Below are 112,904 nucleotides of genomic sequence, written 5' to 3'. Positions count from 1 at the left end.
CAGCCAGGTGTCGAGCACCTGGGGGTTTTTCTTCAGCCACGCCTTGGCGGCGGCGTCAGGCTTCATCTTGTCGTCGAGGATATTGCCCATCAGCGAGCTTTCCATCGGCAGGGTGAAGGCCAGGTTCTTCAACAGCTGGCCGACGTTGCTGCATTCCTGGGTGTAGCCCTTGCGCACGTTGGTATAGATGGTGGCCTGGCCGAAGTTGGGGCCGAAGTAGTCGTCACCGCCGGTCAGGTACTTGATCTTGAAGCGGGTGTTCATCGGGTGCGGTTCCCAGCCCAGGAACACCACGTCGGTGCCGCGGCGGTTGGCGCGGTCCACCTGGCTGAGCATGCCGGCCTCGCTCGACTCCACTACCTTGAAGCCGGCGTCCTTCAGGCCGAAGGCGTTCTTGTCGATCATGCTCTGGATCAGGCGGTTGCCGTCGTTGCCCGGTTCGATGCCGTAGATCTTGCCGTCCAGTTCCTTCTTGAATTTGACGATGTCGCTGAAGTCATGAAGGCCCTTGTCGTAGAGCGCCTGGGGCACGGCCAGGGTGTACTTGGCGTTTTCCAGGTTGGCGCGCACGGTCTCCACGGTGCCGGCATCACGGTACGGCTTGATGTCGTTCTCCATGGTCGGCATCCAGTTGCCGAGGAATACGTCCATGTTCTTGCCGTCGGCCAGGGACTTGTAGGTCACGGGCACGGAAATCATGGTGGTGTTGGTCTTGTAGCCCAGCGACTGCAGCACGGCGCTGGTGACGGCGGTGGTGACGGTGATGTCGGTCCAGCCGACGTCGGAGAAATTGACGGTGTCGCATTGGGCCGGTTCTGCGGCGTGGGCCAGCATCGGCAGACTCAACATGGCGGCCAACAACAACGATGGTGAACCTTTCATGGGGTTGCGCTCCTGGATGTTTTTTCTCGGGCGGCCTGCTCAGGCTGACCCGCTTTCTGGTCGCGGTTGGGTGGCGGGCGGTGCGCCGCTGGGACAGCGCTAACCGGGTGCCTTGCAATCGAGTCGAGATTGATCATGGACCAGTGAAAATCCCGCGCCTACAGGGGGGGTCGTAACCAGTACATAGGGAGTCGCTTCCAGTGCCGGTGACGTCGCTTACAGATTTTCCGCACCCTGCAAGCGTGATTCTGGACCAGCGGCATGGCTGAAAACGCCTTCCTGGGGGCGCAGGCGTTGCTGGGCATGAGCGGGTCGGTTGCAGACGTCGCGCCCTGCGCCGCAAAGCCGATGATGAAGGCAATCCGGCGCACGCGGCTCAAGCGTAGCAGTTGCGCCAGCGGCCGCCCGTGGCGGCCCGGTCTGCCCAAATCAGGAGGTGCGCGGCAATGGCAATCAGTGTGTTTGACCTGTTCAAGATCGGCATCGGGCCGTCCAGCTCCCACACGGTGGGGCCCATGCGCGCCGCCGCGCTGTTCGTGCAGGGCTTGCGCGAACGCGGCGAGCTGCAACAGGTGCAACGGGTGGAAGTGCGCCTGTACGGCTCGCTGTCGGCCACCGGCGTCGGCCATGGCAGCGACAACGCCGTGATCATGGGCCTGATGGGCGAATGGCCGGACGCGGTGGACCCCACCACCATCAGCCTGCACATCGCCACCCTGCGCGAAACCGACACCCTGCAACTGGGCAACGAGCGGCCGATTCCCTTCGTGTGGCAGCGCGACATGCTGCTGCTCGACGAGAACCTGCCCTACCACCCCAACGCCATGACCCTGATCGCCGAAGGCGCCTTGGGAGAGCTGCACCGCGACACCTACTATTCAGTGGGCGGCGGCTTCGTGGTGGACTCGGCCCAGGCTGCGAGCGGCGTGCTCGACGCCGACAACACCGTGCTGCCCTACGACTTCGACACGGCGGTGGAACTGCTGGAGTTGTGCGAGCAAAACGACCTGCGTGTGTCGCAATTGATGATGGCCAACGAGAAGACCTGGCGCAGCGAGGAGGAGATCCGCGCGGGCCTGATGAAGCTCTGGCGGGCCATGCAGGACTGCGTGGAACACGGCCTCAAGCACGAAGGCATCCTGCCCGGCGGCCTCAACGTGCGCCGCCGCGCCGCGCGCCTGCACCGCAGCCTGCAAGAGCTGAACAAGCCCAACGTCATCGGCTCCACGCTCAGTGCGATGGAATGGGTCAACCTGTTTGCCCTGGCCGTGAACGAGGAAAACGCCGCCGGCGGGCGCATGGTGACGGCGCCGACCAACGGCGCGGCCGGCATCATCCCGGCGGTGCTGCACTACTACATGAAGTTCAGCGACGAGGTCAGCGAGGCCAACGTCGTCGATTACCTGCTGGCGGCAGCCGCCATCGGTATCCTGTGCAAGAAAAACGCCTCTATTTCCGGCGCCGAGGTGGGCTGCCAGGGCGAGGTGGGCTCGGCCTGCGCCATGGCGGCGGCAGGCCTGGCGGAGATCCTCGGCGCCACCCCGGCGCAGCTGGAAAACGCCGCCGAGATCGGCCTGGAACACAACCTGGGCCTGACCTGTGACCCGGTGGGTGGCCTGGTGCAGGTGCCGTGCATCGAGCGCAACGCCATCGCTGCGGTGAAGGCCATCAATGCCGCGCAAATGGCCCTGCGCGGCGACGGCCAGCACTTCATCTCCCTGGACCGGGTGATCCGCACCATGCGCGACACCGGCGCCGACATGCACGACAAGTACAAGGAGACTTCGCGCGGCGGCCTGGCGGTCAGCGCCATCGAATGCTGAGCCTGCGCCGTTTTCGTTCACGGCGCGGCGGCCTCGCAACCTTTTGGCGCGTTTAGCGCCTACCGTTCACTGCGCCGGCGTACTTCCCCTGGAGGGCGCCGGCCCGTGCTTGGGGTGACACTCGTTTCCCCCTTCCACCCGTCGCTTCACACAAGTGCTACCGAAGTGCTCACAGCCCTTGAGGGCTGCAGTGGATGGCACCTTGCCAGCTGCGACGTCTGGCCGCAGAGCGACGTCGTTTTCAGGATTTATTGAATAGCCATTCAACTTTAGGCATGGCATTTGCGTTGTCATCGCAAAGCCCTCCAGCAAGCAGGGCCATAACAAGAGCCTCCGCCTGAGGCCATCACCCGCTTTGAGTGAGGAGATACCGCGATGACGTCGTTCAACTCCGGGGCCCAACCCCAGACCCGTACGCCTCAATCCATCGGCTTTCTGCTGCTGGATAATTTCACGCTGATTTCCCTGGCCTCTGCAGTAGAACCCCTACGCATGGCCAACCAGTTGTCCGGCCGCGAGCTGTATCGCTGGACCACCCTGAGCGTGGACGGCGGCCAGGTCTGGGCCAGCGACGGCCTGCAGATCACCCCGGATGCGGCAATGCACAAGGCTCCGGCCATGGATACCGTGATTGTCTGTGGCGGCATCGGCATTCAACGCACCGTGACCCGCGAGCACGTGACCTGGCTGCAGAGCCAGGCGCGCCAGTCCAAGCGCCTGGGCGCGGTGTGCACCGGCAGCTGGGCCCTGGCCTGCGCCGGCCTGCTCGACGGCTTCGATTGCAGCGTGCACTGGGAGTGCCTGGCGTCGATGCAGGAAGCCTTCCCGCGGGTGGCCATGAGCACCCGCCTGTTCACCCTCGACCGCAACCGCTTCACCAGCTCCGGTGGCACCGCGCCGCTGGACATGATGCTGCACCTGATCAGCCGCGACCACGGCCGCGAGCTGTCGGCAGCCATCTCGGAAATGTTCGTCTACGAGCGCATCCGCAACGAGCAGGATCACCAGCGCGTGCCGCTCAAGCACATGCTGGGCACCAACCAGCCGAAGCTGCAGGAAATCGTCGCGCTGATGGAAGCCAACCTGGAAGAGCCGATCGACCTGGATGAGCTGGCGGTGTATGTGTCGGTGTCGCGCCGGCAGCTGGAGCGGCTGTTCCAGAAGTACCTGCACTGCTCGCCGTCGCGCTATTACCTCAAGCTGCGGTTGATTCGCGCGCGGCAGCTGCTCAAGCAGACGCCGATGTCGATCATCGAGGTGGCGTCGGTGTGCGGTTTCGTGTCTACGCCGCACTTCTCCAAGTGCTACCGCGAATACTTCGGCATTCCGCCGCGCGACGAGCGCGTGGGCTCCAACACCGCCCAGCAGGTGGCGATGATGCCGATTCCGCAGGCCATGGTGCTGGCGCCGTTGTCGGGGCCGATGTCGGCGTTGAGCCAGGCGCGCAACGAATCGACGTTTGCCAGCGTGCGGATTTAGGGCCTCGGACGCGGCCTTTGGCCGCTGCTACGGACCTGTAGCAGCGGCCGAAGGCCGCGTCACGATCACCCGGTAAACCCAAACACCCGCTTCGGCGTGCTCCACAGAATCTGCTCGCGCACCTTCTCATCCGGGAACAGTTGCTCCACCAGCAGCAACAGGCTGCCGATGTCCATGCGTTCGTTGGCACGCAGGAACGGCCAGTCCGACCCCCACATGCAGCGCTCGGCGCCGAACGCCTCCAGCAGCGCCAGCTGGTAGGGGTGGCCGTCGGCCCACGGGTAGGCCTGGCGGGAAAACTTCGACAGCCCCGACAGTTTCACGAAGGTACGGTCCTTGTCTGCCAGCGACAGCAGCGCCTGGAACGCCGGCTGGCCAAGCCCCGCCGTCACGTCCGGGCGGCCGCTGTGGTCGATCAGCAGGGGCGTGCGGTTGCGCGTCAGCAGCGGCATCAGCGCGGGCAACTGCTCGTCCATCACCTGCACCTGGGCGAACAGCTCCAGCTCGGCCAGGCGCCCCATCAGCCCATCTACGTCCAGGAACGGCGCGGTGCCGAGCATGGCCACGTTGAAGGCGATGCCCACCACGCCCTGGGCCTTGAGCGTCGCCAGTTCGTCGCTGCCGATGGTCAGCGGCACCACGGCAATACCCTTTGAGCGCCCGGGGTTTGCCGCCAGCGCCGCCAGCAGGCAGCGGTTGTCGGTGTTGTAGCCCGAAGTAGGGCCGACGATCAGCGAGTGGCGAATGTTGTAGGCCTGCATCACCGCGCCGTACTGCAGCGCGGTACCCAGCTCGTGCCCCTCGGGGCGGTACTGGGTGTCGGCGACGTAGGGGAACTGCACCGGGTCGAAGATGTGGTGGTGGCAGTCGATCTTGGGTTGGGTCAGTACACTCATGAATCACTCATTGGCTAGGCGCCTCGACCACGCGTGGCGCAGCGCGGTCGGTCGCGGGTTCGGCTACGGCATTGCGGTGGTTGACGATGGCCAGCGCGGCGAACAGGGCCGGGATCGACAACACGATGAAGATACTGGTGGTGCCCGGGAACGCGCCCAGCAGCAGGCCGCCCATGGACGAGCTGATGATAGCGCCGCTGCGGCCGATGCCGTGCATCCAGCTGACACCGGTGGCACGCATTTCGGTGGGGTAGAAGGTCGGTGAGAACGCCTGCAGGCCGGTCTGCGCGCCGTTCACGCACATGCCGCTGACGAACACCAGCATGCCCAGCACCGTAGGGCCGAAGCCGAAGATGCCCTCGGCCAGCAGGCAGCACATGCCCAGCAGATAGAACAGGCCGATGACCTTCTTGCGCGACTTGAAGTGGTCCATCAGGCTGCCCACCAGCAGGCCACCCAGGGTGCCGCCCAGCTGGAACAGGCCGGCGGTGATGGCGGCTTTCTCCAGGCTCAGGCCACCGGCGCGCATGATGGTCGGCAGCCAGCCGTTGAGCAGGTAGATCACGAACAGGCCCATGAAATAGGTCAGCCACAGCATCAGCGTGCCATGGGCGTAGCCGTTGGAGAACAGCTTGAACACCTGGGCCTTCTTGTCCAGGGCCGGTGTCTTGAGGGTAAAGCGCGTGCCCTCGGCAAACGCGCCGCCCATGCGCCGCAGGATGTCGCCGATGCTGCCCTGGGCGTGGTTGCGCACCACCATGTACAAGGTCGATTCGGGCAGCAGCCACACCAGCAACGGCAGCACGATGAGTGGGCAGATACCGCCCAGCAGCAGCACCGACTTCCAGCCGCCCACCGGCAGCAGCCCCGCGGCGACGAAACCGCCAGCGCCGGACCCGATGTTGAAGCCGCAGTACATCAGCGTGATCAGCAGGCCACGACGGCGCTCGGGCATGTATTCCGACACCAGGGTCACGCAGTTGGGCATCACCGCGCCCAGGCCCAGGCCGGTGAGGAAGCGCAGCAGGGCCATTTCATAGGGGTTGCGGGCGAAGGTGCACATCACGCTGAACAACGCGAAGCAGAAGATCGACATCAGCAGCACGCGCTTGCGGCCCAGGCGGTCGGAGTAGGGGCCGGCCACCAGCGCGCCCAGGGCCACGCCGAACATCGCCGCGCCCAGTATCAGGCCCATTTGCGCTGGCGCCAGGCCCCAGTCCTGCACCAGGGCGGGGGCGATGAAGCCCATCACCGCGGCGTCGTAGCCGTCGAACAGAATGATCAGCGAGCACAGTGCGAGCACCAGCCACTGGTAGGGGGAAATGGCGCGTGAGTCGATCCACGCCTTGACGTCTACAGCAGGGCGGTTGTTCATCGGCATACTCTCTTTCTTGTCATGGCGCCGGGGCGCTGTAGGAAAGAAGTTACGACTGGATCAACGGGCCGTCTGCCGCGAAACGGTTATGCGGGTATGTGTTTTGTTTATGTTGGGGTAGCAGGGAGGTGTCTGGCCCGCGGTTTGCGGGCCAGCAGGCAGGGGCTCAGGCGCGCGATTGCTGGAAGTGGGCGAGGGCGGGCAGCAGTTGCTTGTCGATGGCCTGGCGCACGGCCGGCAGGATGGTGGCGCTGCCGGTCAGCAGTTGCTCGACCATTTTGCGCAGGGCCTTGGCGCGCGCCTCGCTGAGGCCGCGCACCGCACATTCGCAGGCCTGCTCGGCGCTGGCGCCGGCGGGCATCTCGAAGCCCAGGGCCTTGAGTTGGCCGAGCAGGTCATCCTGGTCAATCAGATCCACGTGCATCATGAGGCGAGTCCTTTGGTGAGGGGCTTTTGGCCGATTCTGTAAGCGCCGGCACGGCGCGGCAAGGGGCGATCGTCGCCATGGCCGCGGTGGGCATGAGCGTGTCGTTTTCGGCTAAATCCCGGGGGGCGGGGCAGGGCACACTGGCGTCGGCTTCCAGCGTGCGGGTCTGGTCACCTTCGACGCGCTGTTCGCAGTACACTGCGCCCCGATCCGGATACGGCTGGATCGGGGCTTTTTTTGTTGAAAACCAGGGGCCGTCAGATTTCAATCTTTTCGAAGTCTTCGCGGCGGCGCTCGCCCAACCTGGTTTCAATTTCGTCCCTGAAGTTGGCAAATACGGTGGGGTTCATCGTCGACAGTTGCGCGCTGCCATACAGGCGCAGATCGGATTTGTTCCACGAAACGAACAGCACTTTGCCTTTGTTGATCTTGGCTTCGTAGTAGTTACAGTTCAATAACGCCTTGACCAGGCCGGCCTTGGTCTCGCCACAGGGCATCATCTGGAAGCCACCATTGCGATCGGTGCTGGTGTGCCTGTCGAAGGCCTTCAACGGCTGATCCTTCTGTGCCAGCGCGTTGAGGGATTCCTTGAACGAGGCAAGCAGCGAAGCAACAATGCCGCCGCCACCGGCCGCGGCCCCGGCCATCAGCCGCACTGCCATCTGGTCGATGCTGACACTGGTGTTGTTGGTTTTCATCTCCTGGAACTGGTAGCTGCGCAGGTTCCAGCCGATGACACCCAGCACGTGGGTGTATTCTTCGTACCATTTCACGATCTGTGCTTTTTTATCGAACTTCTTCGAGGCTGCGCGTTGAGCGAAGTAGGTGCAGGTTTCGACATCAAACACGTTCTGTTGCGACATGTCCTCTTCAAAGGTCATCAGGCTCGAGCCGCTGGTGCTGGCATGCTTGTCGCCCTCTGCCGGAACATAATCACCTTCGTCATCGTAACGGGTGTTGAGGGTGCTGAAAGAGGGGACGGCAATTTCCGGTTCAGCCAGTTCAATGGCATCGAACGCGGCCAGGCGCGCACGGATGGAGAGTTCGCTGTAGTCGATCATGGACATGTTTCAAATTCCCTTTCAGTGGTAGGCGAGCTGCCCGGTACACGTTTGTGCCGGGCAGTGAGGTAATTATTGATTGCCTCGTAGAACCGCTGAAGAGGGAAAAAACGCTGCGCTGGGATCACACCCAACTGACACGATCAGCGCTGGGGCAAGTTGATGATGCGGCCAATAAATGCCGTTGCAGGAAGGGCTGCCTGGTGCGAACTGAAAGTTGCCAGCTTATCAAGCACAGTGGTGTCGAAGGCCGCGGCGCGTGGCCCAGCCAGGTCCACATGCAGCAGCATCTGTTCGGAGGCGGCCACGGGCTGATCCGAACCAGGCACGTGCAGGCTGTGGTAGAGGTGCACGCGTTTGTGATCACTCGCCACAATATGCGTGCATACCTGTACCTCTGCCCCAAGCTTTACCTCATGCAGATAGTTGAGGTGGCACTCCAGGGTAAACAACGAGCGCTGGTCACGGGCCGGATCAATGCCGACGGTGGCCATGAACGCATCAGTGGCATAGCTGAAAATCAGCAGGTAGAAGGCATCGCGCAGATGCCCGTTGTAGTCCACCCACTCCTCCAGCACCGGCGTGCGGTAGGTGATCATTCGGCGAACTCCATGCCGTGTTTCGCCTTGGTCGCGCGTACGGCCTCCAGCACCGCCAGCAGGCAATCGTCGCGGTAGCGTTCCAGGGCGGCGATGCTGTGGTTGCCCAGTTGTGTGGTGGTGCCGTCGACCACGTCATCGATCAGCTTGTTCGTCAGCTCCGGTGCCGGCAGGTAAGTCCAGGGCAGCTTCAGGGCCGGGCCGAACTGGTTCATGAAGTGGCGCATGCCGGCGTCGCCGCCTGCCAGGGTGTAGGTCAGGAACGTGCCCATGAACGACCAACGCAGGCCGGCGCCGAAGCGGATGGCGTCGTCGATCTCGCCGGTGGTGGCCACGCCATCGTTGACCAGGTGCAGGGCCTCGCGCCACAGCGCTTCGAGCAGGCGGTCGGCAATGAAGCCGGGGACTTCCTTGCGCACGTGCAGCGGGCGCATGCCCAGTGACTCATACACCTGCATGGCGGCTTGCACGGCTTCGGGCGCGGTCTGACGGCCGCCCACCACTTCCACCAGCGGCAGCAGGTACACCGGGTTGAACGGGTGGCCTACCACGCAGCGTTCGGGGTGGGTGGCGCCTTCGTAGAACTCGCTGGGCAACAGGCCCGAGGTGCTGGAGCCGATCAGGGCGTCAGGCTTGGCGGCAGCGCTGATTTTCGCGTGCAGCTCCAGTTTCAGCTCCAGGCGTTCGGGCGCGCTTTCCTGGATGAAGTCGGCGTTGCGCACGCAGGCTTCGATGGTGTCGACGAACTGCAGGCGCTCCTGCGAGGCGCCAGGCGCCAGGCCATTGTGCACCAGGGCCGGCCAGGCGTTGGCAACGCGCTGGCGCAGCGCGGCCTCGGCACCGGGGGCCGGGTCCCAGGCCACCACGTCCAGGCCGTGGGCCAGGGCGCGGGCCACCCAGCCGCTGCCGATGACGCCGCTGCCCAGCGCGGCGAAGGTCTTGATCTCGGTAATGAAGGTCATGGCGGTTCCTTAGGTGCGACGGGTGAGGTTCATCTTCGCGCGGCCCTCGGCCGGGGTGAGCACGCGGGCGCCCAGGCGGGTGAGGATCTCGGTGGCGCGTTCCACCAGTTGGCCGTTGCTGGCGAGCACGCCCTTTTCCAGCCACAGGTTGTCTTCCAGGCCCACGCGCACGTTGCCGCCCAACAGCACCGCCTGTGCGGCCATGGGCATCTGCATGCGACCGATGCCGAAGCCGGCCCACACGGCGTCCGCCGGTAGGTTGTCGACCATGGCTTTCATGGTGGTGGTGTCGGCCGGCGCGCCCCATGGAATGCCCAGGCACAGCTGGAACAGCGGGTCGTGCAGCAGGCCTTCCTTGATCATCTGCTTGGCGAACCACAGGTGGCCGGTGTCGAAGATTTCCAGCTCGGCTTTCACCCCCAGCTCGGTGATGCGCCTGGCGCCGGCGCGCAGCTGCGCCGGGGTGGACACGTAGATGCTGTCGCCGTCGCCGAAGTTGAGCGTGCCGCAGTCCAGGGTGCAGATCTCCGGCAGCAGTTCCTCCACGTGGGCCAGGCGGGCCAGCGGGCCGACCAGGTCGGTGTTGGGGCCGAACTCCATGGGCGACTCGCCTGGGCCGATCTCCAGGTCGCCGCCCATGCCGGCGGTGAGGTTGACGATGATGTCGACGTCGGCCTCGCGGATGCGCTCCATCACCTCGCGGTACAGGGCCACGTCGCGGCTGAACTTGCCGGTTTGCGGGTCGCGCACGTGGCAGTGGACCACGGTGGCGCCGGCTTTGGCGGCTTCCACGGCGGCAGCGGCGATCTGTTGCGGGGTGATGGGCACCAGGTGGCTCTTGCCGGTGGTGTCGCCGGCGCCGGTGAGGGCGCAGGTGATGATCACGTCGTGGTTCATGCTGTCTCCTTGAATTCTTGAATTACAGGCGCACCTGTCCTGTGGGAGCTGGCTTGCCAGCGAGCTGTTGGGGCCTCAAAAGCTCGCTGGCAAGCCAGCTCCCACTAAGTTGGGCTTAGGGATTGGTGGTGAGTTGCAGGTTCTGCTCGGCCGGCTTGCCGTCGAAAGTCGTCACGCCTGCCAGCCAGCGTTTCTGGTCTTCAGGGTGGGCCTTGAGCCAGGCCTTGGCGGACTCCAGGGCGTCCTTGTGGTCCAGCAGCGGCTGCATCATGCGGCTCTCGTCTTCGGCGCTGAAGGTCAGGTTGGTTAGCAGTTTGTCCACGTTGGGGCAGCGGCTGGCGTAGTCCGGCGCGGTCACGGTCCATACCGTGGCCATGCCTTCGTTGGGCCCCAGGGCGCCGTCGCTGCCGCTGAGGTAGGTCATCTTCAGGTTGACGTTCATGGGGTGCGGCGCCCAGCCGAAGAACACGATGGCTTCGTTGCGCTGGGTGGCGCGGGTCACTGCCGAGAGCATGCCGGCCTCGCTGGATTCCACCAGCTGGAAGCCACCCAGGCCGAACTGGTTCTTGGCGATCATGTCCTTGATCTGCTTGTTGGCGCCCGAGCCGGGCTCGATGCCGTAGATCTTGCCGCCCAGTTCCTTCTTGAACCTGGCGATATCAGCGAAGCTCTTCAGGCCTTTGTCGGCCAGGTAGGTGGGCACGGCCAGGGTGGCGCGGGCGTCCTTGAGGCTGGGTTCGGCCAGCACCTTGACCTGCTGCTGTTCCACGAAGGGCGTGATGGTCTGGGTCATCAGCGGGTTCCAGTAGCCCAGGAACAGGTCCAGGCGCTGGTCGCGGATGCCGGCGAAGATGATCTGCTGGGAGGCGCTGGTCTGCTTGGTCTGGTAGCCCAGGCCGTCGAGCAGCACTTGGGTCATGGCGCTGGTGGCCATCACGTCGGTCCAGTTGACCACGCCCAGGCGCACGTTCTTGCAGCTTTCGGGTTCGGCGGCCTGGGCGGCCGACAGCATCGCGGTACTGGTGAGCATCAGCAGACAGCAGCTGATCAGTCTTTTCATGATGGCTCCTCTCGCGGCAGTTTCTAGTTATTGGGGGGAGGGCGTCTGCGCACCCTGGACAACAAGGTAGCCTGCCCGGCGCCGGTAAATTCGCACTGCGGCGACCCGCACTTGCACTGCGGCGACCTGCGGCGTATTAACGAGGCTTCCCTGCACGAGAGCGGCCATGTCCCAGGACTACTACTTCCTCTTGCTACCCGGCTTCTCCGCCATCGGTTTTATCTCCGCGGTAGAGCCCTTGCGGGTGGCCAACCGCTTTCGCGGCGAGCTGTACCGCTGGCATGTGCTGAGCCTGGACGGTGGGCCGGTGCTGGCCAGCAACGGCATGTCGGTGAACGCCGACGCCGCGCTGGAGGCCCTGGGGCCCGGGGCGACGTTGCTGGTAGTGGCCGGCTTCGAACCGCTCAAGGCGGTCACCCCGGCCCTGCAGCAGTGGCTGCGGCGGTTGGACCATAACGGCGTGAGCCTGGGCGGCATCGACACCGGTGCCTTCGTGCTGGCCAGGGCCGGCCTGCTCGACGGCTACCGTGCCACCCTGCACTGGGAGGCACTGGATGCCTTCAAGGAAACCTTCCCGCAGCTGGAGGTGACCCAGGAACTGTTCGAGATCGACCGCCGGCGCATCACCTCGGCCGGCGGCACCGCCTCCATCGACCTGATGCTCGACCTGATCGCCCAGGCCCACGGCAGTGCCCTGGCCATCGAGGTGTCGGAGCAGTTCGTGGTCGGGCGTATTCGCCCGCGCAAGGACCACCAGCGCATGCAGATCGCCTCGCGCTATGGCGTCAGCAACAAGAAGCTGGTGCAGGTGATTGGCGAGATGGAACAGCACACCGAGCCGCCGCTCAGCACGCTGGCTTTGGCGGAAGGCATCAACGTCACCCGCCGGCAGCTGGAGCGGCTGTTCAAGTTGCACCTCAACGACACGCCCAGCGCCTTTTACCTGCGCCTGCGCCTGGAAAAAGCCCGGCAGCTGCTGCGCCAGACGGGCATGAGCGTGCTGGAGGTAAGCCTTGCCTGCGGCTTCGAGTCGGCATCGTATTTCACCCGTAGCTACCGCGCACGGTTCGGGCGGTGCCCGCGGGAGGAGCGGCGCAGGGAGGGGGTGGTGTGAGGTGAATTATGGTAAATTATACTCGGCTGTATAATTTATACATGCGTCTATAATTGAGTGTAAAACCATGAGTAGCTCTGCAGGCTTTGTTTTTCGTCGCCCCGTGCTGGCCGGCCAGATTGCGGATGGGCTGACCGGTGCGGGCCTGCTGGACTACAGCTCCGGGCTGTTCCTGGCCGCGCCCCGGCGTACCGGGAAAAGCACCTTCCTGCGCGAGGACTTGATCCCCGAGTGCCAGAAACGTGGCTGGCTGGCGGTGTATGTCGACCTGTGGAGCGACCGTGAAACTGATCCGGCAGAGCTGATCGCCACGGCCATCGCCAATGCGCTGGTGCCGTTTGAGAAAGGCATTCGCAAGCTCGCCAAATCCCTGGGGGTGGATAAGCTCAATTTCCTGCGCACGCTTTCCTGGGATTTCACCCAGCCGCGGCTGCCACCGGGCGCGACGCTCAGCCAGGCGCTGGAGCTGTTGCACCAGGCTTCGGGGCAATCGCTGGCGCTGGTGATCGATGAAGCCCAGCACGCGCTCAGCACTGATAGCGGCATCAACGCCATGTTCGCGCTGAAGGCTGCCCGGGACGAGCTGAACCAGGGGCGTGAGAAGCCGGGCGTGTATATGGTTTTCACCGGTTCGAACCGGGACAAGCTGGCGCATCTGGTGCTGAGCCGCAGCCAGCCGTTCTTTGGCTCCAGTGTCACTACTTTTCCGCTGCTCGGCAAAGAGTTCACCTGCGCCTATACCGCATGGCTGAACAAGCATCTGGCGCAGAGCAACCAGTTCGATGCTGCCGACGTGGAGCATGCCTTCGAGCAGGTGGGGCGGCGTCCGGAAATGCTGCGCGCGATCATCAGTACCGTGGCGCTGGAACTTGGAGAGGCCGGAAATCTTGGCGCGCTGTTGCGCAGCGGCGCCGAGGCCGTGCTCGCGGGTGCCTGGAACGAATTCGAAAGCGCGTGGAACACCCTGACCTTGCCGCAACGCGCCGTGTTGCAGGTGATGGTGGATCGCTCGCTGGCCAGCGAACCGTTCGCGCCTTTCGCCGATGCCACCGTGCTTGCAGTCAGCAAGGTGCTGGAAACACTGGGCAGTGGCCTGGTGCCTGGTACCCAGACCATCCAGGCCAGCATCGAGGCGTTGCGCGAGAAAGAACTGGTGTGGAAATCCAGCCGGGGTGCCTATGTGTTGGAGGACAAGTCCTTTGCCCATTGGCTAAGCCTGCGCAAACCGGCGTAGCAGCTGCCGCAGGCTGCGTCCGGGGCGCCGCGGTCCTGCAGGCACGCCGCCGGACGCCGCCTTCGGCAGCTGCTACGCGGATGCTTATACCGCTTAGCTCGCGTCGCCTGCTTCGCGGCCAAGGCCGGCTCCTACCACGAACGCTGTAGGAGCCGACTTTAGTCGCGATGCAGACGAAGCCATTTCAAGACGTTTGGCTGTTCAGCAGGGCTTGGACCAGGCCGCGGGCCGTGTCGATTTGTTGGGCCAAGGACAGCGCCAGGCCGTGGGCGGTGTCACCGGGGCATTCGGTGAGTTCGAAGGCGCAGGCTTCGGCACCCTTGAGCAAGACGCTCAGGTGCGCCAGGGCATCCTCGGCGCTGAAGCCTGGGGTGATAGTGAAGAGGGGGAGGTTGTTGGCGTCGAGAGGGCCGAAGGTGGCGGTCCCGGTCTGGCAGTTGTTCATTTGCTATCTCTCTGGCAAAGGCTGGCACCTTCCTTCTCACGGGAGAGGTGGCAGCTGTTCGCGGGGTGAGAAACCGGGAGATAGAACCGGCCAGGCATAAGCCCGCCCGCGAGCAGCTGCCATAACTGGCTGCCTTTCGCGATCTACCTCCGGGTTCTCACACCCGGCCGTCAGGTTTGACGACGGCGGAAGAGTAGCATCGCCCCCCGGGGGACTCGTGTCAGGCATTTCCGATCATACAGTAGTCCCGTTCCCAATCACCCCCGTAGCAGCTGCCGCAGGCGGCGTCCGGGGCACCGCGATTCTGCAAGCACGCCGCCACGGGCGGTGACGTCAGCGGGTCTTGAGCAGCAGGGCGCACGCGGCCTTGTAGGCGTCGTGCTGATATTTGTTCAGCGAGGCGGGCAGGGCGAGGTCGTGTTTCTTCGCCTGGGCGTTGATGGTCTGCGGCGACACCAACTGCACGTCGCAGCCTTCCAGCAGCTGCAGCATGCCTTCGATTTTGAAGGTGATGGGGCCGCCGGCGAATTCGCCCTTCTTGCTGCGTTTCTTGATGGCCAGGTGGGTGATGCCGTTGGCGCTGACGAACTCGGCAAGCTGACGGGCAAAGGCTTTCACCTGCGCGGCATCCTCATCGTCGTCCAGGGCCAGTTTCTTGAGTGGCAACGCCAGGTGCTCAAGGGTGCCGCTTGCGTGGCTGGCCAGGGCGAAGATGGCTTCACTGGCCTTGATGTCGATACCGCAGATTTTCATAAAATGCCTTGGTGAAAGAGGGGCTTACTGCTCGGGCACATCGCCTTCGTCACCCGGGTTGGCCAGGGTCTGCAGGTATTCCGACCGTTCGTCGCTCTTCTGTGCGATGCAGTCGTCCTGGGCAGTGGTGAATTCCGGGGTGCCCGGCTTGGCTTCGAAGGTCTCGATGGCGCAGTCGGCGTCGCGGGTCTTCTCCCACTGGGCCTGGGCGGCGGTCACCAGGTCCTTCATCTTGGCCTGCTTGGCCGGTTCGCCGCTGAAGTTGGTCTTGGCGCGGTCGAGCAGGTCCTTGTAGGCGTCCTTGAGCTCGCTTTCGGCGGTTTTCTTGTTGTACGCCGAGCAGGCCAGGCTGGCCTTGCTGTCGTCAACGTTGTCGCAGGGGGTAGGGCCGTCTTCGGCCGCGTGGGCACCCAGGGAAGCCAGAGCCAATACCAGTAACCAAGATTTCATGTGCGAGATCCCCGCCAAGATGAGCAGAACAATGGCGGGGATTTTGGCGCACGGCGGGGCTAAAGAACAGTGCCCAAACGGTGAAACCCTACTTTGAAGCAGGACGTCTCGTTTAAAGCTGTATTTCCTCGAAGATCAAGCGCCCCAGCCGCTCCGTCTCTTCATTCACGACAGGCAGTATCTGATCCAGATCCGCCAGCTTGATCGTCAATACGCAGGCGCTGCCAAAATTGTCGTAGTCACGTTTCCATTCGGCAGCTGGGCGCCCGTTTCCGTGCAGCATTACGGCAGTGTAGTGGGCAAAAAACAGACCAACACATAATCGGTCATCAGCAGTAAAAACGGGCGCGGTCTGGAAGGAATAGTCCTCTTGGGTGGTTATACCAGGCTTGCGCAGCAACGCCTTGCCCTGTTCGGTCCTGGCCTCCCCCTGCAGGCTTTGCTCAATGAGTGGAAGCACTGCGGAAAGTTTTACTTGCCTCGCCAGGTAGTCCGTCACGCGCGGTATGGTGGGCCATGGCATGCTGAATCGAGGCACGCTCCCCCTCTTTGAAACTTGCCAGCCAAAGTCTGTAAAGGCCGCGGCCCATATCCCTCGGGCCTTGGGGTTTAATAAATCAACGCGTTCTGCGTACATTTTGAGTTGGGCCAGACGGCAAAACTGCAGGAAGCCGTTCATGTAATCGTCCTCCAGCCCTGCTTTGGCCTGGATTACGGCTTGGCTGGCAATCAGCGCTACATTGCGTTTTGCGGCGCTTGGGAGGGGGGCTTCCGTGACTGAGGCGCGATAAGGCTTGGGAGGCAATGTGGCAACGAAATCCCTCAGGTCGTTTCGAAGTACGTCGAGATTCAACAATGGCATCGTAGGCTCCTTGCTAGTGGTAGTCGGATCAGGCGCTGGTGGGGGGCTGATCCTAGTCGGCTGGTGTGCCCGACTATCAGAACGTAAGCCTTCTCAGCCATCAGGCAGGCCTGTGACGCTTTCAACAAACCCCCTGTCGTTTTTGCATCCGGCTGCCGGGGCGCGCAGGCATATGCTGGCTCCAAAGCGCCGGCAGACGATTCGGCGCAGGTACATACCTAAAGGGGACAGCCTGATGAGCCCAGCCGAACTGCACGCCGACAGCATCGTTATCGACGGGCTGATCATTGCCAAATGGAACCGTGAGCTGTTCGAGGACATGCGCAAGGGCGGCCTGACCATGGCCAACTGCACCGTCTCGGTGTGGGAAGGCTTCCAGGCCACCGTCGACAGCATCTGCAAGAGCCAGAAGTTGATGCGCGAAAACAGCGACCTGGTGATGCCCGTGCGCAGCACCGCCGACATCCGCAAGGCCAAGGAGCTGGGCAAGACCGGTATCCTGTTCGGCTTCCAGAACGCCCATGCCTACGAAGACCAGATCGGCTACGTGGAAGTGTTCAAGCAGCTGGGCGTGGGCATCGTGCAGATGTGCTACAACACCCAGAACCTGGTGGGCACCGGCTGCTACGAGCGCGACGGCGGCCTGTCAGGCTTTGGCCGCGAAATTGTTGCCGAAATGAACCGCGTGGGGGTGATGTGCGACCTGTCCCACGTGGGCTCCAAGACGTCCGAGGAAGTGATTCTCGAATCGAAAAAGCCGGTGTGCTACTCCCACTGCCTGCCTTCCGGGCTCAAGGAGCACCCGCGCAACAAGTCCGACGCGGAACTGAAGTTCATCGCCGACCACGGCGGCTTCGTGGGCGTGACCATGTTCGCGCCGTTCCTGGCCAAGGGCATCGAGTCGACCATCGACGACTACGCCGAAGCCATCGAGTACACCATGAACATCGTCGGTGAAGACTCCATCGGCATCGGCACCGACTTCACCCAGGGCCACGGCCAGGACTTCTTCGAATACCTGACCCACGACAAGGGCTATGCCCGGCGCCTGACCAACTTCGGCAAGATCATCAACCCGCTGGGCATCCGCACCGTGGGCGAATTCCCGAACCTGACCGAGACCCTGCTCAAGCGCGGCCACAGCGAACGCGTGGTGCGCAAGATCATGGGCGAAAACTGGGTCAACGTTCTGAAGGACGTGTGGGGCGAGTAACGCCTTAACCCGCCTCACCCCCTTATTTCAAATTTCTGGAGTTAAGTTTCCATGGCCAAGATCGCCCCGCAATTGCCAATCGAAGTCGACAGCGAGACCGGTGTCTGGACCTCCGACGCCCTGCCGATGCTGTACGTACCGCGGCATTTCTTTGTCAACAACCACATGGGCATCGAGGAAGTACTGGGCGCCGATGCCTACGCCGAGATCCTCTACAAGGCTGGCTATAAATCCGCCTGGCACTGGTGCGAGAAGGAAGCCGAATGCCATGGCCTGGAAGGCGTGGCGGTGTTCGAGCACTACATGAAGCGCCTGTCGCAACGCGGCTGGGGCCTGTTCAAGATCCAGGACATCGACCTGGAAAAAGGCACCGCCAGCGTCAAGCTTGAGCACTCGTGCTTCGTGTACGTGTACGGCAAGGTCGGCCGCAAGGTGGACTACATGTTCACCGGCTGGTTCGCCGGCGCCATGGACCAGATTCTGGCTGCCAAGGGCAGCGCCATCCGCACCGTCGCCGAGCAGGTGTACGGCGGTTCGGAAGAAGGCCACGAAGATGGCCTGTTCACCGTCAAGCCGTTGTAAGTCGAGGACACCGTCATGGCTTTCGAAGCGATGTTCCAGCCGATCCAGATCGGCAAGTTGACGATCCGCAACCGCGTGCTCAGCACCGCGCACGCCGAGGTCTACGCCACCGATGGCGGCATGACCACCGATCGTTACGTCAAATACTACGAAGAGAAAGCCAAGGGCGGCATCGGCCTGGCGATCTGCGGCGGCTCGTCCAGCGTGGCCATCGACAGCCCCCAGGGCTGGTGGAAATCGGTGAACCTGGCCACCGACAAGATCATCCCGCACTTCCAGAACCTGGCCGACGCCATGCACAAGCATGGCGCCAAGATCATGATCCAGATTACCCACATGGGAAGACGCTCGCGCTGGGACGGCGAGCACTGGCCCACGCTGATGTCGCCGTCGGGCATCCGCGAGCCGGTGCACCGCGCCACCTGCAAGACCATCGAGCCCGAGGAAATCTGGCGCGTGATCGGCAACTACGCCAGCGCTGCGGCGCGGGCCAAGGCCGGCGGCCTGGACGGCGTGGAGCTGTCGGCGGTGCACCAGCACATGATCGACCAGTTCTGGAGCCCGCGGGTCAACAAGCGTACCGACGAATGGGGCGGCAGCTTTGAAAACCGCATGCGCTTCGGCCTGGAAGTGATCAAGGCCGTGCGCAAGGAAGTGGGCCCCGATTTCTGCGTGGGCCTGCGCATCTGCGGCGACGAATTCCACCCCGATGGCCTCAGCCACGAGGACATGAAGCAGATCGCCAAGTATTACGACGACACTGGCATGATCGACTTCATTGGCGTGGTGGGCTCGGGTTGCGACACCCACAACACCCTGGCCAACGTTATCCCCAACATGAGTTACCCACCGGAGCCGTTCCTGCACCTGGCCGCTGGTATCAAGGAAGTGGTGAAGGCGCCGGTGCTGCACGCGCAGAACATCAAGGACCCCAACCAGGCCACGCGCATTCTCGAAGGCGGCTACGTGGACATGGTCGGCATGACCCGCGCGCACATCGCCGACCCGCACCTGATCGCCAAGATCAAGATGGGCCAGGTGGACCAGATCAAGCAGTGCGTGGGCGCCAACTACTGCATCGACCGCCAGTACCAGGGCCTGGACGTGCTGTGCATCCAGAACGCCGCCACCTCGCGTGAATACATGGGCGTGCCGCACATCATCGAGAAATCCACCGGGCCCAAACGCAAGGTGGTGGTTGTCGGTGCCGGCCCGGCGGGCATGGAAGCGGCGCGGGTGTCGGCCGAGCGTGGCCACGACGTGACGCTGTTCGAGAAGAAAGACTTCATCGGCGGGCAGATCACCACGGCGTCGAAGGCGCCGCAACGTGACCAGATCGCCGGCATTACCCGCTGGTTCCAGCTGGAACTGGCGCGCCTGAAGGTGGACCTGCGCCTGGGCACTGCCGCCGACGCGGCGACCATTCGCGACCTGCGCCCCGACGTGGTGGTGCTGGCCGTGGGCGGCCACCCGTTCCTGGAGCAGAACGAGCACTGGGGCGCCGAAGAAGGCCTGGTGGTCAGCAGCTGGGACGTGCTGGACGGCAAGGTGGCACCGGGCAAGAACGTGCTGGTGTACGACACCATCTGCGAGTTCACCGGCATGTCGGTGGCCGACTTCCTCGCCGACAAGGGCGCCCAGGTGGAGATCGTCACCGACGACATCAAGCCGGGCGTGGCGATTGGAGGTACGTCGTTCCCCACCTACTACCGCAGCATGTACCCGAAAGAAGTGATCATGACCGGCGACTTCATGCTGGAAAAGGTCTACCGCGAGGGCGACAAGCTGGTGGCGGTGCTGGAGAACGAGTACACCGGGGCCAAGGAAGAGCGCGTGGTGGACCAGGTGGTGGTGGAGAACGGCGTGCGGCCGGACGAGAAGCTCTATTACGAGTTGAAGCAGGAGTCGCGCAACAAGGGCCAGATGGACATCGAGGCGCTGTTTGCCATCCAGCCGCAACCGGCGCTGAGCCAGGCCGGCGATGGCTACCTGCTGTACCGCATCGGCGACTGCGTGGCCCAGCGCAACACCCATGCGGCGATCTACGACGCCCTGCGCCTGTGCAAGGACTTCTGATCCTGACGTGACCACCTGTGGGAGCTGGCTTGCCAGCGAGCTTTTCTGGGCCCTCAAAAGCTCGCTGGCAAGCCAGCTCCCACAGTGTCCCTTTTTTACCAGGACGCTCATTGTTCTTGGGAGCCTGCATCATGCTGAACACTATCCTCCCCATCCTGCTATTCGCCGCCCTGGCCCTCGGCGTGCTCGGCGCCGTGCACCGGGTGCGCCTGTGGCGCCAGGGCCGGCCGGCTGCGGTCGACCTGCTGGGCGGCCTGCTGGCCATGCCGCGGCGCTACATGGTCGACCTGCACCACGTGGTGGCGCGCGACAAATACATCGCCAACACCCACGTGGCCACGGCCGGTGGCGCGGTGCTGTCCATCGTCCTGGCGATCCTGGTGCACGGCTTCGGCCTGCATAACCGCATCCTTGGCTACGCGCTGCTGTTCGCCACCGTGGTGATGTTCGTCGGCGCCGTGTTCGTCTTCAAGCGCCGGCTGAACCCACCTTCACGGCTGTCGAAAGGCCCATGGACGCGGCTGCCGAAAAGCCTGCTGGCGTTCTCTGCAAGCTTCTTCCTGCTGACCCTGCCGGTGGCTGGCATCCTGCCTGCCGACTTCGGCGGCTGGGTGTTGGCGGCGGTTCTGGCGGTGGGCGTGCTGTGGGGCGTGTCCGAGCTGTTCTTCGGCATGACCTGGGGCGGGCCCATGAAGCACGCCTTCGCCGGTGCCTTGCACCTGGCCTGGCACCGTCGCGCCGAGCGCTTTGGCGGCGGCCGTTCCACCGGCCTGAAGCCGTTGAACCTGGCCGACCCGGCTGCGCCGCTGGGCGTGGAAAAACCCAAGGACTTCACCTGGAACCAGCTGCTGGGCTTCGACGCCTGCGTGCAGTGCGGCAAGTGCGAGGCCGCCTGCCCGGCGTTCGCCGCCGGCCAGCCGCTGAACCCGAAAAAGCTGATTCAGGACATGGTCGTGGGCCTGGCCGGTGGCACTGACGCCCAGTTCGCCGGCAGCCCCTACCCGGGCAAGCCAATCGGCGAGCACGGTGGCAACCCGCACCAGCCCATCGTCAACGGCCTGGTGGACGCCGAAACCCTGTGGTCGTGCACCACCTGCCGCGCCTGCGTGGAGGAGTGCCCGATGATGATCGAGCACGTCGACGCCATCGTCGACATGCGCCGCCACCTCACCCTGGAAAAAGGCGCTACCCCGAACAAGGGCGCCGAGGTGCTCGACAACCTGATCGCCACCGACAACCCCGGCGGCTTCAACCCCGGCGGGCGGATGAACTGGGCGGCTGACCTGAACCTCAACGTGATGAGCGAGAAGAAGACCGCCGACGTGCTGTTCTGGGTCGGTGACGGTGCCTTCGACATGCGCAACCAGCGCACCCTGCGCGCCTTCGTCAAAGTGCTGAAGGCGGCCAAGGTCGACTTCGCCGTGCTGGGCCTGGAAGAGCGCGACAGCGGCGACGTGGCCCGCCGCCTTGGCGACGAGGCGACGTTCCAGCACCTGGCCAAGCGCAACATCCAGACCCTGGCCAAGTACAGCTTCAGCCGCATCGTCACCTGCGACCCGCACAGCTTCCACGTGCTGAAAAACGAATACGGTGCCTTCAATGGCAAGTACGAGGTGCTGCACCACAGCACCTTCATGGCCGAACTGGTCACTGCGGGCAAGCTCAGCCTGGGCCAGCACAAGGGCGGCAGCGTTACCTACCACGACCCGTGCTACCTGGGCCGCTACAACGGCGAATACCAGGCCCCGCGCGACGTGCTCAAGGCCCTGGGCATCGAGGTGCGCGAAATGCAGCGTTCCGGCTTCCGCTCGCGCTGCTGCGGTGGCGGTGGCGGTGCGCCGATCACCGACATTCCCGGCAAGCAGCGTATCCCCGACATGCGCATGGACGACATCCGCGAGACCCAGGCCGAGCTGGTGGCCGTGGGTTGCCCACAGTGCACGGCCATGCTCGAGGGCGTGGTCGAGCCCCGCCCCCTGATCAAGGACATCGCCGAACTGGTGGCTGATGCGCTGGTGGAAGAGGCAGCGACGGCAAAGCCAATGCCGGCTAAACGTATCCCTGCGGAGGTGCACTGATGAGCGACATTATTCGCCGCGACCCGCGGGCCGAGAGGATCGCCCGCAACCGCCTGCATCCGCTGCACGCGGCCATGCAGCCGGTGCAGGCGTCCTGGATGGGGCCTGCGGGCGTCATCCGCAAGAACCCCCATGCCGTGGGCTTCATCGGCCCCAATGGCATCAAGCGCATTGACCGCAGCGGCGCGCAACAGGGCGGCACGAGCAAGCGCTCAGCGGCCGTGGAGGTGCTGTTGCCGCTGCATCGAGTGCCGGAGCCGGCGTTCTACATCGCCGTGGTGCCGGACATGGTCGGTGGCCGCCTCAGCAGCCACGACCGCGACCTGCTGGGCCTGGCCCATCAGCTGGCGGGCAGCGACGGCGCAGTGCTGGCGATCGTCTTTGGCGAGCACAAGGAAACCAGTTTCTCCACCGCCGGTGTCGACCGCCTGCTGGAAATCAGCGGCGACGAATACGACGGCTACGCCCCCGAGCAACGCATCCAGGGCCTGCGCGCCGTGGATAACCAGTTCAACCCGCGCCATTGGCTGCTGCCCGACAGCCGCAGCGGTGGCGGCGAGCTGGGCCGGCGCCTGGGTGCCAGCCTGGGCGAGCGCCCGGCCACGCGCATCTGGCAGGTCAAGGACGGCCGTTGCGTGGGCCGCGCTGGCGCCGGCCAGCAGGACATCAGCCGCATCTTGCCACGGCTGATCCTGGCTGCGGCCGAATGCGCCGAGCCGGTGGATGAAAGCCGCCACGAGGCGCTGCCGGTGCAGTTATCCACAAGCGTGGCGCGCAGCCTGTCGCGCATCGAAGACCTGGGTGCGGTAGCCGTGGACCCGGCCGCCATTCCCATGGCCGAGGCCGAGTTCATCTTCTCCGGCGGCAACGGCGTGCGCGACTGGGAGCTGTTCCACAGCACCGCCGCGGCCCTGGGCGCCACCGAGGGCGCCTCGCGGGTGGCCGTGGACGATGGCTTCATGACCCGCGACCGCCAGGTGGGCGCCAGCGGCACCTGGGTCACCGCGCGGGTCTACGTGGCCGTCGGCATCTCCGGCGCCATCCAGCACCTGCAGGGCATCGGCGCCTGTGACAAGGTCATTGCCATCAACCTCGACCCCGGTTGCGACATGATCAAGCGCGCCGACCTCTCGGTGATCGGCGACAGCGGCGAGCTGCTCAAGGCGCTGATCGCCGCCGTGGACGCCTACCGTAACCAAGCCAAGCGCGATGCCGCCTGAGGTGCACATGAACATGAAAGTCGTCAGCCTGGTCTCCGTCGGCGCCCACCCTACCTCCGGCCGCAGCCGCCGTGCCGAACAGGACGCCCGCGCGGTAGAACTGGGCCTGCAGCTGGCTGGGGATAACTTGCAGGTGGTGCACGCCGGCGACGTCCGCGAGCCGGCCCTGCGCAGCTACCTGGGCATGGGCCTGGCGCACATGGACGTGCTCGAACAACCGCCGGGCAGCGACGTGCTGCCGGCCCTGGCCAACTACCTGCACGACGTTGGCGCGCAACTGGTGCTGGCCGGCAGCCAGGCGGAAACCGGCGAAGGCTCGGGCATGCTGCCGTTCCTGCTGGCGGAGCAGCTCGGCTGGCCGCTGGTTACCGGCCTTGCCGAAGTGGAGTCGGTAAGCAACGGCGTCGCCCAGGTGCTGCAAGCCCTGCCGCGCGGCCAGCGCCGGCGCCTCAAGGTGCGCCTGCCGCTGCTGGCCACCGTCGACAACGCCGCCCCCAAGGCCCGCCAGAGCGCCTACGGCCCCGCCCAGCGCGGCCAGTTCCAGGTGGACCGGGTGGAAATCGTCGAAGACCCGTTATCCACAGGCGCCGAACTCAGCCCCGCCAAACCGCGGCCCAAGCGCTTGAAAGTGATCAAGGCCAAGAGCGGCGCCGACCGCATGAAAGCCGCCACCGCCAAGGCCAGCGGTGGCGGCGGGCAGGTGCTCAAGGGCGTGAGTGCCCAGGAAGGCGCGCAGGCGATATTGAAGTTGTTGGTGGAGGAGGGGGTGGTGCGCTGACCAACGCGCTCAGCCATTCCCCAACCCGTGACGCGGCCTGTGCCCCGTAGCAGCTGCCGAAGGCTGCGTCACAGGATCTGCGCATCAGGCTCCCCGCCGCCCCAACCCTTCCCACCGAATATTCACCCACACCATGAACAACCCCCGTGGCTGCACCGGCCTGGCACGCCGCGGCTGCTGGCGACGCAACCAGTAGGCCACCGTCACCACCCCTGCCAGGCACAGCGGCAGCCCTACCTGGAGCACCTCCTGCCAGTCGGTGTGGGGTTCGGCGCTGGCGAGGCTGATGCCCAGCAGCAGGGCGATGGCGAGGGCGGCGATGAGGCTATCCGAGTGCATGGGCTATCCCTTTTATTGGTGCAAACAGATTGATCAAGGACCTGGTGCGCGGCAACCCCGACAGGTGTAGGGGGTGTTGGCCCCAGTTGCCCACATTCCGTGTGGGTGGGCGTGTGGATAAGTTGTTCGTGCTTCGCCAGGATCCAGGCGGATCAAGGGCTGCAGCGCTTTGATCATTAAATGACCAAGGTAAGTGGCTGTTTTTTAGCGGTTTTCGCTGTGGGTAAAACCCGGTGGCCAGCGAATGTTTCCCACAATCCTTGTTGGTGCCTCTGTGGATAATCTGTTCGCGTAACGCTGGGAGCCTTGCGTGGCAAGGCTCGCACAGGTTTGGTCGTTTTTTGAGCAAAATGATGGTTTTGGCTGATACAGGCGCTGGAATCCCAATAAACCGCGGGTTTCAGCGGTTTTCCACAGGGCCTGGGGCAGGGCGTCAAACTTGCGCACAAAGTCTGTTGGCGTAACTGTGGATAAGGTGTTCGCCTATGGCTACAGGCCTTGTAACGCGTGGCCTACGGAGCTTTGATCGATTTTTGATCAATTGGCGCTGGGGAAGGTGATTCTGAATAAGTCACGGTTTTTCTTGGGTTTCTTGCACAGGCGGGCAGCAGTTGCCCACATTTGCTGTGGGCCTGGCTGTGGATAAGATGTTGGTGCAAGGCTGCAGGGCCAGCAGGGCAAGGCCGCGATGGGTGTTGATCGAATTTTGATCAGATGGGTTGGTGACTTTGTAGCAGACCGCTAGCGGCAGCAGCGACAGTCTGGTTGAGATTTAGGCCTCGAGCATGCCGCACCACTCGATCCTCCACACGCCCGAAGCCAGTTTCTGTACATGGAAAATGACTCGCTCACCTGGCCTTAAGGTCTTGAAACCTTCCCTATCGATGACCTTGTAATGAACCACTAGGTCTTGGCCACCAAAGTCCGGCCCTCCGATGTCCGGTGTGATAAAGCCATAACCCTTTTCTTCGTCAAAGGATTTGACGGTTCCGCGCACGTTTTCGTAGTAGCTCATGGTTTTTCTCCCCGCTGATATGGTTTGTGTTGGCTGTCATCAGGGGGTAGTGGAGCATGTACAGCGGCGGGCGGTAACTGTCAGAACTAACAGGTACAAGTTTGCGCATGCCTGGCGGCAGCTTCTACAGCAAGCCGCCAGGCGTCTGGGAGGGAAACTACTCGTGCACCGCCACGCCCTTCAGGTACGGCGCTGGCGCGGCCCCAAGGTTGCTGAGCATGCGCTCGCTGTACCAGTCGATGAAGTTCACCACGCCAAACTCGTAGGTCTTGGAGTACGGGCCGGGCTGGTAGGCGGTGGAGTTGATGCCTTTCTGGTTTTCCTCGGCCAGGCGGCGGTCCTGGTCGTTGGTGGCGTCCCACACCTGGCGCATGCGGTCCACGTCGTAGTCCACGCCTTCCACGGCGTCCTTGTGCACCAGCCACTTGGTGGTGACCACGGTTTCCTGGGCGCTGATGGGCCACACGGTGAAGACGATGATATGGTCGCCCATGCAGTGGTTCCAGGAGTGCGGCAGGTGCAGGATGCGCATGGAACCCAGGTCCGGGTTCTGGATGCGCCCCATCAGCTTCTTGCAGCCGACCTTGCCGTCCAGGGTCATGGACACGGTGCCTTTGAGCAGCGGCATGCGCACGATGCGGTTGCGCAGGCCGAAGCTGGCGTGGGCGTAGGGGATCTTCTCGGCTTCCCAGGCGGCGGCGCTGGCCGCCACGTGGTCCTTGAAGGCCTGGTCGGCGCGCGGGTCGGTGACGTCGTCCCACTCCAGCAGGGTTTTCAACAGCTCGGGGTGGGAGCCGCCGCAGTGGTAGCACTCGCGGTTGTTTTCCAGCACCAGCTTCCAGTTGGCCTTTTCCACCAGGGTGGTGGTGATCGCCACCTTGGTGTTCTCCATGTCATAGGGTTCCATGTAGTGCTCGAGCGTGCGCAGGAACTCGTCGATGGCCGGTGGGTTCTGGGCCAGGCTGATGAAGATGTAGCCGCCGGCGGTCTTCACGTTCACCGGTTTCAGGCCGTACTGCTTCATGTCGAAGCCGGCGCCCATCTCGGTGCCGGCGAACAGCAGGCGGCCGTCCAGCTCGTAGGTCCACTGGTGGTAGTGGCACACCAGCTTGGCCACCTTGCCTTTCTCGCTGGTGCACAGGCGCGAGCCGCGGTGGCGACAGACGTTGTGGAAGGCATGCACCACGCCATCGGCGCCGCGCACCACGATGATCGGGTTCTTGCCGATCTGCAGGGTGATGAAGTTGCCCTTGGCCGGAATCTCGCTGGTCATGCCGGCGATCAGCCATTCCTTCTGGAAGATCTCCTGCATGTCGATGTCGAACAGGCGCTCGTCGTTATAGAACGGCTGCGGCAGCGAGAACGTGCGCTCCCGGGTCTGGAGCATCTCAGCGGTGGCCTTGCGTGCGGGTTCCAGCGGGTCGCCCAGGCTCAGGGTAGCGGTAACGTCCATCGTGTGTGTCCTCATGGCCATCTGTGCGGCCGCGAAAAGTGGCTGATACGGTTTGCAACGCAAGGCTTCATTTACAGCGGTTCATTTGCCGTGGAGTGTGCGTCCGCCGTGGCCGCGAACCTTATCCATGGGCGACATGGCCCAATCCATTCCCGACGCGCCAGCCCTTGCACCATGGGGCTGGTCGCCATAAGCATGTGAATGTCGCAGATAGGAAAGTGACAGCGACACGGCCCACGCAGAATCCTTCCCCATGAGGCCGGCAGTCGGCCGTGGAGATGAGCATGTCGAACAGCTTCCTGAGCCCGGTAAACACCCAGACATGGGCCAATGGCCGCCATGTGGTCCGTTGCGTCAAGGTCATCCAGGAAACCTGGGACGTGCGCACCTTCTGTTTCATGGCCGACCAGCCGATCCTGTTCTTCTTCAAGCCGGGGCAGTTCGTGACGTTGGAGCTCGAAATCGAAGGCCAGCCGGTGATGCGTTCCTACACCATCTCCAGCTCGCCGTCGGTACCCTACAGCTTCTCCATTACCATCAAGCGCGTGCCCGGCGGGCGGGTGTCCAACTGGCTGCACGACACCCTGCACGAAGGCCAGGAGCTGGCGGTGCACGGCCCGGTGGGGCTGTTCAATGCCATCGACTTCCCGGCACCCAAGGTGCTGTACCTCAGCGGTGGCGTCGGCATTACCCCGGTGATGTCCATGGCGCGCTGGTTCTATGACACCAACGCCAACGTCGACATGGTCTTCGTGCACAGCGCCCGCTCGCCCAAGGACATCATTTACCACCGCGAGCTGGAACACATGGCGTCGCGCATCGACAACTTCAGCCTGCACATCATTTGCGAGAAGCACGGGCTGGGAGAGCCATGGGCAGGCTACCGCGGCTACCTGAACCACAAGCTGCTGGAGCTGATTGCCGCCGACTTCATGGAACGCGAGATCTACTGCTGCGGCCCCACGCCGTACATGAACGCGGTGAAGCGCCTGCTGGAGGCGGCCGGCTACGACATGTCGCGCTACCACGAGGAGTCGTTCGGCGCCACGCCGCCCGAAGCCCGCGCCGACGCGGTGGAGAATGCCGAACAGGCCGCCGAGGCACCGGAGCCCGATGCCAGCGAACTGCACCAGGTGGAGTTCACCGCCGCCGGCAAGAGCATCCGCGTGGCCCCGGGGGAAACGGTGCACGCGGCCGCAGCCAAGCTCGGCCTGATGATTCCCAAGGCCTGCGGCATGGGCATCTGCGGCACCTGCAAGGTGATGAAGCTGGGCGGGGAGGTGGAGATGGAGCACAACGGCGGCATCACCGACGAAGACGTTGCCGATGGCTACATCCTGTCGTGCTGCAGCGTGCCGAAGGGAGATGTGCGGATCGAGTATTGATCCAAAGCTGTAGCCGCTGCCGCCAGGCTGCGCTGGCCCTGATGAACACTGGAGATCTTCAGTGAGGCACAGGGCCAGCGCAGCCTGACGGCAGCGGCTACGGTGTTTCTGTTACAGGCTGAAACGCGCCACCATGTTGTTCAGGTCCACCGCCAGGCGCGACAGCTCGGCGCTGGCCGCGGTGGTCTGGGTGGCGCCGGCGGCCGATTGCACCGACAGGTCGCGGATGTTCACCAGGTTGCGGTCCACTTCGCGGGCCACCTGGGCCTGCTCTTCCGCCGCGCTGGCGATCACCAGGTTGCGCTCGTTGATCTGCACGATGGCACCGTTGATGGTGTCCAGGGCCATGCCGGCGCCCTTGGCGATGTTCAGGGTCGACTCGGCGCGCTCGGTGCTGTTGCGCATCGAATTCACCGCCTGCTCGGTGCCGCCCTGGATGCTGCCGATCATGCGTTCGATCTCGGCAGTGGACTGCTGGGTGCGGTGCGCCAGGGCCCGCACTTCGTCGGCCACCACAGCGAAACCACGGCCGGCTTCACCGGCGCGGGCGGCTTCGATGGCGGCGTTCAGGGCCAGCAGGTTGGTCTGGTCGGCCAGGCCACGAATCACGTCCAGCACCTTGCCGATGTCGCGGGACTCGTCCGCCAGGTTGCCGATCAGGTCGGCGGTGCTCTGCACGTCGGCGCTCATGCGCTCGATGGCGCCCACGGTTTCCTGCACCAGGTCGCGGCCGTCGCTGGCCGAGCTGGTGGCGTCCTTGGAGGCTTCCGAGGTGCTGACGGCGTTGCGCGCCACTTCTTCCACGGCGCTGGTCATCTCGTTGACGGCGGTGGCGGCCTGCTCGATTTCGTGATTCTGCTGGGTCAGGCCACGGGCGCTTTCGTCGGTGACGCTGTTCAGCTCTTCAGCAGCGGAGGCCAGTTGGGTGGCCGAGCCGGAGATGCGCTGCAGGGTGTCGCGCAGTTTTTCCTGCATCTTCTCCATGGCGATCAGCAGGCGGGCGGCTTCGTCGCGGCCTTCCACGTGGATCGGGCGGGTCAGGTTGCCTTCGGCGATCTGCTCGGCGGCGGCCAGGGCCTGGTCGATCGGCCCGACGATGCTGCGGGTCAGCAGCCAGGCGAACAGGAAGGTCAGCACCGCGGCGATGATCAGCAGCGTCACCACCAGGGTGAAGGCCGAGGAGTACTGGGCGGCCGCGGCGTTGTTCATGTCGGCGGTCTGCTGGGTGTTGATGGTCACCAGGTTGTCCAGGGCGGTGTTGACCCGGGCCGAGTTGTCCTGCAGGTCACCGTTGACCACCTTGCGCAGGGTGTCCAGGTCGTTGGCGCTGTTGGCCGCGCGCATGCGCATTTCCAGCTCGTGGTATTCGTCCAGCGCGTTTTTCAGCTGCCCGTAGGCCGCACGCTCTTCAGGGCCGGCGATCAGCGGTTCGTAGGCGGCCTGGGCCTTGGCGATCAGTTGGTTGCGCGAGTCCAGCAGCTTGAGGGTGTCGGCCTGGGTCTGGGCGTCGCGGTTGGACAGCAGGCGGTAGGCCAGCACCCGCATGCGCAGGGTCATCTGGGTGATCTGGTCGAGGTTGGCGATGCTGGGCAGGGTGTTGCCCTCGATCTCTTCGCCGGCCTTGCGGATGTTACCCATCTGCACGAGGGCGAAGACGCCGAGGATGATCATCAGCGCGCCGATGAAGGCGAAGCCGGACAGCGCGCGGGGCGCGATATTCATGTTGCGTAGGGACATGGCGGGTTCCAGATGAGGGCGCGCGGTCCTTGCGACACAAACAGATTTGCCATGACTATCGGACGCTGGGCGCCAGTCTTTAGGGGCCATTTGTCGCAGGGATGGGCCCGGGCCGGAACCGAATGGGCATATGCCGGTCCATCAGGGTCTGTTTCGGGTTTGGCCCGGAGCTTGGCCAGGGAAGGTCGCAACCGCGTATTTCATGGTCCCAAGCCTTATAAACCCTGGCCTGCGCGGCGACTTTTCTTTATCGTTACCGCCCTTTGAACCTGCCGAGAAATCATCATGCTGGAAACAACTCTGAGCCAACTGGAACAACTGGTCAGCGAACTGGTTGAACAGAACCGCGTCCTCACCGAAAACAACGCTCAAATCACCGCTCAACTGGCCCAGGCCAAGGAAGAGAACGAGTCCCTGCAACTGACCCTGATGGAGCAGGAAGAGAAGCAGACCTCCACTGTCTCGCGTATCCAGGCCCTGGTTCAGCGCGCTAGCGCTGGTGCCGTGAGCGCATGAGTACCGGCCAGGAGTCGATCAAGGTCGTGTCGATCCTGGGCAATGACTACTCGCTCAAGGCGCCGCCGGGTGAAGAGCAGAAACTGCTCGACGCCACTCGCCTGCTCAATGCGTCGTTGGCCGAGACCAAACGCAAGTACCCCTCCCTCATCGGCGACAAGTTGCTGGTGCTGGCGGCGCTGAACCTGTGCTCCAAGCAGCTGGAAATGCAGCAGCAGCACAGCGAGGCGCTCAACCGTTATCAAGAGCAAGTCAACGCCACGGTTGATGTGATCAAGAACACCATCAGCCACGGCTGAAGGTAAGCGCCCCGCCAGCGGCGGCGGGGCCTTTGCACTATTGTGTAACCGTTCGTCTGGGTAATGTATACAATCGGCACGGCTGTTGCAGTCTTGCCGATGTAGACATTCAGAGGGTTACACCCATGCAGTTGTGGCGCCGCAGTATTCAATGGCAATTGATCCTCAGCATGGGCACGGCCCTGCTGGTCAGCATCCTCATCGTGGTGGGCATCTACACCGCGGTGGTCAACCGCCTGGCCCAGACGTATCTATTGGAAACAGCCTTGCCGGCCAGCATCGAGGCCATGCGCAACGACATCGAGCGCATCCTGGCCAAGCCACTGACCGCGGCCGACGACATCGCCAGCAACACCCTGGTGCAGCAGTGGCTGGCGGAGGGCGAAAATAGTGCCCAATTGCCATCATTCACCCAGTACCTCGACGGCGTGCGTGGCCAGCACCAGGCGTTCACCGCGCTGATCGCCAGCGCCAGCAGCAACCACTACTACACCGAGAAGGGCCTGGACCGTACCCTCAGCCGCAACAACCCCCAGGACAGCTGGTTCTACCAGTTTCTCGACAGCGGCAAGCCGCGCACCCTCAACATCGATAACGACACCGCCACCGGCGCACCGACGCTGTTCATCGACCTGCGCGTGCAGCAGGCCGGCAAGACCCTGGGCATCGCCGGCCTGGGCCTGAGCCTGGGCGAGTTGTCCGGGTTGATCCACAACTACAGCTTCGGCGAGCGCGGCAAGGTGTTCCTGGTGCGCAACGACGGCCTGATCCAGGTGCACCCCCAGGCCGACCTCAGCGGCAAGCGCCAATTGGCCGAACAGATCGGCCCCGACGCGGCCAAGGCCGTGCTCGGCCACAGCGGCCTGACCACCGGGCGCTTCCAGCGTGACGGCGAAGCCTACCTGGCCCTGGCCTTGCCTTTGCGTGACCTGAACTGGAGCCTGGTGGCCGAAGTGCCGGAAGCGCAGATCTATGCCCAGGCGCGCCAGGCCCTGTGGCTGACCAGCCTGATCGGCCTGGCGGTGGCGCTGGTGTGCCTGCTGTTGGTGGTGCTGCTGGCGCGCGGGCTGGTGCGGCCGATTCGCCAGGTGACCGCCGCGCTGGTGGCCATCGGCAGTGGCGGCGGCGACCTGACCCACCGCCTGGACGATTCGCGTGCCGACGAACTGGGCGACCTGGCGCGCGGCTTCAACCGCTTCCTGGGCAGCCAGCGTGACCTGATCGCCGAAGTGCTGGCCACCAGCGAACGGCTGCGTGGCAGCGTCGGCCAGGTGGCGAAAGTGGTGGACAACACCGCCGATCGTGCCGGCCGCCAGCAGGAAATGACCGACATGGTAGCCACCGCCGTGCACGAGATGGGCCTCACCGTGCAGGAGATCGCCCGCAACGCCGGCAGCGCCGCCGAGGCCTCGCAGACCGCTCGCGATGAAGCTTTGCAGGCAAGGGATATCGTCGGCCGCTCGATTGCCCACATCGAGGGCATGTCGGTGGAAATCGGCAGCGCCGCCGGCGCGGTCAGCGAACTGGCCGAGCAGGTGGGCTCCATCGATCAGGTGCTGGCGGTGATCCGTGGTATTTCCGAACAGACCAACCTGCTGGCGCTGAACGCAGCCATCGAAGCCGCGCGGGCAGGGGAGATGGGCCGTGGTTTCGCCGTGGTGGCGGACGAGGTGCGCACCTTGGCGCAGCGCACCCAGGCCTCCACCGACGAAATCCAGAAGATGATCGGTCGCCTGAAACAGGGTGCCGAGCACGCGGTGGCGTCCATGCACAGCGGCCAGGCGGCCACGGGGACCGGCGTGGCGTCGAGTCAGCGCACCGGCGAGTCGCTGACCGCCATCACCGGGCAGGTGGAGCGCATCAGCGACATGAACCACCAGGTGGCCACCGCCACCGAGGAGCAGACGGCGGTGACCGAGGAGATCAACCGCAACGTCCAGGGCATCTCCGACCTGGCACGGGCCACGGCCGGCGAGGTGCGCAGCGGCCGCGAAGAGTGCCAGGCCCTGAGCCGCCTGGCCGACGACCTGGCGCGGCAGATGGGTGGGTTCAAGCTGTGAGGATCAGCTCATCACCTGGCGAATATCCGCTGCCAGCTGCCGCACCCGCGCCTCTTCGGTGTCCCACGAACACATGAACCGCGCGCCGCCGCTGCCGATGAAGGTGTAGAAGCGCCAGCCCTTGCCACGCAACGCCTCAAGGGCTGGCTCGGACATTTGCAGGAACACCCCGTTGGCTTCCACCGGGAACATCAGTTCCACCCCGGGAATGTCCGCCACCAGCTGGCTCAGCAGCTGCGCGCAATGGTTGGCGTGGCGGGCGTGCTTGAGCCAGGCGTCGTTTTCCAGCAGGCCCACCCAGGGCGCCGACAGGAAGCGCATCTTCGACGCCAGCTGGCCGGCCTGCTTGCAGCGATAATCGAAATCCACCGCCAATTCATGCTTGAAGAACAGGATGGCCTCGCCCACGGCCATGCCGTTCTTGGTGCCGCCGAAGCACAGCACGTCCACGCCCGACTTCCAGGTCAGTTCGGCCGGTGAACAACCCAGGGTGGCGCAGGCGTTGGCGAAGCGGGCGCCGTCCATGTGCAGGTTCAGGCCCAGTTCCTTGCAGGTGGCGCTGATGGCTTTCAGCTCGTCGGGGCGGTACACGCTGCCCACTTCGGTGGCCTGGGTGAGGGTGACCACCCGTGGCTTGGGGTAGTGAATGTCCTGGCGCTTGAGCGCCACTTCGCGGATGGCGTCGGGGGTCAGCTTGCCGTTCTCGCTGCGGGCGGTCAAAAGCTTGGAGCCGTTGGAGAAAAACTCTGGTGCGCCGCATTCGTCGGTTTCGACGTGGGCGGTCTCCGAGCAGATGACGCTGTGGTAGCTCTGGCATAGCGACGACAGCGCCAGGGAGTTGGCGGCGGTGCCGTTGAAGGCGAAGAACACCTCGCAGTCGGTCTCGAACAGGCGGCGGAAGTGGTCGGCGGCGCGGGCGGTCCACTGGTCGTCGCCGTAGGCACGCTCGTGGCCGTGGTTGGCCTGTTCCATGGCCGCCCAGGCTTCGGGGCAGATGCCCGAATAGTTGTCACTGGCAAACTGCTGGCTTTGCTCGTTCATGGCCGGTTCCTTGTGATCGTCTAGCCGGTCACTGTAAACCACCGTCCACGCGGCGCCTATGGGGCACTTGTTACAACGCGCCAACCACCGTAGCCGCTGCCGCCAGGCTGCGCTGGCCCTGCGCCCCGCTGGAGATTTTCAGGGTTCACACCGTCCAGCGCAGCCTTCGGCAGCGGCTACATGAGCTGTATGTCGTTAACGCACCTTTGTGTGGCGCGCGCAGGCATCTGGCCTATAGGCGCCAGCCCTACCATCGCACTCAAAGGGGGCTGCCAGAAGGCCGCTCCCGACCAATACGACAGGCGCCGCGCCGCCGCTGGGAGATCGCGATGTTCAGCAAGCAAGACCAGATCCAGGGTTATGACGATGCACTGCTGGCGGCAATGAATGCCGAGGAACAGCGTCAGGAAGATCACATCGAGCTGATCGCCTCGGAAAACTACACCAGCAAGCGCGTGATGCAGGCCCAGGGCAGCGGTTTGACCAACAAGTACGCCGAAGGCTACCCGGGCAAGCGCTACTACGGTGGCTGCGAGCACGTGGACAAGGTCGAGCAGCTGGCCATCGACCGCGCCAAGCAGCTGTTCGGCGCCGACTACGCCAACGTCCAGCCGCACTCGGGCAGCCAGGCCAACGCCGCGGTGTACCTGGCGCTGCTGGCGGCCGGCGACACCGTGCTGGGCATGAGCCTGGCCCACGGCGGCCACCTGACCCATGGCGCCAAGGTCAGCTTCAGCGGCAAGCTGTACAACGCCGTGCAGTACGGCATCGACACCGACACCGGCCTGATCGACTACGACGAAGTGGAACGCCTGGCCGTCGAACACCAGCCGAAAATGATCATCGCCGGCTTCTCGGCCTACTCCAAGACCCTGGACTTCCCGCGCTTCCGCGCGATCGCCGACAAGGTCGGTGCCTACCTGTTCGTCGACATGGCCCACGTGGCTGGCCTGGTCGCCGCCGGCCTGTACCCCAACCCGATTCCGTTCGCCGACGTGGTCACCACCACCACCCACAAGACCCTGCGCGGCCCGCGTGGCGGCCTGATCCTGGCGCGTGCCAACGAAGCCCTGGAGAAGAAGCTCAACGCCGCGGTATTCCCCGGCGGCCAGGGCGGCCCGCTGATGCACGTCATAGCCGCCAAGGCCGTGTGCTTCAAGGAAGCCCTGGAGCCTGGCTTCAAGGCTTACCAGCAACAAGTGATCGACAACGCCCAGGCCATGGCCGGCGTGTTCGTGGACCGCGGCTACGACGTGGTCTCCGGCGGCACCGACAACCACCTGTTCCTGGTCAGCCTGATTCGCCAGGGCCTGACCGGCAAGGACGCCGACGCCGCCCTGGGCCGCGCGCACATCACCGTCAACAAGAACGCCGTACCCAACGACCCACAGTCGCCGTTCGTGACTTCGGGCCTGCGCATCGGCACCCCGGCTGTCACCAGCCGTGGCTTCAAGGTGGCCCAGTGCACCGCGCTGGCTGGCTGGATCTGCGACATCCTCGACAACCTGGGCGACGCCGACGTGGAAGCCGATGTGGCCAAGAACGTCGCCGCCCTGTGCGCTGACTTCCCGGTTTACCGCTGAGCTGGAGTAGAACCCTATGCAACGTTATTCGGGCTTCGGCCTTCTCAAACACTCCCTCAGCCACCACGAGAACTGGCAGCGCATGTGGCGCACGCCAACGCCTAAAAAGGTCTACGACGTGGTTATCGTCGGCGGCGGCGGGCACGGCCTGGCCACGGCCTACTACCTGGCCAAGGAACACGGCATCACCAACGTCGCGGTGGTGGAGAAGGGCTGGCTGGGCGGCGGCAACACCGCCCGCAACACCACCATCGTGCGCTCCAACTACCTGTGGGACGAATCGGCCCACCTGTACGAACACGCCATGAAGCTGTGGGAAGGCCTGTCCCAGGACCTCAACTACAACGTCATGTTCAGCCAGCGCGGCGTCTACAACCTGTGCCACACCCTGCAGGACATGCGGGACTCCGAGCGCCGCGTCAGCGCCAACCGCCTCAACGGCGTCGATGGCGAACTGCTGAACGGCAAGCAGGTGGCCGACGAGATTCCGTACCTGGACTGCTCGAAGAACACCCGCTACCCGATCATCGGCGCCACCGTGCAACGCCGCGGCGGCGTGGCCCGTCACGACGCCGTGGCCTGGGGCTTCGCCCGGGCCGCCGACGCCCTGGGCGTGGACCTGATCCAGCAGACCGAAGTGATCGGCTTCCGCAAGGAAAACGGCGTGTGCATTGGCGTCGAGACCAACAAGGGCTTCATCGGCGCCAAGCGCGTCGGCGTGGTGACCGCCGGTAACTCCGGGCACATGGCCAAGCTGGCCGGGTTCCGCCTGCCAGTGGAATCCCACCCGTTGCAGGCGCTGGTGTCGGAACCGATCAAACCCATCATCGACAGCGTGATCATGTCCAACGCCGTGCACGGCTACATCAGCCAGTCCGACAAGGGCGACCTGGTGATCGGCGCCGGCATCGACGGCTGGGTCGGCTACGGCCAGCGCGGCTCGTACCCGGTGATCGAGCACACCATCCAGGCCATCGTCGAGATGTTCCCGGTGCTGTCGCGCGTGCGCATGAACCGCCAGTGGGGCGGCATCGTCGACACCACCCCGGACGCTTGCCCGATCATCTCCAAGACTCCGGTGCCTAACATGTTCTTCAACTGCGGTTGGGGCACCGGCGGCTTCAAGGCCACCCCCGGCTCGGGCAACGTCTTTGCCGCCAGCCTGGCCAAGGGCGAGATGCACCCGCTGGCCAAGCCATTTTCCATCGAGCGTTTCCACAACGGCGCGCTGATCGACGAACACGGCGCTGCCGCGGTCGCCCACTAATTACAGGAGAAGTCCTTCATGTTGCATATCTTCTGTCCTCATTGCGGCGAACTGCGCTCCGAAGAAGAGTTCCACAGCTCCGGCCAGGCCCACATCCCGCGCCCGCTGGACCCTGGCGCCTGCACCGACGAGCAGTGGGGCGACTACATGTTCTTCCGCGACAACCCCCGTGGCCTGCACCACGAACTGTGGATTCACGCCGCCGGCTGCCGCCAGTACTTCAACGCCACCCGCGACACGGTGACGTACGAGATTCTCGAAACCTATCCGATCGGCACCAAGCCCCAGTTCACGGCCGCGGGAGATAAAGCATGAGCCAGGTCAATCGCCTGTCCAGCGGCGGTCGCATCGATCGCAGCAAGAAAATCACCTTCACCTTCAACGGCCAGAGCTACACCGGCTATGAAGGCGACACCCTGGCCGCCGCCTTGCTGGCCAACGGCGTCGACATCGTCGGCCGCAGCTTCAAGTACTCGCGCCCTCGCGGCATCATCGCCGCCGGTACCGAAGAGCCGAACGCCATCCTGCAGATCGGTGCCACCGAAGCCACCCAGATTCCCAACGTACGCGCCACCCAACAGGCGCTGTACCAGGGCCTGGTGGCCACCAGCACCAACGGCTGGCCGAACGTCAACAACGACATGATGGGCATCCTCGGCAAGGTCGGCGGCAAGCTGATGCCGCCGGGCTTCTACTACAAGACCTTCATGTACCCGCAGTCCTTCTGGATGACCTACGAGAAGTACATCCGCAAGGCCGCCGGCCTGGGCCGCTCGCCGACCGAGAACGACCCGGACACCTACGACAACTTCAACCAGCACTGCGACGTGCTGATCGTCGGCGCCGGCCCTGCTGGCCTGGCCGCTGCCCTGGCAGCCGCGCGCAGCGGTGCCCGGGTCATCCTCGCCGATGAGCAGGAAGAGTTCGGCGGCAGCCTGCTCGACACCCGCGAAAGCCTGGACGGCAAGCCCGCCGTCGAGTGGGTGGTGCAGGTGGTCAACGAGCTCAAGGGCCTGGCCAACGTCACCCTGCTGCCGCGTGCCACCGTCAACGGCTACCACGACCACAACTTCCTGACCATTCACGAGCGCCTCACCGACCACCTGGGCGACCGCGCCCCGATCGGCCAGGTGCGCCAGCGCATCCACCGTGTGCGCGCCAAGCGCGTGGTGCTGGCCGCCGGCGCCCACGAGCGTCCGCTGGTGTACGGCAACAACGACGTGCCGGGCAACATGCTGGCCGGCGCCATCTCGACCTACGTGCGCCGCTACGGCGTGGCACCGGGCAAGAAGCTGGTGCTGTCCACCAACAACGACTACGCCTACCGCGTGGCCCTGGACTGGTTCGACGCCGGCCTGCAAGTGGTGGCCGTGGCTGATGCCCGCCACAACCCGCGTGGCGCCCTGGTGGAAGAAGCGCGTGCCAAGGGCATTCGCATCCTCACCTCCAGCGCCGTGATCGAGTCGCGCGGCAGCAAGCACGTGACCGCTGCCCGCGTCGCCGCCATCGACGTCAAGGGCCACAAAGTCACCAGCCCTGGCGAATGGCTGGAGTGCGACCTGATCGGCAGCTCCGGCGGCTACAGCCCGGTGGTGCACCTGGCCTCGCACCTGGGCGGCAAGCCGGTGTGGCGTGAAGACATCCTCGCCTTCGTGCCCGGCGATGCTCCGCAGAAACGCGTGTGCGTGGGCGGCATCAATGGCGTGTTCAACCTGGCCGACGCGCTGTCGGACGGTTTCGAAGGCGGCGCACGCGCTGCTGCCGAGGCCGGCTTCAAGATTGTCGAAGGCACCGTGCCGAAGGCCTTGAACCGTCAGGAAGAACCGACCGTGGCGCTGTTCCAGGTGCCCCACGACAAGCCGACTGCCCGGGCGCCGAAGCAATTCGTCGACCAGCAGAACGACGTCACCGCCGCCGCCATCGAACTGGCGACCCGCGAAGGCTTCGAGTCGGTGGAACACGTGAAGCGCTACACCGCGCTGGGCTTCGGCACCGACCAGGGCAAGCTGGGCAACATCAATGGCCTGGCCATCGCGGCCCGCAGCCGTGGCATCTCGATCACCGAGATGGGCACCACCATGTTCCGCCCCAACTACACGCCGATCACCTTCGGTGCCATTGCCGGGCGTCACTGCGGCCACCTGTTCGAACCGGTGCGCTTCACTGCCCTGCATGCCTGGCACGTGAAGAATGGCGCGGAATTCGAAGACGTCGGCCAGTGGAAGCGCCCGTGGTACTTCCCGCAACGCGGCGAAAACATGCACTCCGCCGTGGCCCGCGAATGCAAGGCCGTGCGTGACAGCGTGGGCCTGCTGGACGCCTCCACCCTGGGCAAGATCGACATCCAGGGCCCGGACGCCCGCGAGTTCCTCAACCGCATCTACACCAACGCCTGGACCAAACTGGACGTGGGCAAGGCCCGCTACGGCCTGATGTGCAAGGAAGACGGCATGGTGTTCGACGACGGGGTTACCGCCTGCCTCGCCGACAACCACTTCCTGATGACCACCACCACCGGCGGCGCCGCCCGCGTGCTGCAGTGGCTGGAGATCTACCAGCAGACCGAATGGCCGGACCTGAAGGTGTACTTCACCTCGGTCACCGACCACTGGGCCACCCTGACCCTGTCGGGGCCCAACAGCCGCAAGCTGCTGAGCCACGTCACCGACATCGACCTGGACAAGGACGCCTTCCCGTTCATGACCTGGAAGGAAGGCAAGGTCGGCGGCGTGCCGGCGCGGGTGTTCCGTATCTCGTTCACCGGCGAGCTGTCGTACGAAGTCAACATCCAGGCCGACTACGCCATGGGTGTGCTGGAACAGATCGTCGAGGCCGGCAAGCAGTACAACCTGACCCCGTACGGCACCGAGACCATGCACGTGCTGCGCGCCGAGAAGGGCTTCATCATCGTTGGCCAGGACACCGACGGTTCCATGACCCCGGACGACCTGAACATGGGCTGGTGCGTAGGCCGCACCAAGCCGTTCTCGTGGATCGGCTGGCGTGGCATGAACCGCGAAGACTGCGTGCGCGACCAACGCAAGCAGCTGGTGGGCCTGCGCCCCGTGGACCCGAACAAGGTGCTGCCCGAAGGCGCCCAGCTGGTGTTCGACACCAAGCAGGCCATCCCCATGAGCATGGTCGGTCACGTGACCTCCAGCTACATGAGCTCCACCATGGGCCATTCGTTTGCCCTGGCGGTGGTCAAGGGCGGCCTCAAGCGCATGGGCGAGAAGGTCTACGCCCCGCTGGTGGACGGCAGCTTCGTGGAAGCCGAGATCTGCAGCTCGGTGTTCTTTGACCCTAAAGGCGAACAACAGAACGTTTGATCAAGGCTGCGGCCGCCGGCGGCGGCCGCAGATTGCCACTGATTTTTGACAGGTGTCCCCATGACCACAGTCAACGTATACGAACAACGCCCTGCCTCGGGTGCCAAGGTCGAATCGCCGCTGCACCACGCCGGCCTCGACAAGCTGGTGGGCAAGGGCCGCAAGAACGCCGGCGTGAAGCTGCGCGACAAGAAACTGCTGGGCCACCTGACCCTGCGTGGCAACGGCCACGACCAGGCCTTCGCCGGTGGCGTGTTCAAGGCCTTGGGCCTGGAACTGCCGGGCGCCCTGGCCATGGTTGCCAGCGGCGATACTTCGCTGCAATGGCTGGGCCCGGATGAATGGCTGCTGGTGGTGCCGGCTGGCGAAGAAGTGGCCACCGAGAACCGCCTGCGTGAAGCGCTGGATGGCCAGCACATCGCCGTGGTCAACGTCAGCGGCGGCCAGAGCCTGCTGGAGCTGAGCGGCCCCAAGGTGCGTGAAGTGCTGATGAAGTCCACCAGCTACGACGTGCACCCCGACAACTTCCCGGTGGGCAAGGCCGTGGGCACGGTGTTCGCCAAATCGCAGCTGGTGATCCGTCGCCCCAGCGAAGACGTCTGGGAGCTGGTGGTGCGCCGCAGCTTCTCGGACTACTGGTGGCTGTGGCTGCAGGATGCGTCGGCCGAGTATGGCCTTGAAATTGTTGGCTGAGCCCTGACGCGGCCTGCGGCCGCTGCTACACCCCGTAGCAGCGGCCGCAGGCCGCGTCCGCAGTCCCCCCGATTTGGAGCCCTACCATGAGCCGCGCCCCCGATACCTGGATTCTCACCGCCGACTGCCCCAGCGTGCTCGGCACGGTGGACGCGGTGACCCGCTACCTGTTCGAACAGGGCTGCTACGTCACCGAACACCATTCGTTCGACGATCGCCTGTCGGCACGCTTCTTCATCCGCGTCGAATTCCGCCAGCCCGACGGCTTCGACGAGCAGGGCTTCCGCGCCGGCCTGGCCGAGCGCGGTGCCTCCTTCGGCATGGTCTTCGAACTGACCCCGCCGCAGTACCGGCCCAAAGTGGTGATCATGGTCTCCAAGGCCGACCACTGCCTGAACGACCTGCTGTACCGCCAGCGCATTGGCCAGCTGCCCATGGACGTGGTGGCGGTGGTGTCCAACCATCCGGATCTGGAACCTTTGGCGCGCTGGCACGAAATTCCCTACTACCATTTCCCCCTGGACCCGAACGACAAGCCCGCGCAGGAGCGAAAGGTGCTCAAGGTCATCGAACAGAAGGGTGCGGAACTGGTGATTCTAGCCCGCTACATGCAGGTGCTGTCGCCCGAACTGTGCCGCCGCCTGGATGGCTGGGCCATCAACATCCACCATTCGCTGCTGCCCGGTTTCAAGGGCGCCAAGCCGTACCACCAGGCCTACAACAAGGGCGTGAAGCTGGTCGGCGCCACGGCGCACTACATCAACAATGACCTCGACGAAGGGCCGATCATCGCCCAGGGCGTCGAAGTCGTGGACCACAGCCACTATGCCGAGGACCTGATTGCCAAGGGCCGCGACATCGAGTGCCTGACCCTGGCACGGGCAGTGGGCTACCACATCGAGCGGCGGGTGTTCCTCAACGCCAACCGCACAGTCGTCTTGTAAGGAGTAATACCGGCGCACATCTGGTGGGAGCGGGCTCTGCCCGCGAAAAGGACACCGCGGTGCCTGCTTCGCGGGCAGAGCCCGCTCCCACGCGGTTTGCGCAATCTCGATAAATACAACAATGAGGTGAAAGCATGTCTGGTAATCGCGGTGTGGTGTATCTCGGTGGCGGCAAGGTCGAGGTGCAAACAATTCCCTTCCCGAAAATGCAGGATCCACGCGGCAAACGCATTGAACATGGCGTTATCCTGCGGGTTGTCTCCACCAACATCTGCGGCTCCGACCAGCACATGGTGCGCGGCCGCACCACTGCCCAGGTCGGCCTGGTACTGGGCCACGAAATCACCGGCGAAGTGCTGGAAGTGGGCAAGGACGTCGAGAACCTCAAGGTCGGCGACCTGGTCTCGGTGCCGTTCAACGTGGCCTGCGGCCGCTGCCGCTCGTGCAAGGAACAACACACCGGCGTGTGCCTGACCGTGAACCCGGCCCGCGCCGGTGGCGCCTACGGCTACGTCGACATGGGCGACTGGGTGGGCGGCCAGGCCGAGTACGTGCTGGTGCCCTACGCCGACTTCAACCTGCTGAAATTGGGCGACCGCGACCGGGCCATGGAGAAGATCCGTGACCTGACCTGCCTGTCCGACATCCTGCCGACCGGCTACCACGGCGCCGTCACTGCCGGCGTTGGCCCGGGCAGTACCGTGTACGTCGCGGGCGCTGGCCCGGTTGGCCTGGCCGCCGCTGCCTCGGCTCGCCTGCTGGGCGCGGCGGTGGTCATCGTCGGCGACGTCAACCCGGTGCGCCTGGCCCACGCCAAGGCCCAGGGCTTCGAGATCGCCGACCTGTCCAAGGACACCCCGCTGCACGAACAGATCGCCGACCTGCTGGGCGAACCGGAAGTGGACTGCGCGGTGGATGCGGTAGGCTTCGAAGCTCGCGGCCACGGCCATGCCGGCGCCCAGCATGAGGCGCCGGCTACCGTGCTGAACTCGTTGATGGGCGTGGTGCGCGTGGCTGGCAAGATCGGCATCCCCGGCCTGTACGTCACCGAAGACCCGGGCGCCGTGGACGCAGCCGCGAAGATGGGCAGCCTCAGCATTCGCTTCGGCCTGGGCTGGGCCAAGTCCCACAGCTTCCACACCGGCCAGACTCCGGTGATGAAGTACAACCGCCAGCTGATGCAGGCGATCATGTGGGACCGCATCAACATTGCCGAAGTGGTGGGCGTGCAGGTCATCACCCTGGACCAGGCGCCTGAAGGCTACGGCGAGTTCGATGCCGGCGTGCCGAAGAAATTCGTCATCGACCCGCACAAACTCTTCAGCGCTGCCTGACTGCACTTGATATAAACCTGTGGGAGCTGGCTTGCCAGCGAGCTTTTAAAAAGCTCGCTGGCAAGCCAGCTCCCACAGACGTTTAAAGGGTAACCACCTGACCGTGGTAGAGCACCGGGCCAGTCGGCTGCCCGGTCGGCGAACCACCCTCCGGCTCCAGGCTGATCGCCAGCGCGATCGGCTCGCCCAGCAGCTTGCGCTGGCTTTCATCGAGCATGATCCGGCCCTTGCCACCCACCGGCATCAACCCCAGCGACACCGGCTTGCCGTTGGCGGGAATGGCCCACAGCTCCATGCTGCGGTTCGCCGGCGCGCCGGGCAGTTCTACCGGCTCCACCTGCAGGTATTGCGCGTAGGCCTGGATTTTCACGGCTGGCCGGTTCTCGACGCTCACCAGCGTCGCGCTGTAGTGCGCTTCATCCCCGGTGTAGAGCATGCCGATGCCGATGGCCAGCACCACGGCAGCCGCCAGGGCCACCGCCCGCAACCAACCGCGCACCCGCAACGGCGGCGGCACATGCAGCTGCTGCGGCTCGATGCGCGCCACGATGCGCTCCCACACCCGCGCCGGCACCGGTTCCTCGGCCACCGGGGCGGTCAAGGTCACCAGGGTTTCCTGCCAGCCGGCCAATTCCGCCTGCAAGTCGCGGTCATCCGCCAGCAGGCGTTCGAAGCGCCGCCGCGCGGCAGGCGCCATCAGGCCGATCGCGTAGTCGGCCGCCAGCGCGCGGCGCAGGGCAGGGTGCTGGTAGTTCATGCTTCAAGGCACCTGCGCAGGCGTTCCATGCCGCGCCGTATCCAGGACTTCACCGAGCCCAGGGGCGCCGACAGCTGCAGCGCCAGGTCGGCGTTGGACAGGCCATGGAAATATGCGGTGAGGATGGACTGCCGCTGCATGCCCTCCAGGTCTTCCAGGCAACGGTTCAGCGCCGCGGCTTCACGGGCCTGGTTCAATTGTTCGTGGGCAGAGGGCGCGTCATCGCTCAGCGCCTCCAGCTGTTGTTCGTCCAGGGGCACTTCATGGCGCCGGCGCAGCAGGTCGATGGCCAGGTGGCGGGTGATGTTCACCATCCAGGTCATGGGCGCCGCCAGCCGGGCGTCGTAGCGCGAAGCGTTGTTCCAGATACGCACGAAGCTCTCCTGCACCACTTCCTCGGCCAGTTCGCGGCGGCCCACGCAGCGCAGCGCCACGCCGTGGAGGCGGGCGCTGCTGGTGCGGTACAGGGTCTCGAAGGCGCGGCGGTTGCCCTTGGCGCAATCGGCCAGCAGCTGGCTGAGCAGTTCAGTGTCGATGATGCGGTCTCCGCTGGGTGGCCGTCTGAGCCTAGCCCACCTTGCGCCGCGTTGCCTGATATACGCAGGGGAAGCGTGACCGGATGCGATTTGTACGAAATTATTTCGCCTTTGGAACACAATCGGTCAAATCGAGTCAAAACCAGGCTTTCGTGGCCGCCCAGGCGCGCCGCGACCATTGTTTCGAGGGGAATCAAATGAACACCATGCGCGCCATCACCTTCGCCACCCTGACCGCCCTGGCGGCCAGCCCGGCCTTCGCCTTCAACCTCAACGATGCGGTGAACGCGGCGTCCAGCATCCAGAACGGCAAGCAGGGCAGCAGCGCGCCCCAGGCCGCCGGGCTGCTGAACAACGTCGGCACCCAGCTCAACGTTACCCCCGAGCAGGCCGTGGGCGGCACCGGCGCCATGCTGGGCCTGGCCAAGAACAAGCTCAGCAGCTCCGACTATTCGGAACTGGCCAAGCAGGTGCCGGGCATCGACAAGCTGGCTGGCGCCAACGCGGTGAGCGGCCTGGGCGGCCTGCTGGGGCAGTCGGGCACTGACAAGGGCGCGTTGGACAGCGCCCTGGGCAACGTGAAGAACACCAGCGACCTGAACAACGCGTTCGGCAAGCTGGGCATGGACAGCAGCATGGTCGGCCAGTTTGCCCCGGTGATCCTGCAGTACCTGGGCCAACAGGGCGTGGGCGGCACGCTGCTCAAGAGCCTGGGCGGCATCTGGGGCGTGGGCGGTTAACTCAGTTCCAGGCGCAACGCGTCGATGCGCGCGTCCTTGTCCGCCCACAAGCGGTTTACCCAGTCCTGCACGGTCTGGCGGAAGGCCGGGTCGTTCTCGTAGTCGCCGGCCAGCAGCGCCGGGTCGATCTGGCGGGCACGGATGTCGACGATCACCTGCTTCACATCCCCGCACAGCAGGTTCCAGAAGCCTGGAATGCTGCCTTGCGGGTATACCACGGTGACGTCCAGCATGCGTTCGAGCTGGGTGCCCATGGCGGCCAGCACGAAGGCCACGCCGCCAGCCTTGGGTTTGAGCAGGTTGCGGTACGGCGAGGCCTGCTGGCTGCGCTTGGCTTCAGTGAAGCGGGTGCCTTCCAGGTAGTTGACCACGGTCACCGGCTGGCGCTTGAACAGCTCGCAGGCGGCCTTGGTGATTTCCAGGTCCTTGCCCTTGAGGTGCGGGTGCTTGTCCAGGAACGCCTTGGTGTAGCGCTTCATGAAGGGGTAGTCCAGCGCCCACCAGGCCAGGCCCAGGAACGGCACCCAGATCAGTTCTTTCTTGAGGAAAAATTTGAAGAACGGCGTGCGCCGGTTCAGCGCCTGGATCAGCGCGGGAATGTCGACCCACGACTGGTGGTTGCTGACCACCAGGTACGAGGTGTCACCGCGCAGGGCTTCGGCGCCGCGAATGTCCCAGCGGGTGCCGATGCACAGGCGGAAGATCAGCTTGATGATTTCGGCCCAGGTCTCGGCGAACCACATCACCGCCTTGGAGGCCAGGTCACGGGAACGGCCGGGGGCGATCAGCTTGAGCAGGGCGCAGAGCATGAGGGGGCCGATCAGCACGAGGGTATTGAGCAGACACAGCAGCGTGGTGAAGCTGCCGACGAGCAGGCGACGCATAAAACGACTCTTGGAGTAATTGTGGCCGGCAATGATAAAGACGCCGGGGCATAACACCAAATCAACCTTGCCGAATGGTAATGGACATTTGTTTCACGATTTTTTGGGTATGCTGCGCGCAGCCCATCCGCCCTTGAGGAACCCGCCGGTGAAATCCGTAATCGCATTGCTGTCGCTGTTGGCCCTGCCGGTCATGGCCGCTGAGCCGACCCTGTACGGGCGCTATGAAAGCATCAAGCTGCCGGAGATTGGCGGCGCCACGTTCAAGGCCAAGATGGACACCGGCGCGCTGACCGCATCGCTGTCGGCCCGTGATATCCAGCTGTTCCAGCGCGACGGCGAGGACTGGGTGCGCTTCCGCCTGGCCACCCGCGACGCCGACGGCAAGGTGTACGAACACAAGGTGGCGCGTATCAGCCGAATCAAGAGCCGTGCCGACGAGGAAGAGGACGGCGAGGCCACCGAAGTGGCCAAGCGCCCGGTCGTGGACCTGGAAATGTGCCTGGGCGACACCAAGCGCACCATCGAAGTCAACCTGGTTGACCGCAGCAGCTTCAACTACCCGCTGCTGATTGGCGCCAAGGCCCTGCGCGAGTTCGGCGCGGCGGTGAACCCGGCCCGCCGTTACACCGCGGGTGAGCCTGGTTGCTGACCGCGTCAGGGCTCACGCCGGTGGCCGGGTCAACTGCATCGACGCGCGCTGGCTGACCTGGGCATACCAGGCCGCCAGCGCCGGAAACTCGGCACGCCATTCCAGCTGCGGCTGGCGGAAGTCCAGGTAGCCCAGCGCGCACGCCGCGCCGATACCGGCGACATCGAAGCCTTCTGCCAGCTCGCCCGCCACCGCCTCGAAATACGCCAGGCTGCGGTGGATCTTCTCGGCCTGGTTGCCCAGCCACACATCCCAGTGCTTGGCCTCGGGGCGCAGGGCGGTCTCGTAGCGGATCAGCACTGCCGCATCCATCAGCGCATCGGCCAGCGAGGCCAGGGTCAGGCGCCGCCAGCGCGCCGGGCCGTCGCGCGGTATCAACGGCGTGCCGCTGTGCTGGTGGTCGAGGTAATCGAGGATCACCCGGCTGTCATGCACCACGCTGCCGTCGGCCAGGCGCAGGGCGGGGATCTTGCCCGCCGGGTTTTCCTGGTTCAGCTCGGCCACCGGGTTAACCGGGGTAAGCAGGCAGGCCTGGATCTGCACCTGGGCGAACTGGCCGGTCTCGTGGAGCATCACCGCGACCTTGCGGCCGAACGGCGATGCGGGGTTGGAATACAGGGTGATAGGCGGGGTGGACATCGGAAACCCTCTTCTTGTCGAGCCGCCATCTTACCCACGTTACCGGCGCAAGGCATGCACGCCGATCACCGCCGGCAGGCCCAGGCCGATCCACGACAGCACGTCCCAGGCGCCGTCCCCCAGCAACGCCGCGAACAGCCCGGCGCCGCCCAGCACGGCGATCAGCAGCGGCATGCCCCAGGTCGCCCAGAACCGCGACGGCCGGCGGCTCATGCTTTCACCTTGCGGCGTACCCACCACAGGTAAAGGCCGCTGCCCAGCACCACGATGGTCAGCACGTCCAGCACTGCCCAGAGGATCTGCATCGGCCGGCCGCCATAGTCGCCGTAATGCAGCGGCTGCGACAGGCCCAGGGCGTTCATGTACCAGGGCCGCTCGCCCACGGCAGTGACGGCCAGGGTGCTGGCGTCGATCAGCACCGGGGTGAGCAGGTGCGAGGTCAGGTGCGTGGCGCCTTTCATGAACACCGCGTAGTGGTGCGCGCTGGAGAACAGCGTGCCGGGGAAGGCGATGAAATCGGCTTGCATGCCCGGCGCCGCGGCTTCGGCAATGGCCAGCAGGCGCGAGGCGGGGGCCAGTTGGGTCAGCGGCGGGGCGTCGTGATAGGGCGCGACCATGGCACTCAGCGTGTCGCTGCGCCAGGCGGCGATCAGCAGGTCGGCGCAGGCGTTGACCACGCCGGTCACGCCCACCACCAGCGCCCAGGTCAGGGTGACGATGCCGATCAGGTTGTGCAGGTCCAGCCAGCGCACCCGGCGCGAGCGTTCGCGGCGCACGCTGGCAAACTTCAGGCGGCCCATGAACGGCGCATACAGCACCACCCCGGAGACGATGGCCAGCACAAACAGCAGGCCCATGAACGCCAGCAGCAGCTTGCCCGGCAGCCCGGCGTACATGTCCACGTGCAGGCGCAGCATGACCATCATGAAGCCGCCATTGGCCGCCGGGGTTTCCACCACCTCGCCGGTGCGGGTGTCGAGGCTGAAGGTGTGCGACGAATTGGGCTCGGTGCCGGGCGTGGCCGCGGTGATGGCGAACATGCCTTCGGGATGGTCTTCGTCCCAGCCGAAGTACTGCACCACCTCGCCAGGGCGGTGGGCCAGGGCCGCCTCGACCAGTTGTTGCAGGTCGAGCTTGGGCGTGTCCGCCGGCAACTCGCGGTAATGCGGGGCGTCGCCGAGCAGGGCTTCCATCTCGTGATGGAACACCAGCGGCAGGCCGGTGATGGCCAGCAGCAACAGAAACAGCGTGCAGATGAGGCTGGACCAGGTGTGCACGAAGGACCAGCGACGAATTGTTTTACTTTTCATTTCACAGGCGTCCGGAAAGACAAAGCCGCCCCGGGGGGCGGCTTGTGTGGTGCGTCAGGCCATTACCACTTGTAGGTGGCGCTGGCGACCACGCTGCGCTGGTCGCCGTAGTAGCAATAGTAACTGTCGCAGGTGCTGATGTAGTCCTTGTTGAACACGTTCTTGGCGGTCAGGCCCAGGGACGCGCCCTTCAGCGAGCCCGACAGCACGCCCAGGTCGTAGTGGGCAGAAGCGTCGAACACGGTGTAGGCGTCGGCCTTGCCCAGCCAGGTGTTGGCCTGGTCGCCGTAGGTGTTGCCGGTGTAGCGCGCGCCGCCGCCGATGCCGAAGCCTTCGAGCAGGCCCTGGTGCCAGGTGTAGTCGGCCCACAGCGAAGCTTGCTGGTTGGGCATCAGGGGCAGGCGGTTGCCCTTGTTGACGCCGTTCTGCACCTCGGATTTCGCCAGGGTGTAGGAAGCAATCAGCTTGAGGTTGTCGGTCAGGTCGCTGGTGGCTTCGAGCTCCAGGCCCTTGACCTTGACTTCACCGGTCTGGCCGGTCACCGACACGCCGCCCACGTTGCTGGTAACGGTGACATTTTTTTGCGTCAGGTCATACACGGCAGCGGTCAGCAGGGTCTTGGAACCTGGAGGCTGATACTTGATGCCAAGCTCCCATTGCTTACCCTGGGTGGGTTTCAGCGAACTCACCGCGGTCATGTCGGCGCCAGTGGTTGGCTGGAACGACTCGGCGTACGACAGGTACGGGACCACGCCGGAATCGAACACATAGCTGACCGCCGAGTTCAGGCTGAAATTGCTGTCACGCTCGGTGTTGGTGGCATTGCCGTCGTTGTGGAACTTGGTGCCGGTGTGCACCCAATCCTCGCGGCCGCCCAGGGTGAAGCGCCACTTGTCCAGGGCCATCTGGTCTTGCACGTAGACGCCGGTCTGGGTGGTTTTCTGGTCGTAGTCGTAGTAGGCCGTCGAGCGAGCAGGGCGGGTGATGGTGTCGGTGTACACCGGGTTGAGCACGTTGGTCGACGGCACGTTGAAGCCGTAGATCGACAGGTAATTGTTGTTGATGTGCTGCAGGTCGGTGCCGATCAGCACGGTGTGGCTGATGTCGCCCGTGGCGAAGTCAGCCTGGAAATTGCTGTCCACGGCGAACTGGCTGATGTCCTCGTCGACGTTCGTCGACATCCGCCCTACGTTGCCGTCTGCATCGACCAGGGTGTAAGGATAGGAACCCACGGTAATGGTCTGGAACTCCAGGTCAGTCTTGGAGTAACGCAGGTTCTGGTGGAACTGCCAGACGTCGTTGAAGCGGTGCTCGAACGCATAGCCCAGCGAATAGTAGGTGCGGTCGTAGTAATCGTAGTTGGGATCGCCCAGGTTCTTGTGGTGGGAAATCTCGCCCAACGGCGAGCTGATCTTGGTGCCCTGGATCGGCAGGAACTGGCTGGTGGCGCCGGTATCGTCACGGGTGAACTGGCTGAGGAAGGTCAGCTTGGTGTCCGGGTCGATGTTCCAGGTCAGGCTGGGGGCGATGTTGTAGCGCTTGTTGTCGATGTGATCGATCTGCGTGCCGCTGTCGCGGATCACGCCGCTGACGCCATAGAGGAACTTGCCTTCATCGTCGATCTTGCCGGTGCTGGCGAAGTCGATCTGGCGCCAGTTGTCGCTGCCATACTCCAGGGAAATTTCATGACTGGTTACATCGCTGGGGCGGCGGCTGACCATGTCAAGCAGCCCGCCGGGCGGGGTTTGGCCGTACAGCGACGAAGCAGGCCCTCGCAGCAGGGCGATGCGGTCCAGGTCCCAGGTTTCGATTTTTGCAGTGGCGTAGGCACCCTTCGGCAGCGGCAACCCATCCAGGAACTGGGTCGGTTCGAAGCCGCGCACGCGCAGCCAGTCGTAGCGGGTGTCACTGCCGTAGCTGGCCGAGACGATGCCGGGCATGTATTTCACGGCGTCTTCCAGGGTCTGCACGCCGCGGTCTTCCATCTGCTGGCGGGTGGCCACGGAAATCGAGCGCGGTGCTTCCACCAGCGCGGTGTCGGTCTTGGTCCCTGCCGCAGTGCGGGTGGCCAGGTAGCCTGTGGCTGGGCCCCAGGCGCTTTCGGAGTCGCTGGCCGCGTTCACGTTGGTGTCAGGCAGCGCCAGTGTCCCTTCTGGGGCTGCGATCAACGTAAAAGTGCCAGCGCTGGTCTGCACCAGTTGCAGGCCGGTCCCGGCCAGGGCCTGGCGCAGCGCGCCGGCGGCATCGAATTGCCCGTTCACTGGCGCGCTGGTCTTGCCCGCCACCAGCCCCGGCTCGATGGCCAGCACCAGGCCGGCACCGCTGGCGATCTGGTTCAGCGTGCTGGCCAGCGGCGCGGCTGGCAGGTTGTAGCTGCGCAGCTGGCTGGCCTGCTCGGCGGCTTGCAGCGCCGTGCTGCTCAGCGGTACGGCGAGGGCAATGGCGACGGCCATGAGGCTGGGTCGCAGCAGGGAGGGGAACGGGCGGGACATGCGGCACTCCTGACAGGGAATATTTCTCAATTGCCTCTGTGCCGGACGAAATCGCAAAAGTGATAGGGCTGATCGAAAATAATTTAGATTTAGATCTTCGGCGGTGTCTCTGGCCGCGCTTCCAGGCTGACCCACCAGCGGGTGTGCTGCTGGATCTGGATCGGCAGGGTCGGCAGCAGGGCGCGCAGGGCCAGGTCGGTGTCGTTCAGCGGGAAGCTGCCGGTAATGCGCAGGTCGGCCACGTTCGGGCTCACTTCCAGGAAGCCTGGGCGGTAGCGCGACAGTTCGTGGGCCAGGTCGCCCAGGCGCGCGTTGTCCACCACCAGCATGCCGCGCGTCCAGGCATCGGCGCCGGGCCGCAGGGCCACGGCTTCACCGAGCGCATCGCGCTGCACCAGCATCTGCTGGCCTTCGTGCAGGACCATCTCGCCGGGCAGCGCCTGGGCATGCACGGCCACGGCGGACTTCAGCACCCCCAGGCGCGTGCCCTGGTCTTCGCGGCGCACCAGGAAGCGCGTGCCCAGGGCGCGCAGGCGGCCGTCGCGGGTTTCGACGATGAAGGGCCGCTGCTCGCCGGCCGGGTGGCCGGTCTGCACCAGGATCTCGCCTTCGCGCAGCACGATCAGGCGCTGCTGCTGGTCGAAACGCACGTCGATGGCGCTGTGGGTGTTGAGCTCCACCTGGGTGCCGTCGGCCAGGGTCAGGGTGCGCTGCTCGCCGGTGGCGGTGCGCGCGTCGGCCAGCCAGTAGCCCAGCGGCAGCCATTGCTTGAGGCCGAAGGTGCCCAGGCCCAGCACCAGCACCACGCTGGCCAGGCCACTGCCCAGCTTGCGCACGCGCTGGCGGGCGCTGCCGGCGCTGCTGAGCAGGGCCTTGCGGCCCGCAGCCGGGGCCACGCGCAGGCGCTGGTCGAGCATGCCCAGCTGTTGCCAGGCGCGGGCGTGTTCTTCGTCGGCAGCGTGCCAGCGGGCGAACTCGGCCTGCTGCGCCGGGTTGCCGGGCTCCAGCGACAGCTGCCACTGGATGGCGGCGTCCAGCACCCGCGCCGAGACCGGGCCGGTGCGGCTCATGTCGGCTCCCCGTACAAGGCGATGTAGCACTGGCGAATGCCCTGGGCCAGGTACTGGCGTACCCGCGGCACCGACACGCCCAGGCGTTCGGCGATTTCGGCGTGGCCCAGGCCCTCCAGGCGGTTGAGCAGGAAGGCGGTGCGCGCCTTGCTCGACAGTTTGGCGAGCATCTGGTCGATGGCCTGCAGGTCTTCGAGGATCAGCTGTTGCTGTTCGGGGGAGGGCTGTTCGGCTTCGGGCACCAGCGCCAGCTCGGCCAGGTAGGCCTGCTCCAGCGCGGCACGCCGGAAGTGGTCGAACAGCAGGCCCTTGGCGATGGCCGCCAGGAACGCCCGCGGCTCACGGGGCGCGCTGAGCTGCTCGCGGCCCAGCAGGCGCACGAAGGTGTCCTGGCTGAGGTCTTCGGCGCGCTGGCTGCAGGCGATATTGCGTCGCAGCCAGGCCAATAGCCAACCACGGTGGTCGCGATAAAGCGCACCGACCAGCTCACCATGAGGGCTATGGGCTGACGACAAGACGTTCCCCGAATGCAAGTGTTCAAACTAACGAGAATTATTCGCGATTGTGTCAGGGATGATGTCGTTGTGCAATTGGCGTTCGTCGGTAGGTATGTGTGGGAGCTGGCTTGCCAGCGAGCTCTTGGTGCCGCTGAAAAGCTCGCTGGCAAGCCAGCTCCCACAGGTGTCCTACAGGCCAGGCATGGCCTGGCGCCGGCGCCATTGGGCCAGGCGCCCCATCAGCAGCGCCGGGCTGTCCAGGCCCAGGCGCCGGGCCTGGCTGAGCAGGATCAGCACCAGTTGCGCGGTGACGAAGGCGTCGGCGCTGGCGTTGTGGCGCTCGTCCACCTGCAGGCCGAACTGGGCGATCCAGTCGTCCAGCGAGGCTTCGCGCAGCACGGTCTGGGGGTTGAGCCGCGGCGCCAGTTCGGCGACGTCGATGAAGCTGTGCTGCAGCTTGTAGCCCAGGGTGTCCTTGAGCGCGCGGCCGAGCATGCGCTGGTCGAACGGGGCGTGGAAGGCCAGCACCGGGCTGTCGCCGACGAAGTCCATGAAGTCCAGCAGGCCATCGGCAGGGGCGCAGCCGGCGGCGATGGCGTCGGGGCCCAGGCCGTGCAGCAGCACGCTGGGGCCGGGCTTGTGGCCGGGGCGCTGCAAGGTGCATTCGAACTGCTGGGACAGGTCGATGGCGCCGTCCTCGATCACCACTGCGCCGATGGACAGCAGCAGGTCGCGGTTGACGTTGAGCCCGGTGGTCTCCAGGTCCAGCACCACCCAGCGTTGCTGGCGCAGGCTGCAATCCCCCAATACAGCGGGGGCGCTCAAGCGCTGCAGCGCCAGCTGCTGCGCCGGGTTGAGGCTGGGCGCGGCCGGGCGCAGCCAGGCAAACAGGCTCATAGCTGGTGCCTCAGCGTCAGGCTGGCCTGCAGGCGTTGGGCCTGGCGCAGGGATTCACGCAGGATGCGCCGGTCGAGGTCGTTGAGGCTGTCAGGGTCGATGCGGTTGGACCAGGCCTGGTTGTCGCGGGTCTGGCGCTGGTGCTGCTGCATGCGCGTCTGCTGGATGAAGTGGTAGGCCTCTTCGTAGGCAGCGCCGTCGAGCTTGTCGATGACTTCCCGGGCCACCAGCTGGCGCAGGCGCTGCAGGGTGTTGGTGGCTTCGATGTTGTTGGCCAGGGCCAGCAGCCGCGCGCCGTCGACGAAGGGGTTCAGGCCCTGGGCCTTGAGGTCCAGGGTGCCGGCTTTGTCGCTGCCTTTGCGGCTGAGCACGAATTCGCGGAAGCGCCCCACCGGCGGGCGCTGGCGCAGGGCGTTCTCGGCCAGCATGCGCTGGAACAGGCGGTTGTCGCCCACCTGATCAAGGACCTGGCGGCGCAGTTGCGCGCAGCCCTGTTCATCACCCCACACCACCCGCAGGTCGAAATAGATGCTGGAGCCCAGCAGGTTCTCCGGCGTGGCCTCGCGCACGAAGGCGGCGAAGCGCCGCGCCCATTCGCTGCGCGACAGGCACAGCTCGGGGTTGCCGGCCATGATGTTGCCCTGGCACAGGGCGAAGCCGCACTGCGCCAGGTTGAGGTTGACCTGGTGGGCGATGGGCAGCAGCTTGCCGCGGATTTCGGCGGCGTGGGCCGCATCGCGGGCCTCGAACAGGATGCCGTTGTCCTGGTCGGTGAACAGCGTCTGCTCCTGGCGGCCTTCGCTGCCGAAGCACAGCCAGCTGAACGGCACGCCGGGGTCGCCCTTGTCCTGTAGCACCAGTTCGATCACCCGGCACACGGTGTGGTCGTTGAGCAGGGTGATGATCTGGGTGATCTGCGTGGACGAGGCGCCGTGGGCGAGCATGCGTTCCACCAGCTGGCTGATGTCGCCGCGCAGGCTCACCAGTTGCTCCAGCCGCCCGGCGTTGCGGATGGTGCGCGCCAGGTGCACCAGGTCCACGCGCTGCAGGGAGAACAGGTCGCGCTCGCTGACCACGCCGCACAGGCGGCCGTCACGCACCAGGCACACGTGGGCGATGTGCCGCTCGGTCATGGCCATGGCGGCGTCGAACGCGCTGGCATCGGGGCTCAGGTAAAAGGGCGCGGCGATCATGTGCCGGCCGATGGGCTGGGTGAAGTCGGCATCGACGTCGGCCACCACCTGGCGCAGGTCGCGCAGGGTGAAAATGCCCTGTGGATAACGGCGCTCGTCGACGATGACGATGCTGCCCACCTGTTGTTCGTGCATCAGCGCCACGGCCTGGCGCAGCGGGGTCTGGGCGTCGCAGGTCACCGGGTGACGCATGGCCAGCTCGCCCAGGCGGGTGTTGAGCGAATACTGCGTGCCCAGGGTTTCCGCGGCGCGGCGTTGCACCTGCAGGTTGAACTGGTCGAGCAGGCTGCTGACCCCGCGCAGGGCGAAGTCGCGAAACGGCGCCGACAGGGCGAACAGCTTGATGAACGCCGCCTTGGGCAGTTGCAGGCAGAAGGTGTCCTGGGCCGCCAGGTGCTCGGTGCGGGTGGCCCGCTCGCCCAGCAGGGCCGCCAGGGGGAAGCACTCGCCGGTGGCGATTTCGAAGGTGGTCTCGGTGCCGCGTTTCGAGGTGTGCGGGCGTTCGCCCACCACTTGCCCCTGCTTGACGATGTAGAAGTGTTCCACCGGCCCGTCGGCGGGCTTGATGATGCTCTCGCCGGCGGCGTAGAAACGTAGCTGGCACTGCTCCACCAGGTAGGCCAGGTGGGCCTGGTCCAGCTGGTTGAAAGGCGCGTAGCGCTGCAGGAATTGCAGGGTTCCCTGAATGTTCTGCTGCACTGCTGTCCTGCCCGCGAGGGCATAGGCGTCCGGTTTACTCATGTCCATGACCGCATTGTTCTTATCGTTCAACATGGTCGGCCTGATGGGCTGGGGATCCCATTGGACGTAAGTCTAAAAAAAATGCTTCAACTGCGCGGGTTTCCTCGACATCATGCTGATCTTCACGTGACGACCCGACGAAGTGCACAGGTAATGCCACTCGTCTGCGGTCTCAACCAGGTGACGCACCTGGTTTTCCCTATGATGAGAGGCATATGTCCGATCACGATATTTTGAGCGATGCCGAGCGCGAGGCGCTGAGTGCTGTGATGCAGGTGCCGGATTTGCCGCCGCAGCAGGCTTTGATCGTCGACGATGACCAGGTTTCGCGAGAGCTGCTGGCCGAGATCCTTGGCCTGCAGGGCATTGCCTGCCTGACCGCGGGCAGCGCCACCGAAGCGTTGCAATTGCTCGCCTCGAACAAGGCCATCGGCCTGCTGGTCACCGACCTGCGCATGTCGCCCCATACCGGCCTGGACCTGATCCGCAAGGTGCGCGAATCCGATCGCGCGGCGATGCCGATCATCATCATGTCGGGGGATGCGGGGGTGAAGGATGCGATTGCGGCCATGCACTTGAGCGTGGTGGATTTCCTGCTCAAGCCTATTGATACCCAGCATCTGGTGGCGCTGGCGAAAAAGGAATTGGGCCTGGAGTAAAACCGTAGCCGCTGCCGGAGGCTGCGCTGGCCGGTTTGTACGCTGGAGATTTCCAGTGAGGCGCAGGGCCAGCGCAGCCTGCGGCAGCGGCTACAGTGTAGCGCTGCCGTCAGGCGGGTTTCGGCTTACAGCCCGTTGCGGGCCTTGAACTCGCGGCGTTTGCGGTGCAGCACTGGCTCGGTGTAGCCGTTCGGTTGCTTGGCACCTTCAATCACCAGCTCCACCGCCGCCTGGAAGGCGATGTTGCTGTCGAAGTCCGGGGCCAGCGGGCGGTACAGCGGGTCGTTGGCGTTCTGGCGGTCAACCACCGGTGCCATGCGCTTCAGGCTTTCGAGGATCTGCGCTTCGCTGGCAATGCCATGGCGCAGCCAGTTGGCCAGCAGCTGGCTGGAGATGCGCAGTGTGGCGCGGTCTTCCATCAGGCCCACGTCATGGATGTCCGGCACCTTCGAGCAACCCACGCCCTGGTCGATCCAGCGCACCACGTAGCCGAGGATGCCCTGGCTGTTGTTGTCCAGCTCGTTCTGGATTTCCTCGGCCGACCAGTTGGTGTTCTGCGCCAACGGGATGGTGAGGATGTCGTCCACCGATGCCGGGGTGCGCTTGGCCAGTTCGGCCTGGCGGGCGAACACGTCGACCTTGTGGTAGTGCAGCGCGTGCAGCGCGGCGGCGGTCGGCGACGGCACCCAGGCGGTGTTGGCACCGGCCAGCGGGTGGGCGATCTTCTGTTCGAGCATGGCGGCCATCAGGTCAGGCATGGCCCACATGCCCTTGCCGATCTGCGCGCGGCCTTGCAGGCCGGTCTTCAGGCCGATGTCGACGTTGGAGTTCTCGTAGGCACCGATCCATTTTTCCGCCTTCATGGCAGCCTTGCGCACTACCGCGCCGGCTTCCATGGAGGTGTGGATCTCGTCGCCGGTGCGGTCCAGGAAGCCGGTGTTGATAAACACCACGCGTTCGCTGGCAGCCTTGATACAGGCCTTGAGGTTCACCGTGGTACGGCGTTCCTCGTCCATGATGCCGACCTTGAGGGTGTTGCGCGCCAGGCCCAGCACCTCTTCGATGCGGCCGAACAGCTCGTTGGTGAACGCGGCTTCTTCAGGGCCGTGCATCTTCGGCTTGACGATGTATACCGAACCGGTGCGGCTGTTCTTGCGGGTACTGCTGCCGTTCAGGCTGTGGATCGCGCCCAGGCTGGTGACCAGGCCATCGAGAATGCCTTCCGGCACCTCGTTGCCCTGGGCGTCGAGGATGGCGTCGATGGTCATCAGGTGGCCAACGTTGCGCACGAACAGCAGCGAACGACCGTGCAGCTTCACCTCGCCGCCGTTGGGGGCGGTGTAGTGGCGGTCCGGGTTCATGGTGCGGGTGAAGGTGCTGCCGCCCTTGGACACTTCCTCGGCCAGGTCGCCCTTCATCAGGCCCAGCCAGTTGCGGTAAATCACCACCTTGTCGTCGGCGTCCACGGCCGCGACGGAGTCTTCGCAGTCCATGATGGTGGTCAGGGCCGCTTCCATCAGCAGGTCCTTGACGCCAGCGGCGTCGGTCTGGCCGATGGGGCTCTGGGCGTCGATCTGGATCTCGAAGTGCAGGCCGTTGTTCTTCAGCAGCACGGCGGTCGGGGCGTTGGCATCGCCCTGGTAGCCGACCAGCTGGGCGTCGTCGCGCAGGCCGCTGTTGCTGCCACCCTTGAGGCTGACCACCAGCTTGCCGTCGACGACCTTGTAGCCGGTGGAATCCACGTGGGAGCCGGCGGCCAGGGGCGTGGCTTCATCGAGGAAGGCGCGGGCGAAGGCGATGACCTTGTCGCCACGGACCTTGTTGTAACCCTTGCCTTTCTCGGCGCCGCCTTCCTCGCTGATGGCGTCGGTGCCGTACAGCGCGTCGTACAGCGAGCCCCAGCGGGCGTTGGAGGCGTTGAGGGCAAAGCGGGCGTTCATCACCGGCACCACCAGTTGCGGGCCGGCCATGTGGGCAATTTCTTCGTCGACGTTTTGCGTCGAGGCCTGGAAGTCCGCCGCTTCTGGCAGCAGATAACCGATTTCCTGCAGGAAGGCCTTGTAAGCCGCAGCGTCATGAGCCTGGCCCTGGCGTGCCTGGTGCCAGCCGTCGATGCGGGCTTGCAGGTCGTCACGTTTGGCCAGTAGCGCTTTGTTCTTCGGAGCGAGGTCGTTGATGATCTTTTCCGCCCCGGCCCAGAACTGCTCGGCCGCAAGGCCGGTTCCGGGAATGGCTTCGTTGTTCACGAAGTCGAACAGGACTTTGGCGACCTGAAGGCCACCGACTTGAACGTGTTCAGTCATTGCTTGCCTCACTCTGCTCAGCTATTCAGCTCTTGTATTAAAGCCTGTAGCGCTTCTCTAAATACGCTGCCAGAACGTGCCCTGACGGGCGGCTGGGCAGACCCTCAAGCGCGTGCCAGAGGCTTCACGTATTTTCACAGGCGCCTTCGGCAGACATCGATTGTCATTATGTAGTCCGCGCTGCGGCATACTACATGATGATTTGCGGTTGTGAAAATCAGACTAAATACGTCGATCCGCGACCGTTTTTGGACTACCGGTCACACTGCGAATCGTATGTTCTCAAAACTTAAGGCAATTGTTCCAGATAAATCTGGAAACAGTACACACCTTTCATTCTGTTGCCCGTCGATCGCGGCGTCTGCATCGCGGCCAAGGCCGGCTCCTACCACGACCGCGTAGGAGCCGGCCTTGGCCGCGATGCAGACGACGCCGGTTTGAAGACAGGCGCTGTTGCGGGTTGCCTATACTCAACCGACCACAACAAGAGGGTGCCAGCGTGGAGCACTTAGTATTGACGGTTTTTGCCCCGGACAAGCCCGGGCAGGTCGAACGGATAGCCCAATGCGTGGCGGACCACAACGGCAACTGGCTGGAAAGCCGCATGTCGCGCCTGGCCGGGCAGTTCGCCGGGATCCTGCGGGTGGCGGTGCCGGCTGAAAGCCATGAAGAGCTGCTGGCGGCCCTGCAGGCGCTAGCGGCCAAGGGCATCCGCGTACTGATCGCCGAGACCGGTATCGAGCAGAGCTGCACCTGGAAGCCCATTGCCATGGAACTGGTGGGCAACGACCGCCCCGGCATCGTTCGTGACATCACCCACCTGCTCGCCGAGCAGGGCGTCAACGTCGAGCGGCTGGTGACCGACGTGCGCCCGGCGCCCATGAGCAGCGAGCCGCTGTTTCACGCCGAAGCGGTGCTGGGCCTGCCGCTGACCCTGGCGGTGGAGCAGTTGCAGCAGCGCCTCGAAGCCTTGGCTGATGATTTGATGGTGGAGCTGGTGCTGCGCACCGAGCCGTGAAAGTTGTTCATGTTTATCTTGCACCTGCCTGTGGATAAGCTGGGGGAACACCGCGCAGACGCACGCGGGCCGGGCTTCCTAGCTGAATGAGCAAAAAATGAGCAATTTCAGGGGCTTGTGCACAAACGGCGGGGATCGTGCTGTGGATAACCTTGGGGTAATCCGTTGCAGGCCACGAGAACCGTGGCCTGCAGAGGTTTGAGCGTTTTTTGATCAGGCTTTGCGACGCAGATTCACCACCGCATCGATGCTGTACAGGATCAGGCCGGCCCAGATGAAACCGAAAGCGACCAGCGCGTTGGCGCCCAGCGGTTCATGGTATTTGAACACCGCCAGCAACAGCACCAGGGTCGGCGCCAGGTATTGCAGGAAGCCCAGGGTGGTGTAGGGCAGATGGCGCGCGGCGGCGTTGAAGCTGACCAGCGGCACCAGGGTGATCGGCCCGGCGGCCAGCAGCCAGAGGCCGTCGGTGGTCAACCAGAAGTCTGGCTGGGCGCTGGGTACGCCGGGGTTGAACGCCAGCCAGCCGAGTGCCAGGGGCACCAGCAGCCAGGTTTCCACCACCAGGCCTGGCAGCGCGGCCACTGGCGCCTGCTTGCGGATCAGGCCATAGAAGCCGAAGCTCAGTGCCAGCGCCAGCGATACCCAGGGCAGGCTGCCCACCAGCCACACCTGCTGCGCCACGCCCACCGCGGCCAGGCCCACGGCCAGCCACTGCAGGCGCCGCAGCCGCTCGCCCAGCAACAGCATGCCCAGCACCACGTTCACCAGCGGGTTGATGTAGTAGCCCAGGCTGGCCTCCACCATGCGCCCATTGTTCACTGCCCACACGTAGATCAGCCAGTTGGCCGCGATCAGCGCGCCACTGCCGGCCAGGATAGCCAGCCGGCGTGGGTTGTCGCGCAGCTCGCGCCACCAGCCGGGGTGCTTCCAGGCGGCCAGCAGCAGGGAGCCGAACAGCGCCGACCAGAGCACGCGGCTGACAATGATTTCCAGGGCGGGGACGCTCTCGATCGCCTTGAAGTAGAGCGGAAACAGTCCCCAGCAGGTGTAGGCGGTCAGGCCCAGCAGGTACCCGCGGCGCGGGTTGGCGGCTTGCATGTAGCGTCCTTGTTGTTCCAGGCAGTGGTCACGGTGTTGCTGATTATTGGTTTCAGAACAGTTTCAGCGGCTCTTCGTTGAGCGCCGCCAGTTGCTCGCGCAGGGCCAGCACCTGGTCGCCCCAATAGCGTTCGGTGCCGAACCAGGGGAAGCTGCGCGGGAACGCCGGGTCATCCCAGCGGCGCGCCAGCCAGGCACTGTAGTGCATCAGGCGCAGGGCGCGCAGCGGCTCGATCAGCGCCAGTTCGCGCGGGTCGAAGTCGTGGAATTCGCTGTAGCCGTCCATCAGTTCCGACAGTTGGCCCAGGCATTCCTGGCGGTCGCCGGCCAGCATCATCCACAGGTCCTGCACGGTAGGGCCCATGCGGCAGTCGTCGAGGTCGACGATGTGGAACATCTCGTCGCGGCACATCATGTTGCCGGGGTGGCAGTCGCCGTGCATGCGGATGTTCTGGTGCGGGGTGTCGCGGTAGATCTGCTCGACGCGCTTGAGCAGGTCGCGGGCCACCGACTCGTAAGCGGGCAGCAGGCTGCGCGGTACGAAGTTGCCCTCCAGCAGGGTGTCCAGCGAGTCCTGGCCGAAGTTCTTCACCCCCAGCGCCTCGCGGTGCTCGAACGGCCGGGTGGCGCCCACGGCATGCAGGCGGCCCAGCAGTTGGCCCAGGCGGTACAGCTGGTCGAGGTTGCCGGGCTCGGGCGCGCGGCCGCCACGGCGGGGGAACAGGGTGAAGCGGAAGCCCTGGTGTTCGAACAGGGTCTTGCCTTCGTGGATCATCGGCGCCACCACCGGCACTTCGCAGTCGGCCAGTTCGGCGGTGAAGCTGTGTTCTTCGAGGATGGCGGCGTCGGTCCAGCGGTCCGGGCGGTAGAACTTGGCGATCAGCGGCTGGCCGTCCTCGATGCCCACCTGGTACACACGGTTCTCGTAGCTGTTGAGCGCCAGCACGCGGGCGTCGCTGAGGAAGCCGATGCTTTCGACGGCATCGAGCACCAGGTCGGGGGTGAGGGTTTCAAACGGGTGGGACATGCTGACTCCTGCGTGCGGCAGGTGGCCGCGTCCGGCAGGCTATCGTACCAGACGCGGCGTGGGGTCAGGCGCCGATCACACCGCCGTCGATGCGGCTGATGACCATCACCGACGAGCGCGGCTTGCCGCCGGGCAGGTGCTCGGGGAAGGTCGAGCCGCCGTTCTCGCCGGGGTGCTGGATGCCCACGAACAGGCTGCGCTGGTCGGGCGCGAAGCTGATGCCGGTAACCTCGCAGCCTACCGGGCCGACCATGAAGCGGCGGATCTCGCCGCTGTGCGGGTCGGCGCAGAGCATCTGGTTGTTGCCCATGCCGGCGAAGTCGCCGCTGTTGCTGGTGTCGCCGTCGGTGAGTATCCACAGCCGGCCGGCGTCGTCGAAGCCCAGGCCGTCGGGGCTGTTGAACATGTTCATGGCATTGATGTTGGCGGAGCCACCCTCGGGCTTGCCGGCGTGGACCGTGGGGTTGCCGGCCACGGCGAACAGGTCCCATTCGAAGGCCATGGCGCCATGGTCGTCGCCCTGTTCGCGCCAGCGCAGGATCTGCCCGTAGATGTTCTTCGCCCGCGGGTTGGGACCGCCCACCGGCTGGCCGTCTTCGCCGCGCTTGCTGTTGTTGGTGAGGGTGCAGTAGACCTGGCCGTCGCGCGGGCTCACCACTATCCATTCGGGGCGGTCCATGCGCGTGGCCTGGCGTTGGCTGGCGGCCAGGCGCGCGTGGATCAGCACCTCGGCCTGGCTGGCAAAGCCGTTGCCGGCGTCCAGGCCGTGCTGGCCGTGGCTCAGCTCCAGCCACTGGCCCTGGCCCTTGTGCTGGCTGCCGGCGTCGAAGCGCGCTACGTACAGGGTGCCGTGGTCGAGCAGGTCGCGCTGGCCGCTGTCCACCCGGTCGCGGCTGACGAACTTGTAGATGAACTCGCCGCGTTCGTCGTCGCCCATGTACACCACGGCGCGGCCGTCACGGGTTTGCGCCAGGGCGGCGTTCTCGTGCTTGAAACGGCCCAGGGCGGTGCGCTTGATGGGGGTGGAGGCCGGGTCGAACGGGTCGATCTCGACGATCCAGCCGTGGCGGTTGAATTCGTTGGGGGTGTGCGCCACGTCGAAGCGCGGGTCGTGGGGGTGCCAGTCGACTTCCTTGCTGGCGGCACTCAGGCCATAGCGCTTTTGCGCGGCGTCGAAGCTGGGCGTGGCTGCGCTGCTGCCGAAGCAGTCGCTGAAGTTTTCCTCGCAGGTGAGGTAGGTGCCCCAGGGCGTCTTGCCGTTGGCGCAGTTCTGGAAGGTGCCCAGCACCTTCAGGCCTTGCGGGTCGGCGGCGGTCTGCAGCAGCGAGTGGCCGGCGGCCGGGCCACTGAAGGCGATGGGCGAGTTGCCGTGGATACGGCGGTTGTAGGGCGAGCCCTGGACGAAGCGCCACTGGCCGCCCTGGCGCTGCACCTCGATCACCGACACGCCTTCGCTGGCCAGGGCCTTGCGCACTTCTTCGGCCGACTGCGGGCGGCCGCCGTGGGCGTAGAGGTAGCGGTAGTTGGTGTATTCGTTGTTGATGGCCAGCAGGGCGCGGTCGGGCTGGTCCTTGAACGGGAACAGGCTCATGCCGTCGTTGTTGTCGCCGAACTGCAGTTCCTGATGGGCCGCGCTGCCGTGGCCGCTGGGGTCGAAGGCCGGGCCGTCGGCGTGCAGCGGCTGGCCCCAGCTGATCAGCACCTGGGCCTGGTAGCCAGGGGGCAGGCTGATGTTGTCGGCGGTGGCGGCGGCGATGCCGTCGAAGCCCAGCAAGGTGCCGCTGCCCGTGGCGGCGTTGACGCTGCGCGCCAGCAGGCTGCCGCCCAGGAACAGCGCCGCGCCGCCCAGGGCGCCGGCGCCGAGGAAGTGGCGGCGGGTGAGGCCGGTCAGGCGTTCAAGGTCGGTGGGTTCTTGGTCTTGTAAGAGGTGCATGATCAGGCTCCCTGCGGTTAGGGGGATCACGCTAGGCAGGGGGTGTGACAGGGATGTTGCAGTACACACCCCGCAACATAATGACGGCGTATCCCCTGTAGCAGCGGCCGCAGGCCGCGTCCCGCCGCTACGCGCTCTAAAGCGGCGTACCCAACAACACAAACGTCGGCGCAAACGCCACCAACACATCCTTGCCTTCCACCAACCCCAACTCCTCGACCCGCGCCGCATTCTCCAGCGCACACAACGTCTGCCCGTTGGCCAACCCCACGCGCACCTCGGTCGGCCCCTCGGGGTCGTCGATGATCTGCTCCACCCGGCCTACCAAGCCGTTGTCGCCCACAGGTGCAGGCCCTACGGCGTCGTGCAGGCGCAGCCAGCCGGCCTTGATCAGCGCCAAAACCTGCACGCCATCGGCCAGCTCCAGGGTCTCGGTGCTCTCGTGGGTAATCTGCGCGCTCAGTTTCAGGCCCGCGCCCAGGTCCAGTTCCACCAGGTCGTTGCGGCCCTGCGGGGTGACGGCGCACACCCGGCCTTGCAGCTGGTTGCGTGCGCTGGTGCGCAGCATCAGGCGGCTGAGCAGGTCGAGGTCGCTGACGTCCTCGGCCACTTCCAGCACCTGGGCCTGCAGCGCCTGCAGGCGCTGGTACAGGCGCAGCACCCGCTCGCCTTCCTTGGACAGGCGCGCGCCACCACCGCCCTTGCCGCCCACGGCGCGCTCCACCAATGGCGTGTGGGCCAGGTTGTTGAGCTCGTCGATGGCGTCCCAGGCGCCCTTGTAGCTGAGCCCCGCGGCCTTGGCTGCGCGGGTGATCGAACCCTGTTCGGCAATGTGCTGCAGCAGGGTGATGCGCTGCGGGCGGCGGGCGATGTGTTGGGTCAGCAGGCTGGGCAAAGGCATGGCGGTAGTGGCGCTGTGTCGGTTTTATTGAGCCCACGACGTTGAACCCCGACGCCAGGCAAGTCAAGCCGCGCCCGGTTTCGGCGTGCGCGCCAGGCAATACACATCCACCCGCGCGGCGCCGGCGCGCAGCAGCAGTTGCGCCAGGGCGCGGGCCGTGGCGCCGGTGGTCATCACGTCATCCACCAGCGCCAGGTGGCGGCCTTGCACCCGCGCGCGCGGCACCAGGGTGAAGGCCTGCAACAGGTTGCGCTGCCGTTGGCGGGCGTCCAGGTCCTGCTGGGCAAGGGTTTCATGGGGCCGCAAGAGCATGTGCTCGTCCACCGCCAGGCCCAACTGCGGCCCCAGCCAGCGCGCCAGCATTGCCGCCTGGTTGAAGCCGCGCTGGCGCAGGCGCTTGCGGCCCATGGGCACGGGCAGCAGCAGGTCCGGGCGGGGCAGGCCATCGTCGAAACGGGCCAGCAGCCACTGCCCCAGCAGGTGCCCGAGCAGGCGCCCCAGCGGCCAGCGCGCCTGGTGCTTGAAGCGGCTGATCAGGCTGTCCAGCGGAAACCCGTAGTGGAAGGGCACCTCCACCTGGTTGAACGGCGGCGCCCGGCGCGCGCACTGGCCGCACAGCATGCCGTTGATCGGCAGCGGCAGGGCGCAGCACAGGCAGCGCTCGTCCAGCCACGGCAGCTCGGCTTCGCAGGCACTGCAGAGGGGGTAGGACTGATCGGCGTGCTCGTCGCACAACAAACACTGTTGGTTGTTATTTAACCACTTGTAAACCAGCCTTCCGTGACCCGGTTGACAGTCCATGCGTCTTCCTTAAATATGCCCATTATCCGTGTGGCGCCTGTGGATATATCCCTTACCCCGGTCGCCAGCCCAAGCATAACCAAGGAATCGCCCATGAGCGCCAGCACAACTGCAACGCTTCGTCACGACTGGTCCCTGGCCGAGGTCAAGGCCTTGTTCACCCAGCCTTTCAACGACCTGCTGTTCCAGGCCCAGACCGTGCACCGGGCGCATTTCGACGCCAACCGCGTGCAGGTCTCGACCCTGCTGTCGATCAAGACCGGCGCCTGCCCCGAAGACTGCAAGTACTGCCCACAGTCCGGCCACTACAACACCGGCCTGGAAAAAGAAAAGCTGATGGAAGTGCAGAAGGTGCTGGAGGAGGCCGCGCGGGCCAAGGCCATCGGCTCCACGCGTTTCTGCATGGGCGCGGCGTGGAAACACCCGTCGGCCAAGGACATGCCCTACGTGCTGAAGATGGTCGCGGGCGTCAAGGCCATGGGCCTGGAAACCTGCATGACCCTGGGCAAGCTGGACAAGGAGCAGACCGCAGCCCTGGCCGAGGCTGGCCTGGACTACTACAACCACAACCTCGACACCTCGCCCGAGTTCTACGGCAGCATCATCACCACCCGCACCTACAGCGAGCGCCTGCAGACGTTGGCCTACGTGCGTGACGCCGGCATGAAGATCTGCTCGGGTGGCATCCTGGGCATGGGCGAGTCGCTGGACGACCGCGCCGGCCTGCTGATCCAGCTGGCCAACCTGCCGGAGCACCCGGAGTCTGTGCCTATCAACATGCTGGTGAAAGTGGCCGGCACGCCGCTGGAAAATGCCGAGGACGTCGACCCGTTCGACTTCATCCGCATGCTGGCCGTGGCGCGCATCCTGATGCCGCAGTCCCACGTGCGCCTGTCCGCCGGCCGCGAAGCCATGAACGAACAGATGCAGGCCCTGGCGTTCTTCGCCGGTGCCAACTCGATCTTCTACGGCGACAAGCTGCTGACCACCGCCAACCCGCAGGCCGACAAGGACATGGCGCTGTTCGCGCGCCTGGGCATCCAGCCCGAAGCCCGCGAAGAGCACGCCGACGAAGTTCACCAGGCCGCCATCGAGCAGGCCCTGGTAGAGCAGAAGAGCGGCGAGCTGTTCTACGACGCCGCGTCGGCGTAAGCGCCGGTGGCCTTCGACCTCAGCGCGCGGCTGGCCGAGCGCCGCGCCGCCGACCTGTACCGCCAGCGGCCACTGCTTGAGAGCCCCCAGGGCCCGCAAGTGGTGGTGGACGGCCAGCCGCTGCTGGCCTTCTGCAACAATGACTACCTGGGCCTGGCCAATCACCCCGAGGTGATTGCCGCCTGGCGCGCTGGCGCCGAGCGCTGGGGCGTGGGCGGTGGTGCCTCGCACCTGGTGATTGGCCACAGCGGCCCGCACCACGAGCTGGAGCTGGCCCTGGCCGAACTGACCGGGCGCCCGCGGGCGCTGCTGTTCTCCACCGGCTACATGGCCAACCTCGGCGCGGTGACCGCGCTGGTGGGGCAGGGCGACACGGTGCTGCAGGACCGCCTCAACCATGCCTCGCTGCTGGACGCCGGCCTGCTCAGCGGCGCGCGCTTCAACCGTTACCTGCACAACGACCCCGCCAGCCTGGCCAATCGCCTGGAAAAAGCCACCGGCAATACCCTGGTGGTCACCGATGGCGTGTTCAGCATGGACGGCGACATCGCCGACCTGCCGGCCCTGGCCAAGGCTGCCCGGGCCAAGGGCGCCTGGCTGATGGTGGACGACGCCCACGGCTTCGGCCCGCTGGGTGCCCATGGTGCCGGTATCGTCGAGCACTTCGGCCTGGGCCTTGAAGATGTCCCCGTGCTGGTCGGCACCCTCGGCAAGGCGTTCGGCACCGCCGGCGCTTTCGTGGCCGGCAGCGATGACCTGATCGAGGCGCTGGTGCAGTTTGCCCGGCCCTACATCTACACCACCAGCCAGCCGCCGGCGCTGGCCTGCGCCACGCTCAAGAGCCTGGAACTGCTGCGCACCGAGCACTGGCGCCGCGAGCACCTGGCCAGCCTGATTCGCCAGTTCCGCCAGGGCGCCGAGCAGATCGGCCTGCAACTGATGGACAGCTTCACGCCCATCCAGCCGATCCTGATCGGCGACGCCGGCCGGGCCGTGCGCCTGTCGCAGCTGCTGCGCGAGCGCGGCATCATGGTCAGCGCCATCCGCCCGCCCACCGTGCCGGCGGGTAGCGCGCGCCTGCGCGTGACCCTGTCGGCGGCCCACAGCGAAGCCCAGGTGCAGCTATTGTTGAATGCACTGGCTGATTGTTATCCGTTGCTGGAGCCGTGCGATGCGTGATCGCCTGATTCTGTTGCCGGGCTGGGGCATGGGCCCGGCGCCCTTGCAACCGTTAGTGGCTGCGTTGCAGGGGTTGGATGAGCACTTGCACGTGCACATCGAACCTTTGCCCGAGCCGGGCAGCAGTGACCTGGCGGCCTGGCTCGACGCCCTGGATGCCAGCGTGCCGCAGGATTGCTGGCTGGGTGGCTGGTCGCTGGGGGGCATGCTCGCCGCCGAACTGGCCGCCCGCCGTGGCGACCGTTGCTGCGGCCTGGTGACCCTGGCCAGCAACCCTTGCTTCGTGGCCCGCGCCGAGTGGCCGAACGCCATGCCGGCGCAGACCTTCGACGCCTTCCTGGCCGGTTGCAGCGGCAACCCGCAGAGCACCTTGAAGCGCTTCAGCCTGCTGTGCGCCCAAGGCGCGGCGGACGACCCGCGCAGCCTGTCGAAGCTGCTGGCCGCCGGCGCGCCGGCAACCCTGCCCGCGCACCTGTTGCACGGCCTGGAGCTGCTGGCCCAGCTGGACATTCGCGCCGCCCTGCAAGTCTACGCCGGGCCGCAGCTGCACCTGTACGGCGGCCACGACGCGCTGGTACCGGCCGAAGTGGCCGGCGACGTGCTGGCGCTGCTGCCGGATATTGAAGTTGGCCTCATTGAAGCGGCCAGCCACGCTTTCCCCCTGGAAGACCCCCACGAACTGGCGGCTGCCATCCAGGCCTTTCTGCACGAGTCCCCCGATGACTGATCTCTCCACGCCACCGTTGCCCGGCGCCTTGCCGGACAAGCGTCAGGTGGCGGCGTCCTTCTCCCGCGCCGCAGCCAGCTACGACAGCGTTGCCGAACTGCAGCGCAACGTCGGCAACGCTCTGCTCGAACGGCTGCCCGAAGGCCTGCAACCGCGGCGCTGGGTGGACCTGGGCAGCGGCACCGGCTATTTCAGCCGCGCCCTGGCCGGCACCTATGCCGACGCCTATGGCGTGGCGGTGGACATTGCCGAGGGCATGCTGCAGCACGCCCGCCCCTTGGGCGGTGCCCAGGCCTATGTAGTCGGCGACGCCGAGCGCCTGCCGCTGGCGAGTGCCAGCGTCGACATGCTGTTCTCCAGCCTGGCCGTGCAGTGGTGCAGCGATTTCGCCGCCGTGCTGGGTGAAGCCCGGCGTAGCCTGCAGCCTGGCGGGGTGATGGCGTTCGCCAGCCTGTGCGTGGGCACCCTGGGCGAGCTGCGCGACAGCTGGCAGGCCGTGGACGGCATGGTTCACGTCAACCGCTTCCGCCGTTTCGAGGATTACCAGCAATTGTGCGGCGCCAGCGGCCTGCAGGTTATAAGTCTGGAACAGGTTCCCCATGTGTTGTACTACCCTGATGTGCGTGGGCTGACCCATGAGCTCAAGGCCCTGGGCGCCCACAACCTCAACCCGGGCCGCCCCGGCGGCCTTACCGGCCGTGCGCGCATGACCGGGTTGTTGCAGGCATACGAGCAATTCCGCCAGCCACAAGGCTTGCCGGCTACTTACCAGGTGGTCTACGCGGTGTTGCGCAAGCCGCTGGACGGGGGAAACTGAAATGGGCCCAGCCTACTTTATCGCCGGCACTGACACTGACGTCGGCAAGACCACCATCGCCGCCGGCCTGCTGCACGCCGCGCGGCTCAATGGCCTGAGCACCCTGGGGGCGAAGCCGGTGGCCTCTGGCTGCGACGTGACGCCCAAGGGCCTGCGCAACGCCGACGCCCTGGCGCTGATCGCCGAAAGCTCGATCCAGTTGCCCTACGAACAGGTCAACCCGATCGCCTTCGAGCCGGCCATCGCCCCGCACCTGGCCGCCCGGGAAGCCGGGGTCAGCCTGAGCGTGCAGGGCCTGCTGGAGCCCATGCGCGAGATTCTCGCCCAGCAGGCCGACTTCACCCTGATCGAGGGGGCAGGGGGCTGGCGAGTGCCGTTGTCCGGCCAGGCCAACCTGTCCGACCTGGCCATCGCCCTGAAGCTGCCGGTGATCCTGGTGGTGGGCGTGCGCCTGGGCTGCATCAACCACGCCCTGCTGACCGCCGAGGCCATCGCCCGCGACGGCTTGCAGCTAGCCGGTTGGGTGGCCAACGTCATCGATGGGCGCACCTCGCGCCTGGAGGAAAACCTCGCCACCCTGGCCGAATGCCTGCCCGCACCGTGCCTGGGGCGGGTGCCGCGGCTGAAGATCAACTCGGCGGCCATGGTTGCCGAGCACCTGCAGCTGGACCTGCTGGATTAGGCTGTGGCTATGACAGGGCAATAGGCCATTAGGGTTTTTGACGTGAGTTTATTGGCGCCGTCTGCTTCAATGGCGCCCATATACATTTTTTCTACCGGAGCCTGCCGATGCAAATCTCGGGAAGCAGCGCCTACTACGCCGGCCTGAGCACCATCCAGAATGGCCAGAACCGCGTCGACCAGGCGGCCGCGCAGATCGCCAGCAACTCGGCCGACCGCCCGTCCGTCGGCAACCAGTCCACCAACCTGCAGGCGCAGCAACTGCTGGGCGTCGACCGCAGCCAGCAAGACCTGGCCGGCAGTGCCGTGCAGCTGACTCAGGGCAAGCTTGAAGTGGAAGCCGGCCTGAAGGTCGAGAAGGCCGCCAACGAAACCCTCGGCACCCTGATCGACACCTACGCCTGACCCCTGCCTTATCTGTGGGAGCTGGCTTGCCAGCGAGCTTTTGGGGGCCACCAAAGCTCGCTGGCAAGCCAGCTCCCACAATTTCCTGCATTCCTTCCCTCGCTGATCTTCCATCATTCACCGCACCGTGCCTGGCCTGCGGCGTACCCCCCTGCGCGCGCATTTCCTGGCCACCGGGTGTAGTCTGGTCGAAGGATGCTTGACAACTTTTCGGCGTAAACGTATGTTTCAAACAACTGTTTGACAGAGAGCCATCCACCGCTGGTTGGTCTGTTGCGGTCACCACATTCCAGTTTCATCAGCAGAGGTTTATCGCTATGCCTGACTACAAGGCCCCCTTGCGTGATATTCGCTTCGTACGTGACGAACTGCTTGGCTATGAAGCGCACTATCAAAGCCTGCCGGCTTGCCAGGACGCTACCCCGGACATGGTCGACGCTATCCTTGAGGAAGGCGCCAAGTTTTGCGAGCAGGTACTGGCTCCGCTGAACCGGGTGGGTGACACCGAAGGCTGTACCTGGAGCGAGTCGGGCGTGAAGACGCCGACCGGCTTCAAGGAAGCCTACAAGCAGTTCGTCGAAGGCGGCTGGCCAAGCCTGGCCCACGACGTGGCGCACGGCGGCCAAGGCCTGCCCGAGTCCCTGGGCCTGGCGGTCAGCGAGATGGTGGGTGAGTCGAACTGGTCGTGGGGCATGTACCCAGGCCTGTCCCACGGCGCCATGAACACCATTTCCGAGCACGGCACCGCCGAGCAGCAGGACGCCTACCTGACCAAACTGGTGTCGGGCGAGTGGACCGGCACCATGTGCCTCACCGAGCCGCACTGCGGCACCGACCTGGGCATGCTGCGCACCAAGGCCGAACCACAGGCCGACGGCACCTACAAGGTCACCGGCACCAAGATCTTCATCTCGGCCGGTGAACATGACATGGCCGACAACATCGTCCACATCGTGCTGGCTCGCCTGCCCGATGCACCGGCCGGCACCAAGGGCATCTCGCTGTTCATCGTGCCCAAGTTCCTGCCCAACGCCGATGGCAGCCTGGGCGCGCGCAACGCCGTGACCTGTGGTTCCATCGAACACAAGATGGGCATCCACGGCAACGCCACCTGCGTGATGAACTTCGACGCGGCCACCGGTTTCCTGATCGGCCCGGCGAACAAAGGCCTGAACTGCATGTTCACCTTCATGAACACCGCTCGCCTGGGTACCGCGCTGCAAGGCCTGGCCCACGCCGAAGTGGCGTTCCAGGGTGGCCTGAAATACGCCCGTGACCGCCTGCAGATGCGCTCGCTCACCGGCCCGAAAGCCCCCGACAAGGCTGCCGACCCGATCATCGTGCACCCTGACGTGCGCCGCATGCTGCTGACCATGAAGGCCTTCGCCGAAGGCAACCGTGCCATGGTGTACTTCACCGCCAAGCAGGTGGACATCGTCAAGTACGGCACCGACGAGGAAGAGAAGAAGAAAGCCGACGCGCTGCTGGCCTTCATGACCCCAATCGCCAAGGCGTTCATGACCGAGGTGGGCTTCGAGTCGGCCAACCACGGCGTGCAGATCTACGGCGGCCACGGCTTCATCGCCGAGTGGGGCATGGAGCAGAACGTGCGCGACAGCCGTATCTCCATGCTGTACGAAGGCACCACCGGCATCCAGGCCCTCGACCTGCTGGGTCGCAAGGTGCTGATGACCCAGGGCGAGGCGCTGAAGGGCTTCACCAAGATCGTCCACAAGTTCTGCCAGAACAACGAAGGCAACGAAGCGGTCACCGAGTTCGTCACCCCGTTGGCGCAGCTGAACAAGGAGTGGGGCGAGCTGACCATGAAGATCGGCATGGCCGCCATGAAGGACCGCGAGGAAGTGGGCGCGGCTTCGGTGGACTACCTGATGTACTCCGGTTACGCCTGCCTGGCTTACTTCTGGGCCGACATGGCGCGCCTGGCCGCCGAGAAGCTGGCTGCCGGCACCACCGAGGAAGCGTTCTACACCGCCAAGCTGCAGACCGCGCGCTTCTACTTCCAGCGCATCCTGCCGCGTACCCGTACCCACGTGGCGGCGATCCTGTCGGGCGCCAACAACCTGATGGAAATGAACGAAGAGCACTTCGGCCTCAGCTACTAAGCGGCCACGCGCTTGGATGAAAACCGCTGCCTTCGGGCAGCGGTTTTTTTTTGGCGCCAAGGTTCAAAATATTGTTTTGGACATTAAACAATCCGCATCACGGCCGATACAGGTGAAGGCACAATGCCACAATTTCGTCCTGGTATCGGATTTTCGTTTTGTCACGTTCACCCATGTTCCATTTCAGCCATTTCCTACCGTCACTGCTGCTGTTGCTGGCAGGGCTCGCGGCTGCCTATGTAAGGGACCTCAACGTATTCTTCACCTCGCTGTTCAACGTGCTGCCCACCCTGGTGTTGCTGTTGGGTGGCGCTTACTGCGCGGTGTATCGCCGCCAGCGCGAGCTGTTCCTGATGGTCACGGTGTACATCGCCTATTTCCTGCTCGACACCCAGACCGACTACTACCGTGATCACGGCCGGGTGCGCGACGACGCGGCCGTGACCTTCCACCTGTGCTGCCTGCTGTTGCCGGCGCTGTTCGGCCTGTTCGGCGGCTGGCAGGAGCGCACCCACCTGTTCCAGGACATGGTGGCGCGCTTCGCCGTGCTGCTGGCGGTGGGCAGCACTGCCCTGGGGCTTGAACAGAGCTTCCCGGTGCCCCTGCTCAACTGGCTGGCGGAAATTCGCTGGCCGTCGTGGCACTGGCAATGGATGAGCCTGATCCAGATGGCCTACCCGGTGTTCTTCCTGGCGGCGGTGCTGCTGCTGGTGCAGTACCTGCGTGAGCCGCGGCCGCTGCATGCGGCGCAGCTGGTGGGGCTGCTGGGGCTGTTCTGGATGCTGCCCAAGACCTTCATCCTGCCGTTCACGCTGAACATCATGTGCAGCCAGGTGATGCTGATGATTGCTTCGGCCGTGGCCCACGAGGCCTACCAGATGGCGTTCCGCGACGAGCTCACCGGCCTGCCCGGGCGGCGCGCGCTCAACGAGCGCATGCAGCGCCTGGGTCGCAACTACGTGCTGGCCATGACTGACGTCGACCATTTCAAGAAATTCAACGACACCCATGGCCACGACGTCGGCGACCAGGTGCTGCGCCTGGTGGCCAGCAAGCTGTCCAAGGTGACGGGCGGCGGCCGCGCCTACCGCTACGGCGGCGAGGAGTTCGCACTGGTGTTCGCGGCCAAGACCATGGAAGAGTGCATGCCGCACCTGGAGGCCATCCGTGAGGCGATTGCCAGCTACAACATCCAGCTGCGCAACCCCGACCGCCCCCAGGACGACAAGCAGGGACGCCAGCGCCGCCATGGCGCCGGTGCGTCCAGCGTGTCGGTGACCATCAGCATTGGCGTGGCGGAGCGGCTGATCGACCACCGTACACCGGAGGAAGTGCTCAAGTCTGCCGACGAAGCGCTGTACAGCGCCAAGGGCGCGGGGCGTAACTGTGTGGTCGGCTTTGGCCAGAGCCGCCGTGGTGCGGTGCGTACCCAGGCTTCGGCTTAGGCCTTGGACGCGGCCTTTGGCCGCTGCTACGGGGGTAAAAGCCATGACCGATAATGACTGTTTGGTCACATAACGACCCTATGTGTCGCAAAAGTTGTTGGGGTACACTGGATTTATCCACTGTCCCAGTCCCCCTTTGCGAGGTTGCCATGGCTGACTACAAAGCGCCCCTGCGCGATATGCGCTTCGTCCTCAATGAAGTTTTCGATGTGGCCAGCCTCTGGGCCCAGCTACCGGCCCTGGCGGAAGTGGTGGACGCGGACACGGTGGAAGCCATCCTCGAAGAGGCCGGCAAGGTCTCCAGCCGCAGCATCGCGCCACTGAACCGCAACAGCGACGAGCAGGGCTGCCGCTGGAAAGACACCGTGGTCAGCACCCCCGATGGCTTCCCCCAGGCCTACCAGACCTACGCCGAAGGCGGCTGGGTAGGCGTGGGCGGCGACCCGGCCTACGGCGGCATGGGCATGCCCAAGGCCGTGTCGGCCCAGGTCGAGGAGATGATCAACTCCTCCAGCCTGGCCTTCGGCCTGTACCCGATGCTCACCTCCGGCGCCTGCCTGTCGCTGCACGCCCACGCCAGCGAGGAACTGAAGCAGACCTACCTGCCGAACATGTACGCCGGCACCTGGGCCGGTTCCATGTGCCTGACCGAGGCCCATGCCGGTACCGACCTGGGCATCATCCGCACCAAGGCCGAGCCCCAGGCGGACGGCAGCTACAAGGTCAGCGGCACCAAGATCTTCATCACTGGCGGCGAGCACGACCTCACCGAGAACATCATTCACCTGGTGCTGGCCAAGCTGCCGGACGCGCCGGCGGGGCCCAAGGGCATCTCGCTGTTCCTGGTGCCCAAGTTCATGGTCAACGCCGACGGCAGCCTGGGCGCGCGCAACGCCGTGAGCTGTGGCTCCATCGAGCACAAGATGGGCCTGCAGGGCTCGGCTACCTGCGTGATGAACTTCGACGAGGCCGTGGGCTACATCGTCGGCGAGCCGAACAAGGGCCTGGCGGCCATGTTCACCATGATGAACTACGAGCGCCTGGGCGTGGGCATCCAGGGCCTGGCGTCGGCCGAGCGCTCCTACCAGAGCGCCGTGGAATACGCCCGCGACCGCCTGCAAAGCCGTTCGCCCACCGGCCCCAAGGCCAAGGACAAGGTCGCCGACCCGATCATCGTGCACCCGGACGTGCGCCGCATGCTGCTGACCATGAAGGCCAGCAACGAGGGCGGCCGCGCCTTCTCCACCTACGTGGCCATGCAACTGGACACCGCCAAGTTCAGCGAAGAGCCGGCCGTGCGCAAGCGCGCCGAGGACCTGGTGGCGTTGCTGACCCCGGTGGCCAAGGCGTTCCTTTCCGACCTGGGCCTGGAAACTACCGTGCTGGGCCAGCAGGTGTTTGGCGGCCACGGCTATATCCGCGAGTGGGGCCAGGAGCAACTGGTGCGTGACGTGCGCATCACCCAGATCTACGAAGGCACCAACGGCATCCAGGCCCTGGACCTGGTCGGCCGCAAGGTGATCGGCAGCGGTGGTGGGTACTACCAGCTGTTCGCCGACGAGATCCGCCACTTCATCGACACCGCCGCGCCGGCCCTGGCCGAGTTCACCAAGCCGCTGGCGGCGGCCCTGGCCAACCTCGATGACCTCACCGCCTGGCTGCTGGACCGCGCCAAGAACGACCCGAACGAAATCGGCGCGGCGTCGGTGGAGTACCTGCACGTGTTCGGCTACACCGCCTACGCCTACATGTGGGCCCTGATGGCCAAGGCCGCGCTGGGCAAGGAAGCGCAGGAAGACTTCTATGCCAGCAAGCTGGGCACCGCGCGCTTCTACTTTGCCCGGCTGTTGCCGCGCATCCACTCGCTGACCGCGTCGGTCAAGGGTGGCAGCGAGTCGTTGTTCCTGCTGGATGCAGAGCAGTTCTAAAAGTCCGACAGGCATGTAGGCTTTCTCCTACATGCCGTGACGGCTTTAGGCGCTTTCGATGCCATGGATCCAGAGGGTAATCTTTGCTCATGGACGTCGCGCAGGAAGCGCCCAACAGAACACGGACACGCAAGGAACCCGCCACTGGACGGCGGGCTGAAAAGGACCTCAGGGATACAGTCTGCGAAACCCCGCCCCGGCGGGGTTTTTTATTACCTGCGGTGGCTCAGCCCAGGGCGGGTGCGATGACGTCTTCCAGCAGTTGGCGCAGCAGCGTCACCGAGGCCTGCTGGCGCTGGGCGTCGCGGTACACCAGGCCCACCTGCAAGGGCACCCGCGGTTCGCTGAGGGGTTTCCACAGCAGCTCCGGGTCTTCGCCGATCTGCTGGGCGCGGCCGGGCAGCACCGTGGCCAGGCGCATGTAGGGCAGGCTGTCGAGGATGCCGGCCATGTTGTTCAGCTCGGCCTGCACTTGCGCGCGCCGGCCCAGGGCGGCCAGCTGCGCCTGCCAGATCTGCCGCACCTGGAACTCCTCGCCCAGCAACAGCATGGGCAGCTCGGCCGCCTGGCGCACCGAGACCTTCTTGAACTCACGCAACGGGTGGTCCGCCGGTATCACCAGTTGCAGCTCGTCCTCGTACAGCAGCACGCCGTGCATGCCCGGCTGGCGTGGCGGCAGGTAGCTGATGCCGATGTCCAGGGTGCCGTTGAGCAGGCGTTTCTCGATCTCCAGCCCCGACAGCTCGTAGATCTGGATCACCAGGTGTGGCTGGGCCTTGCGCACCCGTTCCAGCAACTGCGGCACCAGCGCCGGGTGCACGGTCTGCAGCACCCCGATGGCCAGGGTGCGCAGCGCCTGGCCACGGAAACCCAGCAACGCCTCGCGGGCCTTCTGCATGCCGTCGAGCAACGGCAGTGCATGGTTGTAGAGGGTGTGGGCAGCCAGGGTCGGCAGCAGGCGCTTGTTGCCACGCTCGAACAGGCTGACGTCGAGGCTGTGTTCCAGCTGGCGAATCTGCTGCGACAGGGCCGGTTGCGACAGCGACAGGCGCTCGGCGGCGCGGCCCACGTGGCCTTCTTCATAGACCGCGACGAAATAGCGCAGTTGGCGGAAATCCATAAGTTCTACTTATCGAAAAAGCTCGAAAATCGAAATGGCCGAGTGGCCGGCAAACGCCTAGTCTACGCGCCATTGACAGGGGTTGCAGGTAGGTTGATGGCAATGGGTAGTCACAGACAACTGGGCGTTTACATAGGAAAGACCACGCAGCCGGCCGACGTGCTCAACCTGGCGCCGAGCCTCGCCCAGCTGTGCCACGCCACCGCCTGTGACCAGGCCCTGTTGCTGGGCACTGATGCCAGCGCCCGTGAGGCCGCCATGGCCCTGGCCCTCGACTGGGGCGCGATGCGCCGCCGCAGCGCGGGCCAGATCATCCGCGTAGGCGACGACGCGCCCGGCGATGCGCTGGCCTTCGGCGACCTGCCGGCCCTGCACGCCGCGGTTGATTCACAGACCGTCGCCATCATGCTCCAGCCCACCACCGGCCCTGGCGCCGATGCCTACCTCAATGGCGTGGAACAGCTGTGCCGCGCGCTGGACATCCTGTTGATCATCGACGACTTGAGCGCGCCTGTTGCCCAGCCCGACGAGGTGGCCGCGCCGCCGCTGTTCCAGCGCCTGGGCCTGGCGTTCGCCCGAGCGCGCAGCCACCGCCTGCATTGATTTCCCTGTACCGTCTGCGTGTTTACGCAACGCCCCGGCCTGGATTCCCCCTTGGGTCGGGGCGTTTTTTTTCGTGCTGGGTAGGGACTCTCACAAACTACGCACAACAGAAATACGTCCTACGTGCCAATCAGAAATATCGCATTTTGCGATTTTTCTTGTTGTGCGACAGTAGCCCGCATAGCAAAATGCGATGCGGTAGGTGGAATGCACGTAATAAGTGAGAAGCGAATCTGGGAGGCAAAAGCTCGATGGCCCCGGGGAGCAAATGCGCTGGATGCCTGGTATCGAATCGCCAAGAGCGTTCGTCCTCCTGACTTCGCCGCGATGAAGCAAATATTCCCTGCGACGGACAAGGTCGGCGATCTTCATGTGTTCGATATCGGCGGTAACAAACTGAGGCTGATAGCGGTCGTCAGGTACCGCAGCCAGCGCCTGTATATTCGTTCGATCCTGGACCATGCGCAGTACATGAAAGGCAAATGGAAGGAGGAAATCACTTGAACCCTTCGATCAAGTTCGCAGCAGAGCATTGGCACCTGCTCTCACCGCTTCTGGCCAAGCCCAGGACAGAACATGACTACGATGCATTGGTTGCGTCGCTGGACGAGTTGCTTGATCTGGTTGGCGCCGATGAGGAGCATCCGCTTTCGGGCCTGGTCGATCACTTGGGCGATTTGATTGCTGCCTATGACCATGAGCACCGGCCGATGCCCAAGGCGTCGGGCGCCGAGGTATTGAAATTGCTCATGGACCAGCATCGGCTCAAGCAGGCTGACCTGGCTGAGGTCGGTCCGCAGTCCGTGATTTCGGAGATCCTCGCCGGCAAGCGCCAACTCAACCTTCGGCAAATCCGGGCGCTGTCGCTTCGCTTCAAGGTGTCTGCCGACCTGTTCGTTTGACACCCGCTGCGGCAACGCAGCACGAAGTTGAACCCCCACGCCCACGGTGATGTCAGTTGGTTATCAACCTCCAGGAGCCGTACCATGGACTTTATCCGCATTATCGTCGCCATCCTGCTGCCGCCGCTGGGTGTCTTCCTGCAAGTGGGGTTCGGCGGTGCCTTCTGGCTGAATATCCTGCTGACGCTGTGCGGCTACATCCCCGGGATCGTACATGCGGTGTACATCATCGCGAAACGTTGAAATCGTTCATTTGGGAAATGCCTGACGATTTAACTCGAACTGGCTGACATTCATTTTCGATCCCCGCGATTAGGCTCCACCTCTCCGATAAGACAGAGGTGAAGCCTTTTGAGGCGGGCAAGAAGTGAAAATAGATAATGTAATCAGTCATGTCACGGAAGCCGACGGCAATGTCTTCGTCGATCTTGGGTTTCCCCATGATGAGGCGGTCCGGCTGAAGGCCCTTTCGGAAAAAGCGAGATGCTCAGCAGAATTGGCAAGCCTTTCACCCTCACGGTTGGCTGACACAAGCCTGCCTCACCCCTCCATCACCCGCCGATAAAACCCCCACTCCTGCTCCAGCGCATGCGCCAGGTTCGCCGCCTTGCGGAAGCCGTGGCGTTCGTCCGGGTAGAAGTGCGCCTCGGCGGGCAGGCCGTTGTCCTGCAGGGCCTTGAGCATGTCGCGGGTCTGCTGGGGCACTACCACGGCATCCAGTTCGCCCTGGAAGAAGATCACCGGCGCCTTGATGCTGCCGGCGTGCAGCAGCGGGGTGCGCGCGCGGTAGCGGGCGGCGTCGCGCTGCGGGTCGCCGATCAGCCAGTCCAGGTAGTCGCCCTCGAACTTGTGCGTGGCCTTGCCCAGGGCAACCGGGTCGCTGACGCCGTACAGGCTGGCACCGGCGCGGAAGACGTCGTGAAACGCCAGGGCGCACAGGGTGGTGTAGCCGCCGGCGCTGCCGCCGCGGATGAACGCCTGGTGCGGGTTGATCAGGCCGCGGTCGGCCAGGTGGCCGACCACCGCGCAGGCGTCCTGCACGTCGATTTCACCCCAGCGCAGGTGCAGGGCCTGGCGGTAGGCGCGGCCGTAGCTGCTGCTGCCGCGGTAGTTGAGGTCGGCAACGGCGAAGCCGCGCTGGGTCCAGTACTGGATGCGCGGGTCGAACACCGGGAAGCAGGCCGAGGTAGGGCCGCCATGGATGAACACCACCAGCGGCGGCTGGCGGTCGCCGTTCATGGCCGGGTAGAAGAAGCCGTGGGCCTGGCCGTCGCCACTGGCATAGCGCAGCGGTTGCGGGCGGCTGACCTGGTCGGCGGGCAGCGGTAGCACGCCGCCGGCCAGCACCCGCGCCTGGCGGCTGGCGCGGTCGATGGCGATGACCGCTGGTGGGCAGGTGGCAGAGGCGGCGATGGCGTAGATGAACTGCGCATCGATGGCCAGGCAACGGAAGCGGCTGAAGTCGCCGCTGTAGTCGTGGATCACGCCGTCGTGCTGGGAGATGCCAAGGCGGGCGAAGCCGTCCTCGAACCAGGTGGCGAGGAAACGCTCACCCGCCAGCGGCAGCCAGGTGCTGGCGCCCAACTGCCAGGGCGCGCCGGCGTGGTCGGCCCGGCGCGAGGGCAACAAGGCCCAGCCGTTTGCCGTCTCGCCCCAGGGTTGCCAGAAGCCATCCACGTCGGACAGGCAGCACAGGCGGCCGTCGGCATCGAAGCGCGGCTGCTGCAGCGATTGTTCGTGATCGCCACCCACTTGCTCAGGCTGCCCCCAGGCGCCCGAAGGCAGCCGTCGGCAGGTCATCAGGCGGGTATGGGTCCAGGGCTGGTGGGGCCGGCTCCACTCCACCCAGGCCAGGCGTTGGCCATCGTCGCTGACGCTGGGCGTGGCGTAGAAATCAGCGCCTGCGGCCAGCACCTGGCGCGTGCCGTCGGCCAGGGCAAGGCTCACCAGGCGGTGTTCGACCTGCGCGCCGTGGTGGCTTTCCTCCACGGCGAATACCCACTCGGCGTTGGCCTGCAGGCCACCGTAGCGGCAGTCGTTGTGGCTGAGGCGGCGGGGCACGGTGCCCGCCAGGTCCTGGAAGTAGAGCTGCTGGTCGGCTTCGTTGACGAACACCAGGCCGTCGCCGGCCAGGCAGAACGAGCCACCGCCGTATTCGTAGACACGGCTGCGCACGCTGAAGCCATCAGGCGTCAGGCAGCGCGCTTGTTCGCCCTGCCACCGCCAGATCCGGCAGGCGGCATCCTGGGGGCGGAATTCGTTCCAGAACAGCCCCGCCGGGCCGACCGCCAGTTCGGCAAAGTCGGTGCCGGCGGCAACGGCCTGGGCGGCGCTGAACAGGTCAGGCCTTGGCGATGATTCTCGAGTTTCGTTCATTACGGAAGGCCAGTTGTTCGATCGTCTGCGTGGCAGTCTCGGACTCTTCACGGGCCTTGAGGATGATCCCGTGGTCCGCCGATTTACTGCACACGGGGTCGGCATTGCTGGCATCGCCGGTCAGCATGAAAGCCTGGCAACGACAGCCACCGAAGTCCTTTTCTTTCTCGTCGCAGGAGCGGCACGGCTCCGGCATCCAATCATAACCACGGAAGCGGTTGAAGCCGAAAGACTCGTACCAGATGTGCTGCATGCTGTGCTCGCGCACGTTGGGGAACTGGATCGGCATCTGCCGCGCGCCGTGGCAGGGCAGGGCGGTGCCGTCCGGGGTCACGGTGAGGAAGATGCTGCCCCAGCCGTTCATGCACGCCTTGGGGCGTTCCTCGTAGTAATCCGGGGTGACGAAGATCAGCTTGCAGGGGTTGCCCTCGGCCGCCAGCTTTTCCCGGTACTCGTTGGTGATGCGCTCGGCGCGCACCAGCTGCTCCTTGGTGGGCAGCAGGCCCAGGCGGTTGAGCTCGGCCCAGCCATAGAACTGGCAGGTGGCAAGCTCGACGAAGTCGGCTTCAAGCGCAATGCACAGCTCGATGATGCGGTCGATCTTGTCGATGTTGTGCCGGTGGGTGACGAAGTTCAACACCATGGGGTAGCCATGGGCTTTCACCGCGCGGGCCATTTCCAGCTTCTGCTTGAACGCCTTCTTCGAGCCGGCGAGCAGGTTGTTGACCTGCTCGTCGCTGGCCTGGAAGCTGATCTGGATATGGTCGAGGCCGGCAGTCTTGAAGTCGGCGATTTTCTGCTCGGTGAGGCCGATGCCCGAAGTAATCAGGTTGGTGTAGAACCCCAGCTGCCGCGCCTCGCGGATCAGCTCGGCGAGGTCCTGGCGCACCAGCGGCTCGCCACCGGAGAAACCGATCTGTGCAGCGCCCATTTCCCGGGCTTCACGAAATACCTTGAACCATTGCTCGGTCGTCAGTTCCTTGCCCTGGGCGGCGAAGTCCAGGGGGTTGGAGCAGTACGGGCACTGCAACGGGCAGCGGTAGGTCAGCTCGGCCAGCAGCCACAGGGGCAGGCCGACCGCAGGCTTGGCCGGCAGCTCAGGCAAGTTCGATCCAGTGCTCTGCACGAGCGACCTCCATGAATTGCTCGATGTCGTCACCGAGCTCAGGTACGCCGGGGAACTGCTTGTCCAGCTCGGCGATGATGGCGGCGACGTTGCGCTGGCCATCGATCAGGCCGCCGATGGCGCTGGCGCTGTCGTTGAGCTTGATCATCCCTTCAGGATAGAGCAGCACGTGGCCTTTCTGCGCCGGCTCGTACTGGAAGCGATAGCCGGGGCGCCATTTGGGTGTCAGGTTGCGATCGAAACTCATAAGGCTATCCCCTTGTGCCAGACGCGCTGGTCGGTGACGCTGTGGTAGGGCGGACGGTTCAGCTCGTAGGCCATGGTCATGGCGTCGAGCATGGTCCACAGGATGTCGAGCTTGAACTGCAGGATCTCCAGCATGCGCTGCTGGCCCTCGGCAGTGGTGTAGTGCTGCAGGGTGATGGCCAGGCCATGCTCCACGTCACGCCGGGCCTGGCCCAGGCGGGTGCGGAAGTATTCGTAGCCGGCCGGGTCGATCCACGGGTAATGCTGTGGCCAGCTGTCCAGGCGCGACTGGTGGATCTGCGGCGCGAACAGCTCGGTCAGCGAGCTGCTGGCGGCTTCCTGCCAGCTGGCGCGGCGGGCAAAGTTGACGTAGGCGTCCACGGCAAAGCGCACGCCGGGCAGCACCAGTTCCTGGGAACGCAGCTGGTCGGGGTCCAGGCCCACGGCCTGGCCCAGGCGCAGCCAGGCCTCGATGCCGCCGTCCTCGCCCGGGGCGCCGTCGTGGTCCAGCAGGCGCTGAATCCACTCGCGGCGCACCTCGCGGTCCGGGCAGTTGGCCAGGATCGCGGCATCCTTCATGGGGATGTTGACCTGGTAGTAGAAACGGTTGGCCACCCAGCCCTGGATCTGCTCGCGGGTGGCGCGGCCTTCGTACATCGCCACGTGGTACGGGTGGTAGATGTGGTAGTACGCACCCTTGGCGCGCAGGGCCTGCTCGAATTCGGCCGGGGACATTGCCTTGGCGTCGGTCATGCTCACACTCCTACAGTTCGATGCTCATGCCATCGAAGGCGACTTCCACGCCGCGGCGGGTCACTTCGGCGCGCTCGGGCGAGTCTTCATCGAGGATCGGGTTGGTGTTGTTGATGTGGATCAGCACCTTGCGCGGCTTGCTCAGCCCGTCCAGCACTTCCAGCATGCCGCCAGGGCCGTTCTGGCACAGGTGGCCCATCTCGCGGCCGGTGCGGGTCCCCACGCCACGGCGCTGCATCTCATCATCCTCCCACAGCGTGCCGTCCACCAGCAGGCAGTCGGCATCGGCCATGTGCCCCAGCAGCGTGTCGTCCACCTGGCCCAGGCCCGGGGCGTAGAACAGCTTGCCGCCGGTGCGCAGGTCTTCTACGCGCAGGCCCAGGTTGTCACCCGGGTGCGGATCGAAGCGGTGCGGCGAATAGGGCGGTGCGGCGCTGCGCAGCGGGAACGGGGTGAAGCGCAGGTTCGGGCAGGCGGGGATGGTGAAGCTGCCTTCCAGCTCGATGCGGTTCCACTGCAGGCCACCGTTCCAGTGGCTGAGCATGTTGAATAGCGGGAAGCCGGTGGTCAGGTCCTGGTGGACCATGTCGGTGCACCACACCTGATGCGGGCAGCCTTCGCGCAGGCTCAGCAGGCCGGTGGTGTGGTCGATCTGGCTGTCCAGCAGGATGATGGCGTTGATGCCGGTGTCGCGCAGGGCGCGGGCCGGTTGCATGGGCGCAAAGCCCTGCAGCTGGGCGCGGATATCTGGCGAGGCGTTGCACAGGACCCAGTGCACGCCGTCATCGGACAGGGCGATCGAGGATTGGGTACGCGCCTTGGCATTCAGGGTACCGTCGCGGTAGCCCTTGCAGTTCACGCAGTTGCAGTTCCACTGGGGGAAACCGCCACCGGCGGCAGAACCTAGAATCTGGATGTACATGGGAGGCCTGTGACGTCTGACTTCAGGATGGACAGCAAAAATAAAAACGCCCCGGCTGACCGAGGCGCTGTACTGCGATAAAAATCAACGGCTGGCGAAGTACATGGTGACTTCAAAGCCGATGCGCAGGTCGGTGAAAGCTGGTTTGGTCCACATAGGGTGACTCCTTCTGGGTGATGGATGAAAGTGGTACTGGTGCAACACATCAGAGCCATCTCCGCTGGGAGATGTTCATCTGCTTAGGGCCCTATCTTACTAAATTCCGGTGTACTGAAACGTTAAATTGCATTAACACGGCTGAGAAAGCTCATTACAGCCTGCGTAATGATCACTCCGCCACTTGCCACTGCGCGCCTACCGCCGGGCCGTTGGCCAGGCACAACCAGCCAGCTTGAGCCTCCAGCAATTGCCCGGCGGCCTGCAGCAGTGAATCGCTGCGCAGGCGCCCGAAGGCCTTGCGCAGTTGATCGATGAAATCGGACGAATGGCCACCCAGACGCGCTTGCCAAAGGCTTTCGGCGGCCTGGCCCAGTTCCATGTCGGCCAGGCTGGTGCGCGCGGCCAGGTCGCGGCACTGGTTGCTCAACGAGGTGCCGGACTGGGCGCGGATCAGCGCTGGCAGCGCGGCCAGGAACGTCTCGATATGCCCCAGGATCTCGGCCATCGGCGTGCTGGGCGACTGCACGCCAAACAGCAGGCCCGGGCGCCCGGCTATCTGCCGGAAGCCGCTGAACACCGCGTAGCCCAGCTGCAGCTCGACGCGCATGCGCTGATAGAACGGCGCCTGGCACAGTTGCCCGAGCATCTGCCAGGCGGCCTGGTCGATGATGTCTTCGCCGGCCGCCGGGCAGAACAGCAGCAGTGCCTGCTCATTGGACTCGGTGGCCACCTGGCTCCAGGTGCGGCCGTGCAGCGGCAGCGGGGGCTGGCACAAATGGCCGTCGGCGCGGCCGGGCATGCGCAGCAGCGCCACGTTGATGGCCTGGCTGACACCCATGCCCAGGCCCACGGCCAGCCCGTCCCAGCGGGCTTCGTGCCACAGGCGCTGCAGCAACGGCGGTTGCAGTTGCTCGTCGCGGCCGCGTGAAGGCGCCTGGAAATAACCCAGGCTGTGCTCCGGCAAGCGCTTGAGCAGCTCGCGGATGGGAATCAGGGGCGCAGGCGCGCTTAGCTGGCTGGCCTGGCGCCACACTTCGGGGGCCGGCTGCGTAAGGTTTTCCAGCGCCTGCTCGACCAGCGCCGGCATGGGCTCCTGCACCCCGCACAGGCGCAGTTGCCAGTCGTCGCCCAGGCTGGTGAAGGTCATCTGCACGCCGGCCTGGCTTGCCTCTGCGCGCAGCTTGGCCAGGTTGTGGTCCAGCAGCCGCCAGAGGCTGGCGCGCTGGGCTGACTTGACCCGCCAGCGCAGGTACAGGCAGCCCTCGGCGCTGGCCGACTGCGGCGTGTTGACCACGTCCAGGCAGGCGGGTGGCGGCACCATCTGGTCCGGGCGGCGGCTGGGGCGCAGGAAGCGGTTGCGCTGGGGCAGGCGCCATTTGACGTCGGTGTCGGTGGCCAGGCGTGCCAGCGGGCCATGCAGAATGGTGTCGCCGCGCAACTGGCCGAGCAGGGCGCGCAGGGCGTTGATGGCGGCCTGGCCGATGCCCAGGTCGTGGCCCTGGCCGAAATGCTCGCTGTCATGGCGCGCCAGTTCCAGGGCGGTGCTCACCAGCTGCCGGCGCTGGCGTAGCAGGCGGTATTCCTCGCGCAGGCTCTGCCAGTCGTCGTGGGACTGGAAAAACTCCAGCCAGGCCAGGCACAGCTCACTGATCAACGGGCGCATGGGCTCGCCGGCGGCGGTCAGCTTGCACTCGATGTTCAGCACCGCCTGGTCGTCGAAGCAGTACAGCGGCGTCAGGCTCAGGCCTTCCGCGAGGCCGCGGCGCTGCAACTCGGCCAGCAGGCCGCCGGGTTGCTGCGACGTCAGCCAGGTGGCCAGGAAGTCGATGGCGGTAGCGCTGTCGCCCGGCACCTCATGGCAGGCGAACACCAGGTTCAGCCGGCTGGGGTCCAAGACGTCCATGGCCGTAGGCGTGGTGTCCAGCAGGGCCGGGCTGGCCTTGCGCGGGCTGAGGCTGCCGGCACGCAGCTGCGCGCCGGCCTTGTGCGCCAGTTGCCGTAGCTCGTCCAGCGGCTGCGGCCCGGCCAGGCACAGGGTCATCTGCCCGGTCTGGTAGAAGCGCTGGTAGAACGCCAGCAGGCTGTACTGGAATGCCTCGCGCGGCACCGGCAGGCTGTAGCGGTTGCCCGCGTGGAAGGCGCGCAGCGGGTGGCTGGCGGCAAGCGGCGCGGTCAGCCACTGCAGGTGACGGGCTTGGGGGTCGCGGCTCCAGGCGATGAACTCGGCATGCAGCACTTCGCGTTCGCGCAGCTGGTATTCGCGCTCCAGGCGTGGCTGGGCGAGCATTTCGCACAGGCGCTCGAGGGCGCCGGGGAAGGACTCGGTGGGCAGCTCGAAGAAGAAGTCGGTGGTCCGCTCGCGGGTGCTGGCGTTCAGTTGCCCGCCGTGGCGCTGGACGAACGGCATCAGCGCGTTGTCGTCGTGGTAGCGCGCGGTGCCCAGGAAGAACAGGTGTTCGAGGAAGTGCGCCAGGCCGGGGAACGCCGGGTCGGTGTCATGGCTGCCGGCCGCCACGCGCAGGGCGGCGGCGCCGCGTTTCAGACGCGGGTCGTGGCGCAGCTGCACGCGCAGGCCGTTGTCCAGCACCAGGGAGGCGAATTCAGGGGGGGCGGCATCGGGCATGACGGTTCCGTTGGCATTGCGGTATGTGGCTAATGCTAGCGGAAGTTTGCCAAGGCATATAACGCAAAAAGCCCGCCGGGTTGCCGGCGGGCTCTTTTGAGATCGTGTTGTTGCTGAAATCCCGGACGGTAGTCCTGCGGACTGTTTTTGATCTTGATCCCGTGAGGCCTTTGATCTTGATTGTGTGCCCCATAAAGCGCCAGGGCCGACTGGAGGCGTTGGCCAAGCGGGCTGAGGCGTAGCCGAAGAAGACGGAACCGGAGGCGCTTCTATTCCGGGCCGTCGTCCGCTTGGGCGACGCCGGAGGGAGGGGACCCGCAGCGAAGCGGAGGGACCAAGCAGGGGCAAGCCTTTTTTGGTTACTTTTTGGGGCGTTTGCCAAAAAGTGACCCGGCGTTGAACTGACCCCCGAATGTTGGACACCTGACCTCGCCGGAGGGTGTTCAATGACGAAGTACGACCGATCGCTCAAACAATCACTGATTGAGGAATGTCTGTCTGCGGGCAGTGTTCATGAGGTGGCAATCAAGCATGGCCTGAGCCCATCGATCCTGCGCCGCTGGGTCAAAGGCTATGAGACGCACGGCGCCGCAGGTTTGGCTGCCAAATACAGCCACTACGATGCCCAGTTCAAAATGAAGGTGTTGCAGTGCATCGAGCAAGAGGGGCTGTCAACCCAGCAAGCGTGCATACGGTTTGATATCCGCGGCCCGAGCAGCATCAGGCAATGGAAAACGCGGTACGATGCAGGCGGAATTGAAGCACTTCAATCGCATCGTCACCGAGAGCCCAGCGTGTCCCGCAAAACCTCCAAAGCACCCACAGTAAGTCCTGAGAACCATGCGGACGCTGACCTGACACCTGAGCAAATGCTCAAGGAGCTGGCCTATCTGCGCGCCGAGAATGCCTATCTAAAAAAGCTCGATGCCTTGATCCAGGCGGATCCTCGGACTGCGCAATCAAAAAAACGCAGGCCGTCCAAGGATTGAGGCAGGTATATCCACTTGCTTTGCTGCTTCGTGCTGCCGGGTTGGCGCGCAGCACCTTCTACTACCAAGGCAAGGCACTGCTGACTGACAAGCATTCTGATCTGAAAGACCGCATACGCAGCGTCTATCACAAGCATCGAGGGCGCTACGGCTATCGCCGCATCACCGCAGCCCTTGGGCGCACTGGTGAGTCGGTCAATCACAAGAAGGTGCAGCGTCTGATGCAGTTGATGGGCCTAAAATCGCTGATCAGGGTGAAGAAGTACCGTTCTTATCGGGGCGATGAGGGGCTTGCCTCACGTAATCTGCTTAAGCGCGAATTCAAGGCAGAAGCCCCCAACCAGAAATGGGCGACCGATGTGACGGAGTTCAACGTAAGAGGGCAGAAGTTGTTTCTTTCGCCTGTGATGGACCTGTACAACGGAGAAATCCTGGCTTACCAGACCAACCGCCGCCCTGAGTTCAATATGGTTTCGAGCATGTTGGAGCAAGCTTTTGGGCGGCTTAATCAAGGTGACAAACCGATCCTGCACTCTGATCAAGGCTGGCAGTACCGCCAGCCGACCTACCGGCACATGCTGGCCGAAAAAAACATTGAGCAGAGCATGTCGCGCAAGGGCAATTGTCTGGACAACGCCGCCATGGAAAGCTTTTTCGGCACGCTCAAGAGTGAGTTCTTCTACCTGGAATCTTTTGAGAGCGTGGAGCAACTGGCATCAGGGCTAGAGAGCTACATCGACTACTACAACCAGGAACGCATAAGCCTCAGATTGAATGGCTTGAGTCCGGTACAATTTCGGACCCAAGCACGGAAACACTAACCCTTGTCCAACATTAGGGGGTCAGTTCACGTAAGGCCGGAAAGGTGACTGTGCATCACCTTCGGTAATGGATATGTTCATGATGGTCGGATCCCGCTTCTGACGTTTCTGGATATATCCATTTTCGTGGTGCGACCACCGACCGTTTCGCCCTTACGGCGACTCACTTTTTGGCAGTCGCCCCAAAAAGTAAGCAAAAAGGGCTTGCCCCTGCTTGGGCCCTCCGCTGCGCTACGGGTCCCCTCCTTCCGGCGCCGCTCAACGGGCAGACTGATGTGGCCTAATTATCCCGGACACGCCCAAAGGAGCGGTAATCTACCGCTCAACCAAGAGGTGTTCGATGTCCCGACGTAATTTTTCGACAGAGTTCAGGCAAGAGGCAGCAGCCCTTGTTCTTGATAGTGGCTACACCACTCCAGAAGCCTGCAAAGCCATGGGCGTGGGCCCGACCGCACTGCGTCGGTGGGTGGAACAACTCCGCCAAGAGCGTTTTGGCATCACCCCTGAAACGGCCTCTGCCATGACGCCTGAACAACAGCAAATCCAGGCGCTGCAGGTAAAAATCCGCAAGCTCGAGCTGGAGAAGGAAATCTTAAAAAAGGCTACCGCTCTCTTGATGAACGATTCCCTCGATCGAAGGCTTTGATCGATGCGTTAAGTGAGCGTTTCTCGGTGACTGATTTGTGTCGTGTTTTTGGGATAAGCCGCAGCGGTTATTACGAGCATCTCAAGCGCCGCAATTGCCCCGATCCAGACCGGGAACGGCTGAAAACGTTGGCCACAGGGCTGCACGCCGAAAGTCGAGGCTCCATGGGCGCACGAGTATTGTCTGCGGCGCTCAAGGCCCAGGGCGAACAGGTGGGGCGTTTTTTGGCCGGGCGGTTAATGGCCGAGGCTGATTTGCGGAGCATTCAACGTCGGCCAAACCCTTATCGCCTGGCCACGGTGGAGGCAAAATTTGCACCCAATCTATTGGAGCGCCAGTTCGAAGTGTCGGCGCCCAATCGGGTTTGGTGTGGTGATATCACCTATATCTGGGCGGGGACGCATTGGCTCTATCTGGCGGCTGTCCTCGATCTGTATGCCCGGCGGATCGTGGGTTGGGCCATCTCCAAAAGCCCCGATTCGGCATTGGCGTGCAAGGCATTGGAGCTGGCTTATCAGGCCCGCGGAATGCCCGACAAGGTCATGTTTCATTCGGATCAAGGCTGTCAGTACAGCAGTGAGCTGTTTCGCGACAAGCTTGAAGGATTCGGGATGAGGCAAAGCATGAGCCGGCGTGGAAACTGCTGGGATAATGCACCGATGGAGCGTTTTTTCAGCAGCCTGAAGTCAGAATGGATACCCAAGAAAGGCTACCAGGACGAGGCGAAGGCCAGGCCGGATGTGCTTCGATACGTGATCCATCATTACAACCAGGTCCGGCTTCACAGCCATAACGAGTACCGCACGCCGGTGGAGCATGAAAGGCTGGCGGCGTAGCTCCTAAACAAATGTCCGGGATTGGTTGACCAGATCAGACGGCACCCGCTATAGAAGCCTGCGGGTTACCGTCTCTTCGGCCTGCGGCCTCGGCCCTTCGGGCAGCCCGTTGATCGACGCCTCCAGTCGGCCCTGGCGCTTTACGGGGCATACAATCAAGATCAAGAGCCAGATCAACAGCAGATCAACAGCAGATCAAAAGCCAGATCAACGGCAGATCTAGATCAAGGTCAGGATCAGTTGCCGGCCAGCATCTGCCTTAGTGGCTGAACGCGGCCGTCGTCCCTACGACAGTAGCCGAGGGCAGCAGCTGGCTGATGAAGCGGTTCCAGCGAGTAATGTTGGCCGGCCCGACGAACACCACGTCCGAAGTGCGTAGGTCAAACTGGCGCGCCAGCAGGAAAGCCGTGGGCTTCTTGGCGTTGAGGTAGAACACCGTCGGCGGCTGGCCGTTGCCATCCTGGGCGCCGCGGATCACGTAGATGGCCTCGGCGTTGGCGGTTTCCTGGCTCAGGCCGCCGGCGTTGCCGATGGCTTCCATCAGGTTGAAGGTACTGGTGCCGTAGTTCATCACCTGGGGCTTCTGCACCTCGCCCAGCACGTAGACCTTGTTGGCGTGGTCGTTGCCCAGGTGCAGCTGGTCGCCGTCCTTGAGGTAGATCTCGTTCAGGCGCGAGTCGGTGCGGTTCAGGGTGTCGATGTCCATGATGTATTCATGGCCATCACGCTTGAGGATCAGGTTGGCCAGGTTGGCGTCGCTGGTCTCGCCCCCCGCGCGGCTGATGGCGTTCACCAGGTTCAGCGGGATGTTGTTCAGCGACTGCGGCCCGGGGTTTTTCACCGCCCCGGAGATGATCACCTTCTGGCTGTCGTAGGCCTGGATGTTGACATCCACCTGGGCGCCCGCCAGGTATTGGCCCAGGGCTTTCTGCAGGTTGGAACGGAACTCCGGCACGGTCAGGCCGCCGGCCTTGATCGAGTTGATGTAGGGGTAGTACAGCGTGCCGTCCAGGCGCACCACGCGGGCGCTGGCCTCGACCTGGGTCTGGGTGGTGGGCGAGTTCAGCTCGGCGTGTTCCCACACGGTGATGATCAGGTTGTCACCCGGGCCGATGCGGTAGTCACCGGGCCGGTAGCTGGTGAGGGCAGCGGGTATGGGCTGCGGCTTGTAGATGGTTCGCTGCTGGTTGACGGTGGCCGAGGTAATCGGCACCACTGTCACCGGCCCGGTGTCCTGGTCTTGCGCATCATCGGGGGTCATGTGCTGGCCGGGGGCGAAAGCGCACCCTTGGACCAGCGCGGTAATGAGCAACACGCCGAGTATCGATCGCTTCATGGCAAAGTCTTCCTTGGAGAAGGCATTTTCTCCGGCATTGGTCTTATAGAAGTCAGAAAGCGTTTTTGTGCACGAAACCCTTCACCAGGGTCAGCACAATGATTTTCAGGTCCAGCCAGACGGACCAGTGTTCGATGTAATCGAGGTCGAACTCGATGCGTTTCTGCATTTTGTCCAAGGTCGTGGTCTCCCCGCGCCATCCGTTGACTTGAGCCCAGCCGGTGATGCCGGGCTTGACCTTATGCCGCAACATGTAGCCGTTGACCTGCTTGCGGTACTGCTCGTTGTGCGCCACTGCATGGGGGCGAGGGCCGACGATCGACATGTCGCCGCGCAACACATTGAAAAACTGGGGCAACTCGTCCAGGGACGTGCGCCGCAGGAAGGCCCCGAAAGGCGTTACCCGGCAATCGTTGCGGCGGGCCTGCACCACCTCGTGGCCGTTTTCCTGCACGGTCATGCTGCGGAACTTCCAGACCATGATCGGCCGCCCATCTAAACCATAGCGTGTCTGGCGGAAAAACACGGGGCCAGCGGAGGTCAATTTGATGCCCAGGGCGATCAGCAGCATCGGCAGGGCGATCATCGCCAGGATCAGGCTGCTGACGACGATGTCCTCGAAGCGCTTCACCAGCTGGCTGGAGCCGTCCATCGGCGTGTCCACCAGGCTGATGCTGGTCAGGCCGTTGATGCTTTCGCTGCGGGCATGCAGCAGGTCGAACATGAACACGTCGGGAATCAGGTAGACCGAGGCCGTGGTGTCGCTCAGGCCCTTGACCAGGGTGCACAGCGACGGCTCGCAGCTCATGGCCAGGGTGATGTAGACCTTGTCGATGCGCCCGGCGCGGGCGTCCAGCACCAGCTGGTCGAGGCCGCCGAGCACGGGGATCCGGCGATTGAGCTGGTCCAGGGCCATCTGCTGCGGCGCATCGTCGTAGAAACCCAGCAGGCGCAGGCCCATCCAGGGCGCCGCGGCGATGGAGCAGGCCAGCCGCTCGCCCACGGTGCCGGTGCCGACGATGGCCACGCTGCGGGTGTTGAAGCCGCGGCGGCGCAAGGCCTGCAGGGTGCTGCGGATCAGCAGGCGGTAGCCGCACAGGGCGAACAGTATCAGGGCGAACCAGGCGATGCGCTGGCGGTCCAGGACGATCTCGGGCCCGGTCAGCAGGTAGTCAGCCAGCATCACGCAGCAGAAGGTCAGCGCCCAGTAGTTGAAGACCCGCATCAGCTCGCGCTTGACCCGCTCGCCGCGCCACGAGCCGTACAGTTGGTGGTACTCGCACAGCCAGTGGAAGATCATCACCGTGGCCATCAGGCGCAGCCAGGTGTCGCTGTCGTGCAGGCGGTCCTGGAGCCAGGCGAACCACAGGCTGCAGGCCGCGATCACCGCCAGGTCGAGGGCACGATGGGCCAGGGACAAGGCCGACTGGTGGGCCTGGAGGATGCCTTTGAAGGGTGTTGCCATGACAGACCTCCCCACTCACAAGGTTTTCACGCTGGCAGCCAGCACGGGTGCCAGGCTCAGGCGCGGGCCATTGGCGGCCAGGGGCAGGGCCACGGGCGGATGCTCCTGGGCCCAGCGGCTCTCGACGAACTGGCGCATTTCCCGCTCGAAGCGTTGTTCGGAGAAGCGCTCGGCGTTCTCGCGGCAGGCCTGGGGCGTGATGCGGTGGGCGTTGCGCTCGAACTCGCAGACGCCCTCGATGATCGCGGCCATGGTCTGCTGGTGGTAGAACACCCCGGTAGGCTGCTCGTGATCGAGGCCGTGCACGGTTTCCAGGCTGCCGCCGCGGCCGAAGGCAATCACCGGCGTGCCACAGGCCTGGGCTTCCACCGGGCTGATGCCGAAGTCTTCCTCGGCGGCGAAGACGAAGCCCTTGGCGTTGCGCAGGTACTCGCGCAGGGCGGCGAACGGCTGGTAGCCCAGCAGGGTGACGTTGGACCCGCACACGGCCTGGCATTTTTCCATTTCCGGGCCGTCGCCGATGACGATCAGGTGCTTGTCGGGCATGGCACGGAAAGCCTCGACAATCATCGGCACGCGCTTGTAGGGCACCATGCGCGAGGTGGTCAGGTAGTACTCCTGCTTCACCGGTTGCAGGTCGAAGCCCTGGGTGTCCACGGGCGGGTAGATCACCGTGGAGTGGCGGCGGTAGGCCTTGTCGATGCGCCGGCCGATGAACTGCGAGTTGGCGATGAACTCGTCCACGGCAGCGGCGGTGCGTTGGTCCCACATGCGCATGTAGTGCAGGATCATGCGCGCCACCTTGCTCTTGAGGCCGTGGCTCAGGCCGGCTTCGTTCAGGTACTGGTGCTGCAGGTCCCAGGCGTAGCGGATGGGCGAGTGCACGTAGCTGATGTGCAGCTGGTCGGGGCCGGTGAGCACGCCCTTGGCCACGGCGTGGCTGCTGGAAATGATCAGGTCGTAGCCCGACAGGTCCAGTTGCTCGATGGCCAGCGGCATCAGCGGCAGGTACTGCTGGTAGCGGGTACGGGCCTTGGGCAGGTGCTGGATGAAGGTCGTCTGGGCGCGCTTGCCACCCAGGTGGGCGCGGTCCTCGTCGCTGAGGAAATCGATGACCGAGAACAGGTCGGCGTCGGGCCAGATTTTCAGCAGTGCGGCCAACACGCGCTCGGCACCTGCGTAAGTCACCAGCCAGTCATGGACGATTGCGATTTTCATGATGCCACCAATTGTTGTTATGGCAGGGCCGGGGCCCCGCGATTATTTGGGTACGCTGGCGTTCAAGGGCAGTGCGCCGCGGTGTGGGGGCGGTTCGGCGAGCAGGGTGTCGATGCGTTCGCTGACTAGCGCCGCCGAGCGCTCCCAGTCGAAACGCGACACGTTGTGCAGGCCCAGGGTGCGCAGTTGCTGGCGGATGCACTGGTTGGTCAGCACCAGGTTCATGGCCTGGCTGATGTGCTCCACGTCCAGGGGGTCGAAGTACAGCGCGCTGGACTGCAGCACTTCGGGAATCGAGGCGGCGTTGGCGGCCAGCACCGGGCAGCCGCAGGCCTGGGCCTCCAGGGGCGGGATGCCGAACCCCTCGTACAGCGAGGGGAAGACGAAGGCCGCGGCGCCCTGGTACTGGGTGATCAGCTCTTCGTCGCTGAGGCGGCCAAGGAAGCGAATGCGCGGGTCGCTGTTGGCCAGGCGCTCCAGGTTGGCGTCGGCGAAGATGCCGTTGGCGCCGCCGACGATGCGCAACTGCACGCGCTCGTGGCCCCGCAGCTGCAGGAAGGCCTGGATCATGCGGGTGAAGTTCTTGTGCTCGCTGGGCGATGACACGGCCAGCAGGTAGGGGCTGCGCTGCTTGCCGGCAACGCCGGGCTGGAATTCTTCGCTGACGGCGTTGGGCACCACCAGGATGCGTTCCTTGGGAAAGTCATAGAACTCTGAGATTTCCCGCCGCGAGAAGTCGCTCACGGTGATCAGGTTTTTCAGGTGCCGCAGCAAAATCGGCGTCATCACCCGGTAGCTGGTGCGGAACGCCCAGGTGTAGCTCCTGGGGTGGCGCACGTAGGTGATGTCGTGGTGCGTGGCGATCTGGTTGCGGTACATCAGCGGTGCGGTGGCGCCCAGCGACACCAGCAGCGGCGAGCCCTGGCTGCGCAGGTAGCGCGGCAGCTCCAGCTGTTCCCAGCGGTGGCCGCCATGGCGGCCGACGGTTTGCACATTGAGGCGCCGGGCGGTGTCGTGCATCTGGATGCGGTCGGGGCAGACGAACACCACGTCCTGGCGCCGGGCCTGCAGGGCCAGGCTCACCTGTTCGGCGAAGCGCTGCACGCCGCGCAGCTCCTGGGTGAGAAAACGAGCATTGATGACAACCATCGTTCGTTCCTTCAAGGCTTGGCCTTGTCGCTCAGCGGGTGAACAGCCAACTGGCTGTGCCCAGGCTGATGATTCGGGGGAAAACGTCCAGCGTGATGACCGTGGTGCAGTGCTCTTCTTCGGCCTTGGGGCACTGCCATTGCCCCGAGGTGACCCGGCCACGCTCGGGGTGGCGGGTGTCCAGGGTCTGTACCGGGCCCTGCTGACGGCCGTTGGCTTCGATCTTTACCTGGCGCGGCTGGCCGACGGTCCAGGCCACCAGCACCTGCTCGTCGCCCTTGGCAAAATTGAGCAGGTAGAGGTCACCGGCCTGCAGGCTCTTGAGGCTGTCGTAGCGGTACTGGGTGAGCACCGGGCTGATGGCCTTGAGCACGTTGTAGGCCGGCTTGGGCGCGAGGTTAGGGCGCAGCAGGCCGAAGTGGTGCTCGAACTCCTCCGCGTCGGTGCCGTCCTCGACCAGGTCGTACCACCACATGCCGCGGATGTTGGGCCGGGTCTTGGCCAGGAAGTAGGCGCGGGCCAGGTACTGGGCTTGGGTGTCTTCATCGATGCCGCATTTGCCGGTGTTGGTCGGCCAGCCCATCTCGGTCAGGTACAGCGGCACTGGCTTGCCGGCCAGGCGGGTCAGGCGCTGGTCGACCGCGGTCATCCACTGAATCCAGCCTTCCGGCGTCTTGCGCACGTCGCTGTCGCCGTAGCAGTGCACGTACGGGTGCAGGGACAGGCCGTCGACCCAGTCCGCGACGCCGCCCTGCACCAGCCGGTCGGCAAACCCTTCGTTGATGCCTGCGGTGGTGACGGCGCCGGCCAGCACCTTGGCCTTGGGGTCGTTCTGGCGGATCTGCCGGCTGGTCAGCTTGACCAGGGCCAGGTAGTCGTCGCTCAGCCTGCGGTCGCCCGCGCCGGCCAGGTCCCACTCGTTCCACACCTCGTACAGGTTCACCCGCCCGGCCATGGCGCGGGTGACGAAGTCCACGTAGCTGGCGAAGCCATTGCTGACCGCCGGGGTACGCGGCAGCGCGTTGTTCTCGTAGAACTGGTTGCCGTAGTCGAGGATCACCAGGTTGGCCATGCCCCGGCCAGTCCTGGCCGCGTCGTACTCGCGCCAGCTGGTGGGGAACTGCAACTGCCCCGGGGCCAGTTCCACGCGGGCCCAGTACGCGTCCTCGCGCACCGAGTTGATGCCGGCTTCGCTGGCCAGCTGAAACTGGCGCGCCAGCAGCGGCGAGCCGTCCATCAAATGGGTGGTGGTACCGACGATGAACGGCTCGGCGGCTGCCACCACTCCGGTAGTCATGGCGCCCTGGACGGCCAGGGCCAGATAGAGAGGCAGTCTTCGCATGATCGCTCACAGGGCTCGCACGGGCAGGGCAAGGGCTGGGGGTCGGAGTCTGGGCAGCGGGTTGGCGCGACGGGCTGCGGCAGGCATGGCCTTGCGGCGCAGGGCCACCGACACCGCGAAGCCCAGGAACAGTGCGGCGACCGAGGCTTCGGGCACGTCGGTGGTCCAGCTGACCAGGGTCAGGCAGAAGCACACGCTGACCAGCGCCCTGGACAGGCGCGTGCTCTTGTCACGCAGGCCGATCATCAGCGCGATCATCAGGCAGTACACCACCAGGCCCGCGGCACCGAAGGTGGCCCACAGGTACAGCGCGCTGTTGTCGGCCACCACCGGCGCGCTGGCGCTGTAGATGGGGAAGGCGCTGGCAGTGCTGCCGACCATGCCGAAGCCTGCGCCCAGCCAGGTCCAGCCCTGGCTCCACTGGTTGAACACCAGGTTCGGCCAGGTGTTCATCAGGCGGTCGTAAAACGACGCCAGTACGCCGCTCTGGGCCGAGTCCGCGTTGTTGTCGAAGGTCATCATCAGGCCCATCACCGGCAGGGCGATACCCATGGCCACCACTACCGTGAAGATCACCCGGCAGGTCAGGCGGTGTTGCAGCAGGGGCAACATCAGCACGGTGCAGGCGTAGGCCACGGCGGTGGACTTGTTGGTGGTGAGGTAGATGGCCACCATGCAGGTGCCGAACATCAGCAGCTTGAGGATGTTGGAGCGCATGAAGGCGGTCAGGTACAGGCTGAAGACGGCGATCATCACCGACAGCACCGTGGACATGCGGGTGAAGCCGGCGATGCGGTCCACGCCGTTTTCATTCCAGCTCATGTTGGCGCTGACCTCGGTGTCGCCGATGCTGTAGCTGTAGCCCTTCCAGGGCACCGCGGTGTACTTGTCCAGCGCCAGGCCTGCCAGCGACGCCGCCAGGCACAGCAACACCACCACCGCCAGCAGGCGCTTGCGGTGCTCCAGGTGCGTGCCGCACACCAGGGCGAACAGGAACGGGGCGTACATGTAGAAGGCGAAGCCGACGTTGTTCAGCGCTGCCCCGTGGAGCATGCCCAGCAGTGCCGCGCTGACCAACAGCAACAGGGTGATCCAGAAGCTGCGGCTGCCCTTGAACGTCAGCAGCTCCACGGCGAACAGCGCCAGGCAGGCGGCCTTGGGCAGGTACAGCAGCGCCGAGGCGCCGGCCTGGTCGAGGTAGAAGCGCAGGGCGCCGGAGAACGTCTCCACCACGATCAGGCTGATGGCCACCAGCACCACGATCAGGGACTTGCTGAGCGCGATGCGCGGTGCGCGGCTAGAGCGATTCGGAGGCAGGCTGGTTTGCATGATGGGCGCCTCGGTTCTGGTAAACCTGGAAGAACAGCTGTTGGTAACTGTCGAGCATGCGATCGATGTCCAGCAGGGGGGCCACGCTGGCCCGCGCCTGGCCGGCCAGTTGCCGGCGCAGCTCGGGCTGGCGGTACAGGCGCAGCATGGCCAGGCCCAGCGAGTCGGGCTCGTCGGGGTTGCACAGCAGGCCGTTGATGCCTTCGCGGATGATCTCCGGCAGGCCGCCGCGGTGGCTGGCGATCACCGGCACCGAGTGCGCGCAGGCTTCCACCGCGACCAGGCCGAAGGGCTCGTGCCACAGGGACGGCACCAGGGCGACGTCGATCTGCCGGTAGAAGCTCTCGGGCGACTGGTAGCCCACCAGGTGAATGTTCTCGGCATCGCCGATCAGCTGGCGCAGCTCGCGCTCGTAGTCCTGTTGCCCGCGCCCGGCGATCTGCAGGGTGGCGTTGAACGGCAGGCGCTTGAACTGCTCGATCATCCAGCGCACGCCCTTGTGGTCCGACAGCGTGCCCAGGAAGCCGAAGCGCAGCGGCTCACTGTGGGCCAGGCGGCCCTTGGGCCAGTGCGGCATGACTTCTTCCACCCGCGGGCTGGCGTTGTAGATCACATGGGACGAGGCGTTGCGGAAGAACCGCGCGTTGTGCAGGCGGTCGAGCAGGAAGTGGCTGACGCCCACCACCGCGTCCACCTGCGCCGAACGTTCGGCGTGGCCCTGGCGCAAGGTCTGGCACAGGGTGCAGGGGCCGTTGCAGCATTGGCGCTTCTTGAACATCAGGCTGCCGGGGCACAGCAGGTACATGTCGTGCAGCACCTGCACGATCGGCACGTCGGCCTTGGCGATTTCATCCCACACCGCCACCGACCAGCCACCCAGGTTGTGGCACACCACCAGGTCGATGCTTTCCTGCTGCATCACCTGCCGCACATAGGCACGCATGCCCATGTTGTAGCGGTCGCGCAGGTGCCAGCCCAGGCGCGCCAGGGCGTTGGGGCGCTGGTCGCTGAAGTGCCAGTAGGTGTTGAGCACGCCGGCGCGGTACACCTTCACGCCCTTGACCTGGTCCTCGACCAGGCCGGCCGCGGCGCCGGTGGTCAGCACGCACACGCTCATGCCACGCCGGTGTAACCCTTCGACCGTGCGTTGCAGCACGATTTCAGCGCCGCCGCCAATGTTTGGCGAGTACAGGCTGGAAAGGAAGAGCACGTTCATAGCGGGAACAACTTGTTGAGGCCAAGGCGGCCGGCTTCGCCATCGGCGATGGCCTGCTGCAGCAGGGCGAAGCGCGCGTGGGTGCCACGGCGCCAGGCCACCAGGTGCAGCAGGGTCATGAATACGGCGCGGTTGAGGCTGTACATCCAGCCCCAGCGGGCCCACACGAACTTGTCGAACCAGGCCTGGTTGCGGGCGGTGTAGTAGGCGCGCAGGTCGGAATCGCCGAGCAGGAAGGCCTCGTAGATGTTGCCGGTGCGGGCCTTGATGTTCCACGAGTGCTCCAGGTCTTCGAGCTGGGCATCGGTGACCAGGAAAATGTGCCCGCCGCTGGCGGTGATGCGCCGGGTGTATTCGGTGTCGTCGGCGTACAGGATCATGTCGGTGCGCGGCAGGCCGATGTTCTCGTACATGGCGCGGTGGCCCAGCAGGCCGCCATAGGTGGCGAACGGCAGCTTCACCAGGCTGTGGTGCAGGCTGTCGGCGTGGGGCTTGCCCCAGGGCAGGCGCCGCCACAGCTTGTAGGGCAGCTGGGCGATGTGGAAGCCGAAGCAGCTGGAACGGTGCGGGAAGGCGAAGCGCCGTGGCACGCCGGCGGCGATGTCGGCCTGGTGGGTGGGGCGGAAGCCCTGCACGGCCACCTGGGCGCGGCCCAGCTTGCGCGAGCACTCGGCCAAACGTTGATGCAGCAATTCGATGGCGCCGGGGGTTGGCGCGTTGTCGTCGTCCATCAGCCAGATGTATTCGGCGCCAGCCTGCAACGCGGCGTTGATGCCCACGGCGTAGCCGTTGGCCGAGCCGGTGTTGCTGGGCAGGTCGATGATCTGCACCTGGACGGGCCAGCGGCGCAGCAGTTGGCCCAGGTCGGCTGTGGCGGCGTTGTTGACCACGATCACCTGGGCGATCTCGGCGCAGGCCAGCGAGCGCTCAATCAGTGTTGTCAGGTAGTGAAGCCGGTCCCCGTAGGTCAGGGTGACCAGGGTGGTAGTCGCAAGCATGGCGGATCCCCCTCTTGTTGTTTGGCTGGCGCAGGTTCAGCAGGCTGGCAGGGCCACGCGCGACAGGCTGCTCTTGGGCAGGCTGACGCGCTGTTCGCGTTGCAGCAGGTTGAGCAGGATCACCGCCCGTTCCTGGCCGTCGTCGCTGAGGAAAATGGCCTGGATCTCGCTGTTGCCGGTGCGCACCATCACGGCCTCGCCCTGGTTGAAACTGGGCACCGGTTGCGGCGCGGCCAGGCGTTGGCGGATCTGCGCGATCAGGCTGGCGGGCACCGGGCAGGGCGCGCCGCCGAAGGCCACGATGCGGCAGACGCCACGGGTGGAGCGAATCGGGTACCAGCTGTCGCCTTCTTCCAGGCGAATGAACAGGTAACCGGGGAACAGCTCTTCCTCGACGGCCTTGCGTGCCTTGCGGGCGCTATCGGGGTTGGCCTTGAGCGGGCGAAAACACTCGAACTGCTGACGAATCAGGTGTTCTTCGGCACGACCTTCCTGGCGTGGCTTGGTCTGGATCAGGTACCAATTGGAACTGTCAGTGAAGTGGCTCATGGTGCTGTTCTCGCTTGCCCCCCGGCGGTGGCGCGGGGGGTGTCAAAGGCCTGGGGTCATGGCTGGCCGGTCACTTCTTGGAGGGGCCGTAGTTGTAGGCAGAGCAGTCGTATTCGGCCGTGGCAGCCTTGCGTTGGATGCCGTTGAAAATGGCACCCTTGACCAGCACGCCGTTCTGCGCGAGGCGGCGCTTGGCGCTTTCCACTTCCTTGATCGAGCTTTTGCCGAAGCGCGCCACCAGCAGCGTGGTGCCCGCCTGGCGGCCCACCAGGGCAGCGTCGGTGACCGCCATGATCGGCGGGGTGTCGATGATCACCAGGTCGTACTTGGGCGACAGCTCGCGCAGCAGCTTGTGGAAGTTGTCGTGCATCAGCAGTTCGGACGGGTTAGGCGCCGCGAAGCCGCAGGAGATGAAGTGCAGGTTGTCCACCGCCGTGGCGTTGATCACCTCGCGATTGCTCAGGCGTGCGGCCAGGGCATCCGACAGGCCGTGGCGCGGTTGCAGGCCCAGCACTTTATGCAGGTAGCCCTTGCGCATGTCGGCGTCGATCAGCAGCACTTTCTTCCCGGTCTGGGCGATGATCACCGCCAGGTTGGCGCTGACGAACGACTTGCCCACCGCCGGGCTGGGGCTGGAGATCATCAGCACATTGTTGCGCGCCTCGAGCATGGCGAAGTGCAAGCTGGTGCGCAGGCTGCGCAGCGACTCGACCGCCAGTTCGGTGGGTTCTGCGACGCTCAGCAGCTTGGCGTCGGCGCCGCCGCTGCGTGGCTGGCGGCCCTTGTTCAGGCGTTCCTGCAGGCGCGACAGTGGCACTGAGGCGTACACCGGGATGCCCAGGTTCTCGATGTCGTCGGGGTTGACGATGCCGCGGTCGAAGGCCTGGCGAATGAAGATGATGGCCACGGCCACCAGCCCGCCCAGCAGCACCGAGAGCAGCACGATCAGCTTGCGCATCGGCTTCACCGGTTCTTCGACGTTGGCGTCGGCCTTGTCGATGATGCGCACGTTGCCGATGTTGCCGGCGCGGATGATGTCCTGTTCCTGGGTCTTGTTCAGCAGTTGGGTGTAGGTCTGGTTGGTGACCTGTTGCTCGCGGGTCAGGCGCAGCAGTTCCTGCTGGGTTTCAGGCAGCACGCGGACCTTGGCCTGCATGGCGGCTTTCTGTGCTTCCAGCTGGTTGATCTGGTTGGTCAGCGCCACCTGGGTGGGGTGCTGGCGGGTGTACAGGCGGTCCAGGTCAGGGCGTTTGAGCTTGAGCTCGGAAATGGTGTTGTCCACCGACACCACCTGGTTGAGCAGGGCGGTGGTTTCCTGGCTGATATCCACCGACTTGCTGCGCATCTGGTAGTCATGCAGGGCGTCTTCGGCCTTGGTCAGTTCGCCACGCACGATGGGCAGTTGCGAGCGCAGGAACTGCAGGCGCTGTTCGGCTTCGGCCGAGGTGCGCTGCATGTTCTGTTGCAGGTACAGGCGGCTGACGTCGTTGAGCACGGTGTTCGCCTGGACCGGATCAGGGTCTTCCAGCGACAGGTAGACGATGCCCGAGTCCTTGCCGGCTTCCACCACCTTCAGCTTGTTCTGGTAGGCCAGCTGGGTCACCAGGGCGCGGTTGCGCGCCAGGTTGAACTCGGTGCCCGGGCGGGCTTGCAGGGTGTCGACCTTCAGGCTGATATCGCCGGCGCTGGCCAGCACGCCGACCTGGCCCTTGAGCAGCAGGTTGTCGTCGCTGTCGAGCACGCGGTACTGACCGTTGTCACCGGCCACCAGGGTCATTTTCTTGCCCAGCAGGCTGTCCGGCACTTCGAGGGTGGACACGGCGATCTTCTCGCCACCCCAGGCGAAGCTGTCCAGGCCCAGCACTGGCGCGGCCACTGGCTGTTCTGCGGTTGGCTTGAAGTGACGGGCCATGTAGCCGCCGATGCCGGGTACCCGCTTGGGCTGCTGGACGATGTCCAGGTTCAGCTCGCTGACCACCTGGCCCAGCACCGAGCGCGAACGAATCAGTTCGATCTCGGCGGTGGCCTGGGACACGGCATTGGGCTTGGTGTTGATTTCCGGAGTGGCGTCCAGGCCCACGCGCTTGGGTTCGATCTGGATCATCACGTTGGCCTGGTAGATCGGCGTGGCCAGGATGGCGAACGCCAGGCCGGCCACGGCGAAGCTGCCGACCACGGAGGCGATCAGGCGCTTGTGGTCGAACAGGGTGCGCAGGATGGTGGCCAGGTCCAGCTGAGTATCCTGGTAGTACTCCAGTGAAGAGCGGCTCATTGCAGTCATTTTTATTGGTCCTCGATACTCAGGTAGGGCATCCAGTCATCGACGCAGCGCGACAAGTGCGTGTAGGTCTGCTGAAAGGCGTTCTTGGGGCGACGGTAGGGGTCGGCGATCTGCAGGTCGTTCTGCCACTTGCCGATCAGGAACGCCTTGCCCCGTACTTCGGGGGCCAGGCGTACAACGCGGTGCAGTTGTTCGTGTTCCATCAGCAGCACCAGGTCGGCCCAGTGCAGCAGTTCGGGGGTAACCTGGCAGGCGCGGTGGTCGCCGCCCTTGATGCGGTTCTGCTTGAGCACGGCCCGGGCCTCGACGTCCATGTGTGCGCCGTTGTGGGCCTGCACGCCCGCCGAATTCACGGCCAGGCGCCCGGCCACCCGGTGGCGCAGCAGCGCGGCGGCCATGGGGCTGCGGCAGATGTTGCCGACGCAGACAAACAGGACGTTGCTGAACATGGCCGTCTCAGCCCCGCGCCGTGGACGCGGTGAGGCGCCGGAACAGGTTGACGCTGATGTTGCGGGCCATCAGCGCCAGGGCCAGCAGCTTCTTCACCGGCGAGATCGCCGACAGCGACAGCCCGAACACCTGCACCAGGCAGTGCTCGTACAGCGGCTGGTTGCCGATGCGGAAGTAGTAGTTGGCCAGCGCGCCGTAGGTGTTGAGGGTCATCTGCAGCTTTTTCTTGTCCGAGCGCATGGAGAACACGCCACCGCTGTGCACCCGGTAGGCCGCCGGGGCGATGTCACCCAGGTACTTGCCCTTGCCGTGGGCACCCAGCAGGCACCACCACACCAAGTCATTGAGCGGCGCGCCGCGCAGCTCGCGGGGCATGTCGTGCAGCACGTTGCGGAAGCAGGTGGTGAGGGTGGAAATGGGCCGGCCCTTCATCAGCTCCAGGCTGGTGGCGTCGCTCTGGCCCTTGCCTTGCAACTGGATGCCCTGCAGGCCCTGGTCGCTGAAGGCCATGGCGTCGTGGTAGGTCAGCACGTAGTCCAGGTGGGCTTCCAGGAAGTCGACCTGCTTCTGCAGCTTGAAGGGGTCGGTCCAGTAGTCGTCGCCCTCGCAGAAGGCGATGTACTTGCCGCGCGACAGGCGGAACAGCCCGGGGCAAGGGTGGTTGCCCTGCTGGTACTGGTTCTCGCTTTGCAGCAGCGCGCGGATGATGTTCGGGTAGCGCTTGGCGTACTCGCTGACGATGGCCGCGGTGCCGTCCGTGGAGCAGTCATCGTTGATGACGATCTCGAAGGGGAAATCGGTCTGCTGGGCCAGGAAGCTGTCCAGGGTCTGGGCCACGAAGCGCTCGTGGTTGTAGGTAGGGCAGACGATGCTCAGCAGCGGGTCGCGAGCAGGGCCCCAGTTTTTCATGATGTCGCTTTCGAGTCTGCTGTTCATCGTTGCGTGCTCGGTTTGTTGAAGATCAGGACCGCCCGTTGCAGCCAGGGCCGGTAGCTGCCGGCCACCAGCAGCAGGGTGACCAGCCCGCACAGGGCCAGGGCGAAGAAGGTCTGCAGGCGGTTGTCACCGACCAGGGCGTTGACCAGCGGTTGGGTCAGGGCCACGCCCAGGGCACTCATCAGGCTGATGCGCAGCACGTCCAGCAGCCACGACCGCTGGATGCCAGGGGCCAGGCGCCGGTGGATGAAGGCCGGCCACACCGCGAATGCCACCAGGCGCAGCACGAACCAGGCGACTGCGGCGCCCAGGGCGCCCTGGTAATGCACGGCCAGCATCAGCACCGGCACGGTGACCGCCACCGATACCAGGCTGTAGCGCAGGTGCAGGTGCATGCGGCCGTGGGCGTATTGCAGGTAGAACTGAAAACCGCTGAGGCAGAGGATGGCGCTGCCCAGCGCGTACCAGAACAGGATTGGTGCCACCCAGTTGGCGGCCTCGCGGTCGCCGCTCCAGGCGTAGATCAGCGCCCCGCCGTGCAGGGCCACCACCACGCCCAGGGGCACGATGAAGGTGGCGACGAAGCGGTGCGCGGCCAGGTACAGCTGCTGCATGTCGGCTTCGCGGCCCTGGGCCATCAGCGCGGTCATGCGTGGCAGCAGGGTCTGTACCAGCGGGTTGATCAGCATCAGGATGCCGGTGCTGACCAGCGCCACCAGCGAGAAGTAGCCGTAGTCCTTGAGGGACAGGGCCGACGACAGCAGCACCTTGTCCAGTTGCGTCAGCAGAATCCACAGCACCGCGGCGAGCGACAGGCTGGCGGCGAACGGCAGCACCGGCTTGACCAGCGCCCAGTTGAAGCCGCTGGCCAGCCGTGGCGGTGGCAGGCGGCGCCAGGCCTTGGCGGCGAACAGCAGCGCTTCGAACACACCCACCGCCGCCTGGAAGACGAAGAACACCACCGGGTCCTGGGACACCCAGGCCACCAGCGCCAGGCCGCCGAAGTAGCGCAGGGTGGCGACCGCGACGTTGGCACCGTTGAGCCAGGCGTGCAGTTCCAGGCCTTGCAGGCCGCTCTTGTACAGGGTGGCGTAGAGCCGGCAGGCCACTTGCGGGCCCATCAGTGCCACGCACAACGCCAGGGTGTGCGGGGCCAGGTGCTGGGCGTTCAACCATTCGCCGGCGATCCACGGGCTGGCCAGCCAGGTGCCCAGCACGCACAGCAGCGCCAGTGGCAGGAAGATCAGCTCGAAGGAGCGCAACAGCCAGCCGGCCAGGTGCTGTTCACGGGCCGCGCCCTGATGGTGGGCGACCTCGCGCACCAGCGACGGCGACATGCCGGCGTCCAGCAGGGTCAGCCAGGCCTGCAGCACGGTGTAGAAACCGATCACCCCGTACACTTCGGCGCCCAGGTGGCGCAGGTAGAACGGCATGATCAGGATCCCCACCAGCAGCGCATAGGCCTGGCCCAGGTAGCTGATCGTGGTGTTGTGCACCACCGAGCGCTTGGTCATCGCCGTTATACCGCGTGGGCCAGCGACGCATCCTGCGGCTGCGCCTGGTCGCGCTGGCGCAGCAGGGTGTCGATGACCTGGTCCTGGGTGGCACGCTCCAGGCCCGGGTAGATCGGCAGGCACAGGATGCGCTGGCTCAGGCCGCGCGAGTGTGGCTGCGCGGCCTGGGGCTGCAGGTAGTCCAGGGTGTCCAGCGACGGGTAGAAGTAGCGCCGTGGGTTGATGCCCTGGGCCTGCAGCGCGTCGCGCACTGCCAGCGCTTCGGCCTGGTTCTGCAGGCCTACCGGGAAGTAGCTGTAGTTGATGTCGTTGTCGTCGTTGATGCCTTGCAGGTCGACGTGGCCGCGCAGCTTCTCCTCGTAGTAGTGGCCCATCTCGGCGCGCTGCTCGAAGATGTGCGCGATGTCGTCCAGCACGCACAGGCCCATGGCCGAGGAGAATTCGTTGAGCTTGGCGTTGGTGCCCAGGCCTTCGATGCGGTCCACGCCGGTGATGCCGAAGTTGCACAGCTTGCGGATTTCGCGCGCCAGGTCATCGTCCTGGGTGACGATGGCGCCGCCCTCGATGGTGTGGAACAGCTTGGTGGCGTGGAAGCTCAGGGTGCTGGCGTCGCCCCAGTTGAACACCGACTGCCCGGCGTGGCGCACGCCGAAGGCATGGGCGCCGTCGTACACCACCTTGAGGTTGCGGCGCTTGGCGATGGCGTCGATGCCTTCCACGTCGCAGGGGTTGCCGAACACGTGGGTGGCGACGATGGCGCTGGTGTCGGAGCCGATGCGCGACTCGATCTGCTCGGGGTCGATGTTCCAGGTGCGCGGGTCGATGTCGCCGAACACCGGGCGGATGCCTTCCCATTGCAGGGTGCTGCTGGTGGCCACGAAGCTGAACGGCGTGGTCACGGCGCTGCCGCTCAGGCCCAGGGCCCGGTAGGCCACTTGCAGGGCCAGGGTGCCGTTGTTGGTGAGGATCAGGTTGCGCACGCCCAGGAACTCTTTCAGGCGTTCTTCCAGCTCGCAGCACAGCGGGCCGTGGTTGGTCATCCAGTGCGAGGCGTAGATCAGGTCCACGTACGCCTTGAACTTGTCGATGTTGCCCAGATAGGACTTGGTCACGTTAATCATGGAATTCTCCCGGCAAGGGCCACCCAGGGTGGCAGCGTCAAGGCGTACTCAGGACAGTGGGGCATCGGTGCGCGCTACAACTTTGCGAGCGCGATGCTGGTTCAGCTTCAATATCAACCGCGTTACCAGGCTGCCGGCATGCGGGTCGCCAAAGTGGAATAACGCCGTGGCCCGGCGGAACGCCGGGTCACACGGTTGGTTGGCATGCAGAGAGCGATAACCCCAAAAGAAATACACGTTGCCGGGGACAACTCTCAATGTGCTTGGTTTTAGTATTTTTCGATCAATACAAGCACTTATGAACTTTCTGCAAAGTGCATTCTGGAATAATGTTTTTTCCAGTACATTTACCAATACCCATGAGCGCACCTTGCGCAGGTTGGGGAACAGGATCAGGTCGCCGCGCTCTTCGCCCTGGTCGGGGGTGAAGATGGGCACCAGCATGGTCACCAGGGTGGCGTCGTAGTGGAAGGCGTTGGATTCCTTGCGTCCGGTGCCGCCCTGCACGCACCGCAGCACCGGGAAGATCTCGTCGCTGGCAGCCTCGCGGCCGGTGCCCTGGGCGTGCAGGCGGGCCAGCATGGCCTTGAATTCCGGGGACTTGCCCAGCGCCGCCAGGGCACTGCCGGCCAGCGCCGGGTAGCCGTGGTAGGCGAAGTACTGGTTGTTGTGGCGCGCGGCCTGCTGCTCGACGTAGGCGCGCAGTTGGTTCAAGCCGTCCTCGGTCAAGGCGCCCTCCAGGGTGGCATGCCCCTGGGTGTTCATGTCATTGACCAAGCGGGCCGAGGTGGCTTCATCGATATGGATCAGTGGCGACATGGCAACAAACTCGCTGCGGTTTTTATTAGGAAGGTCGCGAAGGCGGGACAACGACGCTTTTATTGTTTTGCAACTTTCAGTGGGCAAAGCTACCGCCCGGTCCGACACTTACGGCCCACTCGAAAAACGTTTTATTTGGACAAGGCTACCGCCCGCTCGTGAAAACAAGCTTGTTGCACAGTGCGTTGTCAAAACCCATACGGACCCGCGAAAAGGCGAGTCAAGGCAATTAAGGTTAAGTGTTGGCAGGACTACACAAAGTACTTCAGGGCTGCTGCCTGGCCGTACTCTTCGGTGCGGCTCTCCCACAACTTTTTGGCGGTGGGTGAAGAGATATATCGACCGTCTTCAACAGGCTGTCAATGGCTTTTGTCAAAAAATGCGCCCGGCCGGTAAAATCGGTGGTTAGGGTTGGTTAACTTATTGATATGTATAGAGGTAGGAAAGTTGACGCTGGCGTTTTGCTGGCTTTTTCACCGATTCATGGCGCTTTGCCCTGTTTTCCCCAATTTCGGAGGGCGCCACCCTTGTATTTGCTGGGGGCGGCGTGCCATCTGGCTTGCAGGGCATTGGGGGCGGGTGCCAGCGACGGATTATTTACCGACGCCAAAAAAACGAAAGCCCTCGGAATGAGGGCTGGGCACTTGGCGGTATATTGACTACTGCGCGCTGAGTGGACGGTACAACTCGGGGCGTCGATCCTGGCGATAATCATTGGCCTGGCGTGCATTTGACAATGCCTCTCTATCGAGCAACGCATGGCTCAGCGCCGGGCCTGCGCCGCCATCGGCCAGGCGTTTGCCATTGGGGCCAACGATGCTGCTCATGCCGCAGTAACGCAGGGATCCCTCTGCGCCACAGTAGTTGGCGTAGACCACGAAGCACTGGTTTTCGAACGCGCGGCTGCGCACTGTCACGTCGGCGATAAACTCGAATGGCAGCATATTGGCGGTGGGCACCAGTATCAGTTCGGCCCCGGCCAGAGCCAGTCTTCTGGCGTTCTCGGGGAATTCGATGTCGTAGCAGATCAATACGCCGACTCGCCAGCCGTCCAGGTCCACCACCGGGTAGTGGTCGCCACCAGGGCTGAACAGGGCACGGTCGAGTTCACCGAACAGGTGGGTCTTGCGGTAATTGAGCCGGCTGTTGCCGCGCCCGTCGAACAACTGCACGCTGTTGTACAGCTGGCCATCGGCGCCACGCTCCGGGTAGCCGTAGGCGATGGCCATGCCATGTGCCTCGGCGATGCCAGCGATCACATGGGCCGACGGTCCGTTGGCAGCTTCAGCCAGGCGTTGCACCGCGGCCACGCCGATGTCGTAGCCGGTCAGGAACATCTCCGGGAACACCAGCAGTTGCACGCCCAGTGCCTTGGCGGCGCGCACCTGGGCCTGCAGGCGGGCCAGGTTGTCGATCACGGCCAGCGGCTGCGGCGTGCATTGGCACAAGGCTACATGCATGGGGCGCTCCTTATTCGGCGAGGACGATGGGGCCGATTTCATTGAATACGTCGCCCGGCCCCGGATTGTCCGCGTGGCAGTGGCCGCCGAAGTGTTTCATGATGCCCCACACCGCATTGAGCGAAGTCTGCACCGCGCCTTCCACCCACGCCGGGGTCCAGGACACGTCGTCGCCGGCGATGAAAATGCCCCGGTGCTCGTCCGCCATATCCTGCTGCATGAAGTGCGCGTACATACGCTGGTTGTAGCGGTAGTGGCCGGGCAGCGCGCCCTTGAACGCGCCGAGGAAGTGCGGGTCGGCTTCCCAGGAGACGGTGATGGGGTCGCCGATGATATGCCCGGCGATGTCGACGTCAGGGTAGATTTTCTTCAGGGCGTCCAGCGCCAGCTTCACGCGTTTTTCCACCGGGTGCGGGAGCATCTTCAGCGCATCGCTCATCCACGAGTACGACAGGCAGATCACCCCCGGCTTGTCGTCGCCGTGGTCGAACAGGTAGGTGCCGCGGGTGAGGCGGTCGGTCAGGGTCATGCTCATCAGGTCGCGGCCGGTCTCCGGGTGCTTGTCCTTCCAGAACGGCCGGTCGACCATCACGAAGGTCTTTGACGCCTGCATGTAGCGGGTGCGGTCCAGGGCCATCCACATCTTCTGCGAGAACAGCGACTCCTCGCACTCGATCTGCGTGGTCAGCAGCCAGCTCTGGCAGGTGGCAAGCACTGCGGCGTAATGGCGGGTGTCGCCCCAGTTATCGGTGACGGCGAAGCGGCCGTCCGGGTCGCGGGCAATCTTCTTCACCCCCGAGCGTGGCGCGCCGTGGTGCAACGAGCTGAGGCTGGTACCGGCGGGCCAGTGCGCGCATTTTTCCGGCACATGGCGCCAGATGCCCAGGGGCACCTGCTCGACGCCACCCACCACCAGGTGCTGGTGGTCGTCGCAGTTGGTCATCACCACGCGGAAGATTTCCAGCATCGAGTTGGGGAAGTCGGAGTCCCAGCCGCCGGTGCCGAAGCCCACCTGGCCGAACACCTCGCGGTGGTGGAAGGACAGCTTGGCGAACGCCTTGGAGGTGGCGACGAAATCGTAGAAGGTGCGGTCGTCCCACAGCGGTACCAGGGTGTTCCACAGGCTTTTCAGGCGCGGCACGTCGCGGTCGCGGATGGCCTGCTGGATCTCGCTGAACTGCGAGCCGGCCTCCAGGGCGTCGGCCCAGGCGTCGGCGACCTCCTGGAACAGCGCCGGCAGGTCGGCGATGCTGCGGGCGTAGTGGGTCTGGCCCTCGAGGTCGATGACGGTGCTGCCGGAGGCGGCGGTCAGCGGGTTGGGGAACGGACGGGTTTCCAGCCCCAGCTTGTCCACGTAGTGGTAGAACGCCGTGGAGGACACCGGGAAGCGCATGCCACCCAGCTCGGCAACGATGCCCTGGGTGCCCTCGAACGTTTGCGAGCGCAGCCGGCCGCCCATTTTCGAGGCTTCGTACAGCACCGGCTTGAGGCCCAGCTTCATCAATTCGTACGCCGCCACCAGCCCGGCGATGCCCGCCCCGACAATGGCCACCTCGGCGCCGTGGTGCTCGGCGGGAATCACACCCAGGCCGGCCGGGTGCTCGATCCAGTCGTCGAAGGCGAAGGGAAAGTCCGGGCCGAAGATGGTGATCGGCTTCTTGCCGTCGGCGGGGTGGCGGTTGTGCTGAGTCATGGTCGACCTTATGGGCGGCTACTGAGCGGATCTTTCAGTATAGGAAAGGGATGCCAGCCATTTTAGGGAGCGGTCGTGTCGTAATTAAGGCGCAGAGTGTCGTCGTAATGACGTGTTTCGCTGCAATATGACGAAACCCTTGATCAGACTGGTTGCCCGCGGTCGACCTTGCTGCTGAGAATGATCGACGTAGTGGTTTTTTCCACCCCGTCGACGCTGCCGATCTGATCGAGCAATTGATCCAGTTGCTCCGGCGAGTCGGTGCGCAGCCAGGCCACGTAGTCGAACTCGCCGCTCACCGCGCACAGCTGTTGCACCTGGCCCATGGCGCTGAGGCGGCGCACCACTTCCTTGCCCGAGCGCGGCTGCACGGTGATGCCCACGTAGGCCTGCAGGCCGCCGTCGGCCAGGCGCTGGCCCAGGCGCACGCCGTAGCCGGTGATGACCTTGCCTTTCTCCAGGCGCGCCAGGCGCGAGGTCACCGTGGTGCGGGCGATGCCCAGCTGGCGAGCGAGCACGGCCACGCTTTCGCGGGCGTTGATCTGCAGGGCGGCGATCAGCTTGCGGTCGATTTCGTCGAGGGGGAGGGTGCGCAGGTCGGTCATGTTGTAGTGGCGGATATGCCATCCATACTGGCTTGAATGACGCCCTAATCGGCTCATTTTGTGAGCCGATTAAGTCAGCTAATCGGCTCACTGTCCAGATTGCACTCCGTAGCCGCTGCCGGCAGGCTGCGCTGGCCATGTCGTACGCTGGAGAGCTTGCGTCGAGGCTTAGGGCCGGCGCAGCCTGCGGCAGCGGCTACGGGGAGGTAGCCGGGCGAGACTGCAGGCATAAAAAAACCGCGCCGGAGCGCGGTTCTCTTCGAGCAGCGTGGATCAGGCGTGGGCAAAGCGCGCCTTGGGTTGCAGCAACCGCTCCGCCACCGGCCCGAACACCAGGCCGACGGTGGTCCACAGCACCAGCTGGATGCCCAGCGACGAGGTGCGGAATTTCCACAGCACGTCGGCCGAGAAGTTCGCCGGCACTTCGTTGATGGTGGGGAACAGCGCACCGGCCACGGCCATGATCACCAGGTACAGGGCCACGCCGGCGATGGCGCCAGCCCACACGCCAGAGGTGGCGATGACCTTGCGCGCGGCGTTGACGGCGATGACCGCGGCCACCACCGATACCAGCAGCATCATGAAGAACACCTGGGTGCGCAGCCCGATGGTGTCGGGGTTGCCTACCGACGGCGGGTTGGCCGGGTATTTGATTTCCGGCACCAGGATCAGCACCACGAAGGCCGCCAGGGCCAGCAGCGCCGACAGGCCACGCGGGCCGACCTTGCCGATGCGGCCCAGCGAGTAGGCGAACACCAGGGCGAAGATGCCGCCCAGGGAAACGCTGTAGGCCACCACGCCGGTCAGCAGGCCGAAGGTGCTCTGCACCTCGCGGCTGACCAGCTCGGGTTCCTCGGCGTCGCCGTGCATGTGCGCCATGCCTTCTTCGAAGGCGATGGCACGGTCAACCTGGGGTTCACCGAATATTTTTGCAAAACCGAAGGCGAGGATGCCGGCCAACAGACCGACGAGCATGCCCCTGACGAGTAAACGACCAGTCATGTGAAACACCTCGAAGGGATCAGTGGCAGGGGAAGCCCAGCAGGTGGCGACCGTCGTGCACGAACTCGTGGACGTACATGCCCTTGAACAGCGCGGTGGCACCTTGTTCTGCGCCAACGAAGTAGATTGCCAGCATCAGCAGCAGGCCGCCGAAAATCGCCCACGGCAGGATTTCGCTCAGGGGAATGGTCGGGATCGAGATGTCGGTTTGCGAAGTAGTGCTATAGGCCATGATTACCTCAGGGATTACGCGTCCCGGTTACGGTGGATAGGTCGAAAAAAGGTCTGGCTTACGGCAAGGTGCCGACTACAGTGGCGCGACCGCGGCGGTTTTTGACCGTCTTCTTTTTTCGAAACACATTGATACAGCCGGGTAAGTGTACCTCTTTGCCCGATGAACGTCGTGAAGATTGGCCGCGCGAGGCAGGCC

The 112,904-nt window shown here is 64.8% G+C and carries 103 protein-coding genes, 1 pseudogene and 1 riboswitch (1 of these 105 only partly in view); of the genes and pseudogenes, 41 read left to right on the top strand and 63 right to left on the bottom strand.

The window, feature by feature from the left end:
• A protein-coding gene (locus tag RAM80_RS15090; protein WP_416427272.1) for a choline ABC transporter substrate-binding protein crosses the window boundary here: on the bottom strand, positions 1–882 show its 5' portion. The gene continues 66 nt to the left of window position 1, outside the view; the window shows 882 of its 948 coding nt (coding positions 1–882); it begins with the start codon at positions 880–882; its stop codon lies beyond the left edge, outside the window.
• 446 nt (positions 883–1,328) lie between these two features.
• On the opposite strand from RAM80_RS15090, the gene RAM80_RS15085 reads away from it, so the two are divergent.
• Together RAM80_RS15085 and RAM80_RS15080 are read left to right on the top strand one after the other, a co-directional pair.
• Positions 1,329–2,705, top strand: a complete 1,377-nt coding sequence (locus tag RAM80_RS15085; protein WP_416427270.1) for an L-serine ammonia-lyase — start codon at positions 1,329–1,331, stop codon at positions 2,703–2,705.
• Between the two features lie 375 nt (positions 2,706–3,080).
• Positions 3,081–4,184, top strand: a complete 1,104-nt coding sequence (locus RAM80_RS15080) for a GlxA family transcriptional regulator (protein WP_416427269.1) — start codon at positions 3,081–3,083, stop codon at positions 4,182–4,184.
• A gap of 65 nt (positions 4,185–4,249) precedes the next feature.
• Here the strand turns inward: RAM80_RS15080 and RAM80_RS15075 are convergent, their stop codons facing one another.
• From RAM80_RS15075 to RAM80_RS15040, 8 genes are all read right to left on the bottom strand, one after another.
• Positions 4,250–5,080 carry an amidohydrolase family protein gene (locus tag RAM80_RS15075; protein WP_416427268.1) on the bottom strand — a complete coding sequence of 277 codons (831 nt, stop codon included), beginning with the start codon at positions 5,078–5,080 and terminating at the stop codon, positions 4,250–4,252.
• 7 nt (positions 5,081–5,087) lie between these two features.
• Positions 5,088–6,455, bottom strand: a complete 1,368-nt coding sequence (locus RAM80_RS15070) for an MFS transporter (RefSeq protein WP_416427267.1) — start codon at positions 6,453–6,455, stop codon at positions 5,088–5,090.
• A gap of 166 nt (positions 6,456–6,621) precedes the next feature.
• Positions 6,622–6,882 (bottom strand): hypothetical protein, encoded by a 261-nt coding sequence (locus RAM80_RS15065; RefSeq protein WP_416427266.1) that lies wholly within the window; start codon positions 6,880–6,882, stop codon positions 6,622–6,624.
• Positions 6,883–7,139: 257 nt separating this feature from the next.
• Positions 7,140–7,949 (bottom strand): hypothetical protein, encoded by an 810-nt coding sequence (locus RAM80_RS15060; protein WP_416427265.1) that lies wholly within the window; start codon positions 7,947–7,949, stop codon positions 7,140–7,142.
• A gap of 137 nt (positions 7,950–8,086) precedes the next feature.
• A complete protein-coding gene (locus RAM80_RS15055) occupies positions 8,087–8,542 on the bottom strand; it encodes a thioesterase family protein (protein ID WP_416427264.1) in 456 nt (151 codons plus the stop codon).
• Entirely contained in the window at positions 8,539–9,504 is a 966-nt protein-coding gene (locus tag RAM80_RS15050; RefSeq protein WP_416427263.1) for an L-carnitine dehydrogenase, read from the bottom strand. The genes RAM80_RS15055 and RAM80_RS15050 overlap by 4 nt, the downstream gene beginning before the upstream one ends.
• 9 nt (positions 9,505–9,513) lie before the next feature.
• Positions 9,514–10,401, bottom strand: coding sequence for a 3-keto-5-aminohexanoate cleavage protein (locus tag RAM80_RS15045; RefSeq protein ID WP_416427262.1), 888 nt, complete (start codon positions 10,399–10,401; stop codon positions 9,514–9,516).
• Positions 10,402–10,516: 115 nt separating this feature from the next.
• Positions 10,517–11,461: a choline ABC transporter substrate-binding protein gene (locus RAM80_RS15040; RefSeq protein WP_416427261.1), complete on the bottom strand. Its 945-nt coding sequence runs from the start codon at positions 11,459–11,461 to the stop codon at positions 10,517–10,519.
• Positions 11,462–11,627: 166 nt separating this feature from the next.
• Here RAM80_RS15040 and RAM80_RS15035 point away from each other — a divergent pair, with 166 nt between their 5' ends.
• Positions 11,628–12,575 carry a GlxA family transcriptional regulator gene (locus RAM80_RS15035; RefSeq protein WP_416427260.1) on the top strand — a complete coding sequence of 316 codons (948 nt, stop codon included), beginning with the start codon at positions 11,628–11,630 and terminating at the stop codon, positions 12,573–12,575.
• Positions 12,576–12,642: 67 nt separating this feature from the next.
• Positions 12,643–13,809 (top strand): hypothetical protein, encoded by a 1,167-nt coding sequence (locus tag RAM80_RS15030; protein ID WP_416427259.1) that lies wholly within the window; start codon positions 12,643–12,645, stop codon positions 13,807–13,809.
• Between the two features lie 184 nt (positions 13,810–13,993).
• Here RAM80_RS15030 and RAM80_RS15025 read toward each other — a convergent pair whose 3' ends face one another.
• The 4 genes from RAM80_RS15025 to RAM80_RS15010 all read right to left on the bottom strand — a co-directional run bounded on the left by RAM80_RS15025 (position 13,994) and on the right by RAM80_RS15010 (position 16,319).
• Positions 13,994–14,254: a hypothetical protein gene (locus RAM80_RS15025; protein WP_416427258.1), complete on the bottom strand. Its 261-nt coding sequence runs from the start codon at positions 14,252–14,254 to the stop codon at positions 13,994–13,996.
• Between the two features lie 333 nt (positions 14,255–14,587).
• On the bottom strand, positions 14,588–15,007 hold the full coding sequence (locus RAM80_RS15020; protein WP_416427257.1) for a DUF3010 family protein: 420 nt from the start codon (positions 15,005–15,007) through the stop codon (positions 14,588–14,590).
• A 24-nt stretch (positions 15,008–15,031) separates the two neighbouring features.
• A complete protein-coding gene (locus RAM80_RS15015) occupies positions 15,032–15,457 on the bottom strand; it encodes a lysozyme inhibitor LprI family protein (RefSeq protein WP_416427256.1) in 426 nt (141 codons plus the stop codon).
• A gap of 112 nt (positions 15,458–15,569) precedes the next feature.
• Positions 15,570–16,319, bottom strand: coding sequence for a hypothetical protein (locus tag RAM80_RS15010; RefSeq protein ID WP_416427255.1), 750 nt, complete (start codon positions 16,317–16,319; stop codon positions 15,570–15,572).
• Positions 16,320–16,554: 235 nt separating this feature from the next.
• Here RAM80_RS15010 and RAM80_RS15005 point away from each other — a divergent pair, with 235 nt between their 5' ends.
• The 6 genes from RAM80_RS15005 (at position 16,555) to RAM80_RS14980 (ending at position 24,266) form a co-directional block, all read left to right on the top strand.
• Positions 16,555–17,532, top strand: coding sequence for a dipeptidase (locus RAM80_RS15005; protein ID WP_416427254.1), 978 nt, complete (start codon positions 16,555–16,557; stop codon positions 17,530–17,532).
• Positions 17,533–17,583: 51 nt separating this feature from the next.
• Positions 17,584–18,114 carry a DUF5943 domain-containing protein gene (locus tag RAM80_RS15000; protein ID WP_027980258.1) on the top strand — a complete coding sequence of 177 codons (531 nt, stop codon included), beginning with the start codon at positions 17,584–17,586 and terminating at the stop codon, positions 18,112–18,114.
• Between the two features lie 15 nt (positions 18,115–18,129).
• The gene (gene dgcA / locus RAM80_RS14995) at positions 18,130–20,190 is read left to right on the top strand and encodes a dimethylglycine demethylation protein DgcA (RefSeq protein WP_027980259.1); all 2,061 of its coding nucleotides are present in this window, start codon (positions 18,130–18,132) and stop codon (positions 20,188–20,190) included.
• Between the two features lie 131 nt (positions 20,191–20,321).
• On the top strand, positions 20,322–22,268 hold the full coding sequence (gene dgcB / locus RAM80_RS14990; RefSeq protein ID WP_416427253.1) for a dimethylglycine demethylation protein DgcB: 1,947 nt from the start codon (positions 20,322–20,324) through the stop codon (positions 22,266–22,268).
• Positions 22,268–23,488 carry an electron transfer flavoprotein subunit alpha/FixB family protein gene (locus RAM80_RS14985; RefSeq protein WP_416427252.1) on the top strand — a complete coding sequence of 407 codons (1,221 nt, stop codon included), beginning with the start codon at positions 22,268–22,270 and terminating at the stop codon, positions 23,486–23,488. Before dgcB ends, RAM80_RS14985 begins: the two co-directional genes overlap by 1 nt.
• Positions 23,489–23,495: 7 nt before the next feature.
• Positions 23,496–24,266: an electron transfer flavoprotein subunit beta gene (locus tag RAM80_RS14980; RefSeq protein WP_416427251.1), complete on the top strand. Its 771-nt coding sequence runs from the start codon at positions 23,496–23,498 to the stop codon at positions 24,264–24,266.
• An 84-nt stretch (positions 24,267–24,350) separates the two neighbouring features.
• Here the strand turns inward: RAM80_RS14980 and RAM80_RS14975 are convergent, their stop codons facing one another.
• The 3 genes from RAM80_RS14975 to gbcA all read right to left on the bottom strand — a co-directional run bounded on the left by RAM80_RS14975 (position 24,351) and on the right by gbcA (position 27,073).
• Positions 24,351–24,605 (bottom strand): hypothetical protein, encoded by a 255-nt coding sequence (locus tag RAM80_RS14975; protein WP_416427250.1) that lies wholly within the window; start codon positions 24,603–24,605, stop codon positions 24,351–24,353.
• Between the two features lie 772 nt (positions 24,606–25,377).
• Positions 25,378–25,620 (bottom strand): cold-shock protein, encoded by a 243-nt coding sequence (locus RAM80_RS14970; protein WP_416427249.1) that lies wholly within the window; start codon positions 25,618–25,620, stop codon positions 25,378–25,380.
• 157 nt (positions 25,621–25,777) lie between these two features.
• A complete protein-coding gene (gene gbcA / locus RAM80_RS14965; RefSeq protein ID WP_416427248.1) occupies positions 25,778–27,073 on the bottom strand; it encodes a glycine-betaine demethylase subunit GbcA in 1,296 nt (431 codons plus the stop codon).
• Positions 27,074–27,357: 284 nt separating this feature from the next.
• Between gbcA and gbcB the strand changes: the two genes are divergently transcribed.
• Complete coding sequence (gene gbcB / locus RAM80_RS14960; RefSeq protein ID WP_416427247.1) at positions 27,358–28,458, top strand: glycine-betaine demethylase subunit GbcB; 1,101 nt, start codon at positions 27,358–27,360, stop codon at positions 28,456–28,458.
• A gap of 111 nt (positions 28,459–28,569) precedes the next feature.
• On the opposite strand, the gene RAM80_RS14955 is transcribed toward gbcB, so the two are convergent.
• Positions 28,570–30,129: a methyl-accepting chemotaxis protein gene (locus RAM80_RS14955; protein ID WP_416427484.1), complete on the bottom strand. Its 1,560-nt coding sequence runs from the start codon at positions 30,127–30,129 to the stop codon at positions 28,570–28,572.
• Between the two features lie 351 nt (positions 30,130–30,480).
• Here RAM80_RS14955 and RAM80_RS14950 point away from each other — a divergent pair, with 351 nt between their 5' ends.
• From RAM80_RS14950 to RAM80_RS14935, 4 genes and pseudogenes are all read left to right on the top strand, one after another.
• Positions 30,481–30,711, top strand: a complete 231-nt coding sequence (locus tag RAM80_RS14950) for a hypothetical protein (protein ID WP_416427246.1) — start codon at positions 30,481–30,483, stop codon at positions 30,709–30,711.
• Positions 30,708–31,010, top strand: a complete 303-nt coding sequence (locus RAM80_RS14945; protein WP_416427245.1) for a cell division protein ZapA — start codon at positions 30,708–30,710, stop codon at positions 31,008–31,010. The genes RAM80_RS14950 and RAM80_RS14945 overlap by 4 nt, the downstream gene beginning before the upstream one ends.
• A 125-nt stretch (positions 31,011–31,135) precedes the next feature.
• Positions 31,136–32,206: pseudogene (locus RAM80_RS14940) on the top strand (cache domain-containing protein); the annotation flags it as partial.
• A gap of 126 nt (positions 32,207–32,332) precedes the next feature.
• Positions 32,333–33,070, top strand: a complete 738-nt coding sequence (locus RAM80_RS14935; protein WP_416427483.1) for a methyl-accepting chemotaxis protein — start codon at positions 32,333–32,335, stop codon at positions 33,068–33,070.
• 3 nt (positions 33,071–33,073) lie between these two features.
• Here RAM80_RS14935 and RAM80_RS14930 read toward each other — a convergent pair whose 3' ends face one another.
• Positions 33,074–34,111, bottom strand: coding sequence for a low specificity L-threonine aldolase (locus RAM80_RS14930; protein WP_416427244.1), 1,038 nt, complete (start codon positions 34,109–34,111; stop codon positions 33,074–33,076).
• A 329-nt stretch (positions 34,112–34,440) separates the two neighbouring features.
• On the opposite strand from RAM80_RS14930, the gene glyA reads away from it, so the two are divergent.
• From glyA to fdhA, 7 genes are all read left to right on the top strand, one after another.
• Positions 34,441–35,694 (top strand): serine hydroxymethyltransferase, encoded by a 1,254-nt coding sequence (gene glyA / locus RAM80_RS14925; protein ID WP_416427243.1) that lies wholly within the window; start codon positions 34,441–34,443, stop codon positions 35,692–35,694.
• A 16-nt stretch (positions 35,695–35,710) separates the two neighbouring features.
• Entirely contained in the window at positions 35,711–36,961 is a 1,251-nt protein-coding gene (locus RAM80_RS14920) for a sarcosine oxidase subunit beta family protein (protein WP_416427242.1), read from the top strand.
• Between the two features lie 18 nt (positions 36,962–36,979).
• A complete protein-coding gene (locus RAM80_RS14915; protein ID WP_027980273.1) occupies positions 36,980–37,276 on the top strand; it encodes a sarcosine oxidase subunit delta in 297 nt (98 codons plus the stop codon).
• A complete protein-coding gene (locus RAM80_RS14910) occupies positions 37,273–40,290 on the top strand; it encodes a sarcosine oxidase subunit alpha (RefSeq protein ID WP_416427241.1) in 3,018 nt (1,005 codons plus the stop codon). Before RAM80_RS14915 ends, RAM80_RS14910 begins: the two co-directional genes overlap by 4 nt.
• Positions 40,291–40,350: 60 nt before the next feature.
• Positions 40,351–40,983, top strand: a complete 633-nt coding sequence (locus tag RAM80_RS14905; protein ID WP_416427240.1) for a sarcosine oxidase subunit gamma — start codon at positions 40,351–40,353, stop codon at positions 40,981–40,983.
• 86 nt (positions 40,984–41,069) lie between these two features.
• Positions 41,070–41,927 carry a formyltetrahydrofolate deformylase gene (gene purU, locus RAM80_RS14900; protein WP_416427239.1) on the top strand — a complete coding sequence of 286 codons (858 nt, stop codon included), beginning with the start codon at positions 41,070–41,072 and terminating at the stop codon, positions 41,925–41,927.
• 134 nt (positions 41,928–42,061) lie between these two features.
• Positions 42,062–43,261 (top strand): formaldehyde dehydrogenase, glutathione-independent, encoded by a 1,200-nt coding sequence (gene fdhA, locus RAM80_RS14895; RefSeq protein ID WP_027980277.1) that lies wholly within the window; start codon positions 42,062–42,064, stop codon positions 43,259–43,261.
• A gap of 82 nt (positions 43,262–43,343) precedes the next feature.
• Here the strand turns inward: fdhA and RAM80_RS14890 are convergent, their stop codons facing one another.
• Both RAM80_RS14890 and RAM80_RS14885 read right to left on the bottom strand, forming a co-directional pair.
• Positions 43,344–44,018 carry an anti-sigma factor domain-containing protein gene (locus tag RAM80_RS14890; protein ID WP_416427238.1) on the bottom strand — a complete coding sequence of 225 codons (675 nt, stop codon included), beginning with the start codon at positions 44,016–44,018 and terminating at the stop codon, positions 43,344–43,346.
• On the bottom strand, positions 44,015–44,557 hold the full coding sequence (locus RAM80_RS14885; RefSeq protein ID WP_416427482.1) for a sigma-70 family RNA polymerase sigma factor: 543 nt from the start codon (positions 44,555–44,557) through the stop codon (positions 44,015–44,017). The genes RAM80_RS14890 and RAM80_RS14885 overlap by 4 nt, the downstream gene beginning before the upstream one ends.
• A gap of 194 nt (positions 44,558–44,751) precedes the next feature.
• On the opposite strand from RAM80_RS14885, the gene RAM80_RS14880 reads away from it, so the two are divergent.
• Complete coding sequence (locus RAM80_RS14880; RefSeq protein WP_416427237.1) at positions 44,752–45,294, top strand: DUF2780 domain-containing protein; 543 nt, start codon at positions 44,752–44,754, stop codon at positions 45,292–45,294.
• Here the strand turns inward: RAM80_RS14880 and RAM80_RS14875 are convergent.
• On the bottom strand, positions 45,291–46,178 hold the full coding sequence (locus tag RAM80_RS14875; protein ID WP_416427236.1) for an acyltransferase: 888 nt from the start codon (positions 46,176–46,178) through the stop codon (positions 45,291–45,293). The genes RAM80_RS14880 and RAM80_RS14875 overlap by 4 nt on opposite strands.
• A gap of 148 nt (positions 46,179–46,326) precedes the next feature.
• On the opposite strand from RAM80_RS14875, the gene RAM80_RS14870 reads away from it, so the two are divergent.
• Positions 46,327–46,830, top strand: a complete 504-nt coding sequence (locus RAM80_RS14870; RefSeq protein ID WP_416427235.1) for an ATP-dependent zinc protease — start codon at positions 46,327–46,329, stop codon at positions 46,828–46,830.
• A gap of 12 nt (positions 46,831–46,842) precedes the next feature.
• On the opposite strand, the gene RAM80_RS14865 is transcribed toward RAM80_RS14870, so the two are convergent.
• From RAM80_RS14865 to RAM80_RS14830, 8 genes are all read right to left on the bottom strand, one after another.
• Positions 46,843–47,469, bottom strand: coding sequence for a glutathione S-transferase family protein (locus RAM80_RS14865; RefSeq protein WP_416427234.1), 627 nt, complete (start codon positions 47,467–47,469; stop codon positions 46,843–46,845).
• Between the two features lie 39 nt (positions 47,470–47,508).
• Positions 47,509–47,682 (bottom strand): hypothetical protein, encoded by a 174-nt coding sequence (locus RAM80_RS14860; protein ID WP_416427233.1) that lies wholly within the window; start codon positions 47,680–47,682, stop codon positions 47,509–47,511.
• Entirely contained in the window at positions 47,679–48,779 is a 1,101-nt protein-coding gene (locus RAM80_RS14855; RefSeq protein WP_416427232.1) for a PepSY-associated TM helix domain-containing protein, read from the bottom strand. The genes RAM80_RS14860 and RAM80_RS14855 overlap by 4 nt, the downstream gene beginning before the upstream one ends.
• Positions 48,780–48,841: 62 nt before the next feature.
• On the bottom strand, positions 48,842–51,271 hold the full coding sequence (locus tag RAM80_RS14850) for a TonB-dependent siderophore receptor (protein ID WP_416427231.1): 2,430 nt from the start codon (positions 51,269–51,271) through the stop codon (positions 48,842–48,844).
• An 89-nt stretch (positions 51,272–51,360) separates the two neighbouring features.
• Entirely contained in the window at positions 51,361–52,341 is a 981-nt protein-coding gene (locus tag RAM80_RS14845; protein ID WP_416427230.1) for a FecR domain-containing protein, read from the bottom strand.
• Positions 52,338–52,856 (bottom strand): RNA polymerase sigma factor, encoded by a 519-nt coding sequence (locus RAM80_RS14840; protein WP_416427229.1) that lies wholly within the window; start codon positions 52,854–52,856, stop codon positions 52,338–52,340. The genes RAM80_RS14845 and RAM80_RS14840 overlap by 4 nt, the downstream gene beginning before the upstream one ends.
• A 171-nt stretch (positions 52,857–53,027) precedes the next feature.
• Positions 53,028–53,735: a PolC-type DNA polymerase III gene (locus RAM80_RS14835; RefSeq protein WP_416427228.1), complete on the bottom strand. Its 708-nt coding sequence runs from the start codon at positions 53,733–53,735 to the stop codon at positions 53,028–53,030.
• Positions 53,732–55,669 carry a putative nucleotidyltransferase substrate binding domain-containing protein gene (locus RAM80_RS14830; RefSeq protein ID WP_416427227.1) on the bottom strand — a complete coding sequence of 646 codons (1,938 nt, stop codon included), beginning with the start codon at positions 55,667–55,669 and terminating at the stop codon, positions 53,732–53,734. The genes RAM80_RS14835 and RAM80_RS14830 overlap by 4 nt, the downstream gene beginning before the upstream one ends.
• 215 nt (positions 55,670–55,884) lie before the next feature.
• Between RAM80_RS14830 and RAM80_RS14825 the strand changes: the two genes are divergently transcribed.
• On the top strand, positions 55,885–56,328 hold the full coding sequence (locus tag RAM80_RS14825; protein WP_416427226.1) for a response regulator: 444 nt from the start codon (positions 55,885–55,887) through the stop codon (positions 56,326–56,328).
• 125 nt (positions 56,329–56,453) lie between these two features.
• Here RAM80_RS14825 and RAM80_RS14820 read toward each other — a convergent pair whose 3' ends face one another.
• Entirely contained in the window at positions 56,454–58,631 is a 2,178-nt protein-coding gene (locus tag RAM80_RS14820; protein WP_416427225.1) for a malate synthase G, read from the bottom strand.
• 499 nt (positions 58,632–59,130) lie between these two features.
• Between RAM80_RS14820 and RAM80_RS14815 the strand changes: the two genes are divergently transcribed.
• Complete coding sequence (locus RAM80_RS14815; RefSeq protein WP_416427224.1) at positions 59,131–59,649, top strand: glycine cleavage system protein R; 519 nt, start codon at positions 59,131–59,133, stop codon at positions 59,647–59,649.
• 213 nt (positions 59,650–59,862) lie between these two features.
• Here the strand turns inward: RAM80_RS14815 and rarD are convergent, their stop codons facing one another.
• The 5 genes from rarD to RAM80_RS14790 form a co-directional block, all read right to left on the bottom strand.
• Positions 59,863–60,750: an EamA family transporter RarD gene (rarD, locus tag RAM80_RS14810; RefSeq protein WP_416427223.1), complete on the bottom strand. Its 888-nt coding sequence runs from the start codon at positions 60,748–60,750 to the stop codon at positions 59,863–59,865.
• Between the two features lie 52 nt (positions 60,751–60,802).
• Positions 60,803–61,777 (bottom strand): serine/threonine protein kinase, encoded by a 975-nt coding sequence (locus tag RAM80_RS14805; RefSeq protein ID WP_416427222.1) that lies wholly within the window; start codon positions 61,775–61,777, stop codon positions 60,803–60,805.
• A 64-nt stretch (positions 61,778–61,841) separates the two neighbouring features.
• Positions 61,842–63,710 (bottom strand): PhoX family protein, encoded by a 1,869-nt coding sequence (locus tag RAM80_RS14800; protein ID WP_416427221.1) that lies wholly within the window; start codon positions 63,708–63,710, stop codon positions 61,842–61,844.
• A 136-nt stretch (positions 63,711–63,846) separates the two neighbouring features.
• Entirely contained in the window at positions 63,847–64,611 is a 765-nt protein-coding gene (locus RAM80_RS14795; protein WP_416427220.1) for a TOBE domain-containing protein, read from the bottom strand.
• 63 nt (positions 64,612–64,674) lie between these two features.
• The gene (locus RAM80_RS14790; protein ID WP_416427219.1) at positions 64,675–65,412 is read right to left on the bottom strand and encodes a ComF family protein; all 738 of its coding nucleotides are present in this window, start codon (positions 65,410–65,412) and stop codon (positions 64,675–64,677) included.
• Between the two features lie 93 nt (positions 65,413–65,505).
• Between RAM80_RS14790 and bioB the strand changes: the two genes are divergently transcribed.
• The 9 genes from bioB (at position 65,506) to RAM80_RS14745 (ending at position 75,869) form a co-directional block, all read left to right on the top strand.
• On the top strand, positions 65,506–66,564 hold the full coding sequence (gene bioB / locus RAM80_RS14785) for a biotin synthase BioB (protein WP_416427218.1): 1,059 nt from the start codon (positions 65,506–65,508) through the stop codon (positions 66,562–66,564).
• Positions 66,565–66,570: 6 nt separating this feature from the next.
• Positions 66,571–67,743 (top strand): 8-amino-7-oxononanoate synthase, encoded by a 1,173-nt coding sequence (gene bioF / locus RAM80_RS14780; protein ID WP_416427217.1) that lies wholly within the window; start codon positions 66,571–66,573, stop codon positions 67,741–67,743.
• Entirely contained in the window at positions 67,736–68,470 is a 735-nt protein-coding gene (locus RAM80_RS14775) for an alpha/beta fold hydrolase (RefSeq protein ID WP_416427216.1), read from the top strand. Before bioF ends, RAM80_RS14775 begins: the two co-directional genes overlap by 8 nt.
• Positions 68,463–69,287 carry a malonyl-ACP O-methyltransferase BioC gene (gene bioC / locus RAM80_RS14770; protein WP_416427215.1) on the top strand — a complete coding sequence of 275 codons (825 nt, stop codon included), beginning with the start codon at positions 68,463–68,465 and terminating at the stop codon, positions 69,285–69,287. Before RAM80_RS14775 ends, bioC begins: the two co-directional genes overlap by 8 nt.
• Position 69,288: 1 nt before the next feature.
• Complete coding sequence (gene bioD, locus RAM80_RS14765) at positions 69,289–69,969, top strand: dethiobiotin synthase (protein WP_416427214.1); 681 nt, start codon at positions 69,289–69,291, stop codon at positions 69,967–69,969.
• A 107-nt stretch (positions 69,970–70,076) separates the two neighbouring features.
• Complete coding sequence (locus RAM80_RS14760) at positions 70,077–70,373, top strand: pyrroloquinoline quinone biosynthesis protein PqqE (protein WP_416427213.1); 297 nt, start codon at positions 70,077–70,079, stop codon at positions 70,371–70,373.
• A 317-nt stretch (positions 70,374–70,690) separates the two neighbouring features.
• Positions 70,691–72,496, top strand: coding sequence for a phenylacyl-CoA dehydrogenase (locus RAM80_RS14755; protein ID WP_416427212.1), 1,806 nt, complete (start codon positions 70,691–70,693; stop codon positions 72,494–72,496).
• Positions 72,497–72,669: 173 nt separating this feature from the next.
• Positions 72,670–73,941 (top strand): diguanylate cyclase, encoded by a 1,272-nt coding sequence (locus RAM80_RS14750; RefSeq protein WP_416427211.1) that lies wholly within the window; start codon positions 72,670–72,672, stop codon positions 73,939–73,941.
• A 149-nt stretch (positions 73,942–74,090) separates the two neighbouring features.
• Entirely contained in the window at positions 74,091–75,869 is a 1,779-nt protein-coding gene (locus tag RAM80_RS14745) for an acyl-CoA dehydrogenase C-terminal domain-containing protein (RefSeq protein WP_416427210.1), read from the top strand.
• Positions 75,870–76,095: 226 nt separating this feature from the next.
• Here RAM80_RS14745 and RAM80_RS14740 read toward each other — a convergent pair whose 3' ends face one another.
• The gene (locus tag RAM80_RS14740; RefSeq protein WP_416427209.1) at positions 76,096–76,989 is read right to left on the bottom strand and encodes a LysR family transcriptional regulator; all 894 of its coding nucleotides are present in this window, start codon (positions 76,987–76,989) and stop codon (positions 76,096–76,098) included.
• Between the two features lie 102 nt (positions 76,990–77,091).
• Between RAM80_RS14740 and RAM80_RS14735 the strand changes: the two genes are divergently transcribed.
• The 4 genes from RAM80_RS14735 to RAM80_RS14720 all read left to right on the top strand — a co-directional run bounded on the left by RAM80_RS14735 (position 77,092) and on the right by RAM80_RS14720 (position 78,737).
• Positions 77,092–77,592, top strand: a complete 501-nt coding sequence (locus RAM80_RS14735) for a hypothetical protein (protein WP_416427208.1) — start codon at positions 77,092–77,094, stop codon at positions 77,590–77,592.
• A gap of 207 nt (positions 77,593–77,799) precedes the next feature.
• Positions 77,800–78,096 carry a type II toxin-antitoxin system HigB family toxin gene (locus RAM80_RS14730; RefSeq protein ID WP_416427207.1) on the top strand — a complete coding sequence of 99 codons (297 nt, stop codon included), beginning with the start codon at positions 77,800–77,802 and terminating at the stop codon, positions 78,094–78,096.
• Positions 78,093–78,494, top strand: coding sequence for a helix-turn-helix domain-containing protein (locus RAM80_RS14725; protein ID WP_416427206.1), 402 nt, complete (start codon positions 78,093–78,095; stop codon positions 78,492–78,494). The genes RAM80_RS14730 and RAM80_RS14725 overlap by 4 nt, the downstream gene beginning before the upstream one ends.
• An 84-nt stretch (positions 78,495–78,578) precedes the next feature.
• Positions 78,579–78,737, top strand: coding sequence for a YqaE/Pmp3 family membrane protein (locus RAM80_RS14720; RefSeq protein ID WP_008365129.1), 159 nt, complete (start codon positions 78,579–78,581; stop codon positions 78,735–78,737).
• Between the two features lie 297 nt (positions 78,738–79,034).
• On the opposite strand, the gene RAM80_RS14715 is transcribed toward RAM80_RS14720, so the two are convergent.
• The 7 genes from RAM80_RS14715 to pqqF all read right to left on the bottom strand — a co-directional run bounded on the left by RAM80_RS14715 (position 79,035) and on the right by pqqF (position 86,699).
• Complete coding sequence (locus RAM80_RS14715) at positions 79,035–80,870, bottom strand: prolyl oligopeptidase family serine peptidase (RefSeq protein WP_416427205.1); 1,836 nt, start codon at positions 80,868–80,870, stop codon at positions 79,035–79,037.
• The gene (gene pqqE / locus RAM80_RS14710; RefSeq protein ID WP_416427204.1) at positions 80,836–81,996 is read right to left on the bottom strand and encodes a pyrroloquinoline quinone biosynthesis protein PqqE; all 1,161 of its coding nucleotides are present in this window, start codon (positions 81,994–81,996) and stop codon (positions 80,836–80,838) included. The genes RAM80_RS14715 and pqqE overlap by 35 nt, the downstream gene beginning before the upstream one ends.
• Complete coding sequence (gene pqqD, locus RAM80_RS14705) at positions 81,968–82,243, bottom strand: pyrroloquinoline quinone biosynthesis peptide chaperone PqqD (RefSeq protein WP_416427203.1); 276 nt, start codon at positions 82,241–82,243, stop codon at positions 81,968–81,970. Before pqqD ends, pqqE begins: the two co-directional genes overlap by 29 nt.
• Entirely contained in the window at positions 82,240–82,995 is a 756-nt protein-coding gene (gene pqqC, locus RAM80_RS14700; RefSeq protein ID WP_416427202.1) for a pyrroloquinoline-quinone synthase PqqC, read from the bottom strand. The genes pqqD and pqqC overlap by 4 nt, the downstream gene beginning before the upstream one ends.
• 10 nt (positions 82,996–83,005) lie before the next feature.
• Positions 83,006–83,917, bottom strand: a complete 912-nt coding sequence (gene pqqB, locus RAM80_RS14695; RefSeq protein WP_416427201.1) for a pyrroloquinoline quinone biosynthesis protein PqqB — start codon at positions 83,915–83,917, stop codon at positions 83,006–83,008.
• An 84-nt stretch (positions 83,918–84,001) separates the two neighbouring features.
• Entirely contained in the window at positions 84,002–84,073 is a 72-nt protein-coding gene (gene pqqA, locus RAM80_RS14690; RefSeq protein WP_010209364.1) for a pyrroloquinoline quinone precursor peptide PqqA, read from the bottom strand.
• 172 nt (positions 84,074–84,245) lie between these two features.
• Positions 84,246–86,699, bottom strand: coding sequence for a pyrroloquinoline quinone biosynthesis protein PqqF (gene pqqF / locus RAM80_RS14685; protein ID WP_416427200.1), 2,454 nt, complete (start codon positions 86,697–86,699; stop codon positions 84,246–84,248).
• 446 nt (positions 86,700–87,145) lie between these two features.
• Between pqqF and RAM80_RS14680 the strand changes: the two genes are divergently transcribed.
• Together RAM80_RS14680 and RAM80_RS14675 are read left to right on the top strand one after the other, a co-directional pair.
• A protein-coding gene (locus tag RAM80_RS14680; RefSeq protein WP_416422410.1) for an IS3 family transposase occupies positions 87,146–88,509 on the top strand; the annotation gives its coding sequence in 2 pieces (ribosomal slippage) (positions 87,146–87,611 and positions 87,611–88,509; 1,365 coding nt in all).
• A gap of 340 nt (positions 88,510–88,849) precedes the next feature.
• A protein-coding gene (locus RAM80_RS14675; RefSeq protein ID WP_416422999.1) for an IS3 family transposase occupies positions 88,850–89,991 on the top strand; the annotation gives its coding sequence in 2 pieces (ribosomal slippage) (positions 88,850–89,099 and positions 89,099–89,991; 1,143 coding nt in all).
• Positions 89,992–90,250: 259 nt separating this feature from the next.
• Here the strand turns inward: RAM80_RS14675 and RAM80_RS14670 are convergent.
• The 20 genes from RAM80_RS14670 to RAM80_RS14575 all read right to left on the bottom strand — a co-directional run bounded on the left by RAM80_RS14670 (position 90,251) and on the right by RAM80_RS14575 (position 112,706).
• Positions 90,251–91,327 (bottom strand): polysaccharide biosynthesis/export family protein, encoded by a 1,077-nt coding sequence (locus tag RAM80_RS14670; RefSeq protein WP_416427199.1) that lies wholly within the window; start codon positions 91,325–91,327, stop codon positions 90,251–90,253.
• 52 nt (positions 91,328–91,379) lie between these two features.
• Positions 91,380–92,792 carry an undecaprenyl-phosphate glucose phosphotransferase gene (locus tag RAM80_RS14665; RefSeq protein WP_416427198.1) on the bottom strand — a complete coding sequence of 471 codons (1,413 nt, stop codon included), beginning with the start codon at positions 92,790–92,792 and terminating at the stop codon, positions 91,380–91,382.
• Between the two features lie 15 nt (positions 92,793–92,807).
• Positions 92,808–94,010, bottom strand: coding sequence for a glycosyltransferase family 4 protein (locus RAM80_RS14660; protein WP_416427197.1), 1,203 nt, complete (start codon positions 94,008–94,010; stop codon positions 92,808–92,810).
• Positions 94,011–94,052: 42 nt separating this feature from the next.
• On the bottom strand, positions 94,053–95,159 hold the full coding sequence (locus RAM80_RS14655; RefSeq protein WP_416427196.1) for a glycosyltransferase family 4 protein: 1,107 nt from the start codon (positions 95,157–95,159) through the stop codon (positions 94,053–94,055).
• Positions 95,160–95,190: 31 nt separating this feature from the next.
• The gene (locus tag RAM80_RS14650; RefSeq protein WP_416427195.1) at positions 95,191–96,501 is read right to left on the bottom strand and encodes a hypothetical protein; all 1,311 of its coding nucleotides are present in this window, start codon (positions 96,499–96,501) and stop codon (positions 95,191–95,193) included.
• Between the two features lie 6 nt (positions 96,502–96,507).
• Complete coding sequence (locus RAM80_RS14645; RefSeq protein ID WP_416427194.1) at positions 96,508–97,830, bottom strand: hypothetical protein; 1,323 nt, start codon at positions 97,828–97,830, stop codon at positions 96,508–96,510.
• Positions 97,799–99,046, bottom strand: a complete 1,248-nt coding sequence (locus RAM80_RS14640; RefSeq protein ID WP_416427193.1) for a glycosyltransferase family 4 protein — start codon at positions 99,044–99,046, stop codon at positions 97,799–97,801. The genes RAM80_RS14645 and RAM80_RS14640 overlap by 32 nt, the downstream gene beginning before the upstream one ends.
• Entirely contained in the window at positions 99,043–100,044 is a 1,002-nt protein-coding gene (locus RAM80_RS14635) for a glycosyltransferase (protein ID WP_416427192.1), read from the bottom strand. The genes RAM80_RS14640 and RAM80_RS14635 overlap by 4 nt, the downstream gene beginning before the upstream one ends.
• A gap of 36 nt (positions 100,045–100,080) precedes the next feature.
• A complete protein-coding gene (rfaH, locus tag RAM80_RS14630; RefSeq protein ID WP_416427191.1) occupies positions 100,081–100,593 on the bottom strand; it encodes a transcription/translation regulatory transformer protein RfaH in 513 nt (170 codons plus the stop codon).
• A 70-nt stretch (positions 100,594–100,663) separates the two neighbouring features.
• Positions 100,664–102,874 carry a polysaccharide biosynthesis tyrosine autokinase gene (locus RAM80_RS14625; RefSeq protein WP_416427190.1) on the bottom strand — a complete coding sequence of 737 codons (2,211 nt, stop codon included), beginning with the start codon at positions 102,872–102,874 and terminating at the stop codon, positions 100,664–100,666.
• A 2-nt stretch (positions 102,875–102,876) separates the two neighbouring features.
• Entirely contained in the window at positions 102,877–103,323 is a 447-nt protein-coding gene (locus RAM80_RS14620) for a low molecular weight protein-tyrosine-phosphatase (protein ID WP_416427189.1), read from the bottom strand.
• A 7-nt stretch (positions 103,324–103,330) separates the two neighbouring features.
• Positions 103,331–104,260 carry a glycosyltransferase family 2 protein gene (locus tag RAM80_RS14615; RefSeq protein WP_416427188.1) on the bottom strand — a complete coding sequence of 310 codons (930 nt, stop codon included), beginning with the start codon at positions 104,258–104,260 and terminating at the stop codon, positions 103,331–103,333.
• Positions 104,257–105,774: an oligosaccharide flippase family protein gene (locus RAM80_RS14610; RefSeq protein ID WP_416427187.1), complete on the bottom strand. Its 1,518-nt coding sequence runs from the start codon at positions 105,772–105,774 to the stop codon at positions 104,257–104,259. The genes RAM80_RS14615 and RAM80_RS14610 overlap by 4 nt, the downstream gene beginning before the upstream one ends.
• 5 nt (positions 105,775–105,779) lie before the next feature.
• Positions 105,780–106,895, bottom strand: coding sequence for a DegT/DnrJ/EryC1/StrS family aminotransferase (locus RAM80_RS14605; protein ID WP_416427186.1), 1,116 nt, complete (start codon positions 106,893–106,895; stop codon positions 105,780–105,782).
• Between the two features lie 48 nt (positions 106,896–106,943).
• Entirely contained in the window at positions 106,944–107,714 is a 771-nt protein-coding gene (locus RAM80_RS14600; protein WP_416427185.1) for a hypothetical protein, read from the bottom strand.
• A 659-nt stretch (positions 107,715–108,373) separates the two neighbouring features.
• Positions 108,374–109,174 (bottom strand): carbon-nitrogen hydrolase family protein, encoded by an 801-nt coding sequence (locus RAM80_RS14595; protein WP_416427184.1) that lies wholly within the window; start codon positions 109,172–109,174, stop codon positions 108,374–108,376.
• Between the two features lie 10 nt (positions 109,175–109,184).
• Entirely contained in the window at positions 109,185–110,867 is a 1,683-nt protein-coding gene (locus RAM80_RS14590) for a flavin monoamine oxidase family protein (RefSeq protein WP_416427183.1), read from the bottom strand.
• Positions 110,868–111,010: 143 nt separating this feature from the next.
• Positions 111,011–111,472, bottom strand: a complete 462-nt coding sequence (locus RAM80_RS14585; RefSeq protein ID WP_416427480.1) for an Lrp/AsnC family transcriptional regulator — start codon at positions 111,470–111,472, stop codon at positions 111,011–111,013.
• Between the two features lie 273 nt (positions 111,473–111,745).
• On the bottom strand, positions 111,746–112,474 hold the full coding sequence (locus RAM80_RS14580) for a CbtA family protein (protein ID WP_416427182.1): 729 nt from the start codon (positions 112,472–112,474) through the stop codon (positions 111,746–111,748).
• A gap of 19 nt (positions 112,475–112,493) precedes the next feature.
• The gene (locus RAM80_RS14575) at positions 112,494–112,706 is read right to left on the bottom strand and encodes a CbtB domain-containing protein (RefSeq protein WP_416427181.1); all 213 of its coding nucleotides are present in this window, start codon (positions 112,704–112,706) and stop codon (positions 112,494–112,496) included.
• A 32-nt stretch (positions 112,707–112,738) separates the two neighbouring features.
• Positions 112,739–112,876: riboswitch (cobalamin riboswitch) on the bottom strand.
• Positions 112,877–112,904: the final 28 nt, after the last annotated feature.

The sequence above is a fragment of the Pseudomonas sp. App30 genome (genome assembly GCF_047947025.1).
Lineage (GTDB): Bacteria > Pseudomonadota > Gammaproteobacteria > Pseudomonadales > Pseudomonadaceae > Aquipseudomonas.
Note: the sequence above shows the minus strand (reverse complement) of the source record. Positions and strands in the feature narration are given on the sequence as shown.

Coding starts and splice junctions, on each gene's coding strand:
- RAM80_RS14600 (WP_416427185.1), bottom strand. CDS start 107,714: ATGTCGCCACTGATCCATATCGATGAAGCCACCTCGGCCCGCTTGGTC.
- RAM80_RS14650 (WP_416427195.1), bottom strand. CDS start 96,501: ATGCGAAGACTGCCTCTCTATCTGGCCCTGGCCGTCCAGGGCGCCATG.
- RAM80_RS14945 (WP_416427245.1), top strand. CDS start 30,708: ATGAGTACCGGCCAGGAGTCGATCAAGGTCGTGTCGATCCTGGGCAAT.
- RAM80_RS14635 (WP_416427192.1), bottom strand. CDS start 100,044: ATGCTTGCGACTACCACCCTGGTCACCCTGACCTACGGGGACCGGCTT.
- RAM80_RS14720 (WP_008365129.1), top strand. CDS start 78,579: ATGGACTTTATCCGCATTATCGTCGCCATCCTGCTGCCGCCGCTGGGT.
- RAM80_RS14575 (WP_416427181.1), bottom strand. CDS start 112,706: ATGGCCTATAGCACTACTTCGCAAACCGACATCTCGATCCCGACCATT.
- pqqC (WP_416427202.1), bottom strand. CDS start 82,995: ATGACCGACGCCAAGGCAATGTCCCCGGCCGAATTCGAGCAGGCCCTG.
- RAM80_RS14875 (WP_416427236.1), bottom strand. CDS start 46,178: ATGCGTCGCCTGCTCGTCGGCAGCTTCACCACGCTGCTGTGTCTGCTC.
- RAM80_RS14625 (WP_416427190.1), bottom strand. CDS start 102,874: ATGACTGCAATGAGCCGCTCTTCACTGGAGTACTACCAGGATACTCAG.
- RAM80_RS14750 (WP_416427211.1), top strand. CDS start 72,670: ATGTTCCATTTCAGCCATTTCCTACCGTCACTGCTGCTGTTGCTGGCA.
- RAM80_RS14730 (WP_416427207.1), top strand. CDS start 77,800: ATGCACGTAATAAGTGAGAAGCGAATCTGGGAGGCAAAAGCTCGATGG.
- RAM80_RS15065 (WP_416427266.1), bottom strand. CDS start 6,882: ATGATGCACGTGGATCTGATTGACCAGGATGACCTGCTCGGCCAACTC.
- RAM80_RS14860 (WP_416427233.1), bottom strand. CDS start 47,682: ATGAGCCGCCGGCCGTCGCGGTTCTGGGCGACCTGGGGCATGCCGCTG.
- RAM80_RS14620 (WP_416427189.1), bottom strand. CDS start 103,323: ATGTTCAGCAACGTCCTGTTTGTCTGCGTCGGCAACATCTGCCGCAGC.
- glyA (WP_416427243.1), top strand. CDS start 34,441: ATGTTCAGCAAGCAAGACCAGATCCAGGGTTATGACGATGCACTGCTG.
- RAM80_RS14855 (WP_416427232.1), bottom strand. CDS start 48,779: ATGAAAAGTAAAACAATTCGTCGCTGGTCCTTCGTGCACACCTGGTCC.
- RAM80_RS14980 (WP_416427251.1), top strand. CDS start 23,496: ATGAACATGAAAGTCGTCAGCCTGGTCTCCGTCGGCGCCCACCCTACC.
- RAM80_RS14845 (WP_416427230.1), bottom strand. CDS start 52,341: ATGAGCCGCACCGGCCCGGTCTCGGCGCGGGTGCTGGACGCCGCCATC.
- RAM80_RS15010 (WP_416427255.1), bottom strand. CDS start 16,319: ATGCCATTGTTGAATCTCGACGTACTTCGAAACGACCTGAGGGATTTC.
- RAM80_RS14615 (WP_416427188.1), bottom strand. CDS start 104,260: ATGAACAGCAGACTCGAAAGCGACATCATGAAAAACTGGGGCCCTGCT.
- RAM80_RS14670 (WP_416427199.1), bottom strand. CDS start 91,327: ATGAAGCGATCGATACTCGGCGTGTTGCTCATTACCGCGCTGGTCCAA.
- RAM80_RS14645 (WP_416427194.1), bottom strand. CDS start 97,830: ATGCAAACCAGCCTGCCTCCGAATCGCTCTAGCCGCGCACCGCGCATC.
- RAM80_RS15080 (WP_416427269.1), top strand. CDS start 3,081: ATGACGTCGTTCAACTCCGGGGCCCAACCCCAGACCCGTACGCCTCAA.
- RAM80_RS14825 (WP_416427226.1), top strand. CDS start 55,885: ATGTCCGATCACGATATTTTGAGCGATGCCGAGCGCGAGGCGCTGAGT.
- RAM80_RS14880 (WP_416427237.1), top strand. CDS start 44,752: ATGAACACCATGCGCGCCATCACCTTCGCCACCCTGACCGCCCTGGCG.
- RAM80_RS14755 (WP_416427212.1), top strand. CDS start 70,691: ATGCCTGACTACAAGGCCCCCTTGCGTGATATTCGCTTCGTACGTGAC.
- bioC (WP_416427215.1), top strand. CDS start 68,463: ATGACTGATCTCTCCACGCCACCGTTGCCCGGCGCCTTGCCGGACAAG.
- RAM80_RS14640 (WP_416427193.1), bottom strand. CDS start 99,046: ATGAACGTGCTCTTCCTTTCCAGCCTGTACTCGCCAAACATTGGCGGC.
- RAM80_RS14865 (WP_416427234.1), bottom strand. CDS start 47,469: ATGTCCACCCCGCCTATCACCCTGTATTCCAACCCCGCATCGCCGTTC.
- RAM80_RS15035 (WP_416427260.1), top strand. CDS start 11,628: ATGTCCCAGGACTACTACTTCCTCTTGCTACCCGGCTTCTCCGCCATC.
- RAM80_RS14920 (WP_416427242.1), top strand. CDS start 35,711: ATGCAACGTTATTCGGGCTTCGGCCTTCTCAAACACTCCCTCAGCCAC.
- RAM80_RS15055 (WP_416427264.1), bottom strand. CDS start 8,542: ATGATCACCTACCGCACGCCGGTGCTGGAGGAGTGGGTGGACTACAAC.
- RAM80_RS14760 (WP_416427213.1), top strand. CDS start 70,077: ATGCAAATCTCGGGAAGCAGCGCCTACTACGCCGGCCTGAGCACCATC.
- RAM80_RS14800 (WP_416427221.1), bottom strand. CDS start 63,710: ATGCACCTCTTACAAGACCAAGAACCCACCGACCTTGAACGCCTGACC.
- bioD (WP_416427214.1), top strand. CDS start 69,289: ATGGGCCCAGCCTACTTTATCGCCGGCACTGACACTGACGTCGGCAAG.
- RAM80_RS14745 (WP_416427210.1), top strand. CDS start 74,091: ATGGCTGACTACAAAGCGCCCCTGCGCGATATGCGCTTCGTCCTCAAT.
- RAM80_RS15000 (WP_027980258.1), top strand. CDS start 17,584: ATGGCCAAGATCGCCCCGCAATTGCCAATCGAAGTCGACAGCGAGACC.
- rfaH (WP_416427191.1), bottom strand. CDS start 100,593: ATGAGCCACTTCACTGACAGTTCCAATTGGTACCTGATCCAGACCAAG.
- RAM80_RS14595 (WP_416427184.1), bottom strand. CDS start 109,174: ATGCATGTAGCCTTGTGCCAATGCACGCCGCAGCCGCTGGCCGTGATC.
- RAM80_RS14950 (WP_416427246.1), top strand. CDS start 30,481: ATGCTGGAAACAACTCTGAGCCAACTGGAACAACTGGTCAGCGAACTG.
- RAM80_RS14805 (WP_416427222.1), bottom strand. CDS start 61,777: ATGTCCCACCCGTTTGAAACCCTCACCCCCGACCTGGTGCTCGATGCC.
- dgcB (WP_416427253.1), top strand. CDS start 20,322: ATGCTGAACACTATCCTCCCCATCCTGCTATTCGCCGCCCTGGCCCTC.
- RAM80_RS14790 (WP_416427219.1), bottom strand. CDS start 65,412: ATGGACTGTCAACCGGGTCACGGAAGGCTGGTTTACAAGTGGTTAAAT.
- RAM80_RS14610 (WP_416427187.1), bottom strand. CDS start 105,774: ATGACCAAGCGCTCGGTGGTGCACAACACCACGATCAGCTACCTGGGC.
- RAM80_RS14665 (WP_416427198.1), bottom strand. CDS start 92,792: ATGGCAACACCCTTCAAAGGCATCCTCCAGGCCCACCAGTCGGCCTTG.
- RAM80_RS14970 (WP_416427249.1), bottom strand. CDS start 25,620: ATGAGCTACTACGAAAACGTGCGCGGAACCGTCAAATCCTTTGACGAA.
- RAM80_RS14985 (WP_416427252.1), top strand. CDS start 22,268: ATGAGCGACATTATTCGCCGCGACCCGCGGGCCGAGAGGATCGCCCGC.
- pqqB (WP_416427201.1), bottom strand. CDS start 83,917: ATGTACATCCAGATTCTAGGTTCTGCCGCCGGTGGCGGTTTCCCCCAG.
- RAM80_RS14590 (WP_416427183.1), bottom strand. CDS start 110,867: ATGACTCAGCACAACCGCCACCCCGCCGACGGCAAGAAGCCGATCACC.
- RAM80_RS14740 (WP_416427209.1), bottom strand. CDS start 76,989: ATGGATTTCCGCCAACTGCGCTATTTCGTCGCGGTCTATGAAGAAGGC.
- fdhA (WP_027980277.1), top strand. CDS start 42,062: ATGTCTGGTAATCGCGGTGTGGTGTATCTCGGTGGCGGCAAGGTCGAG.
- bioB (WP_416427218.1), top strand. CDS start 65,506: ATGAGCGCCAGCACAACTGCAACGCTTCGTCACGACTGGTCCCTGGCC.
- RAM80_RS15015 (WP_416427256.1), bottom strand. CDS start 15,457: ATGAAATCTTGGTTACTGGTATTGGCTCTGGCTTCCCTGGGTGCCCAC.
- RAM80_RS14735 (WP_416427208.1), top strand. CDS start 77,092: ATGGGTAGTCACAGACAACTGGGCGTTTACATAGGAAAGACCACGCAG.
- RAM80_RS14580 (WP_416427182.1), bottom strand. CDS start 112,474: ATGACTGGTCGTTTACTCGTCAGGGGCATGCTCGTCGGTCTGTTGGCC.
- RAM80_RS15030 (WP_416427259.1), top strand. CDS start 12,643: ATGAGTAGCTCTGCAGGCTTTGTTTTTCGTCGCCCCGTGCTGGCCGGC.
- pqqF (WP_416427200.1), bottom strand. CDS start 86,699: ATGCCCGATGCCGCCCCCCCTGAATTCGCCTCCCTGGTGCTGGACAAC.
- RAM80_RS14910 (WP_416427241.1), top strand. CDS start 37,273: ATGAGCCAGGTCAATCGCCTGTCCAGCGGCGGTCGCATCGATCGCAGC.
- RAM80_RS14795 (WP_416427220.1), bottom strand. CDS start 64,611: ATGCCTTTGCCCAGCCTGCTGACCCAACACATCGCCCGCCGCCCGCAG.
- RAM80_RS14975 (WP_416427250.1), bottom strand. CDS start 24,605: ATGCACTCGGATAGCCTCATCGCCGCCCTCGCCATCGCCCTGCTGCTG.
- RAM80_RS14850 (WP_416427231.1), bottom strand. CDS start 51,271: ATGTCCCGCCCGTTCCCCTCCCTGCTGCGACCCAGCCTCATGGCCGTC.
- RAM80_RS15020 (WP_416427257.1), bottom strand. CDS start 15,007: ATGAAAATCTGCGGTATCGACATCAAGGCCAGTGAAGCCATCTTCGCC.
- RAM80_RS14655 (WP_416427196.1), bottom strand. CDS start 95,159: ATGGTTGTCATCAATGCTCGTTTTCTCACCCAGGAGCTGCGCGGCGTG.
- RAM80_RS14915 (WP_027980273.1), top strand. CDS start 36,980: ATGTTGCATATCTTCTGTCCTCATTGCGGCGAACTGCGCTCCGAAGAA.
- RAM80_RS14830 (WP_416427227.1), bottom strand. CDS start 55,669: ATGAGTAAACCGGACGCCTATGCCCTCGCGGGCAGGACAGCAGTGCAG.
- RAM80_RS15005 (WP_416427254.1), top strand. CDS start 16,555: ATGAGCCCAGCCGAACTGCACGCCGACAGCATCGTTATCGACGGGCTG.
- RAM80_RS15045 (WP_416427262.1), bottom strand. CDS start 10,401: ATGAACCACGACGTGATCATCACCTGCGCCCTCACCGGCGCCGGCGAC.
- gbcB (WP_416427247.1), top strand. CDS start 27,358: ATGTCGAACAGCTTCCTGAGCCCGGTAAACACCCAGACATGGGCCAAT.
- RAM80_RS14585 (WP_416427480.1), bottom strand. CDS start 111,472: ATGACCGACCTGCGCACCCTCCCCCTCGACGAAATCGACCGCAAGCTG.
- RAM80_RS14715 (WP_416427205.1), bottom strand. CDS start 80,870: ATGAACGAAACTCGAGAATCATCGCCAAGGCCTGACCTGTTCAGCGCC.
- RAM80_RS15040 (WP_416427261.1), bottom strand. CDS start 11,461: ATGAAAAGACTGATCAGCTGCTGTCTGCTGATGCTCACCAGTACCGCG.
- purU (WP_416427239.1), top strand. CDS start 41,070: ATGAGCCGCGCCCCCGATACCTGGATTCTCACCGCCGACTGCCCCAGC.
- RAM80_RS14775 (WP_416427216.1), top strand. CDS start 67,736: ATGCGTGATCGCCTGATTCTGTTGCCGGGCTGGGGCATGGGCCCGGCG.
- RAM80_RS15085 (WP_416427270.1), top strand. CDS start 1,329: ATGGCAATCAGTGTGTTTGACCTGTTCAAGATCGGCATCGGGCCGTCC.
- RAM80_RS14820 (WP_416427225.1), bottom strand. CDS start 58,631: ATGACTGAACACGTTCAAGTCGGTGGCCTTCAGGTCGCCAAAGTCCTG.
- RAM80_RS14605 (WP_416427186.1), bottom strand. CDS start 106,895: ATGATTAACGTGACCAAGTCCTATCTGGGCAACATCGACAAGTTCAAG.
- RAM80_RS15075 (WP_416427268.1), bottom strand. CDS start 5,080: ATGAGTGTACTGACCCAACCCAAGATCGACTGCCACCACCACATCTTC.
- rarD (WP_416427223.1), bottom strand. CDS start 60,750: ATGCAAGCCGCCAACCCGCGCCGCGGGTACCTGCTGGGCCTGACCGCC.
- RAM80_RS14905 (WP_416427240.1), top strand. CDS start 40,351: ATGACCACAGTCAACGTATACGAACAACGCCCTGCCTCGGGTGCCAAG.
- RAM80_RS15050 (WP_416427263.1), bottom strand. CDS start 9,504: ATGACCTTCATTACCGAGATCAAGACCTTCGCCGCGCTGGGCAGCGGC.
- dgcA (WP_027980259.1), top strand. CDS start 18,130: ATGGCTTTCGAAGCGATGTTCCAGCCGATCCAGATCGGCAAGTTGACG.
- pqqD (WP_416427203.1), bottom strand. CDS start 82,243: ATGAGTTTCGATCGCAACCTGACACCCAAATGGCGCCCCGGCTATCGC.
- gbcA (WP_416427248.1), bottom strand. CDS start 27,073: ATGGACGTTACCGCTACCCTGAGCCTGGGCGACCCGCTGGAACCCGCA.
- RAM80_RS14930 (WP_416427244.1), bottom strand. CDS start 34,111: ATGAACGAGCAAAGCCAGCAGTTTGCCAGTGACAACTATTCGGGCATC.
- RAM80_RS14955 (WP_416427484.1), bottom strand. CDS start 30,129: ATGATCATCCTCGGCGTCTTCGCCCTCGTGCAGATGGGTAACATCCGC.
- RAM80_RS14835 (WP_416427228.1), bottom strand. CDS start 53,735: ATGAGCCTGTTTGCCTGGCTGCGCCCGGCCGCGCCCAGCCTCAACCCG.
- RAM80_RS15060 (WP_416427265.1), bottom strand. CDS start 7,949: ATGTCCATGATCGACTACAGCGAACTCTCCATCCGTGCGCGCCTGGCC.
- RAM80_RS15025 (WP_416427258.1), bottom strand. CDS start 14,254: ATGAACAACTGCCAGACCGGGACCGCCACCTTCGGCCCTCTCGACGCC.
- RAM80_RS14935 (WP_416427483.1), top strand. CDS start 32,333: ATGACCGACATGGTAGCCACCGCCGTGCACGAGATGGGCCTCACCGTG.
- RAM80_RS15070 (WP_416427267.1), bottom strand. CDS start 6,455: ATGAACAACCGCCCTGCTGTAGACGTCAAGGCGTGGATCGACTCACGC.
- RAM80_RS14890 (WP_416427238.1), bottom strand. CDS start 44,018: ATGAACTACCAGCACCCTGCCCTGCGCCGCGCGCTGGCGGCCGACTAC.
- RAM80_RS14660 (WP_416427197.1), bottom strand. CDS start 94,010: ATGAAAATCGCAATCGTCCATGACTGGCTGGTGACTTACGCAGGTGCC.